The 114,291-nt window shown below is 71.7% G+C and carries 97 protein-coding genes and 1 pseudogene (1 of these 98 only partly in view); 55 read left to right on the top strand and 43 right to left on the bottom strand.

The genetic code is table 11. The features are described from left to right. Window positions 1–87: 87 nt before the first annotated feature. Window positions 88–1,224, bottom strand: coding sequence for an IS701 family transposase (locus WBK31_RS10870; RefSeq protein WP_364070935.1), 1,137 nt, complete (start codon window positions 1,222–1,224; stop codon window positions 88–90). A 245-nt stretch (window positions 1,225–1,469) separates the two neighbouring features. Between WBK31_RS10870 and WBK31_RS10865 the strand changes: the two genes are divergently transcribed. The 13 genes from WBK31_RS10865 (at window position 1,470) to WBK31_RS10805 (ending at window position 20,064) form a co-directional block, all read left to right on the top strand. Next, complete coding sequence (locus WBK31_RS10865) at window positions 1,470–2,036, top strand: CGNR zinc finger domain-containing protein (protein ID WP_364067996.1); 567 nt, start codon at window positions 1,470–1,472, stop codon at window positions 2,034–2,036. Window positions 2,037–2,139: 103 nt separating this feature from the next. Then, window positions 2,140–3,375, top strand: a complete 1,236-nt coding sequence (locus WBK31_RS10860) for a lectin (protein WP_406674751.1) — start codon at window positions 2,140–2,142, stop codon at window positions 3,373–3,375. 600 nt (window positions 3,376–3,975) lie between these two features. After that, entirely contained in the window at window positions 3,976–5,025 is a 1,050-nt protein-coding gene (locus tag WBK31_RS10855) for a LacI family DNA-binding transcriptional regulator (RefSeq protein ID WP_364067998.1), read from the top strand. Between the two features lie 449 nt (window positions 5,026–5,474). Beyond that, window positions 5,475–5,756, top strand: a complete 282-nt coding sequence (locus WBK31_RS10850; protein WP_406674750.1) for a peptidase inhibitor family I36 protein — start codon at window positions 5,475–5,477, stop codon at window positions 5,754–5,756. A gap of 802 nt (window positions 5,757–6,558) precedes the next feature. After that, complete coding sequence (locus WBK31_RS10845) at window positions 6,559–8,769, top strand: alpha-galactosidase (RefSeq protein WP_406674749.1); 2,211 nt, start codon at window positions 6,559–6,561, stop codon at window positions 8,767–8,769. Between the two features lie 41 nt (window positions 8,770–8,810). Next, window positions 8,811–10,133, top strand: coding sequence for an ABC transporter substrate-binding protein (locus WBK31_RS10840; protein ID WP_406674748.1), 1,323 nt, complete (start codon window positions 8,811–8,813; stop codon window positions 10,131–10,133). 10 nt (window positions 10,134–10,143) lie between these two features. Next, a complete protein-coding gene (locus tag WBK31_RS10835; protein WP_364068002.1) occupies window positions 10,144–11,079 on the top strand; it encodes a sugar ABC transporter permease in 936 nt (311 codons plus the stop codon). Beyond that, entirely contained in the window at window positions 11,076–11,954 is an 879-nt protein-coding gene (locus WBK31_RS10830; RefSeq protein ID WP_364068003.1) for a carbohydrate ABC transporter permease, read from the top strand. The genes WBK31_RS10835 and WBK31_RS10830 overlap by 4 nt, the downstream gene beginning before the upstream one ends. Window positions 11,955–11,995: 41 nt before the next feature. Then, window positions 11,996–14,605, top strand: coding sequence for a CBM35 domain-containing protein (locus WBK31_RS10825; protein WP_406674747.1), 2,610 nt, complete (start codon window positions 11,996–11,998; stop codon window positions 14,603–14,605). A gap of 184 nt (window positions 14,606–14,789) precedes the next feature. Further along, a complete protein-coding gene (locus WBK31_RS10820; protein WP_406674746.1) occupies window positions 14,790–16,079 on the top strand; it encodes a cytochrome P450 in 1,290 nt (429 codons plus the stop codon). Between the two features lie 189 nt (window positions 16,080–16,268). Further along, entirely contained in the window at window positions 16,269–17,009 is a 741-nt protein-coding gene (locus WBK31_RS10815; RefSeq protein WP_406674745.1) for a hypothetical protein, read from the top strand. After that, window positions 17,006–17,914: a hypothetical protein gene (locus tag WBK31_RS10810; RefSeq protein ID WP_406674744.1), complete on the top strand. Its 909-nt coding sequence runs from the start codon at window positions 17,006–17,008 to the stop codon at window positions 17,912–17,914. The genes WBK31_RS10815 and WBK31_RS10810 overlap by 4 nt, the downstream gene beginning before the upstream one ends. Further along, the gene (locus tag WBK31_RS10805) at window positions 17,911–20,064 is read left to right on the top strand and encodes a hypothetical protein (protein WP_406674743.1); all 2,154 of its coding nucleotides are present in this window, start codon (window positions 17,911–17,913) and stop codon (window positions 20,062–20,064) included. Before WBK31_RS10810 ends, WBK31_RS10805 begins: the two co-directional genes overlap by 4 nt. Window positions 20,065–21,181: 1,117 nt before the next feature. Here WBK31_RS10805 and WBK31_RS10800 read toward each other — a convergent pair. The 3 genes from WBK31_RS10800 to WBK31_RS10790 form a co-directional block, all read right to left on the bottom strand. Next, complete coding sequence (locus tag WBK31_RS10800) at window positions 21,182–22,108, bottom strand: hypothetical protein (protein WP_364068009.1); 927 nt, start codon at window positions 22,106–22,108, stop codon at window positions 21,182–21,184. Between the two features lie 15 nt (window positions 22,109–22,123). Then, window positions 22,124–25,669, bottom strand: a complete 3,546-nt coding sequence (fxsT, locus tag WBK31_RS10795; RefSeq protein WP_406674742.1) for an FxSxx-COOH system tetratricopeptide repeat protein — start codon at window positions 25,667–25,669, stop codon at window positions 22,124–22,126. A gap of 64 nt (window positions 25,670–25,733) precedes the next feature. Then, entirely contained in the window at window positions 25,734–25,916 is a 183-nt protein-coding gene (locus WBK31_RS10790) for a hypothetical protein (protein WP_364068011.1), read from the bottom strand. A 77-nt stretch (window positions 25,917–25,993) separates the two neighbouring features. Between WBK31_RS10790 and WBK31_RS10785 the strand changes: the two genes are divergently transcribed. The 4 genes from WBK31_RS10785 to WBK31_RS10770 all read left to right on the top strand — a co-directional run bounded on the left by WBK31_RS10785 (window position 25,994) and on the right by WBK31_RS10770 (window position 29,091). Next, entirely contained in the window at window positions 25,994–27,130 is a 1,137-nt protein-coding gene (locus WBK31_RS10785; RefSeq protein WP_406674741.1) for an FxsB family cyclophane-forming radical SAM/SPASM peptide maturase, read from the top strand. Next, complete coding sequence (locus tag WBK31_RS10780; protein WP_406674740.1) at window positions 27,127–28,428, top strand: aKG-HExxH-type peptide beta-hydroxylase; 1,302 nt, start codon at window positions 27,127–27,129, stop codon at window positions 28,426–28,428. Before WBK31_RS10785 ends, WBK31_RS10780 begins: the two co-directional genes overlap by 4 nt. Window positions 28,429–28,520: 92 nt before the next feature. Continuing rightward, complete coding sequence (locus WBK31_RS10775; protein WP_406674739.1) at window positions 28,521–28,748, top strand: DUF2945 domain-containing protein; 228 nt, start codon at window positions 28,521–28,523, stop codon at window positions 28,746–28,748. A gap of 13 nt (window positions 28,749–28,761) precedes the next feature. Next, entirely contained in the window at window positions 28,762–29,091 is a 330-nt protein-coding gene (locus WBK31_RS10770) for a DUF3140 domain-containing protein (protein WP_406674738.1), read from the top strand. A gap of 9 nt (window positions 29,092–29,100) precedes the next feature. Here the strand turns inward: WBK31_RS10770 and WBK31_RS10765 are convergent, their stop codons facing one another. Both WBK31_RS10765 and WBK31_RS10760 read right to left on the bottom strand, forming a co-directional pair. After that, a complete protein-coding gene (locus tag WBK31_RS10765) occupies window positions 29,101–29,934 on the bottom strand; it encodes an alpha/beta fold hydrolase (protein ID WP_364068016.1) in 834 nt (277 codons plus the stop codon). A gap of 172 nt (window positions 29,935–30,106) precedes the next feature. Further along, window positions 30,107–30,580, bottom strand: a complete 474-nt coding sequence (locus WBK31_RS10760) for a MarR family winged helix-turn-helix transcriptional regulator (RefSeq protein WP_406674737.1) — start codon at window positions 30,578–30,580, stop codon at window positions 30,107–30,109. Window positions 30,581–30,768: 188 nt separating this feature from the next. Between WBK31_RS10760 and WBK31_RS10755 the strand changes: the two genes are divergently transcribed. The 4 genes from WBK31_RS10755 (at window position 30,769) to WBK31_RS10740 (ending at window position 35,202) form a co-directional block, all read left to right on the top strand. Further along, window positions 30,769–31,830, top strand: a complete 1,062-nt coding sequence (locus tag WBK31_RS10755) for an LLM class flavin-dependent oxidoreductase (RefSeq protein ID WP_364068018.1) — start codon at window positions 30,769–30,771, stop codon at window positions 31,828–31,830. After that, window positions 31,827–32,444 carry an NAD(P)H-dependent oxidoreductase gene (locus tag WBK31_RS10750; protein ID WP_364068019.1) on the top strand — a complete coding sequence of 206 codons (618 nt, stop codon included), beginning with the start codon at window positions 31,827–31,829 and terminating at the stop codon, window positions 32,442–32,444. The genes WBK31_RS10755 and WBK31_RS10750 overlap by 4 nt, the downstream gene beginning before the upstream one ends. Before the next feature lie 91 nt (window positions 32,445–32,535). Beyond that, complete coding sequence (locus WBK31_RS10745; protein WP_364068020.1) at window positions 32,536–33,711, top strand: MFS transporter; 1,176 nt, start codon at window positions 32,536–32,538, stop codon at window positions 33,709–33,711. A gap of 144 nt (window positions 33,712–33,855) precedes the next feature. Then, window positions 33,856–35,202 carry an MFS transporter gene (locus tag WBK31_RS10740; RefSeq protein WP_364068021.1) on the top strand — a complete coding sequence of 449 codons (1,347 nt, stop codon included), beginning with the start codon at window positions 33,856–33,858 and terminating at the stop codon, window positions 35,200–35,202. A gap of 11 nt (window positions 35,203–35,213) precedes the next feature. Here the strand turns inward: WBK31_RS10740 and WBK31_RS10735 are convergent, their stop codons facing one another. Then, the gene (locus tag WBK31_RS10735; RefSeq protein WP_406674736.1) at window positions 35,214–36,620 is read right to left on the bottom strand and encodes an MFS transporter; all 1,407 of its coding nucleotides are present in this window, start codon (window positions 36,618–36,620) and stop codon (window positions 35,214–35,216) included. An 80-nt stretch (window positions 36,621–36,700) separates the two neighbouring features. On the opposite strand from WBK31_RS10735, the gene WBK31_RS10730 reads away from it, so the two are divergent. Both WBK31_RS10730 and WBK31_RS10725 read left to right on the top strand, forming a co-directional pair. Then, window positions 36,701–37,156 carry a helix-turn-helix domain-containing protein gene (locus tag WBK31_RS10730; protein WP_364068023.1) on the top strand — a complete coding sequence of 152 codons (456 nt, stop codon included), beginning with the start codon at window positions 36,701–36,703 and terminating at the stop codon, window positions 37,154–37,156. 171 nt (window positions 37,157–37,327) lie between these two features. Next, a complete protein-coding gene (locus WBK31_RS10725; RefSeq protein WP_364068054.1) occupies window positions 37,328–37,726 on the top strand; it encodes an ATP-binding protein in 399 nt (132 codons plus the stop codon). Window positions 37,727–37,828: 102 nt separating this feature from the next. Here WBK31_RS10725 and WBK31_RS10720 read toward each other — a convergent pair whose 3' ends face one another. Next, window positions 37,829–38,236: a four-helix bundle copper-binding protein gene (locus tag WBK31_RS10720; protein ID WP_364068024.1), complete on the bottom strand. Its 408-nt coding sequence runs from the start codon at window positions 38,234–38,236 to the stop codon at window positions 37,829–37,831. A gap of 133 nt (window positions 38,237–38,369) precedes the next feature. On the opposite strand from WBK31_RS10720, the gene WBK31_RS10715 reads away from it, so the two are divergent. Further along, window positions 38,370–38,702 (top strand): hypothetical protein, encoded by a 333-nt coding sequence (locus WBK31_RS10715; protein WP_406674735.1) that lies wholly within the window; start codon window positions 38,370–38,372, stop codon window positions 38,700–38,702. A gap of 118 nt (window positions 38,703–38,820) precedes the next feature. Here WBK31_RS10715 and WBK31_RS10710 read toward each other — a convergent pair whose 3' ends face one another. Together WBK31_RS10710 and WBK31_RS10705 are read right to left on the bottom strand one after the other, a co-directional pair. After that, window positions 38,821–39,837 (bottom strand): zinc-binding alcohol dehydrogenase family protein, encoded by a 1,017-nt coding sequence (locus tag WBK31_RS10710; RefSeq protein ID WP_406674734.1) that lies wholly within the window; start codon window positions 39,835–39,837, stop codon window positions 38,821–38,823. Window positions 39,838–39,907: 70 nt separating this feature from the next. Further along, window positions 39,908–40,057, bottom strand: a complete 150-nt coding sequence (locus WBK31_RS10705; protein WP_378789881.1) for a hypothetical protein — start codon at window positions 40,055–40,057, stop codon at window positions 39,908–39,910. A 25-nt stretch (window positions 40,058–40,082) separates the two neighbouring features. Here WBK31_RS10705 and WBK31_RS10700 point away from each other — a divergent pair, with 25 nt between their 5' ends. Then, window positions 40,083–40,337 carry a sensory rhodopsin transducer gene (locus WBK31_RS10700; protein WP_406675475.1) on the top strand — a complete coding sequence of 85 codons (255 nt, stop codon included), beginning with the start codon at window positions 40,083–40,085 and terminating at the stop codon, window positions 40,335–40,337. A 94-nt stretch (window positions 40,338–40,431) separates the two neighbouring features. Here WBK31_RS10700 and WBK31_RS10695 read toward each other — a convergent pair whose 3' ends face one another. The 4 genes from WBK31_RS10695 to WBK31_RS10680 form a co-directional block, all read right to left on the bottom strand. After that, the gene (locus WBK31_RS10695; protein WP_406674733.1) at window positions 40,432–41,796 is read right to left on the bottom strand and encodes an ABC transporter substrate-binding protein; all 1,365 of its coding nucleotides are present in this window, start codon (window positions 41,794–41,796) and stop codon (window positions 40,432–40,434) included. Next, window positions 41,796–42,737, bottom strand: coding sequence for a carbohydrate ABC transporter permease (locus WBK31_RS10690; protein WP_364068028.1), 942 nt, complete (start codon window positions 42,735–42,737; stop codon window positions 41,796–41,798). Before WBK31_RS10690 ends, WBK31_RS10695 begins: the two co-directional genes overlap by 1 nt. Before the next feature lie 12 nt (window positions 42,738–42,749). Then, the gene (locus tag WBK31_RS10685; protein ID WP_364068029.1) at window positions 42,750–43,661 is read right to left on the bottom strand and encodes a sugar ABC transporter permease; all 912 of its coding nucleotides are present in this window, start codon (window positions 43,659–43,661) and stop codon (window positions 42,750–42,752) included. 409 nt (window positions 43,662–44,070) lie between these two features. Next, window positions 44,071–44,772: a TetR/AcrR family transcriptional regulator gene (locus tag WBK31_RS10680; protein WP_406674732.1), complete on the bottom strand. Its 702-nt coding sequence runs from the start codon at window positions 44,770–44,772 to the stop codon at window positions 44,071–44,073. 101 nt (window positions 44,773–44,873) lie between these two features. On the opposite strand from WBK31_RS10680, the gene WBK31_RS10675 reads away from it, so the two are divergent. Continuing rightward, window positions 44,874–45,887: a hypothetical protein gene (locus WBK31_RS10675; RefSeq protein WP_364068031.1), complete on the top strand. Its 1,014-nt coding sequence runs from the start codon at window positions 44,874–44,876 to the stop codon at window positions 45,885–45,887. An 8-nt stretch (window positions 45,888–45,895) separates the two neighbouring features. After that, on the top strand, window positions 45,896–46,753 hold the full coding sequence (locus tag WBK31_RS10670) for an aldo/keto reductase (protein ID WP_406674731.1): 858 nt from the start codon (window positions 45,896–45,898) through the stop codon (window positions 46,751–46,753). 85 nt (window positions 46,754–46,838) lie between these two features. Here the strand turns inward: WBK31_RS10670 and WBK31_RS10665 are convergent, their stop codons facing one another. Together WBK31_RS10665 and WBK31_RS10660 are read right to left on the bottom strand one after the other, a co-directional pair. After that, window positions 46,839–48,344: a CocE/NonD family hydrolase gene (locus tag WBK31_RS10665; protein WP_406674730.1), complete on the bottom strand. Its 1,506-nt coding sequence runs from the start codon at window positions 48,342–48,344 to the stop codon at window positions 46,839–46,841. Window positions 48,345–48,358: 14 nt separating this feature from the next. Beyond that, window positions 48,359–49,684: a citrate:proton symporter gene (locus WBK31_RS10660; protein ID WP_364068034.1), complete on the bottom strand. Its 1,326-nt coding sequence runs from the start codon at window positions 49,682–49,684 to the stop codon at window positions 48,359–48,361. Window positions 49,685–49,795: 111 nt separating this feature from the next. Here WBK31_RS10660 and WBK31_RS10655 point away from each other — a divergent pair, with 111 nt between their 5' ends. The 3 genes from WBK31_RS10655 (at window position 49,796) to WBK31_RS10645 (ending at window position 53,106) form a co-directional block, all read left to right on the top strand. Further along, window positions 49,796–50,725 carry a LysR substrate-binding domain-containing protein gene (locus WBK31_RS10655; protein WP_364068035.1) on the top strand — a complete coding sequence of 310 codons (930 nt, stop codon included), beginning with the start codon at window positions 49,796–49,798 and terminating at the stop codon, window positions 50,723–50,725. A gap of 211 nt (window positions 50,726–50,936) precedes the next feature. Then, on the top strand, window positions 50,937–52,139 hold the full coding sequence (locus WBK31_RS10650; protein ID WP_378789887.1) for a CaiB/BaiF CoA transferase family protein: 1,203 nt from the start codon (window positions 50,937–50,939) through the stop codon (window positions 52,137–52,139). After that, window positions 52,129–53,106: an HpcH/HpaI aldolase/citrate lyase family protein gene (locus WBK31_RS10645; RefSeq protein WP_406674729.1), complete on the top strand. Its 978-nt coding sequence runs from the start codon at window positions 52,129–52,131 to the stop codon at window positions 53,104–53,106. The genes WBK31_RS10650 and WBK31_RS10645 overlap by 11 nt, the downstream gene beginning before the upstream one ends. Here WBK31_RS10645 and WBK31_RS10640 read toward each other — a convergent pair. Next, window positions 53,052–54,869, bottom strand: a complete 1,818-nt coding sequence (locus WBK31_RS10640; protein ID WP_378789889.1) for an ABC transporter ATP-binding protein — start codon at window positions 54,867–54,869, stop codon at window positions 53,052–53,054. The two genes, WBK31_RS10645 and WBK31_RS10640, sit on opposite strands and share 55 nt — an antisense overlap. A 206-nt stretch (window positions 54,870–55,075) precedes the next feature. Here WBK31_RS10640 and WBK31_RS10635 point away from each other — a divergent pair, with 206 nt between their 5' ends. Next, on the top strand, window positions 55,076–56,410 hold the full coding sequence (locus tag WBK31_RS10635) for a cytochrome bc complex cytochrome b subunit (RefSeq protein WP_406674728.1): 1,335 nt from the start codon (window positions 55,076–55,078) through the stop codon (window positions 56,408–56,410). A 9-nt stretch (window positions 56,411–56,419) separates the two neighbouring features. Here WBK31_RS10635 and WBK31_RS10630 read toward each other — a convergent pair whose 3' ends face one another. From WBK31_RS10630 to WBK31_RS10620, 3 genes are all read right to left on the bottom strand, one after another. Further along, the gene (locus WBK31_RS10630) at window positions 56,420–56,977 is read right to left on the bottom strand and encodes a hypothetical protein (protein WP_364068040.1); all 558 of its coding nucleotides are present in this window, start codon (window positions 56,975–56,977) and stop codon (window positions 56,420–56,422) included. A 204-nt stretch (window positions 56,978–57,181) separates the two neighbouring features. Beyond that, window positions 57,182–58,783, bottom strand: a complete 1,602-nt coding sequence (locus tag WBK31_RS10625) for a serine/threonine-protein kinase (RefSeq protein WP_378789895.1) — start codon at window positions 58,781–58,783, stop codon at window positions 57,182–57,184. Between the two features lie 352 nt (window positions 58,784–59,135). Then, window positions 59,136–60,182 (bottom strand): alcohol dehydrogenase, encoded by a 1,047-nt coding sequence (locus WBK31_RS10620; RefSeq protein WP_364068043.1) that lies wholly within the window; start codon window positions 60,180–60,182, stop codon window positions 59,136–59,138. A 188-nt stretch (window positions 60,183–60,370) separates the two neighbouring features. Between WBK31_RS10620 and WBK31_RS10615 the strand changes: the two genes are divergently transcribed. Together WBK31_RS10615 and WBK31_RS10610 are read left to right on the top strand one after the other, a co-directional pair. Continuing rightward, window positions 60,371–61,234: a helix-turn-helix transcriptional regulator gene (locus tag WBK31_RS10615; RefSeq protein ID WP_364068044.1), complete on the top strand. Its 864-nt coding sequence runs from the start codon at window positions 60,371–60,373 to the stop codon at window positions 61,232–61,234. Between the two features lie 7 nt (window positions 61,235–61,241). Next, complete coding sequence (locus tag WBK31_RS10610) at window positions 61,242–61,793, top strand: hypothetical protein (protein ID WP_406674727.1); 552 nt, start codon at window positions 61,242–61,244, stop codon at window positions 61,791–61,793. On the opposite strand, the gene WBK31_RS10605 is transcribed toward WBK31_RS10610, so the two are convergent. Then, window positions 61,772–61,942: a hypothetical protein gene (locus WBK31_RS10605; RefSeq protein ID WP_406674726.1), complete on the bottom strand. Its 171-nt coding sequence runs from the start codon at window positions 61,940–61,942 to the stop codon at window positions 61,772–61,774. The genes WBK31_RS10610 and WBK31_RS10605 overlap by 22 nt on opposite strands. 1,568 nt (window positions 61,943–63,510) lie before the next feature. Between WBK31_RS10605 and WBK31_RS10600 the strand changes: the two genes are divergently transcribed. Beyond that, window positions 63,511–63,993, top strand: coding sequence for a hypothetical protein (locus tag WBK31_RS10600; RefSeq protein WP_364068047.1), 483 nt, complete (start codon window positions 63,511–63,513; stop codon window positions 63,991–63,993). 80 nt (window positions 63,994–64,073) lie between these two features. Here the strand turns inward: WBK31_RS10600 and WBK31_RS10595 are convergent, their stop codons facing one another. Continuing rightward, complete coding sequence (locus tag WBK31_RS10595) at window positions 64,074–67,520, bottom strand: DNRLRE domain-containing protein (RefSeq protein WP_406674725.1); 3,447 nt, start codon at window positions 67,518–67,520, stop codon at window positions 64,074–64,076. 135 nt (window positions 67,521–67,655) lie between these two features. On the opposite strand from WBK31_RS10595, the gene WBK31_RS10590 reads away from it, so the two are divergent. After that, the gene (locus WBK31_RS10590; RefSeq protein ID WP_364070937.1) at window positions 67,656–68,939 is read left to right on the top strand and encodes an IS701 family transposase; all 1,284 of its coding nucleotides are present in this window, start codon (window positions 67,656–67,658) and stop codon (window positions 68,937–68,939) included. Here the strand turns inward: WBK31_RS10590 and WBK31_RS10585 are convergent. Both WBK31_RS10585 and WBK31_RS10580 read right to left on the bottom strand, forming a co-directional pair. After that, window positions 68,918–71,212 carry a DNRLRE domain-containing protein gene (locus WBK31_RS10585; RefSeq protein WP_406674724.1) on the bottom strand — a complete coding sequence of 765 codons (2,295 nt, stop codon included), beginning with the start codon at window positions 71,210–71,212 and terminating at the stop codon, window positions 68,918–68,920. The genes WBK31_RS10590 and WBK31_RS10585 overlap by 22 nt on opposite strands. Window positions 71,213–72,016: 804 nt before the next feature. Then, window positions 72,017–72,499, bottom strand: coding sequence for a DUF2000 domain-containing protein (locus tag WBK31_RS10580; protein ID WP_364064782.1), 483 nt, complete (start codon window positions 72,497–72,499; stop codon window positions 72,017–72,019). Window positions 72,500–72,860: 361 nt separating this feature from the next. Between WBK31_RS10580 and WBK31_RS10575 the strand changes: the two genes are divergently transcribed. From WBK31_RS10575 to WBK31_RS10565, 3 genes are all read left to right on the top strand, one after another. Then, a complete protein-coding gene (locus tag WBK31_RS10575; RefSeq protein ID WP_406674723.1) occupies window positions 72,861–74,210 on the top strand; it encodes a TrkH family potassium uptake protein in 1,350 nt (449 codons plus the stop codon). Between the two features lie 63 nt (window positions 74,211–74,273). Continuing rightward, complete coding sequence (locus tag WBK31_RS10570) at window positions 74,274–74,720, top strand: DUF4383 domain-containing protein (protein ID WP_406674722.1); 447 nt, start codon at window positions 74,274–74,276, stop codon at window positions 74,718–74,720. 65 nt (window positions 74,721–74,785) lie between these two features. Then, entirely contained in the window at window positions 74,786–76,411 is a 1,626-nt protein-coding gene (locus tag WBK31_RS10565) for a RecQ family ATP-dependent DNA helicase (RefSeq protein WP_364064790.1), read from the top strand. 41 nt (window positions 76,412–76,452) lie between these two features. On the opposite strand, the gene WBK31_RS10560 is transcribed toward WBK31_RS10565, so the two are convergent. Both WBK31_RS10560 and WBK31_RS10555 read right to left on the bottom strand, forming a co-directional pair. Then, window positions 76,453–76,998, bottom strand: coding sequence for a DUF6789 family protein (locus tag WBK31_RS10560; RefSeq protein ID WP_364064792.1), 546 nt, complete (start codon window positions 76,996–76,998; stop codon window positions 76,453–76,455). Window positions 76,999–77,067: 69 nt separating this feature from the next. After that, window positions 77,068–77,433 (bottom strand): hypothetical protein, encoded by a 366-nt coding sequence (locus tag WBK31_RS10555; RefSeq protein ID WP_364064794.1) that lies wholly within the window; start codon window positions 77,431–77,433, stop codon window positions 77,068–77,070. A gap of 234 nt (window positions 77,434–77,667) precedes the next feature. Between WBK31_RS10555 and WBK31_RS10550 the strand changes: the two genes are divergently transcribed. After that, entirely contained in the window at window positions 77,668–78,105 is a 438-nt protein-coding gene (locus tag WBK31_RS10550; RefSeq protein ID WP_364064797.1) for an ester cyclase, read from the top strand. 7 nt (window positions 78,106–78,112) lie between these two features. On the opposite strand, the gene WBK31_RS10545 is transcribed toward WBK31_RS10550, so the two are convergent. After that, window positions 78,113–78,955, bottom strand: a complete 843-nt coding sequence (locus WBK31_RS10545; protein WP_364064799.1) for a helix-turn-helix transcriptional regulator — start codon at window positions 78,953–78,955, stop codon at window positions 78,113–78,115. 100 nt (window positions 78,956–79,055) lie between these two features. Between WBK31_RS10545 and WBK31_RS10540 the strand changes: the two genes are divergently transcribed. Then, on the top strand, window positions 79,056–79,826 hold the full coding sequence (locus WBK31_RS10540) for an SDR family oxidoreductase (protein WP_406674721.1): 771 nt from the start codon (window positions 79,056–79,058) through the stop codon (window positions 79,824–79,826). A 49-nt stretch (window positions 79,827–79,875) separates the two neighbouring features. Here the strand turns inward: WBK31_RS10540 and WBK31_RS10535 are convergent, their stop codons facing one another. Further along, window positions 79,876–81,078 carry a hypothetical protein gene (locus WBK31_RS10535; RefSeq protein ID WP_364064804.1) on the bottom strand — a complete coding sequence of 401 codons (1,203 nt, stop codon included), beginning with the start codon at window positions 81,076–81,078 and terminating at the stop codon, window positions 79,876–79,878. 232 nt (window positions 81,079–81,310) lie between these two features. Between WBK31_RS10535 and WBK31_RS10530 the strand changes: the two genes are divergently transcribed. The 3 genes from WBK31_RS10530 (at window position 81,311) to WBK31_RS10520 (ending at window position 84,757) form a co-directional block, all read left to right on the top strand. Continuing rightward, window positions 81,311–82,141: a carotenoid biosynthesis protein gene (locus WBK31_RS10530; RefSeq protein WP_406674720.1), complete on the top strand. Its 831-nt coding sequence runs from the start codon at window positions 81,311–81,313 to the stop codon at window positions 82,139–82,141. After that, the gene (locus tag WBK31_RS10525) at window positions 82,129–83,586 is read left to right on the top strand and encodes a phytoene desaturase family protein (RefSeq protein WP_406674719.1); all 1,458 of its coding nucleotides are present in this window, start codon (window positions 82,129–82,131) and stop codon (window positions 83,584–83,586) included. The genes WBK31_RS10530 and WBK31_RS10525 overlap by 13 nt, the downstream gene beginning before the upstream one ends. Before the next feature lie 70 nt (window positions 83,587–83,656). Further along, window positions 83,657–84,757, top strand: a complete 1,101-nt coding sequence (locus WBK31_RS10520) for a glycosyltransferase (RefSeq protein ID WP_406674718.1) — start codon at window positions 83,657–83,659, stop codon at window positions 84,755–84,757. Here WBK31_RS10520 and WBK31_RS10515 read toward each other — a convergent pair. After that, entirely contained in the window at window positions 84,708–85,313 is a 606-nt protein-coding gene (locus WBK31_RS10515; RefSeq protein WP_364064813.1) for a glycerol-3-phosphate acyltransferase, read from the bottom strand. The two genes, WBK31_RS10520 and WBK31_RS10515, sit on opposite strands and share 50 nt — an antisense overlap. Before the next feature lie 40 nt (window positions 85,314–85,353). Here WBK31_RS10515 and WBK31_RS10510 point away from each other — a divergent pair, with 40 nt between their 5' ends. Next, window positions 85,354–86,073 carry a spheroidene monooxygenase gene (locus WBK31_RS10510; RefSeq protein ID WP_364064815.1) on the top strand — a complete coding sequence of 240 codons (720 nt, stop codon included), beginning with the start codon at window positions 85,354–85,356 and terminating at the stop codon, window positions 86,071–86,073. Window positions 86,074–86,093: 20 nt separating this feature from the next. Here the strand turns inward: WBK31_RS10510 and WBK31_RS10505 are convergent, their stop codons facing one another. The 5 genes and pseudogenes from WBK31_RS10505 to WBK31_RS10485 all read right to left on the bottom strand — a co-directional run. Beyond that, the gene (locus tag WBK31_RS10505; protein WP_364064818.1) at window positions 86,094–87,104 is read right to left on the bottom strand and encodes a phosphate acyltransferase PlsX; all 1,011 of its coding nucleotides are present in this window, start codon (window positions 87,102–87,104) and stop codon (window positions 86,094–86,096) included. A 40-nt stretch (window positions 87,105–87,144) separates the two neighbouring features. After that, window positions 87,145–88,047: a phytoene/squalene synthase family protein gene (locus WBK31_RS10500; RefSeq protein ID WP_364064820.1), complete on the bottom strand. Its 903-nt coding sequence runs from the start codon at window positions 88,045–88,047 to the stop codon at window positions 87,145–87,147. After that, window positions 88,044–88,268 (bottom strand): FAD-dependent oxidoreductase, encoded by a 225-nt coding sequence (locus tag WBK31_RS10495; protein ID WP_406674717.1) that lies wholly within the window; start codon window positions 88,266–88,268, stop codon window positions 88,044–88,046. Before WBK31_RS10495 ends, WBK31_RS10500 begins: the two co-directional genes overlap by 4 nt. Before the next feature lie 128 nt (window positions 88,269–88,396). Further along, on the bottom strand, window positions 88,397–89,497 hold the full coding sequence (locus tag WBK31_RS10490; protein WP_406674716.1) for a phytoene desaturase family protein: 1,101 nt from the start codon (window positions 89,495–89,497) through the stop codon (window positions 88,397–88,399). 664 nt (window positions 89,498–90,161) lie between these two features. Next, window positions 90,162–91,193: pseudogene (locus tag WBK31_RS10485) on the bottom strand (polyprenyl synthetase family protein); the annotation flags it as partial. A 282-nt stretch (window positions 91,194–91,475) separates the two neighbouring features. On the opposite strand from WBK31_RS10485, the gene WBK31_RS10480 reads away from it, so the two are divergent. Together WBK31_RS10480 and WBK31_RS10475 are read left to right on the top strand one after the other, a co-directional pair. Next, window positions 91,476–91,817 carry a metalloregulator ArsR/SmtB family transcription factor gene (locus WBK31_RS10480; protein WP_364064827.1) on the top strand — a complete coding sequence of 114 codons (342 nt, stop codon included), beginning with the start codon at window positions 91,476–91,478 and terminating at the stop codon, window positions 91,815–91,817. Further along, window positions 91,814–93,646 (top strand): SulP family inorganic anion transporter, encoded by a 1,833-nt coding sequence (locus tag WBK31_RS10475; protein ID WP_406674715.1) that lies wholly within the window; start codon window positions 91,814–91,816, stop codon window positions 93,644–93,646. The genes WBK31_RS10480 and WBK31_RS10475 overlap by 4 nt, the downstream gene beginning before the upstream one ends. Window positions 93,647–93,710: 64 nt before the next feature. Here the strand turns inward: WBK31_RS10475 and WBK31_RS10470 are convergent, their stop codons facing one another. Both WBK31_RS10470 and WBK31_RS10465 read right to left on the bottom strand, forming a co-directional pair. Further along, entirely contained in the window at window positions 93,711–95,384 is a 1,674-nt protein-coding gene (locus WBK31_RS10470) for an FAD-binding dehydrogenase (protein WP_406674714.1), read from the bottom strand. A gap of 320 nt (window positions 95,385–95,704) precedes the next feature. Then, a complete protein-coding gene (locus WBK31_RS10465) occupies window positions 95,705–96,259 on the bottom strand; it encodes a DUF488 family protein (RefSeq protein ID WP_406674713.1) in 555 nt (184 codons plus the stop codon). A gap of 741 nt (window positions 96,260–97,000) precedes the next feature. Here WBK31_RS10465 and WBK31_RS10460 point away from each other — a divergent pair. Next, window positions 97,001–99,220, top strand: coding sequence for a transglycosylase domain-containing protein (locus WBK31_RS10460; protein ID WP_406674712.1), 2,220 nt, complete (start codon window positions 97,001–97,003; stop codon window positions 99,218–99,220). 153 nt (window positions 99,221–99,373) lie between these two features. After that, window positions 99,374–100,087 (top strand): aspartate/glutamate racemase family protein, encoded by a 714-nt coding sequence (locus WBK31_RS10455; RefSeq protein WP_406674711.1) that lies wholly within the window; start codon window positions 99,374–99,376, stop codon window positions 100,085–100,087. A 119-nt stretch (window positions 100,088–100,206) separates the two neighbouring features. Here WBK31_RS10455 and WBK31_RS10450 read toward each other — a convergent pair whose 3' ends face one another. The 6 genes from WBK31_RS10450 to paaZ form a co-directional block, all read right to left on the bottom strand. Continuing rightward, window positions 100,207–101,670 (bottom strand): dihydrolipoamide acetyltransferase family protein, encoded by a 1,464-nt coding sequence (locus WBK31_RS10450; RefSeq protein WP_364064843.1) that lies wholly within the window; start codon window positions 101,668–101,670, stop codon window positions 100,207–100,209. Continuing rightward, entirely contained in the window at window positions 101,667–102,716 is a 1,050-nt protein-coding gene (locus WBK31_RS10445; protein WP_406675474.1) for an alpha-ketoacid dehydrogenase subunit beta, read from the bottom strand. The genes WBK31_RS10450 and WBK31_RS10445 overlap by 4 nt, the downstream gene beginning before the upstream one ends. A 10-nt stretch (window positions 102,717–102,726) precedes the next feature. After that, window positions 102,727–103,824 carry a pyruvate dehydrogenase (acetyl-transferring) E1 component subunit alpha gene (pdhA, locus tag WBK31_RS10440; protein WP_406674710.1) on the bottom strand — a complete coding sequence of 366 codons (1,098 nt, stop codon included), beginning with the start codon at window positions 103,822–103,824 and terminating at the stop codon, window positions 102,727–102,729. Window positions 103,825–104,451: 627 nt separating this feature from the next. Next, window positions 104,452–104,988: an Lrp/AsnC family transcriptional regulator gene (locus WBK31_RS10435; RefSeq protein ID WP_364064846.1), complete on the bottom strand. Its 537-nt coding sequence runs from the start codon at window positions 104,986–104,988 to the stop codon at window positions 104,452–104,454. 202 nt (window positions 104,989–105,190) lie between these two features. Beyond that, entirely contained in the window at window positions 105,191–105,982 is a 792-nt protein-coding gene (locus WBK31_RS10430) for an enoyl-CoA hydratase-related protein (RefSeq protein WP_364064848.1), read from the bottom strand. Beyond that, window positions 105,979–108,024: a phenylacetic acid degradation bifunctional protein PaaZ gene (gene paaZ, locus WBK31_RS10425; RefSeq protein ID WP_406674709.1), complete on the bottom strand. Its 2,046-nt coding sequence runs from the start codon at window positions 108,022–108,024 to the stop codon at window positions 105,979–105,981. The genes WBK31_RS10430 and paaZ overlap by 4 nt, the downstream gene beginning before the upstream one ends. A gap of 104 nt (window positions 108,025–108,128) precedes the next feature. On the opposite strand from paaZ, the gene paaA reads away from it, so the two are divergent. The 7 genes from paaA to WBK31_RS10390 all read left to right on the top strand — a co-directional run bounded on the left by paaA (window position 108,129) and on the right by WBK31_RS10390 (window position 113,768). Further along, entirely contained in the window at window positions 108,129–109,091 is a 963-nt protein-coding gene (paaA, locus tag WBK31_RS10420) for a 1,2-phenylacetyl-CoA epoxidase subunit PaaA (RefSeq protein WP_364064853.1), read from the top strand. Then, window positions 109,088–109,381 (top strand): 1,2-phenylacetyl-CoA epoxidase subunit PaaB, encoded by a 294-nt coding sequence (paaB, locus tag WBK31_RS10415; RefSeq protein ID WP_364064855.1) that lies wholly within the window; start codon window positions 109,088–109,090, stop codon window positions 109,379–109,381. Before paaA ends, paaB begins: the two co-directional genes overlap by 4 nt. A gap of 11 nt (window positions 109,382–109,392) precedes the next feature. Then, the gene (gene paaC / locus WBK31_RS10410) at window positions 109,393–110,313 is read left to right on the top strand and encodes a 1,2-phenylacetyl-CoA epoxidase subunit PaaC (RefSeq protein WP_406674708.1); all 921 of its coding nucleotides are present in this window, start codon (window positions 109,393–109,395) and stop codon (window positions 110,311–110,313) included. Window positions 110,314–110,483: 170 nt separating this feature from the next. Next, window positions 110,484–110,969 carry a 1,2-phenylacetyl-CoA epoxidase subunit PaaD gene (paaD, locus tag WBK31_RS10405; RefSeq protein ID WP_406675473.1) on the top strand — a complete coding sequence of 162 codons (486 nt, stop codon included), beginning with the start codon at window positions 110,484–110,486 and terminating at the stop codon, window positions 110,967–110,969. Continuing rightward, window positions 110,966–112,054: a 1,2-phenylacetyl-CoA epoxidase subunit PaaE gene (gene paaE, locus WBK31_RS10400; RefSeq protein WP_406675472.1), complete on the top strand. Its 1,089-nt coding sequence runs from the start codon at window positions 110,966–110,968 to the stop codon at window positions 112,052–112,054. The genes paaD and paaE overlap by 4 nt, the downstream gene beginning before the upstream one ends. A 75-nt stretch (window positions 112,055–112,129) precedes the next feature. Continuing rightward, the gene (locus WBK31_RS10395) at window positions 112,130–112,891 is read left to right on the top strand and encodes an enoyl-CoA hydratase/isomerase family protein (protein ID WP_364064863.1); all 762 of its coding nucleotides are present in this window, start codon (window positions 112,130–112,132) and stop codon (window positions 112,889–112,891) included. After that, window positions 112,881–113,768 (top strand): 3-hydroxyacyl-CoA dehydrogenase family protein, encoded by an 888-nt coding sequence (locus WBK31_RS10390; protein WP_378789927.1) that lies wholly within the window; start codon window positions 112,881–112,883, stop codon window positions 113,766–113,768. The genes WBK31_RS10395 and WBK31_RS10390 overlap by 11 nt, the downstream gene beginning before the upstream one ends. 197 nt (window positions 113,769–113,965) lie before the next feature. On the opposite strand, the gene WBK31_RS10385 is transcribed toward WBK31_RS10390, so the two are convergent. Further along, on the bottom strand, window positions 113,966–114,291 hold the 3' portion of the coding sequence (locus WBK31_RS10385) for a TetR/AcrR family transcriptional regulator (RefSeq protein WP_364064868.1). The gene runs 304 nt beyond the window's last position; only the last 326 of its 630 coding nucleotides appear in the window; its start codon lies off the right edge, out of view; its stop codon occupies window positions 113,966–113,968.

The raw sequence follows: 114,291 nt of genomic DNA, 5'->3' as shown, positions 1-114,291 counted from the left end.
CGGGGCTGGGCAAGATGAGCATGCAGACGCCGGATCTCGTTGACGGTAAGCGGGATCAGCTCGCCGGAATCGTCACCGTTCGCACCCTCAAGCTGTGATCGTCCCTGTCGGCAGGGCCCCCTGTGTGGCCAGGCCCGAGAAAGCCTCGCCCTGCTGAGCGCCCGTTGCGCCGGGTGGGCCGGCGGCGAGGAAAGCCAGGTGAGCGTGAGCGACCATGGCCAACGTGACGTGCCGATACCAGGCCAGGTGCTTGCGGACCTGGTAATGGTCCAGGCCGACCTCGTTCTTGGTGGCCTGGAAGCATTCCTCCACGCTCCACCGCGATCCCGCCACTCGCACCAGCTCCGGCAGCGCGACCGGGCCGGTGGCCCAGCAGGTGTAGAACGCCAGCTCGCCGGAATCAGTGATGGAGCGGCGGGCCAGCAGCCACTCGGCCGGGCCGAGCGGGATCCACGCCCAGTCGTAGTAGCGGTGGCCCTTGGCACCCTGGCCGCAGGAGTAACGCTGCCACGCCTGCTCCTCCAGCGCGGCGAAGACCTCATCGGCACGCATCTTCCGGCCGGCCAGCACGATCGGGTGGTCACAGGAGACAGCGAACACGTAGCTCAAACCCCGGCTGCGGCACCGCTCACGCAACACGGGGTTGTCGCCGTAGCCCTCATCCGCGGTGAGCCAGGCGAAGGTGAGCAGCGGATCGTCGGCGGCCCGCTCGATCATCCTCCAGGCCAGCTCCGGTTTGGTCGCGAACTCCACCTGCTCCGGGATGCCGGCGTCGGTGCGCCGCTCGGGTGCGGTGAACCAGGAAGCGGGCAGATACAGTTCCCGGTCGATCAGCACCCGTTGCCGGCCGGGGTGCAGGTAGGAGGCGAACACTCCGACCTGACAGTTGGTGATCTTTCCGGCCGTGCCGGTGTACTGGCGCTGCACCCCGGCCGAGCGGCGGCCCTTCTTCTCGAACCCGGTGTCGTCGACCACCAGCACCCCGTCCAGGCACCCGAGCCGCTCGGCGACCTGGGCCCGCAGTGCATCCCGGACCGCATCGACGTCCCAGCGGGCGTGGTTGAGCAGTCGTTGCATCCCGTCGGGTGTCGCGTCTCCGGCGAACTCGGCCAGGGACCAGCCGTTCTTGCGTTCCAGCGAACTCAGCAGGCCCAGCAGGTAACCACGCGCTCTGATCCGCGGCTCACGCCGGCCGAAGAACGGTGCCACTACCTGCGCGAACAGGTCATCGAACGCATCGGCCCATACACGCGGGTCGATTTCGGCTACCGTGGCTGCCACGGCCACCGCCGATCATCTGGATTCCACACACCCACATGATCACTGCGGTGGCCGTCTCACGTCTCAGCCTCGACCAGATCGAGATCTCGAAGTGCGGCTGGAGTATTAATGCCTTTCTGAGCGGCTGACACATTAGGTCTACCCGTATGCTTCCTAATGCGTCAAATGCGTCAGGTAGCATTAGAAGCATGAACAACCCCGGTCCCCTGGTCGGCGAGCCCCTGGCGCTCGACCTGGTCAACACCCGCAACGCCGACGGTGAGCACCTGGCCACGCCGGAGAGCCTGCGCGCCTGGCTCGACCTGGAGGCCGCCCGGTTCCCCGAGGCGCGCGACCTCGCCGCCGCCGACCTGGGCGAGCCCGAGCTGGCGACCGCACGCGAGCTGCGCGGTCACACGGCACGGGCATTGGAGCACGTACGGCGGGGCGAGCGACCGCCTCAGGAAGCCCTCGACGCGATCAACCGCGCCCAGCGCGCCGCGCCCGCCGTCACCGAGCTGACCTGGGATGACGGCGCGCTCACCGCCACCCGCAGGCGCGACGGCTCCGCGGCGGAGCGACTGGCGGCCTGGCTCGCCGAGGCTGCCGCCGACCTGCTGGCGAACCCGGCGGTGGCCACGATCCGCAAGTGCGAGGCGGACGACTGCGTGACGCTGTTCCTGCCCGCCCATCCGCGCCGCCGCTGGTGCGCCGCCGCCCGCTGCGGCAACCGGGTCCGCGTCGCCCGCCACTACCAGCGGCACAAGCCGGCCTGAAAACGGGCGGGGGAAAGCGAGAGAGCGCTCTCTTGACAGGAGCGCTCACGTTGCCGGAAGGTTTCCGTAAACTCACACCCCGTGGACCCATGAGGTAACCCACATGGCACGCACCCCCCGCAAAAGATTGCTGCTCGCCATCGGTACCGTCCTCGCCGCGATCGCCGCGCTGGTCGTCCCCATGACCGGCACCGCGAGCGCCGCGCCCGCCCCCGGCCCGCTCGTGTGGTCGGACGAGTTCGACGGTCCCGCAGGAAGCCCGGTCGACGGCTCCAAGTGGCGCTTCGACATCGGCGGTGGCGGCTGGGGCAACAACGAGCACCAGTACTACACCGACAGCACCCGCAACGCCGCCCTCGACGGCAACGGCAACCTGGTGATCACCGCCCGCCGCGAGAACCCGGCCGGCGACCAGTGCCACTACGGCACCTGCCTGTACACCTCCGCCCGCCTGCTCACGCTCGGCACCTTCAGCCAGACGTACGGGCGGTTCGAAGCACGCATGAAGCTGCCGCGCGGGCAGGGCATCTGGCCGGCGTTCTGGATGCTCGGCGGCACCAACTGGCCGGACGACGGCGAGATCGACATCATGGAGAACATCGGCCGCGAGCCGAACACCGTCCACGGCACCATCCACGGCCCCGGCTACAGCGGTGGCGGCGGCATCGGCGCCGGCTACACGATCGGCTCCCCCTTCGCCGACGCGTTCCACACCTTCGCCGTCGACTGGTCGCCCAACCTCATCGTCTGGTACGTGGACGGCGTCGAGTACCAGCGCCGCACCCCCGCCGACCTGGGCGGCCGCCGCTGGGTCTTCGACCACCCGTTCTTCATGATCATGAACGTCGCGGTCGGCGGCGACTGGCCCGGTTACCCCGACGGCACCACCACGTTCCCGCAGACGCTGACCGTCGACTACGTCCGCGTCTACGCCCCGCCCACCGACAGCGGCGGCTCCGGCGGCCAGATCACCGGGATCGGCGGCAAGTGCGTCGACGTCGCCGGCGCCGAGACCGCCAACGGCACCCCCATCCAGCTCTGGGACTGCAACGGCACCGCCGCCCAGTCCTGGACCTGGAACTCCGACGGCTCCGTCCGCGCGCTCGGCAAGTGCATGGACGTCACCGCCGGCTCCACGGCGAACGGCGCCAAGGTGCAGCTCTACGACTGCAACGGCACCGGGGCGCAGCGCTGGACGTACGACTCCGGCACGGGGCAGATCGTCAACCCGCAGTCCGGCAAGTGCCTCGACGCGACCGACGTCAGCTCCGCCAACGGCACCCGCCTGCAGATCTGGGACTGCACGGGCGGCACCAACCAGCGCTGGACCCGCACCTGACCCGATCGGGGTCCCGCACCTGACCGGCTGGAAGGCCCCGCGCACCCGCACCGCGCGGCCCCATCCCGACCGCCCACCCCACGCGGCGGTCGGGATGGGGCAGGCCGGCCGCACCCACCCGGCCGGTCAGGGTGTGCGCAGGCCGGCACCGCCAAGGCACAGGCCGTGGGGGACGGTCCCCCGGCACCCACCACCAGCCAGCCCTATCACGCGACCTACGCCAGGAGGCGTTGCGCACTTCCCACGCCCATCGGCCCCGTTTCCGGCCGGCCGCCCGAGCGCCCGCACACCTCGACCATCCACGGGTCCGCACTAGGCGTCAGGCCCCTGATCACTCCGCGCGCGCCCGTCTCACCTGACCTCTCGAACAGGCCGGGCGGCACCCTGACCCGTCGCGCCGAAATCTACCCGCCGGCACACGTTCAGCCAGGTGATTTCCTTTCATCAAAGGACGATTGGCACCTGCGAAAAGGGCTCGAATGCGAGAGAGCGTGTTCTCGATGTGAAGTTCGGGCGTTTCCGGACCGACAGGAACTCGAAGACGAGGCGGACGGACGGTGCCCGGCATGAGCGCGGATCATCAGGTCATACGATGTGGAGGTGACTCCGACTCCCCCGCGCGCGTCTCGCGCGGCCGCCCGCGACGCGGCCGTGCCCAGCATCAGGGACGTCGCCGCCGAGGCCGGAGTGTCGTACCAGACGGTCTCGCGCGTGCTCAACGACTCGCCCAGGGTGCGCCCGGAAACCCGCGCCACGGTGCTCGCGGCCATCGAGCGGCTCGGCTTCCGGCCCAGCCGCGCGGCCCGCGCGCTCAGCCTCGGCCGGGCTCGCGGCATCACCGTGGTCACCTCCGACACCGTCCTGTACGGCTACGCCGCCACCCTCCAGGGCATCGAGGAGGCGGCCCGCGCGGCCGGCATGTCCGTGGGCGTCAGGGTCGTGGAGTCGGCCGAGCCCGCGGAGGTGCGGCAGGCCGTCGAGTACGTCAGCGACGCCAGCGCCGGCGCGGTGGTGGTGATCGCCTTCGACGCGATCGGCGTCGCCGTGCTGGAGGCGCTGCCCGCCCATGTGCCCGCCGTCGCGGTGGCCGAACCCGCCGCTCCCGACCGGGGCAGGGTCGCGATCGCGCTCGACGAGCGCGGCGCCGCCGCCGACGCCACCCGGCACCTGCTCGACCTGGGCCACCGCACGGTGCACCACGTGGCGATCCCGTCCGAGGTCGGGCAGGGCGGCCGCCTGGCGGGCTGGCGCGACGCGCTGACCGCCGCGGGGGCGGCCGTGCCCGAGGTGCTGGGGTGCGGGTGGGACATCGCCTCCGCGTACGAGGCGGGCCGCCGTCTGGCCGCCGACCCGCAGGTCACCGCCATTCTGTGCGGCAACGACGACATCGCGCAGGGCGTCCGGCGGGCGCTGTACGACGCGGGCAAGGACGTGCCGGGTCACGTGAGCATCGTGGGCTTCGACGACATCCCGGGGGCGGCATACTGGACGCCCGCGCTGACCACCGTACGCATGGACTTCCCCGGCCTCGGCCGCGCCTGCTTCGACGCCGCCATGGCCGAACTCTCCGGCCTCCCGCAACCGGTGCCCCGCCTGGTCCCCCCGGCCTTGATGATCCGCGAATCCACCGCCCCACCCCCTACCACCTGACCCATCCCGCCTTGCTCCCGGCGCAGCCCACACAGGACAGGCGGCACCGGGCAAGCGGCATCGCCAGCGAAGGGGCGCGAACCGAACTTCGCTCTGGAGGGCTCTCGGTATCCGCACGCCCCAACGCAGCGCGTCCCATGTGCTCGGCGCGGCATCCAGCTCGTGGAGCACCACCCGATTCGGCGTGACACCGCTCCGCCACGCGCACAACAGGCCGGCTCTGCGCACCACGCCGATTCACCAGCCCACTTCGCGCCTCACCTGGCGACCGATCGGCACGCGGAGCCGGGTCCGGCGCCCTGCCGGCATGGTGCCGGAGGTCTGTCCCGTGCGCGTGTGAAGTCCCGCCCCGCTGCGAGAGCGCGTGCGGACGGTCGCCTCAGTACGCGGTTTCGGCAGCTCGTTCGTCCGCGCCATATCGCCGAGAGTTGATTACCCTCACCGCACAGGTGAGCCTGACGCGAGCGGCAGCGGGCTGCCCCACAGGCAACATCTGCCTGTGGCAGGACCGGAACTTCGACGGTGTCCCGTGGAAGTGGAGCCCCGGCGACGGCTATCGCACGTTGCCGGCCAACATGCGCAACCACGTCCACTCCTTCTACGCCAACGCCTCAGGCTGCTTCATCGACACCGGCAGCCGTGAAAGGCGAGGCGTCAGGCCCGGCCACTACGCCAGGGCGTACGACACCAACTTCGGCGAGAAGGTCGACGCCATCGCCCGCACCTGCTGACGGCTGCGTCATGGGCATGACGCGCCCGCCCGAGCTCGAAGGAGGAGGGGTGGTCGCGTTGCCGAACTCCGAGCGCGCAGCACACGGATTCGGGAGGCCATCGGCGGAATCACGGCCGAGCCGAACAGGCGAGGCGGGCGGCCATGACGAGCAGAACGTCAGGCCAGGCCCGAAGTCGTGCGCCACCCCGGTCGTTCCGTAGGCCAGTCGCAATGTGAGGCGCTGAGAGCGATTCTCAGCGCCTCACGTGTCTCACGACATCGGGTTTCACCTGGAGACGACTACTCCTAGTACTGCACCCGATACTCGATCGTGCCCTTCTTCCCGAGCCCCCTGGCGCAGGGATCGCCGCGGCCGTCTTAGCGCTCGGCCCAAGGCTGGGCGCTCGCCGACCCCGGGCCGCGGGCGATGGGCCAGGGGATCTCTGCCGCACGGTCGGCGGCCGCACCGCTCCTGCCAGCGGTCGGCCGGCTCGCCTTCCGTCCCGTTGGCAGTCTCTTCCGCGGCTCCTTCCAGACCATCGCCTCCGTCCATTCGTGGATGCGACAGGCGGCGTCGCAGACTCGGAAGCACCGACAACCTTGCTGGTCAGCGCCCTGGTCAGCTTCGTTCCAGACCGCGCGCTCAGGAAACCTGTGCGTAACGAATCGGCAAAGAAGGCTTTCGCAGGGGCCGTGTGACCGTTCACACTGACGGGCGTGTGACCGGTCACATGACTGCGGGAGCGCCCACCCGTCCAGGGCAGTACGCGCGAACCCTGCCACCGCGATCGGTCCCCTGTGACGCCGAAAGAGAGAGCTTGATGCCTGCTGATGTCGTGGAGACCCTCCGCTGGGGCCATTCGGGTCTCGCGGTCGCCCTGGAGATCCATCAGGATCGCCCGGTGACGCTGCGCGAGCTGTCGCCGGGCGGGGCGGCGGCTCCCATGCGGACGTCCCAGCCGGTCGTCGAGGTGCTGGTGCCCGGCGAGGGCCGGGCGCGGGCCTCGCAGCGGCTGTCGGAGACGGCGGTGGGCCTGCGGCTGCGGTACGCGGGCGCGGACCGCTCGGTCCAGGACGGCCGGCACGAGCTGCGGGTGCGGCTGCGTGACGAGTCGTCGGGGCTGGGCGCGGAGCTGCTGCTGGAGTCGTACGAGGGCGTGCCGGCGCTGCGGTCGTCGGTCCGGGTGACGAACCGGGGCGCGCAGCCGGTGCTGCTGCTGGCGGTGACCTCGTTCGCGGCGGGATTCCACGGCCTGGAGGCGGCCGATCTGGACGTCCTGTACGCGGGCAGCGCCTGGCTCGGCGAGAGCCGCTGGACCAGGCAGCCGCTCGCCGGCCACCTGCCCGACCTGGGCCTGGAGGGGCACGGCCACGGGCGGGGCGCGTACGCGCTGACCAGTCTGGGCACGTGGTCGAGCGGCCGGTACGTCCCGATGGGCGGGCTGGCCGAGCGCGGCTCGGGCCGGACGTGGCTGTGGCAGATCGAGCACAACGGCCCCTGGCGGTGGGAGGTCGGCGACCGGCTGGACGGCGTGTACGCCGCGCTGTCCGGCCCGACGGACCTGGACCACCAGTGGAGCCAGCCGCTCGCGCCCGGCGAGTCGTTCACCACGGTGCCGGTGTCGGTGGCGGTGTCCGGCGACGGCCTGGAAAGCGCGGCGGCCGCGCTGACCGCGCACCGTCGCGCGTCGCTGCGCCCCCACCCCGACCGGGACAGGTTGCCGCTCGTTTTCAACGACTACATGAACACGCTGATGGGCGACCCGACCACGGAGAAGCTGCTGCCGCTCATCGACGCGGCGGCCGAGGCGGGCGCGGAGGTGTTCTGCGTGGACGCCGGCTGGTACGACGACGGCGGCGACTGGTGGGACAGCGTCGGCGAGTGGCGGCCGTCGAGCACCCGGTTCCCTGGCGGCATCGAGGAGGTGCTGGCCCGGATCAGGGAGCGCGGCATGACGCCCGGCCTGTGGCTGGAGCCCGAGGTGATCGGGGTGCGCAGCCCGATGGCAGGCAAACTGCCGGACGAGGCGTTCCTGCAGCGCGGCGGCGTACGGGTGGCCGAGCACGGCCGCTACCACCTCGACCTGCGCCATCCCGCCGCGGTGGCGCACGTGGACCAGGTGATCGACCGGCTGGTCACGGAACTGGGCGTCGGCTACTTCAAGCTCGACTACAACATCAACCCGGGCGCGGGCACCGACGTGGACGCCCCCAGCGCGGGAGCCGGGCTGCTCGGGCACAACCGGGCCCACCTGGCCTGGCTGGAGTCGGTGCTCGACCGCCACCCGCACCTGGTGCTGGAGAACTGCGGCTCGGGCGCCATGCGCATGGACTACGCGATGCTCTCCCGCCTGCAGCTCCAGTCCACCAGCGACCAGCAGGACTTCCTGCGCTACCCGCCGATCGCGGCCGCCGCTCCCCTGTCGGTGCTGCCCGAGCAGGCCGCCAACTGGGCCTACCCGCAGCCGGAGATGACGGAGGAGGAGGTGGCGTTCACGATGTGCACCGGCATACTCGGCCGTCTCTATCTGTCGGGCAACCTGCACCGCATGGACGGCCCCAGGCTCGCCCTGGTCAAGGAGGGCGTGGCGGTGCACCGGCGGCTGCGCCCGGTGCTGCCGCGCGCCACCGCGTGCTGGCCGCTCGGCCTGCCCGGCTGGGACGATCCCTGGCTCGCCTTCGCCCTCCGCGACGACAGCCCACGAAGTGACGGCGGCCCGCTGAGCGACGGCACCTCACGAAGCGACGCCATCCCGACAGGCGACGGCAGCCCACGAAGTGACGGCGGCCCGCGCAACAGCCCCGGCGCGAGCGGCGACACGTACGTGACGGTCTGGAGGCGGCCCGGCGCGCCGGAGTCCACCGTGCTCTCGCTCCCCCACCTCCGCGGCCGCGACCTGGAGGCCACCGTCGCCTACCCGGCACAGGCCGGGGGCTGGCGCCTCGACTGGGACCCGGGTGCCGCCGAGCTGACCGTCACGGCCCACGTCCCGCCGCCCACCGCCCGCATCCTGCACCTCCGCCCCCGCTAGCCCACCGAACCGGCGCTATGAGACCGAAGGACGACGTAACCGTGCGTAGAGCCCCCCGTACCGCGATCATGGTCGCGGCGAGCGCGCTCCTGGCGCTCACCGCCTGCAGCGATCCCGCCGCCGGGCCGGCGGCGACCACCGACTCGGCCCCGGCCGCCTGGCCCGAGCCCACCGCCCGCCTGGACGGGGTGACGCTGACGATCTGGGCCGCCCAGAACAGCACCACCACCCCCAAGGCGATCACCGACGCCTTCTCGAAGGCCACCGGGGCCACGGTGGAGGTGGTCACCGTCCCCGACCCGTACGAGCAGGGCGTGCAGACCAAGGTGGCCACCGGCGACAAGCCGGACCTGGCGTTCTGGCAGCCGACGGCGTCGATGCTGACCGCGCTGAACGCCCGCGCCAACCTGCAGCCGCTGGACGGCGCGCCCTGGATCGACAAGCTCTCGCCCGAGCTGCGCGACATCACCGGGATCCTGGACAAGACCCGGTACGCGGCGCTCATCACCAGCCCGGCCGTCGAGGGCGTCTACTACAACAAGAAGGTCTTCGAGGCCAACGGGATCAAGGAGACGCCGAAGTCGTTCGGCGAGATGGTGGAGCTGGCCCGCACGCTCAAGGCCAAGGGCGTCACCCCGTTCTTCGAGATGGCCGGCGACAAGTGGGCCACCCAGTGGTGGGTGCAGGTGCAGCTCGCCGACGCCGCCAAGAACGGGCTATGGGACCGGATCAACAGCGGCAAGGAGACGTTCGAGGACAAGACGATCCTCGATGCGATCAAGACGTACAAGGGTCTGATCGACGAGGGCTTGTTCAACGACGACATCAAGACGGCGACGTTCGAGGACCAGGGCGAGGCGCTGCTGTCCGGCAAGGCCGCCATGGTGGTGCAGGTCAACTCGTTCTTCGGCCAGCTTCAGGCGATGGCGGACACCGCCGAGCTGGACGAGAAGATCGGTTTCTTCCCGATCTCGCCGTCGGGCAACGTCGCCACGTCGATCCCCGACCAGTCGAACGCGCTGGTGGCCTTCCGCACCGGCGACGCCAAGCGGGAGGCGGCGGCGCGGCAGCTCCTGGCGTACTGGATGGGGCCGGGCTACCAGACGTTCGTGAACGACCGCAAGACGGTCTCGCTGCGGCCCGACGTGCCGACGCCCGACGGGGTGCCGCAGGCGCTGAAGGACGTGCACGCCTCGCTGGGCGAGTCGGTCGGGTCGATGCAGTCGCTCGCGGTCGCGAACCCCGACCTGTATCTGAACCTGGCCGACATGATTACCGGCAGCCTGTCGCCCGAGCAGGTGGCCGCCGCGACCCAGAAGCAGTTCGCGCAGCTCGCCAAGGCCGCGGGCGCGCCCGGCTTCTGACCCCGTACCCGTGTCTCTCACCAAGGAGCAGACCGTGCCGTCCGGCCAGGAGACGCGCCGCCGCCCGCCCGCCGGGGCGGGGCGGGGCCGCACCCATCCGTTGTGGTTCCTCGTCCCGGCCTTCGCGATCCTGTTCGTCTTCTTCTTCCTGCCGACGCTGTTCAACTTCATCTACGCGTTCACCGACTGGTCGAGCTTCAAGAGCGAGATCAGGCCGGTGGGCCTGGAGAACTTCCGCACGCTGCTGTCGGACGGCACCCTGTTCGGGTCGCTGCGCATCACCGTGATCTACGCGGCGCTGGTGGCGCTGTTTCAGAACCTGTTCGGCTTCGGCCTGGCGGTGCTGCTGGAGCGGGACACCTGGCTGAACAGGGCGGCCAGGCTGGTGTTCGTCATCCCGGTGCTGATGTCCGCGCTGGCCGTCGGGTACGTCTTCCAGGCGCTGCTCAAGCCGGACGGCAGCCTGAACGCGCTGCTGTCGGCGCTGACCGGCGAGCAGGTGGAGATCGCCTGGCTGGGCAGCACCACGTGGACGCTGGTGCTGGCCGCCGTCATCCACGCCTGGAAGTGGATGGGGCTGTCGATGCTCATCTACCTGGCGGGGCTGAAGTCGGTGCCGGAGGACGTCTCGGAGGCGGCGCGCATCGACGGTGCGACGCCCTGGCAGGCGTTCTGGGCGGTGCGTTTCCCGCTGCTCGCGCCGGCGGTGACGTTCAACGTCGCGACGGCGCTGCTCGGCTCGATGAACGGCTTCGACATCGTGCAGGCGCTCACCGGCGGCGGCCCGGCCCGCAGCACCGAGATCCTCAACATCTTCATCTACCGGACGTTCGGGCAGGGCCTGTTCGCGCAGGCCACGACCATGAGCCTGGTGCTGTTCCTCATGGTGGCGCTGCTGGCGTTCCCGGTGATCCGGATCCTGCGCAAGAGGGAGGAGATCCTGTGACGGCGCCTGTCTTCGGCGGTCCCGGGCGGCGGCGTGCCGCCGGCCCGCCGATCTCGCGGGGCCTGGCGGCGCGGCTGCGGCCGGTCGCGGTGGTCGTGCTCGTCCTGCTCGTCATGGGCGTGCCGCTGTGGCTGGTCGTCGTCACGGCGGGCAAGTCGCAGGCGGAGGCGCTCTCCCCGGACCTGTCGCTGCCGTCGCAGTGGCATCTGTGGGAGAACCTGGCCCAGGTCTGGGAGCAGGGCGAGGTGCCGAAGGCGTTCATCGGCAGCGTGCTGGTGGTGGCGCCGTCGGTGGTGCTGGTGCTGGCGCTGGGGTCGATGGCGTCGTGGATCCTGGCCCGTCGTGCCTCGCGGTTCACCGCCGTGCTGTACGCGCTGGCGATCAGCGGCATCGTGCTGCCGCCCGCCGTGGTGACGATCGTGCTGCTGCTGCGCCTGCTCGGCCTGGCGGGCAGCCCGGTCGGCATGATCGGCGTGTACGTCGGCATCTACATGTCCACGGTGATCTTCTTCGTGACGGGCTTCGTGCGTACGGTGCCGCTGTCGCTGGAGGAGGCCGCCCGCATGGACGGCGCGGGCCCGCTGCGGGTGTTCTTCTCGGTCATCCTGCCGCTGCTGCGGCCGGTGCTTGCCACCGCGACCATCCTCATCTGCCTGTACGTCTGGAACGACGTCTTCTACGCCTTCTTCGTCATCGGCGGCCGGTTGGACACGCTGCCGCTGAACCTGTTCCAGGTGGCCAACGCCGGGCTGTACCTCGACAACTGGCACCTGATCTTCGCCTACATCATCCTCATGAGCCTGCCGCTGCTGGCCGTCTTCGCCGTCGCCCAGCGCAAGATCATCTCCGGGATCACCGGCGGCGCCGTCAAGTAGAGCCACGTCCCTAGTCGCACCCCCTATGAGGAGGTTCCTCCATGCCCAGACACCGCTTAGCGCGGCCCGCCCTGGCGTCCGCACTGTCCGTCGCGACGCTGGCGGCGCTCGCCCCGGCCACCGCCGCCTCGGCCTCCGCCGCGGCGCCCGATGTGGTCGCCGTGGACTTCTCGCAGCGCACCGGCCCCGTGTACGGCGGCGCGACCGGCGGCCTGTACGCCCTGTCCGACCCCGGCGTGCCCGGCGACAGCCTGCTGGCCGGCGCCCGGCCGCGCACGGTCGCGCAGAAGGCCCCGGACGGCGAGCAGCATCCCAACGGCGACGCGCTGGCGGTCGCCGACGGCTTCTTCGCGGCGGGCGGCGAAGAGGTCGTGATCTACATGCAGGACGTCTACAGCCGGTGGCCGTACCAGGAGCTCGGCATCGACGACTACCTGGCCAAGGTCGAGACGATGGTCCGCAAGGTCGTCGAGGAGCGGCCGAAGGACAAGGACCGGTTCGTGTGGGTGCCGTTCAACGAGCCCGACTGGATCTGGTACGAGGACTGGGCCACTGAGAAGGAGCGGTTCTTCGCCGACTGGAAGGCGGTGTACGAGCGCATCCGCTCGATCGACCCGAAGGCCCGCATCGTCGGCCCGAACGAGGCGTTCTACCGTCCCGAGCGGCTGCGCGACTTCCTCACCTGGGCCAAGGACACGCCCTGCGCCGGGCAGGACCACTGCCTGCCGGACATCATGGCCTGGCACGAGCTGCAGCGCGAGCGGCTCGCCGAATACCGCGGGCACTACGAGCACTACCGCGCGATGGAGCGGGAGCTCGGCATCGGGCCGCTGCCCATCAACATCGACGAGTACGGCAACCGCCGCGACATGTCGGTGCCCGGCCAGATGATCCAGTGGATCTCGCTGTTCGAGGACACCAAGGTGGACGCCGACATGGCGTACTGGACGTACGCCGGCAACCTCGGCGACCACGCGGTGCGCACCCGGCAGGCGAACGGCGGCTGGTGGCTGCTCAAGTGGTACGCCGACCTGACCGGGCAGACGGTCAAGACGACCCCGCCGCGCCTGAACGAGGCCGACACGGTGCAGGCCGTGGCGGCGATCGACGAGCCGGCGCGGCGCGGCACGATCCTGGTCGGCGGCGGCGCCGCGCCCGTCAGGCTCGACCTGTCCGGCCTCGATCGCCGCGTCTTCGGCGACCGGGTGGACGTCGTGGTGTCGAAGACGACCTGGACCGGCTACGAGGGTGACGCCGTGGAGCCGCCGGTCGTGGCCGCCACCCGGGCCAAGGTGTCCGGCGGCGAGCTGCGGGTGGACGTGCCGGGCGGCGACGTGATGGCGGCCTACCGGGTGACCGTCGTGCCGGCGAGCGGCCCCGCGCCCGCCGCGAACGCGCCCTGGTCGGTGTCCGTGGAGGCCGAGTCGGCGACGCTCACCTCCGCCCGCGTCTTCGACCAGGACACCACCGCCGACCCGCAGCTCTACGCCACCTCCGGCAAGCGCGACGTCGGCGGCATGAACCAGGACGACTCGGCCGTCACGTTCAGCGTCACCGTGCCCCGCGACGGCCGCTACCGCCTGGGCATCTACCAGGGCACGAACAAGGCGCCCGGCCGGCACGCGCTCTTCGTGGACGGCAGGCTCGACCAGATCGTGCAGTACCCGGCCGACCTCGGCTGGACCTACCGCGGCCGTACCGACGTCGAGATCGAGCTGAGCGCGGGCGCGCACGAGCTGTCGCTGCGCACCAGCGCGGGTGACGGCACGCGGCTGCCGGGCAGCGACGTGACGCTCGACAAGTTCGACCTGACCGAGGTGACCGGGCCGCACCGGGCGGTGCACGGGGCCGACGAGGCACGGCTGTCCGGCGGCGCGAAGATCACCCGTGGCGGCAAGGGACCGGCCGTGGTCCTCGGCGGCACGGCGCGGGCCACGTACTTCGTCGCCGCGCGCGAGGACGGCTACCACGACCTGACCTTCGCCTATCACGCCGCCGGGCGCGGCGACCTGCGGGTCACCGTGGACGGACGGCAGGTCCCCGGCCTGCGCGTCACCCGGCCGGGCGAGGGCGCGTCGCGGGCGCGGATCTACCTGCCCGCCGGGATCAGCAAGGTCGAGGTGGGCGGCCCCGCCGGGCTCGAGCTGCGCACGCTGACCACGGCCAGGGCCGCCCAGGCGGACGAGACCGTGCACGCGGTGGAGGCCGAGCAGGCGCGGCTCGCCGGAACCGCCACGGTGGTGACCGTCCCGCCCACCAGCGCGTCGGACGCCTCGCGCGGCGCGTACGTCGGCGACCTGGGCGGCGGCCCCGGCAACACGCTCGCCTTCGACCGGCCCGGCGGGTTCGGCCCCGGCGAGTACGTGCTGGTCGTCCACTACGCCAACGCCGACAGGAACACCGGGCACCCGTACAACACCGACGTGATCAGCCGGTACCTCGACATCACCGAGGACGGCGGCGCGACGGTGCGCGGCGTGTTCCGGCACAACTACGCCTGGGACGGCTTCTGGTCGCAGGCCACGCCGCTGACGCTGACCACCCGGCAGGGCGGGCTCGTCCTCGGCAACGCCGACGGGCCGGGGCCGAACGTGGACCGGGTGGAGCTGGCCAGGTTCGTCGCGGAGGTGGACAACTCGGCCCGCCGCTGACGTACCCGTGAACACAGCGCGCCGGAGTCCGCCGGGCTCCGGCGCGCCGGCGTTTCCGGCGGCATAATGCAGGCGGGGCCGGTCCCGCCGAGGACGGGCTCCTGTTCCACCGCAGCTCGGGAGCCCTCCTCCCCAGCAGGCGGCGCACCACCCGTACGCACGCCCGCAGACCAGGAGCCCGCCAATGTCGCCTGCCACGCCGCGCCCCGGCCTCGCCATGACGATCGAGGAGGCGGGAAGGGCGCTCGCCACCCCTGACGCCTACACCGACGAGCACCGCCTGCACTCCGCGCTCGCCCTGCTGCGCCGTGAGGCCCCCGTGCATCACGTGCGGGCGCCCGGCTACAACCCGTTCTGGGCGATCACCCGGCACGAGGACGTGAACGCCATCGAGCGTGACCACACGCTCTGGCTGAACGCGCCCCGCCCGGTGCTGCGCACCGCCGTGCTCGACGCCGAGCTGGCCGCCCGCCGCGCGCGGGGCAGGGCGCTGTCGAGCCTCGTGCACCTCGACGACCCCGAGCACCGACGGCTGCGGGCGATCGCCGCCGACTGGTTCCGCCCGAAGGCCATGCGGGCCATGAGCGAGCGGGTGCGCGAGCTGGCCCGCCGCCACGTCGACCTCATGGCGGAGCTCGGCTCGTCCTGCGACTTCGCGCAGCAGATCGCCGCGCCGTACCCGCTGTATGCGATCCTCGCGCTGCTCGGGCTGCCCGAGGCCGACTTCCCGCTCATGCTGCGGCTCACGCAGGAGCTGTTCGGTCACGACGACCGCGACAAGGGGCGCGACGCCGGCAGCCGCGCGGGCTACACGACCGCCCTGGAGGACCTGTTCGGCTACTTCCACGACCTGATCGCGGAACGCCGCGCCCGTCCCACCGGCGACCTGGCCTCCCACATCGCGCAGGCCCGCATCGACGGCCGGCTGCTCAGCGACAACGAGATCGCCTCGTACTACATCCTCATCGCCACCGCCGGGCACGACACGACGAGCTCCACCGTGGCGGGCGGCCTGGAGGCGCTGATCCGCCATCCCGACCAGCTCGACCGGCTGCGCCGCGACCGCGGCCTGCTGCCGGCGGCCGTCGAGGAGATGATCCGCTGGGTGAGCCCGGTCAAGTCGTTCATGCGCACGGCCGCCGCCGACACCAAGGTCCGCGGGGTGCCGATCGCGGCGGGCGAGTCGGTGCTGCTGTCGTACCCGTCGGCCAACCGCGACGAGGACGTCTTCGACGAGCCGTTCCGTTTCGACGTCGGCCGCGAGCCGAACCGGCACCTCGCGTTCGGGACCGGCGTGCACTACTGCCTGGGGGCGGCGCTGGCCAGGATGGAGGTGGAGGCGCTGTTCGCCGCGCTGCTGCCCCGCCTGGAGGCCATCGAGCCGGACGGGGAGCCGGCGTGGACGGCGACGACGTTCGTCGGCGGCCTGAAGCGCCTCCCGATCCGCTACCGCCTGGCGCCGGCACCGCGCTGAGCCGCCTCGCGCTTTGGGGCGAGTGCTCCGTAAACGGCATGAATGTGCCGTTCCATCGTCCGCCCCGTACGAAAAGCACCCTTCCGCAGGAAGGTTTTCTGTGCTGTCATATGACGAACCATGAACATCTCACGCTTACGCCGGATGGCCGGTTATCGTGGCGATTACCGGCGAGGCGAGGAATGAGGTATGCGACGTTTGAGGGTGTCCGGCTGGTCACTGCTCTTCGGCGCCCTCATTTCGCTGTCCGCATGTTCGAATTCCGCGGAGCCGTTGCGTGACGACCAGATCGTGCAGTGCCTTTCCCCCACCCGGCAAACGGAGCTGGCGGCGGCGGCAGCGGCGCTCGACCACCGCCTGACCGCCGCCGGAGACCGCATCGTCACCCCCACCGCCACGCTCGACCCGATCACATGGTCGAGAACCGACCGCGCCGCCTTCACCCGGGCCTGCCGGGCCATGACCTACGTCGCCCCGCCCAAGTCCCCGGAGAGCCCGTTACCCGCCGCGGTGGCCATCCTGCTTCCCGTGCTGGCCGGCGGGCTGGTGGCACTGATCTCTACCGAATGGCGCAACTCCTCGGAGCTGGCGGTCAAGCACGCCGACGACCTGGGCGACGCCGCCGACGCCTTTCTCGTGGCGGCGCGCGAGTACCGTACCGCCCTGCAGGCCGGCCGGACGCCACAGGCGGGGCCGTACGAGCAGAGCCACGAGAAGCTGGCCGCCGAGCTGGCCCGTGTGAGCCGCTTCCGCCCCGGCTGGCGCCAGGTGCCGGTGGCCCGGCGGCTGCTCCTGGAGCGCCTCACCCGTGAACGGGCCCACGACAGCGACATCGAGCCCGAGCTGACCGCGCTGGCGGAGCGGCTGGCGGCCGTCAACCTGGCGCTGCGCCACCGGTTGCGGCTCCACCTGGAAGTGCGCCGCCGATGACCAACCCCAACCACCCGCCGAGCCCCGACGGCTCCCCCTACACCGGGCCGCTGCTCTTCTTCGACGAGCGGGTGGACCACCTGCCGCTGTTCGCGTTCATCGACGGCATGTACAACCTGCTCAACGAGCGCTTCGGCACCGCGGTCACCGCGGAGCGGATCCTGGTCCGCGGCCACCTCATCCTGGTGTACGGCCGGCGCGGCGCGGGCAAGAGCACCTTCGTCCAGCGCTGTGCCTATCGGCTGGCCAAGGAGATCGAGCTGGAGCGTGTCTGCGTCGCCGACTACAGCCAGGCGACCGGCCACCAGGACTGCGAGGACTTCCACCAGATGGCGCTGTGGCTGGCCCGCCAGATGACCGTCCTCCTGGAGGAGGAGGAGTGGACCGTCCATGAGGACGTGGCGTCGCTGCGGGAGACGACCGATGATCCGAATGCGGCCTTCGGCCGCATCAGGGATGTGCTCAACGAGCGCAACGGAGTCGCCGTCATCCTCCTTCCCGCGTACCTGCCGCTCACCTGGGTGCGCGGCTTCCAGGAGCTGGCGCGCCTGCGGATGGTCTTCTTCGCCGAGTCCGACTCGGACGACGCCGGCAAGCTCGCCCATCACTTCGGCAGGCTTCCCACCTGCCATACGATTTTCCTGCCGATCGGTTCCTTGGACGGCGGGGGCAGCGATATCCGCGAAATTCTGGTCAAACGTCAAGTCTCCCTAGGGGACGCGGAAATGAACGAGCTCTCGGCAGCGGTGCGCGACTTCACAACACCCAGGCAGGCCCTTGAACACCTGGCGGTCTTCTTCGACGAATACGGCACGGAAAACATCACCTTCGAGAAAATCAAGGCGTTCAAGGAGAAGCTGGTGCCGCGCCTGCTCGCCGAGTGGGAAAGAGACAGGCAGTCATGACAACCGGCCCAGGACCGCGCGAGCCCGAGGTCCCCGTTACCTACACCCTGCGCCTCGCCGACGACGCCGATCCCACCGGGATCACCGTGATCACGCCGGCCTTCGACAGCGCCCACCGGTTCGTCGACGGCTACCTCGCGACGAGCGGCGGCGGGCTCGGCGAGTCCGGCCGCGCCCTTGCCCTGATCGGCGACCTGGGGTCGGGCAAGACGCACCTGGCCACGTCCCTGCTGCACCGTATCGCGCGCAGCCACGAGGACGCCGTCATCCTCAAGCTGGACACCCCGCACTCGGAGTTCGGCTACCTGTTCCGCAACATCCTGCTGGAGCAGTTCGGCCGCGAGCGGCTGCACGACCTCGTCATCGACTACTACGGTCAGGTGACCGCGGACGGCATCGGCGACGACCAGGCAGGGCCCGAACTGGCCGAGGAGATCCGGTCGCGGCTGCGCGAGGGCACGATCGACCCGCGCAAGGTGGTCGAGCACTTCCACCTGGCCAAGCGGGTGCTGCAGGAGGAGCTGCGGCGCGTGCTGAGCCACCTGACCGAGCACTCGGTGTGGGCGACGGCGCTGGCGCTCATGGTGATGGACGAGCTGACCGACGCGGTGTGGGAGTGGCTGAGCGGCGCTCCCCCGAGCCGCGAGCTGAAGGCGCGGGGCGTACACCGCCAGCTCCACACCTCCACCGACGCCTACCACACCCTGTCGGTGCTGGTCTATCTCAGCGGCCGCATGCGCCGCCGCACGGTCCTGGTGATCGACGAGTTCGAGAAGCTGCTCGGGGGCGAGGGCCAGGCCGCGCGCGACGCGGTCAACTCCCTGGAAGAGCTGGTCAAGGTGTTCATCGACGCCAGAGGGCTGCTGATCTACTGCGGGCCCACCGACAGCCTGCCGCTGGTCAGCAGGGGCACGTTTCAGCGCACCCGGATCATCACGCCCTCGCCGTTCGGCCGCGAGGAGACGGTCGAGCTCATCGCCAAGCGCGGCCACCAGGTGAGCGAGGCGGTGGCCGAGTCGCTGGTGCAGCTCACCGATGGCAACCCGCGCGAGATCCTCTCGTTGTTCCGCCGTGCGCAGGCGATCGTCGAGCCGACCGGCAGGCCGGTGACCACCACCACGATCAGGGAGGCCGTCAGGCAGCGCCACGAGTTCGAGCCGTGGGAGGTGACCACCACCGTACGCCGCATCCTGGAGGACAGCGGGCTCGACTTCCGCACCGACGTGGTGCTCGCGGCCGACACCGACCCCATCGACTTCTGGGTCCGCTACGCCGACGGCCGGGCCGCGGTCGCCGTGCTCGTCACCAGGTCCCTGCTGAGCGAGGGCGACGACGCCCAGCTCGGACGGCGGGTGGCCGCGGTGCGGGCCGGCCGGATGCCGTGCGAGGTGATCACCGTGGTCAACGGACACCTCGCCACGGGGATGCGGGCCGAGGTGTCTGGCCTGACCGGCCGCCAGCCGCTGCTGTTCAACATGCAGGACTTCGGCAGGAGGTTCAGGGAGACGCTGGAGAGCGCGCTCGGCCGGCTGGCCGCCGCGGCGGAGGAGAACGTGCTGGAGGGCCTGCGCCGCCGGATGGACCGGCTGAGCAGGCAGCAGAGCGCCACCCAGAACATGATCGACCAGTTGCACGCGTCGGTCGCCGGGCTCAGGTCCGCCCCGTCGTCCGGCTCCGCGCAAGCCGGGCTCACGGCGCTGCCGCCGGCCGTGGCCGAGCAGTTCCAGCGGGCCGGCGCAGTCACCGAGGACACCGGCGAGCTCGACCGGCTGCTGCACGACGTCTTCGACGACCCGGCGGGCGGCGAGCACAGCCTGCGCGCCCGGCGGCGGCTGGCCTCGCGGGAACTGGTGGAGGCGGCCGGCGCGGCCATGGTGCAACGGCTGCTGGTGCGGGCGTTTCAGGAGCGGGTGGCGCGGTTCTTGGCCAGCGCGCCGCCGGGGCGGCTGAGCCCCGCCCAGGAGGAGGAGCTACGGGCGATCTGCCGCACCTTCGAGGTGACCGTGCAATCGCTGCCGCTTGCGCCGCTCAGCTCGGCGGCTCCTGAACGGGGTCCGACGCGTCCGCCGCGACCGGACGAGCGGACCCGGGTGCTGGACGAGCTGGGCCGCCGGGTGCTGAACGGAGTGATCTCCGCCGTACGGCCGTGACCGCTCGCCGCAGGCCGCTGTTGGCCGCCACATGCAGCACGTTCACCACCAGCACGGCGGGCGCGATGATCGCCACCGCCCGCGGGTAGCCGGGCGTCAGCGTCAGCGCCAGCAGGATCGCGGTGATGCCGTTCTGCTGGCCGAGCGCGAGGCTCACCCGGTCGCGGAGGGGCAGGCCCCGGGTGATGAGCAGGCCGCCGACGACGGCCTGCGCCGCGAACGCCGCGCCGCCGAGCACCAGCGCCATGGCCGGCTCGATCCCGGCGACCAGCAGCGTGCCCACCGCGAAGGTGGCCAGGTAGAAGGCGCCGGTCAGCGCCCCGTCGAGCAGCCTGCCCAGCGCGGGGCGGAAGAACAGCCCGATGAGGGCCATGCCGAGGACAAGGAACTGCGCGGTGGCGAACGCCAGCAGCGCGATGAGCACCAGCAGCGAGACGGCTCTGACCAGGCCGGGCCGCGGCCGCCTGAGGCCTGCCAGGCGGCGGGCCGTCGTCACGGCCGCCAGGACCGCCGCGGCGAAGAGCAGGTTGATCCCCAGGTTCGCCAGGTAGTCGCCGTAGCCGTCGCCGAGACCGCCCAGCACGAGGGACGACAGGTATACGGTCAGCAGCGCGGTGATCGGGTCGTCGAAGGAGGCCCAGGCCAGCAGCAACGACCTGGCGCGCGGCGACATGCGGGCCCGGCCGATCAGCGCGCCGACCGACAGCGGGTCGATCTGGGCGACCGCCAGCGCCAGCAGGACGACGGCGGGTTCGCCGAAGAACAGCCACATGACGCTCGCGATCAGCGCCGTCTTCAGCAGCACGCCCACGGTGACCGCGAGCACGACCGTCCTGACGTCACCGGCGACCGACTCCTTGTCGATGCCGTGCACGCTGCCGTACAGGCCGAGGCAGAGCAGGGCCGTCACACCGTAGAGGAAGACCGGATGCCCGGCATGGCTGCCCGGTCCGAGGGCGGCGAAGGCCCAGCCGGCCAGTGCCACGCCGACTCCCTTCGCCAGCCGGTCGGCGGCGGGGTCGTTCAGTAACGGACGCACGCCCTCTCCCCTCGTGGCCGGGCCCCTACGCGACGGTAGCCACTCGCGGGTCATCCGGCCATGGGCCGCGCCGCCACATCAGCCCGTCCCCAGCAGCTCGCCGATCCGGTGCAGCCCCTCGCGCAGCCGGTTCTCGGCGGCGAAGACCTCCGGCTGGAACACGGTGAGACCGGCCACGAACCCCCGGGTGCCGGGCAGCGGGTAGACGTAGAGTGCGCCTGAGACGACGTCGAGGACCAGCCGCCGCAGCGGCGCCTCCGAGAGCTGCCGCAGCGCGTACGCCAGCTCCGGCATATCGGAGCGGAGCCGGGCGGCGAAGTCCTGATACATCTTGCGCGCCCCCTCACCGCCCGCCGCACCGCCGAACCACGGCGCCAGCGCCGGGCTGTCGAGGACGTCGGCCGCGCACAGGAAGCGCCAGTCGCGGTAGACGGCCACGTAGTGCAGGTCGTCGACACAGGCGAGCGAGCCGAGGCAGCTTTCCAGGTCGGCGATCAGCGCGGGATCGGCCCCCTCGCCCGCGGTGGTCCTGAGCACCTGCGTGGCGATGCCGGGCCGGTCCCGGGGGCCGTGCCGGCCACCGGGGAGCTGGTCGGCCTGTAGGTAGACCTCCTTCCTGATGCGCGTGACGAGCCGGGAGACCTGCTCGTCCATGGCGTCGGCGGCGTCGAGGTCGCGGGTCACGCCGATTAGAAACTCCTCCTCGAAGACGTGCCCGCACTGCACGGCCGCGTCCTCGGTCACCACGAACGTGCGTATCAGCTCGCCGGTGCCGAAGCCGCGTAGCAGGCCGTCGAAGCGGACGTGTTCGTTGACGAGCTGGCGGAAGGCGCGCTCCAGGGCCGCGCGCTCCTCGTCGTCCGCCTGCGCGATGGTGAAGATGTGGAAGCCGCGGTCGTAGAAGGCGAGCACCTGGGCGTCCGGCAGGCCGGGCAGCGCCTCCTCGCAGAACGTGATCAGCCGCTCGTGCCCGGCATGGGCGAAGGGCGAGCGCGTCGTCCTCACATGGCCTCCCGCATCTTAGTTCCCGAGGATCTCGATCTCGGCGGCGTGACGGGGCACGTCCTCCGCCCCCGGATGGCCGACCACGCGGCGCCGGGTGTTGGTCAGGTTCTCCTGCACGGCGAGCGTGCGCGGGTGCCCGGGGCCGTAGATCCTGGCCAGGCGGTCCCACGCCCGTTCCTCCAGCACCAGGGCCTGCGCCGGGTCGTCCCGCACCAGCCGGTCCGCCAGCGTCACCGCGGCGGCCAGCGTGTACGGATGCCGGGTCCCCAGCCGCTTGTGCAGCGCCCGGTGGGCCTGCCCGGCCAGTTCCAGCGCCTCGGTCTCGGCTCCGGCCGCGGCCAGGTAGATGGCCAGGTTGACCCGGGCGGCGTGGGTGAAGGGGTGATCGGCCTGCATGGCGGCGAGCCCGGCGACCACCTGCCGCGCGTTGCCGGCCGCGGCGGCGTGCTCGCCCCGTGCGTGCAGGTCGGCGGCCAGGCCGGCCTGGCAGATCAGCGTGTAGAGGTGGGTCGCGCCGAGCAGGGAGCGCAGCTCGTCCAGCGTCTCCCGGTCGCGGGCCAGCGCTTCGAACGAGCGCCCGAGCATTCGTTCGGCCGCCGCGAGGCTGGCCTGCATCCGAAGCATGAGCATGGTGCGCGGCTGCCCTTTGGCGCTCAGGCCGGCGAGCCGATCGGCGGCCGCGCGGGTCAGCTCGTACGACTCGGCGTACCTGCCCAGGTCGCGCAGGAGCACGCCGGCCGTCTGCGCCGTCCGCAGCAGGCCTAGGTCGCTGTCACCGAACAGCGCGCGCCGCCGGTCCATGCGCTGCTTGGCCAGCTCGTACGCGCGGTGCGGCTGGCCGTTGAGCGAGGCGGACAGCGCCAGGCTGTTGAGCGCCTTGCTCGTCCACTCGTGGTCGGCCCCGAACACCCGGTTCATGCCCCCGTAGGCGACCGAGTCCCAGTGGTAGGCCTCCTCGAAGTCGCCCGCCGCCCGCAGGTCGGCCGCGTGGACCTGGGCAGCGATGTACTTGAGCGGGTGGTCGCGCCTGGCCAGGCTGAAGGCCTGCAGCGCTTGGTGGGACAGGGCCAGGGCGGTCTGGGGCCGGTCGAGCATGCGGTAGGTGTTGGCCAGCTCCATGCGCAGCCGGTTGACCAGCTCAGGCTTGGTCCCGGCGCCGGGGGCGGTCCAGCTCCGCAGCGCGCCGTCGCCGATGGCGACCGCCTGTTCCCATGCGCTGCGATCGCCTAGCAGGAACAGGTAGCGGACCTGCCCGATGATCCAGCGCTGCACCATCTCGTCCGCGCATTCGAGAGCGCCCGTGGGGAAGACGTGCTTGGCCAGCTCCAGATACATGGCGGCGTCCGGCCCCTCGGTGTCGGCGGGTGCGTGCCTGGCCAGCAGCGTGAGCACATGGTGGCGGCGCTCCTCGACCTGCCCGGCAGACATGCGGGCGCGGACCAGGGCCGCGGTCACACGGTGCACGCGCAGCCGGCCGCCCGGCCCCGGTTCCACCCTGGCCAGGGCGTGCACGTGCAGCAGCCGCAGCAGGGCGTCGACCATGAAGCCGTCGCCGTACTCGTGGACCAGCGAGACCGCGTAGTCACGTGAGGCGGTGGAGTGGGCTAGGCTCAGCGGGACACCGTCAGAGGAGACGAAGGTCAGCGCCTCCAGCAGCCAGGGGGCGCCCGTGCCGCCCGGCACGCCGTGCAGCAGGTCGAGCATCATCTCGACCAAAACGGCGTGCACGTCGTCGGGGCGGCCGCGTTCACGCAGCTCGCGCTTGATCCGCTCGTAGGTGAACAGGAACCGGTCGACGGTGATCGTGCGCAGGTCCTCGATCGTGCGGCGGGGCCGCTGCGCGCTACTCAGCTGCCGTGCCAGCCACGCCCTGGCCATGGTGACGGCCAGCGGCAGGCGCTCGACGGCCTCGGCCACCCTTGCCGCGCCGTCCTCGCTGAGCAGCTCGTCGCCCGAGGTCAGCAGCTCGACGGCGTCCGCGGTGGACAGGCCGCCGACCTCGACGCGGGTGAAACCGTCCGGCCAGCCATCCGCGCGCGAGGTCACGACGACATGGCCGTACGGACCTTGCGGGATGAGATCAAGGATCTCCTCGGGGTGGTCGGCCTCGTCGAAGATCAGCAGCCAGCGGCCCGCATGGGGAGTGGCCAGGTGCTCTCGCAGCGTGGTCACCGCGTCCTCGCGCGGCGGCAGGCCCAGCTCCTGGCCCAGCCGGCGCAGGCCCTCGCGGGCGGTGTAGGTGTCCTCGGCGTGCACCCAGTGCACGACGTCGTACGCGCTGCGGAAGCGGTGGGCGTATTCGGCGGCCAGGGCGCTCTTGCCGCGGCCTGCCGCGCCCTGGAGCACGCAGCGGCCGGTGCGGTCCCACCGGGGCCCGAGCGCGGCGCGCAGGCTCGCCAGCAGCTTGCGTCGGCCGACGAACTCGTCGTTGCGCTGCGGCAGGTTCGACAGGTCGGGCGGCCGGCCGGGGAAGCGGGCCGTGCCCGCGCCCTCGCCGCCGGCCACGAACGCGCCCCCGACGCCGAGCGTGGCCTGCAGCGCGTCGGCGGCCTCCGCCTCGTCCAGGCCGCGCAGGTCCAGCTCCATCTCGCCTGCCTGGGGCTCGCCCGCGCTCTTGCCGTCCACCAGCACGCGGATGAGCCCTCGGCCGGGAATCGGGGCGGGCCGATCGTGGCGGCGCCGCCAGTCGAAGCCGGTAGGCTCGCCGGCCGGGCCCACGAACATCACGGCCGTGTGCGTGTCGCCGGCCAGCAGGTCGACCGGGGTGCGCTCAAGGTAGTCGTCCTTGCCGACGATGTCTGTGGGGACGCCCCACAGACCGACCTGGGCGCCGATCCACTCTCCCCACACGTCGTAGCCGGGCGCGGAAACGACCGAAACCTGGCGCAGCGTCGTCACCGCGCCACCGCTGAGCAGCTCCACCAGGCGCTCGTAGGCGGCGCGCTGGGTGCCGCCGGAGCCGGGCGGCTCGCTGATGACGGCCAGGTCATCGGAGAAGTAGGCGGCGCTGTCGTAGGGCACCTCGACGGCGATGTCCGTGCCGAAGGCCCCGGTGGCCCGGCGGCGGGCGTCTTGCAGCAGGTCGTCACCGTCGGGGGAGACCATGGTGGGCAGGGGCGTGACGGGGGTGCCCGCCCGCTGTATCCGGCGAGCCGCCGTCGCGGCCTCGTCTATCCCGTACGGGCTGAGCCAGAAGCAGATCACCACGTGGTCGCAGGAACGGATGAGCGGCGACGGCTCCAGGCCCGGCCGCAGGTTGACCAGGACGTAGTCGTAGGGGGCGGAGGCGTCGATCTCCCCGGCGGACGGCACCGCGTGCCACACGGACCGGCCGGGCAGTTCGGTGGCGATCTCCAGGGCGGACCAGTCACCTGGCCCCACCGTCCGCGGTTCGGCCGGGCGCTCGGGGAGGAAACGGCTCAAATGGTGCCACAAAGCGGGTGCCTGTGGCTCCTCGTCGAGGACGAGAACACGTTTTCCCGCCTCGGCGAGAAGAAGCGCGCAGTTGCACAGCGCCATGGTGCGGCCGAGACCGGCCCGGGTCGAGAAAAAACCGATCACGCGAGCATTCGTCATCGTCTCCACCGCCACTGCTTCGCACTATGCCGAGACCGGGCCCACCGACCTAATCCTTGCCCGTGCCGGGCAGGCACGTGTCGTGGCCGAGGAAATAAGTCTCCGACGGATCGCCCGCGTCCGCCAGCAACCGCCGTACGGCGCGGCTCAGCGCACTGTCGGGCAGCCGGGCGACCACGTCGAGGTCGAGTTCCGGCAGATCCGGCAGCTCCGAACGGAAAATCTCCTCCACCTGTCCCCCAGGGCCGAAATCGTAGGCAATTTCCGGTTAACGCGATATTATCCGGTGAGCGTTTCCCCGAGAATTGGATGGCAGTGCATTTATTTCCCGCAGCCATGCCGGAGAGTTTTCGCACATTCGTTCTCAAAGTTCACAGCCGTTGTGATCTGGCCTGCGATCATTGCTACGTTTACGAATCCGCCGACCAGAGCTGGCGCCACCGTCCCCGCATGATGAGCGCCGCGATCGCGTCGGCGACGGCCGCCCGCATCGAGGAGCACGCGGCGACACACGGCCTGCGCTCGGTCAACGTCGTTCTGCACGGCGGCGAGCCGCTGCTGTGCGGCCCCGCCCACCTGCGTACCCTGCTCGCCGTCTTCTCCGGGATGTCCGTACGCGCCAACCTGACCGTCCAGACCAACGGGCTACGGCTCGGCCCTGCCGTCCTCGACCTCTTCGACGAGTTCGCCGTCCGAGTCGGCGTCAGCATGGACGGCGGGCGCGCCGCCCACGATCGGCACCGCAAGACCCGTACAGGGCGGGGCAGCTACGACCGGGTCAGGGCGGGCGTGGAGGCGCTGGCCGCCCGTGAGGGCCGCTTCGCCGGGCTGCTGTGCACGATCGACCTGCGCAACGACCCCGTGGAGGTATACGAGGAACTGATCGCGCTCAAACCGCCGGCCATCGACTTCCTGCTGCCCCACGGCAACTGGTCGCAGCCGCCTCCTGGGCGCGTGCCCGGGGGCGGCACCCCGTACGGGGACTGGCTGGTCGCCGTCTTCGACCGGTGGTACGGCGCATCGCCCCCGGAGACCTCGGTCCGCATCCTGGAGGCGATCCTCACGCTGTACCTGGGCGGCCGGTCAGGCACCGAGGGCGTCGGGCCGGAGCCGGCGGCCGTCGTGGTGGTGGAGAGCGACGGCTCAATCGAGCAGAGCGACGCGCTCAAGTCCGCCTATCACGGCGCGGCCCGTACCGGGCTGCACGTGGCCACCGATCCGTTCGACGCGGTTTTCGGCCTGCCCGGCGCGGCGGTGCACCGACCGCCGCCGGCCGCCTGCCTGTCCTGCCCGCACGTGCGGGTGTGCGGCGGCGGGCACGTCGCGCACCGCTACCGCGACGGCGCCGGCTTCGACCGGCCCAGTGTCTACTGCCCCGACCTCTACCGGCTGATCGGGCACATCGGCTCGGTTTTGTCCGGCGACCTGGCCCGGCTGTGCGGATGATCCGCGAGTTTGTGCTGCCTCCCGCGGCGCTCGACGAGCTGGCACACGGCGGCGCTTGGCCCGGCGCGCCCGCCGCGATGGAGCGAGGCAAGAACACGCTGCTCCTGCATGCCGTGGCCACCCGCAGCCGCGAGCTCGGACATCCGGGGGCACAGGCGGCGGCCGACGGGTACCGGCTGCTCACGCACGTCCATCGGGCCGCCCCCGCGGCGGCGGCGCAGACGCTGGGTTATCCGCTGCTCGGCACGTGGGCCTCAGCCACGGTGGCGGCCCTGGAGCGCGGGGCCGACGACGCGGCGCCACACCGGCTCGCCGCCGTGGCCGCCGCCGCCGTCCTGCTCGCCCGGCTGCCCCTGACCGTCCGCTTCCACACGGATGCGGGCGCGGCGGAGCTGCCCGGCCTCGGGCGGCTGGTGCTGCCGGGTATCGCGGCCGGCGAGCCGGTCGCGCTGGTCGCGGACGGCTCCGGCGCCGCCCGCCTGGACGTGGCCGGCGAGCGCTTCCCGCTGCCCCGCGTGCTCCGCGCGGATGCCGAGGCAGGCGGCGCCCACGGAGAGAGGGCTCGATGGGAGGGCGTGCGGGATGCCGGGTTCCTGCTCGACGACGTGGACCCGTGGCGCTTCCCCGGGCCGATCCCGCCGCTGGAGCGGCTGGCCGGTCCGGAGGCGGCGGCCTGGGGCACGCGGCTGCGGCGGGCGATGCGGCTGCTCAACGCCCGTCACCCGGGCGTCGCGCGAGCCTTGCGGGAGGTCACCAAGGTCGTCGTGCCGATCTCGCCTCCGGAGGCGGGCACGCGCAGCGCGACGGCCAGGACGGCGTACGGCAGCGTCGCCATGTCGCGGCCGCACGACACCAGGTCCGCCGCGCTCACGCTGGCCCACGAGGTTCAGCACGCCAAGCTGACCATGCTGATGGACCTGTTCGACCTGGTACGCCCGGGCGTGCGTGACCACTACTACGCGCCGTGGCGCGACGATCCACGCCCGGCGGCGGCGCTGCTGCAGGGCGCGTACGCGCACATGGGGGTGGCCGGGTTCTGGCGGGTCGAGCGCCACGTGGCGGCAGACCCCGAGGTGGCGCACAGCGAGTTCGCGCGCTGGCGGGACGCCGCGTACGAGGTGTGCCTGACTCTGCTCGCCGGCGGCGCGCTCACACCGCTCGGCCGCCGCTTCGTCAGGGGCATGCTCGAGACGCTGGCGGCCTGGCGGGCCGAGCGCGTCCCCGCCGAGGCCTCGGCGCGGGCCCGCCGCGCTGCCGCCCGGCACCGGCTTCAGTGGGTCGCCCGCCACAGAAGCTGAGCCCCGGCCTTGACCTCGGCTTGGGGGTATCCGTGCCCTATCCGTGCCCGCGGCCGACGACGCCGCAAGGCTGCGCGGGTAGGGCGGAGATCATGACGAAGAAGCGGAAGCAGGTGCCGTCCGTGGGTGACGAGGTCACCTGGAAGAGCGACGGCTCCACCGCCCATGGCAAGGTCGAGAAGAAGCTCACCGGCAGGCAGGAGGAGGCCGGCCGCACGGTCGCGGCCTCGCCGGAGGAGCCCCAGTACGTCGTGCGCAGCGAGAAGAGCGGCAAGAAGGCCGTGCACAAGCCGTCGGCGCTGCACAAGGACGAGGGGTGAACGGATGGTCGCGGTGAGCGAGGATCACGCGGCGATCGCCAAGGAGTTCGGCGAGGCGGTGAACATGACCGCCAAGGAGCTGGAGGAGTGGCTGGAGACCGACGAGTCCAAGGCGGTCGGTCAGAAGGACGGCGGCGGCGAGTCCACCGGCCACGAGTCGGGGCGCAGGATCGTACGGCTTCTGCGGGCCAAGAAGTCGGAACTGACCGACGACGACTACGCCCACATGCGCAAGGTGCTCGGCTACATTCACCGGCACCTCGCGCAGCGGCCCTCAGGGGACGTCAGGAACACCAAGTGGCGCTACTCGCTGATGAACTGGGGTCACGACCCGCTCAAGTGAGCGCGGCTGTCAGCGTTCGAGGAAGTCCAGCAGGAGTGCGGCCGTACCCGGCGGGTCCTCCAGGATCGGGGTGTGCCCGATCCCGGGCAGCAGCTCGACCCTGGCCCCGGGCACGGCGCGATAATCGGCGGCGGACGACGAGCGCCACCTGCGGTCGTCCGCGCCGAACACCACCAGCAGCGGCTTGCCGAGCCCGGCCAGCCGGTCGGGGAGCGCCCGCCGCCGCAGGTACTCGGTGGTCTCCCGCATCGTCGTGGTGAGCGAGTGGAAGGTCATGAGGCGCACCTCGTCCAGGAGCACCTGGGGGACCTCGAAGCCGGGACGGCTGAAGCCGGTGCCGCCGAACCTGCGGATCTGCTCGTCGTCCGGCGGCCAGCGGTCCGGTGAGAGCGGCAGCGGCTCCTGCGGGATGAACGCCTCCAGGCTCGGCCCGGTGTTGATGAGCACGAGCGCGTCCACCAGGCCGGACCGCTGCTCGGCGAGCGCGGTCGCCACCACGCCGCCGCTGGAGTGCCCGGCCACGGTGGCGCGTTCGATCCCGAGCCGGTCCAGCGCCTCTCCGGCGCGGCGCGCCTGGTCCTCCGTCGCGTAGCTCCGGTCGTCCGGCTTGCCCGACCTGCCGTGTCCGAGCAGGTCGATCCGTATGACGTGGTACGTCTCCGCGAGCGGCGGGACGAGCGCGTCCCACGAGCGCAGCGAGCTTGCGGAGCCGTGGATGAGCAGGAGCGCGGGGGCGTCGCGCGGGCCGTCCTGGCGGACATGGAGGTCTCCGTCGTCCAGGCGCAGGGTGCGGCTCTCGGTGGGGCCGCCCAGCACGCGCGGCCCGTCTTCGTGAACGGTCATGCCCGCCACTGTGCCGGGCGGCGGGTGCGGCGTATTGCAGAAATGTTCCCAGGCCGGGCTCGCGGCGCCTGCGACGGGCCGGGCCCTGGCGCGCCGGTCCCGCACGTCAGGCCGGGCCCTGGCGCGCCGGTCCCGCACGACAGGCCGGGCACCATGGGCGGGGCCGGCGCCGTCAGGAGGGGTGTTCGAGTGACGCCTTGTCGTCGTCCGTGGGGGCGAGCCTGGCCCAGATCTCGGCGAGGCTGCGCAGGTGGTCGTCATCGAGCCGGTCGAAGAAGAGCCTGCGCAGGTCCTCGTGCTGGCGGCGCCACGCCTTGCGCAGCAGCGCGCGGCCCTCCTTAGTGAGGTGGACCTCGAAGCCGCGCCCGTCGTCGGCCGACCGCCGCCGTTCGATGAGCCCCCGGCGCTCCAGCCGGTCGGCGAGGCGGGTGAACCCGCCGCTGGACATCAGCCGCCGCTGCGCCAGCTCCGACATGCGCATGCCCGTGCGGCCCGCCTCCCCCAGCAGCGCCATCACGCTGTATTCGGCCATGCTCACGCCGAGCGGCGCGAGCCCGGCCTCGATCTCCCGCCAGATGCGGTCATGGGTGACCAGGAACCCCCGCCAGGCCGCGTCCTCGAGCTCGTCCAGCCTTTCCGTCGCCATGGGCAGCACCGTATCGGCCCGCGTACGGGTGCGCCAGCCGCGCGTATCTGCCTGCACAGCAAAGCTTACGAAGCACCGTTCAGCACCATCCCGCCTTGTACCAGCGAAACCTCGCGGAATAATTGCCTGCGCAAGCAGATTAATGCAGATGTCCGGAGAGTACCGGGCGCATGTGGAGAGGAGACGACATGCCGTTCGAGATCGGCATCATGACGTTCGGCGAGCTGACGGAGGACCCCCTGACGGGGCACCATCCCTCCCCCAGGCAGCGCGTCCGCGAGACGATCGAGCAGGCGCAGGTCGCCGACCAGGTGGGCCTGGACGTCTTCGGCGTCGGCGAGCATCACAGGTCCGACTTCGTCGGCTCGGCGCCGTCCATCCTGCTGGCCGCCGCCGCCGAGCGCACCGAGCGGATCAGGCTCACCAGCTCGGTCACCGTGCTCAGCTCGGAGGACCCGGTACGCGTGTGGGAGCAGTTCGCCACCATCGACCTGCTGTCCAAGGGACGGGCCGAGATCATCGCCGGGCGCGGCTCGTACACCGAGTCCTTCCCGCTGTTCGGCTACGACCTAGAGGACTACGCGGACCTGTTCCGCGAGAAGCTGGACCTGCTGCTCGCCATCCGCGGGCGCAACCCCCTGACCTGGCGGGGCCGCTTCCGCCCGCCGCTGGTCGATGCGGACATCGCGCCGCGCGCCGACGGCGAGACGATCCCGATCTGGGTGGGCGTCGGCGGCTCGCCCGCCTCGGCGATCAGCACCGGCAGGCTGGGCCTGCCGATGGCGCTGGCGCTGCTGCTCGGGCCGATGACCCTGCACCAGGAGACGGTCAGGCTGTACCGGGCCGCCGCCGCGCAGGCCGGGCACGACGCGTCGGCGCTGCGCGTCAGCATCAACGCCCACGGGTACGTCGGGCGCACCAGCCGGGACGCCCGCGACACCATGTACCCCTACTTCGCCAAGGGCATGATGGACAACAACCACCAGCGCGGCGCCGGCTACCCGCTGTCCAGGCCGGTGTTCGACGCGCAGGCCACGCCCGCCGCCGGGCTGCTGGTCGGCAGCCCCCAGGAGGTCGCCGGCAAGCTGCTCGCCTACCACGAGCTGTACGGCGTGACGCGGGCCATCATCCAGATGGGCTTCGGCGGCATGCCGCAGAAGGAGCACCTGGCGGCCATCGAACGTCTCGGCACCGAGGTGGCGCCCATCGTGCGCGACGAGGTGGCGCGGCGCGAGAGGAGCGCGGCGTGACGGGCGCGACCTTGCGGGTCGTCGTCGTGAACGGCAGCCCGAGCGAGCCGTCCAAGACGATGGGACTCGTGGACGTCATCCTCGGCACGCTGGGGCGCATGACGCCGATCGAGGTGTCCCGCGTGCACGTCTACCGGCTCGGCCCCGGCTTCACCGGGGCGATCGAGCGTGACGACGTCCCGCCGGAGGTGGAGGCCGCGCTGCGGCTGGCCGAGGGCGCCGATCTGCTGGTGGCCGCGGCGCCGGTGTTCAGGGGCTCGTACCCGGGCATGTTCAAGCACTTCTTCGACCTCGTGGAGCAGTACGCGCTGGCGAACAAACCCGTGCTGCTGGCCGCGACGGGCGGGGGCGAGCACCACGCGCTCGTGCTGGAACACGCGATGCGGCCGCTGTTCGGCTTCTTCCAGGCGCTGACCGTGCCGGTGGCGGTCTTCGCCTCGTCCGGCGACTTCGACGGCACGACCCTGCTCAACCCGCGCGTCCACGGACGTATCGAGGTCGGTCTCCGGGACGTGGCGGACCTGCTGCGCTCCCGCGCGACGGGCCCCGCCGCGGCAGCGACCGGCCCCGCGCCGACGCCGGCGGGCCCGGTGTCGGCACCGGCGGCGACCTGACCGTTTCAGCACACCCCGCCCGAATTATCGTGAGAGATCACCCATAGCATGCAGGGGTACATCGGCCGCCCCGAGCCCGGAGACCCCCTGCATGGACCTCGCCACCCGCCGGCGCCGGCAGGCACTGTTCCTGCTCTTCTTCCTTCCGGGCATCGCCCTGTCGTCGTGGGTGACCCGCACCCCCGACATCCGTGACCGGCTGGAGGCGTCCACCGGCGAGATGGGCTGGATCCTGTTCGGCCTGTCGCTCGGCTCGATGGCCGGCATCCTCTGCTCGGGGCGGCTCACCTCCCGCTTCGGCACCCGGCCGGTCATCGCGGGCGGCACCGCCGTACTCGTCGCGAGCCTGGCCGTGCTGAGCACCGGCACCCTGCTGTCGTCGGTGCCGCTGGTGGTGGCGGGGCTGTTCGGGTTCGGGGCGGGGGTGGGCGCCGGCGACGTGGCGGTCAACGTGGACGCCACCGACGTCGAGCGCGTCACCGGCAAGACCACGATGCCCACCCTGCACGGATGCTTCAGCCTGGGCACGGTGGCCGGCGCCGGGATCGGCATCGCGGCCACCGCCGCCCGGCTTCCCGCGCACTGGCACCTGGCCGCCGTCACCGCGTTCTCGCTCGCGCTCTTCCTGTACGCCATCCGCGCCATCCCCGCGGGCACCGGCAGGCTGGAGGAGGCCGGTCGGGCCGGCGGGCGGGCTGCGCAGATCTGGAAGGAGCCTCGGCTGCTCATGATCGGCGCGATCGTGCTGGCGATGGCGCTGGCGGAGGGCGCGGCCAACGACTGGCTGCCGCTGCTCATGGTGGACGGGCACGGCGTAGACGCCGCCTCCGGGTCTCTGGTCTACACGGCGTTCGCCGCCGCGATGACGCTCGGCCGGTTCGGCGGCACGTACGCACTCGACCGGTTCGGCCGCACGCTCGTCGTCCGCGCCAGCGCCGTCTCGGGTGCGATCGGCCTGCTCCTGGTGATCTTCTCCGACAGCGCGGTCCTTGCCGGGGCCGCCGTGCTCTTCTGGGGTCTGGGCGCGTCGCTCGGCTTCCCCGTCGCGCTGTCGGCCGCGGGCGAGACCGGGCCGGAGGGGACCGCCCGCGTCAGCCTCGTCGCCACCATCGGGTACGTGGCCTTCCTCGTCGGACCGCCCGGTCTCGGCTTTCTCGGCGATCATTGGGGGCTGCGGCCGGCGATGCTGGTGGTGCTCGCCTTCGTCGCCTGCGCCGCGTTCCTCGCCTCCGCCGTGGACACCCGCCGCGCCGCCGCTTCGACCTGACCCGGCGGGGCCGGCTGTGCGCGGCGGGCGTTCTGAGAAGCGAACGCGCAGGTTGGGGCGGTCATCCATGGAATGGGCGCCTACTACAGGCTGTAGAGTTACCGCCGTGAGACAGCGGTGGCGCACCCGCAGGGAGGGGACACGATGCGGCGCCCGGCGCAGCTGATCATCTCGGCCACGGTCTTCGTCGATCTGCTCGGCTTCACCCTGATCCTGCCCGCGCTGCCGTTCTACGCCACCGAGCTGGGCGCGACCGGGCTGTGGTTCGGGGCGTTGATGAGCGCGTACTCCGTGGCACAGCTCGTCGCCGCGCCGCTGCTCGGCCGGCTGTCCGACCGGTACGGGCGGCGCCCGCTCGTCCTGCTCGCACTGGCGGGCACCGCCGTGTCCATGGCGCTGACCGGGCTGTCCGCTTCTCTGCCCGCGCTGCTGGCCTGCCGCGTCGTGGCGGGGGCGAGCGGCGGGAGCATCTCCGTGGCGCAGGCGTACCTGGCCGACGTGGTGCCCGAGGAGCGGCGTACGGGGGCGATGGCGCAGATGGGGGCGTCCATCGGGATGGCCTTCGTGCTGGGTCCCGCGCTCGGCGGGCTGCTGGCGCCGCTGGGGTTCGCGGCATGCGCGTACGCGGCGGCGGCCCTGGCCGCGCTCAACTTCATCGCCGCCCTGATCTGGCTGCCCGAACCGTCTCGCACCCGGACCGCCGCGATCGGCACGCCCGGCCAGCCGCCGGCCCACGCCCTCGCCACGCCCGATCACCCGGCCGCGCCTGAAGCCGGCACGCCCGGATCTTCGGGCGCTCACGAGCCCGGAGCATCCGGTCAGCCGGTCGCACCCGAGACGGTCCACGCCGGCGCCGGGGCCGGGGCGGTCCCGAGGCCGGCCGGTGCGGCGCCTGCCGTAACAGCGCAGAGCAGTGGCCGGGCGCCGGTGGCGTTGCTTGCGGCCACCGGGTTTCTGGCGATGGCCGCGTTCGTGGGCATGGAGACCACGCTCGCGTTCCTCGGCCGCGACCGCTACGGCTGGGACGCCACCTCGATCGGCCTGGCGCTGGCGGCGGCGGGTGTGGCGATGGCCGCCGCGCAGGCCGGGCTCGTGCCGTGGCTGGCCCGCCGCTGGGGCGACTCCCGGGTCGCGGCGGCCGGCGCGGTCACGATGACCGTGTGCATGGTCGCGGTGGCCGTCTCCGGCACCTGGTGGCAGGGCCTCGCCGCCGTCTGCCTGCTGGCCGCCGGGCACGGCCTGCTCACCCCGACCGTCTCCAGCCTGCTGGCCGCCTGCGGCCCCTCGGAACGCCGGGGCGCCCGCTTGGGCACCGGCCAGTCCGCCGCCGCGGCGGCCAGGGTCGTCGGCCCGGCGCTCGCGGGCCTGCTGTTCGACGCGGGGACGGCGCTGCCGTACCTGGCGGGTGCGGTCGCCGCCGCGCTGGCGGCCGTAGCCGTACTGGCGGTTCCCGCGCCAGGGCCTGCCGCAGCACCCGAGAGCAGCGTCTGAGCGCCGGCGCCTCATCCTCGGCCGTCGCATCCCGCCGGAGATGTCAGCGAGCAGCGTTCGGCGGACCGCGATCCGGGGTTCGCGCGATCGCCGGGCAGGCTGCGGCCGATCGCCCAGACGGCCAGCGCGCAGGCGGCGAAACCGGCGCCGAGGAGGCTGGAGCCCGTCCAGCCGAACGCGGCGAAGGCGGCGGTGGTCGTGGCCGCGCCGAGCGCGGAGCCCAGCGAGTAGAAGATCATGTAGCTGCCGACGACGCCGCTGGTGCGATCGGGGTGGGCGGCGGTGAGCAGGTGCTGGTTGCTCACGTGTACGACCTGGACGGCGAAGTCGAGCAGCACGATCCCGGCGACGAGCAGCCACAGCGACCACGGGAGCTGCGCGATGGCCGCCCACGAGCAGATGAGCAGGGCGAGCGCGAGACCGGTCGCGGGGGCGGCGCGTCCGGCGTCGGCCCACCGTCCCGCGCGGGCGGCCCCGAGCGCACCGGCGAGTCCCGCGACGCCGAACAGCCCGATCTGGCTCTCGGTCAGCCCCCACGGTGCGCCCGCCAGCGGCAGAGAGAGCCCGCTCCACAGCGTTCCGAACGACGCGAAAAGGAAGAACGCGATGAGCCCGCGCGTCAGAAAGAGCCGCTGCCCGAACGGCCTTCGCCCCGAGGCGTCCACCCTCCGGCGACGGCGCTTCCTTCCCGGCAGGAGTGCAAGCACCGGAGCCGCGAGCCCAGAAGCCTCCCCGCGCAGGCGACGTTCCTCACTCGGCAGGAGCGCGAGCACGAGTGCCGCGAAGCCGTACGAGAGCAGCGCGAGCACGGCGTAGACGCTTCGCCACCCCCACACATCGGCCAACGCGCCGGCGACGACCCGCGCGCCCAGGATGCCCACCACGACGCCCGAGGTGACGACGCCGATGCTGCGTCCGCGTTCCGCCGGTGATGAGATCGAGGCGGCGTACGCCACCGTCGTCTGCACCACGACCGCGAACACCCCGGCCACCGCGAGCCCGGCGAACGCCGCCCACCCTGCCGGCGCCAAGGCCGTCAGGGTCGTGCCCGCGCCGGTGAGCGCCAGGTGTGCGGCGATGAGCCGGCGTCTGTCGAGCACGTCGCCGAGCGGCACGAGCAGCGCCAGCCCGGCGAGGTAGCCGAGCTGGCCGGTCGCGACCAGCCACCCGGTGCGATCCGCGGGCACGCCGAGCTCACGCCCCATCGGCTCCAGGACCGGCTGGGCGGCGTAGACGCTCGCCACCGCGACGCCGCACACCACCGCGAGCAGCGCCCGCCGCCAGGCGTTCATCGGGAACCACAGCCGATCGATCGGCCCCCATCGCCCATCGATCGAGTGCCACCACCCGTCGATCGAGTGCCGCCGCTGATCGATCGAGTCATCGATCGCGCCCCGTCTCGCATGCCGCGCTCCCATCCCTCGTTGGTTGCAATACGAAACCAATCACGACCGTAGGGCATAATGGTTTCAATCTGCAACCGACTGGAGGTGTGCTGGTGACGACCGCGGAGCGCGTACCCGAGCTCGACTGGACCGACCCCCACTGCCCGGTCGCCCGTGCGCTCGACCTGGTCGGCGACCGGTGGAGCCTGCTCGTCATCAGGGACGCGATGGACGGCGCGCGGTCGTTCACCGAGTTCCAGCGGCGGACGGGCATCGCCCGCAACATCCTCACCGACCGCCTGCGCAGGCTGACCGCTCACGGGCTGCTCGCCCGGCGGGCCGCGCCGTCGGGCCGCCGCCAGGAGTACGTGCTCACCGACGCGGGACGCGACCTCTTCCCCGTCATCGTCACCCTGCGCCAGTGGGGCGAGCGGCACGCCTTCGAGCCGGGCGAGCCCCATTCGATCCTGGTGGACAAGGACGGCGTCCCGGTGCCCGAGGTCACGCCGGTGGGCGCCGACGGCGGCGTTCTGGACTCCGGCACCACCCGCGTACGGAAGGTCGAATAGCGGCGCGCCCTGTCCGCCGGCTCAGGATCGGGCCGCTCACCGGAGACCTTTCCGTAAATGTCCGGACGAGTGCCGTACGACGGCGCTTAGGATTTCGGGCAACGGGATGAGCACACGACGAGCGACGCGCTCGTCGCAGAAGCGGCCGATGGGATGGATCAGGCGGTGACCATGGGCGAGTCCTACGGCCTGCGCGTACCGATCGACGACGATCTCGCCCTCCTCCGCGCTTCAGTGGGCGCGTTCGCCTCAGGGGCCGGCCTGAGCAGGCGACGTACGGAGGCGCTCGTCCTGGCGGTCAGCGAGGCGGCGAGCAACGTGCTCGAACACGCCCAGGCGGCGGGCACGGTGAGCGCCCGCAGCGACCCCGACGGCATCACCGTGCACGTCGAGGACGAGCGCGGCGCATTGACCCACGAGCACCTCCGGGGCACCCCGCCCTGGCCACCGCGCCGCGGCCTGGGCCTCTTCGTCATCCAGCGCGTCTGCGATCGCGTGGCGCTCGACCATCCCGGCGGCCGGTCGCGCCTCGAATTGTTCATGAGGTTCAGACCCGACGACCCCGACTGACCCGACGACCCCGACCGGCCCGACGACCCCGACCGGCCCGACGACCCCGACCGGCCCGACGGCGCCGACCAGCCTGACGGCGCCGGCCGCCACGGCTTTTGATCAGCCCAGTGCGGCCATCAGCTCGCGGCACGCCTGCTCGCAGTCGCGGCAGGCCTGAGCGCACGTGACGCAGTGCGGGTGGTGGGTGTGCTGCGCGCACTCGTCCCCGCACGTCTTGCACGCCAGCGCGCATGCCTCCAGCACTGCCCTGGTGAGGTTCGCGTCGTAGCCCGTGTGCCGCGACAGCACCCGTGCCGTCGCCTCGCACAGGTCGGCGCAGTCGAGGTCGCCCCGTACGCACTTGGCCAGCTCCGTGACCTCGGGCTCGCTCAGGCAGGCGTCGGCGCACGCCGTACACGCCTGGGCGCAGCTCATGCACTGCTCGATGCATCTGATGAGGCGGTCCTGGTCCACCTGGCCGAGGTCCTGTGGGTACGCGGAGAGCATCTCCGCCACCTGTGACGTCATTGTCGCCTCCCGTTGCAGAACCCTTCAGCTACCCAGCGGGCGCGGGCCGTTAACGCGTTCCCGGCCGGCCGGTTTTCCGGGTGTTTTCCGGGTATGGCGGGCTGCCGAGCGCGTATCGAAGGAGGTAGTGGTGATGCGAGTGCACCATGGGGAGCCGGTGCGGGACGAGCGCGACACGGCGTACGCGCGGCGGCTCGACCGGGAGGCGGCCGCCGAGACCGCCGCCGTCGTGACGAGCAGCGTCGCGGGCGGGCGTGCCGGGAGCGTGGCAGGCGGCATGGCGAGCCGTGTGGCGGGGCGGCGCGCGCCCGCGCCTGCGGTGGTGGCCGCGCTGCTCGCCGGAGCCTGCGGCGCCGTCGTCGCCGCCCGGCTCATCAGGGCGCGCATGACGAGAGGCGCGGGCGTTCCCGCCCATGGCAGGGGGTGCCTGAGCACGCACGACAGGGTCCGCCATCACGAGCGCTGACGCAGGCCCGACAGGACCCGCCAACACGAGCGCTGACACAGGCCCGACAGGACCCGCCAACACGAGCATCAACGCGAGCCCGGCCCGGTTCTGTCTGCCGCCGGGGCGTCGGTCTTCTTCAATGGCAGGCGACGACGAGCTTGGTGCCGGGGCCGCAGCGCTGGCGTTCCCAGGCGCCGGTGATGCTGGAGAGCGGAACGACCTGCAGGTCCAGCTTGAGGCCGCCGGACGCGGCGAGCCGGGTCATCCGCAGGTAGGCGTCGCGGCGCACCTCGACAGGCGCGTGGAAGATCGCGAAGCCGCAGATGTCGAGCGCGGGCGAGCGTACGAGCGGCGCGGGCAGGTCGATCCGCATGGCGGCCTGCTGGCCGAGCTGGATGTGCCGGGCGCCGTGGCGGGCCGCTCCCATCGCCGCCAGCGCGGGCGGGCCCCACAGCGGGTCGATGATGACGTCCGCCCCGCCACCCGTGGCCTCCCGTATCGCGGCCACCAGGTCGCCGCCGGCTCCAGCACCACCGCCGCCGGTGGCCCCCGTGCCGCCGTCACCGCCGTGGCCATCGGTGCGGCTCGCGCCGCCGCCGCCCGCGCCGTCGAGCTCGACGACGGCGTCCGCGTCCAGGCGGTGCAGGCGCTCGCTTGACCGGGCCGCCGCGACGACCCGGCCCGCCCCGAGCGCGCGGGCGATCTGCACGGCCGCCGTCCCCACCGTGCCGGTCGCGCCCAGGACGAGGACGGTCTCCTCCGGCCGCAGCCTGGCCCGCCACTCCAGCGCCAGCCAGGCGGCCAGGCCGCTGTTGCCGAGCGCCGCCGCCATCCTGCTGTCGACCCCCTCGGCGACGTCGAACAGCGCGCCGGACGGCACCAGGACGCGTTCGGCCAGCGACCCGTACGGCGGCACGACCGTGTCGAAGAACACCCGCCGCCCGTCCGGCAGGCGGCCGACGCCGTCGCTGCCGACGACCGACGGCAGGGGCGGCGGCCCGGTGTAGAAGGTGCCGGACGCCTTGGCGACGTCGAGGTGGCTGAGCCCGGCCGCCTCCACCTCGACGACGGCGGCGTCATCGGAGGGGCGCGGCTCGTCGAACTCGTCGTAGTGCGGCGGCGTCCCGTAATCGTGCAGTACGGCGGCTCTCATGCGGCATCGCCATCCTTCCCTGCGCCCGGCGAAGGCGACGTCGTCCCTGGTCAGGGCGGTCGTAGCAGGTTCACTGCCCACGCAGCCGCCGGGCCATGCCGGACGAACGGCGTACCCGGGTGATAGAGCGGGCCGCGCCGGGGTAGCGGCCTGCTGCCGCGGCAGGAGAACGGGAGTGGCGCATGAGCACCATGGCGGGGAGCTGGAAGATGACGATCACCGACGGATGACGTCCCGGAGACCGGCTGAGCCTGCTCAACCCCAGCCCCGGCCCCGCGCACGTCGAGCTGACGCTGTGCGCGCGAGGCGGCCGGCCGCGCGGGCCGATCCGGGTGACGCTCCCGGCACAGCGCACCCGGTCGGCGACGCTGGAGGAGCTGGCGGGCGCCCTGCCGCCGGGGACGGTGTACTCCGTCGTGGTGGTGTCGGACGCGCCGGTGCTCGTGCGGCCGCACCGGGCCGGCGACGATGTGCCCGAGGTGGGCCGCCCCGCCGCCTGACCCGCCGAGTGCCCTCCCGAAGCCCCGCCCAGGGAGAGCGTGCGGCCTGGCCGACCACACGGCTGGGGGCGAGCGCCTGCGCCCGCCCCTCAGCTCAGCCGACCACCTCGAACAGCTCGTTGAGCTGATCGTTCAGTTTGGAGAGCGAGCTGACCGGCTCGTCCCCGATGTACACGGCGTCGAACGCGGGCTTCGACAGCGCCGAGATGTCGGCCGCGTTGGAGGTCACCGGCAGCGGGAACGTGGTGCCGTTCTTGACGTGGTCGGTGAACGCCGACACGTCGAGCCCGCGCTCCTTCTTGTTGTACTCGATGGCCAGCTCCGTCCCGGAGGGCCGGGCGGGGAAGACCACGCCGGACTGGCCGATGATGTTCTGGCACTCCTCACTGGAGAGGAACTTGACCCACTTGGCGGCGTTCTCCGGCTGCTCGGAGAACGTCGTGATGGAGTCGGCGAGCCCGTTGAACATCGAGGCCCGCTTGCCCTTCGGCCCGATCGGGGTGGGCGCGACGCCGATGTTCAGCTTCTTGCCGTCGGCGTCGGTGAGCTTGGTGAACGACGAAATCGTCCACGAGCCGTCCAGGCCCATCGCGGCGATGCCGGCCTGGATCTGCTTGTCGGCGGTGATCGCGTTGGTGCCGCCGATCGCTTCGTAGCTCGCCATGTACCCCTTCTTGGCGAGCCCGAAGTACCACTCCAGGGTCTCGTGGAGCACCGGGTCGTCGAGGTTGAAGCGGGTGCCCCAGGGGTTCTTGTCGGTGGGCTGCCAGCCGACGCTGCCGGTGAAGGCCGACCACTGCGTCTGTCCCCAGTTGTCGCCGCCGGCGCCGTTGGCGGCGAGGCCGTACCTCTTGACCTTGGTCTTGTCGAAGCCGGGCTCGTCGCCGCGCTTGCCGTTGGCGTCGATGGTCAGGTGGGCGATGGTCTTTTCGAACGTGCCGCCGTCGTGCGGGTTCCAGGTCAGCTCGTCGAGCGTCTCCGGGTCGATTCCGGCCTCTTTGAGCGCGTCGGCGTTGTAGAACATCGCGATCGTGTCCCAGTCCTTCGGGGCGCCGTATCGCTTGCCGTCCTTGCCCTTCCACAGCTCGGCCAGGCCCGCCTGGTAGTCGGAGTCCTTGATGTCGCTGGTCGGGCCGAGGTCGTCGAGCGGGCGCAGCACCTCGAGGTCGACGAACTGGGGGAACTTCGTCAGGTGGTCGGTGAAGACGTCGGGGGCGGTGCCGGCGATGAAGCTGGCGGTCAGCTTGGACCAGTAGTCGTCCCAGTTGTACTGCGAGATGTTGACGCGCAGGCCGGGGTTCTGCTTCTCGAAGGCGTCGGCGCACTTCTGGTAGCCCGGCTGCTGCGCGGAGTCCCACAGCCAGTACTCGATGGTGCCGTTCGCCCCGCCGCTCCCGCCGGTGCCGCACGCGGCGGTGGTGGTCAGCAGGAGCGCGGACAGGAGGATTCTTCTGAGCATCACTTGATCCCGCTGAAGCCGATGGAGTTGACGATACGGCGGGCGAAGACGAAGAACAGCAGCAGCATCGGCAGCGCCGCCACCAGCGTGGCCGCCATCAGTCCCGCCCAGTCGGGGCCCGCCTGGGGCTTCTGCGACTTGAACACGCCGAGCGCCACGGTGAGCACGCGCGACTTGTCGGTGTAGCTGACCATGAGCGGCCAGAAGTACTCGTTCCAGGAGGTGATGTACGTGAGGATCGACAGCGTCGAGATGGGCGCGGCCGACATCGGCAGGATGATCCTGAAGAAGATGCGCACCTTCGAGGCGCCCTCCACCATCGCCGCCTCCTCCACCTCCCGGGAGATGCCGAGGAAGAACTGGCGCAGGAAGAACACCGCGAACGGCGTCATCAGCATCGTCGGCAGCGCGATGCCGAGCACGGTGTCGATCAGGCCGAGCTCCTTGATGAGCACGAAGTTCGGCAGCAGCGTGAAGATCGCCGGGACCATGAGGCCGGCCAGGAAAACCGCGAAGATCTGCTCGCGGTAGCGCCAGCGCAGCCGGGCGAAGGCGTAGGCGGCCATCGAGGAGAAGAACACCTGCCCGGCCGTGACCATGGTCGCGACGAGCACCGAGTTGAGCAGGTAGCGCCAGAAGTTGAACGGCTGTCCCGAACCGCCGGCGTCGATGGCCTCCTGCCCGGTCTGCAGGCCGAAGACGCGCTCGAAGCCGCCCCAGGAGAACTGCACGGGCAGCAGGCTGTCGCTGCCCGCGTAGAGGGCGTTGTTGTCGGACAGCGCGGTCCTGAGCACCCAGTAGAACGGGAACAGGCTGGCGAAGATCACCAGCACCATGAACGCCCAGGCGAGGATCCTGCCGATGCCGGGCCGGGGCTTCGGCGGCGGCTCGTGACCGGCGGCGGAGGCATCGCTCGGGGCGGGGGCCATGACGGTTGCCATGTCACACTCTTCCTAGGCCAGATCGGAGCTGCCGGCCCGGGTCAGCCGGTACTGAAGGAACGTGATGATCGTCAGGACGATCAGCAGCGCCACGGACATCGCCGAGGCGTAACCGAACTGGAAGCGGCTGAACGCGGCCTCGTAGATGTAGTACTGGAGCACCTTCGAGGAGTTGACCGGGCCGCCCTTGGTCGCGATCGCGATGGTGTCGAACACCTGGAACGAGCCCACGACGCTGATGATCAGCACGACCGCCGTGATGGGCCGCAGCAGCGGCAGCGTGATGCTCCTGAACAGGCGCAGCTCGGAGGCGCCGTCCACGCGGCCGGCCTCGTACACGGTCGCGGGGATCGTCTGCAGGCCCGCGAAGATCAGCAGCGCGGTGTAGCCGACGTGCCGCCAGACGTTGATGAGCGCCACGGTCGGGATGACCCAGGCGGAGTCGGCGAGGAACGCGATCCGGTCGAGCCCGAGCAGCTCGAGGACCGTGTTGCCGATGCCGAGCTGGTAGTCGAGGATCCACAGGAAGATCAGCGCCGCGACCACGTTCGAGACGAGGTACGGCGTCAGCACCAGCCCGCGCAGCCACGTCTTGCGGGTCAGCCGCTGCATCAGCACCGCGATGATCAGCGCCAGGATCGTCTGGATCCCGATGTTGACCACCACGTAGTAGACGGTCACGCCCAGCGCGTTCCAGAAGACCGGGTCCTCGACCATGCGCACGTAGTTGTCCAGCCCGGTCCAGCGGGCGGGCGTGAGCAGGTTGAACTTGGTGAAGCTGAGGTAGATGCCGCGCAGCGTCGGCCAGAGCAGGAAGACCAGGAAGCCGATCAGCGCGGGGAGGATGAACAGGAGCGCCAATCGCGTGTCGTCGCGTGGTCGCTTGGGAGTGCCGGTGGTCGCCAGCTTGGTGGGGGTGGCCATGGTTTCTCCTACGCCGCTCACCGGACGATCGGCGCGGGGCGATCCGTACCCTTCCCGGACATTCGAGGGACATCTCCGGTTTGACGCCAAGTGCTTAATGGTTAGCGGAGAGTCTGTTTCCCTATGACATGTCATGTCAAGACTTGCTAACCGCCTCCCATAGGACATTGTGCGGAGAGGCGGGGCGATAGGGATCGCCGATCGCGCGGCCACGCAGGGGTTCGGCACGATCTGCCGTCAACCGCGCCGAAGATCGCGCGCGATCGGTTTCCATCCGCGCCGAGAGCCGCGCGCGATCCCCTGGAAGCCCGCGTCAAGAGCCGTGCGCGATCACCTGGAGGCCCGCGTCAAGAGCCGTGCGCGATCACCTGGAGGCCACGTCGAAGGCCCGCGCGACGGCTCGGCGCGATCAGCGTTCGGCCGCGTCGAGGGCCGGGACGAGGGGCGCGAGGGAGGCACGGAGCAGGCCGGGCAGCGACCCGGACGGCACGACCAGCCCGGAGGCCGAGGCCGCACCCGGCCGCCCCACCCACCGGTCGATCGCGACCCGCACCGCGGCGGCCACGGCGGCCGCCAGAACGCGCGCGGTGTGCTCGCGATCGCCGTCGTCGCTCCCGGCGTCGTCGCGATCGGCACCACTGTCGCGGGCCGCGTCGGCGGCTTCCCCGCCCTCCCGGCGGGCGGCGAGGCGGGCGGCGATGGCGGCGGCGAGGGGGAGCTCCATCGAGGCGGGAGCGTCGACGAAGGCCTCACGGAGCGCGGGCCGGGTGGTGATCATCAGCAGTGCGGCCGCATGCTCCTCGCCGGGATCGGTGTACTGCTCCACGATCGCGTCGATGACCGCGTCGGCCAGGCGTACGGACGGCGGCCTGGCGGCCACGGCCTCCGCCACGCGGCTCTCGCGCTCGGCGGTGACGGCGGCGACGATCGCCTGCTCGCGGCTGGCGAAGTAGTTGTTGTACGTCCGCGGCGAGACGCCGGCGGCCTCGGCGATGTCGTCCACGCGGACGTTGTCGGGCCCGCGTTCGAGCGCCAGCCGCAGCGCGGCCTCGCGCAGCGCCTTCCGGGTGGCCTGCTTCTTCTGCTCGCGCAACCCCGTACGCCTCGCCATCACGCCCCCACCATGCCAGAAAACTTGCACTCACGCAAACTTGCGCGCACGCAATTTTCGTCCGTACGCTGATGCCCCCTCGAACACGAAAGGACGGCACTATGCGAGCCAAAGGCATCAGCTACGACACCGGCTTCGTCCCCGGCGGGTCGGGCACCGTCGAGCGCTTCGACCTCGACGTGGTCCGGCGCGAGCTGGAGATCATCCGCGACGACCTGCACTGCACCGCCGTCCAGCTCGTCGGCGGCGACCCGGAACGCCTGGAGCGCGCCGCCGCCTGCGCCGCCGAGCTGGGCCTCGAGGTGTGGTTCTCGCCGTACCCGCTGGAGCTGACGGCTGAGGAGATGCTGGCGCTGTTCGCCGACTGCGCCGAGCGGGCGGAGCGGATCCGGCGGTCCGGCGCGGAGGTCGTGTTCGTGGCGGGCAGCGAGCTGACCGTCATGGACCGCGGCTTCCTGCCCGGCGACACCCTGAAGGAACGGCTCGACGCGCTGCTGAACCGCCGCGAGCTCGTCGCCGAGGCGGGCAAGCGGGTCGCCGCGTTCCTCGCCGAGGCCGCGACCGTGGTCCGCGAGCGCTTCGGCGGCAAGGTCACCTACGCCGCGATCCCCTTCGAGCCCGTGGACTGGTCGCTGTTCGACTTCGTCACGATCGAGCTGATCCGCTCGGCCGAGGTCGCCGACCGCTTCCAGGAGGGCGTGCGCGCCCTGGTCGCCCAGGGCAGGCCGGTCGCGATCACCGGGTTCGGCACGGCGACCTGGCGCGGCGCCGCCGACGTGGCGCCCCGCAGCATGGAGATCGTCGAGTACGACGAGGTCACCGGCCTCCCGGTGCGCCTGACCGGTGAGTACGAGCGCGACGAGGAGGGCCAGGCCACCTACCTGCGGGAGCTGCTGGAGATCTTCGAGGCGGAGGGCGTGGACTCGGCGTTCGTGCACACGTTCGCGCTCCCCGCGCTGCCGCACCGACCGGACGGCGACCCGCGCGACGACCTCGACCTGGCCAGCCTCGGCATCGTCAAGGTGTACGCGGACCGGGACGGCGACACCTACCCCGGCCTGCGGTGGGACCCCAAGCCGGCGTTCGCCGCCGTCGCGGCCTGCTACGGAAAGTGAGGCGCCCGATGACGACCTTCCCGTTGGGCGGTGATACGCCGGTGAACCGGATCGGCTTCGGCGCGATGCGGCTCGCGCTCGGACGCTCGGCGCGCGGCTCCGAGGCGGGCGTCGCCGTGCTGCGCCGCGCCGTGGAGCTGGGCGTGAACCACATCGACACGGCCGGCTTCTACGGCTTCGGCGACCTGCGGGCGCACGAGCTGATCAGGCGGGCGCTGGCGCCGTACCCGGACGATCTGGTGATCGCCACCAAGGTCGGCCCGCTGCTCGGGGCGAACCTCGCCCCGGCCGGCGAGGCACGCGCGGACCAGCTCCGCGGCCTGGTCGAGGACGACCTGCGCCGGCTCGGGGTGGACCGGCTCGACCTGGTCTACCTGCGGGTCGGCGGGCTGGGGCCGGTGGGCGACGAGCCGATCGGCGAGCGGTTCGCGGCCCTGGCGAAGCTGCGGAGTGAGGGGCTGATCCGGCATCTCGGGCTCAGCCACGTCAGCGCGGCCCAGCTCGCCGAGGCCAGGTCGATCGCACCCGTGGCGGCCGTGCAGAACGCGTTCAGCGTCCACGACCAGGGCGACCGCGCGGTGCTCGCGGAGTGCGAGCGGGCGGGGATCGCGTACGTGCCGTACTTCCCGCTGGGCGGCGGGCGTCCGTCGATCGACCAGACTCGCCTGGCGGAGGTCGCGGCGCGGCACGGGGCGACCCCGGCGCAGGTCGCCCTGGCCTGGCTGCTCGCGGTCTCACCGGTGACGCTGCCGATCCCCGGCACCGGCTCGCTCGACCACCTCGCCGAGAACGTGGCCGCCGCCGGCCTCCGGCTCACCTCTGCCGACCTGGCCGCGCTGAGCGCCGCGTCCGAGACATCGGCCTGACTCCCCCGGCCGGGCCACATCCGGGGGTCGAGCCGCCCAGCCGGGTCACCGGCCGAGCACCGAGCCGCCCGGCGGCCGGTCGCGGTCAGCGGGTGGTGAGGCGGAGTTCGGTGCCGCCGCGCCCCAGGCGCAGCTTCACCTGCCCGGCCGGGGCGTCGGAGTCGATCTCCGGGTAGTCGTCGCTCGCCACGGTGATCCGCAGGCGGTGCCCGGCGGCCAGCCGGTAGTGGACCGGCCAGGTGGTGACGTCCAGCTCGTACGTCCTGCCCGGCCGGACGGGGACGGCCCGCTCGTGGCCGAAGCGGTGGCTCGCCTTGAGCCAGCCCTGCGTGATGCGGGTGGCGGTGCCGTCGGGTGCGACGTCCTCGGCGATGACGGCGATGTTGCCGTCGGCGGCGGTGAACGCGGCCTTGACCCTGGCCGTGATGTCCCCGGCCAGCACCAGGTCACGCTGGTAGGGCTCGGTCTGGAAGGCGAGCCGCTCACCGGCGGTCCCCGGCCCCGGGTCGGTGTTGACGGTGAACGTCCTGGTGGCCTGGGCGCCGGGGCGGGCGGTGATGGTGCCGTCGGCGTTCAGACCGAGCCTGCGCGTGCGGGCGCCGGGCGGCGGCCAGCTGCGGAATTGCCTCCAGCCCGCCCCTTCCATCTCGTACGACGTCACCTTGGCGGCGGGCAGCGGCGCGTCGTCGCGACCGGCGAGCCAGCGGTCCCACCAGGCGAGGTAGGCGCCGTTGCCGATGGCGGCGGGCTGACCGGCGGGCCAGCCGTGCTCCCAAGGCCCGGCCACCAGCCACACGTTGCCCGGCCTGGCCAGGAAGTTCTCCACCATGCCCGCCCGGTACCTGTCCCGCCAGCCGGCGATCTCCAGGGTGGGCACGTCGAGGTTCTCCCAGCGGGCCTTGACGCTGCGCTCGCGCCAGTAGTCGTCGTAGAGCGGATGCCGGGCGTAGGTGGTGAGGGTGTCGGGGGCCACCTCCCGCTGCCAGTCGCGGATCCTGGCGGAGTAGATGCCGCCGCGGTAGATGGTGTTCTCGTACCAGTCGCTGATGCCGTCCACGGGGATGATCGCGGCCAGGTGCGGCGGCTTGTTGACGGCGACGAGCAGCGTGGAGTGGCCGCCGTAGCTGAGGCCCATCTGCCCGACCTTGCCGGTGGACCAGGGCCGCGTGCCGAGCCACTCGATGAGGTCGTAGTTGTCGCGCTGCTCCTGCGCGCTGAACGGGTCGAGACGTCCTGGCGAGTCACCGGAGCCGCGGGCGTTGCAGACGGCGGCGACGTAGCCGCGGGTGACGTAGTAGGCGGCGGCCTTGCCGAGGTTCGCGAGGTCGTCGTACGCGGTGTAGTCGTAGACGATCACGGGGAAGCGGCCGCCCGCGTCGGGCCGGTGCAGGTCGCAGGCCAGGTGGCCGCCGTCGCGCAGGGGGACGGAGACGCGTTCGGTGCGGACGGCGTAGGTGGCGGGACGGTCGTAGGAGAAGAAGGGGTCGGCGGGGGTTTCGCCGCCTGTCGCGGCGGAGGCCGGGGCGTGGGCGGTGAGCGGGAGCGTCAGGGCGGCGGTCAGTGCGGCGGCGAGGACGCGCGCGGGCGACATGGGGCGGGGACTCCTCACAGTGAGATGGCGGTGGTGGCGAGCGCGACCACGGTCATGACGGCCGTGGTGGCGAACGCCCAGCCGAAGATGAAGCGCTGGTGCTGGCCGAGTTGCACGCCGCTCATGCCGACGAGGATGAACGTGGCGGCGGTGAGCGGGCTCAGGGGGAAGCCGGTGGTCATCTGGCCGAGGATGGCCGCCCTGGCGATCTCGGCGGAGTCGATGCCGAAGCCGCTCGCGGTCTGCGCCAGGACGGGCAGCACGCCGAAGTAGTACGCGTCGGGGGTGAAGACGAGGCTGAGCGGCATGCCGGTGAGCGCCACGAGCACCGGCAGGTGCCCGCCGAAGGACTCGGGGATGAGGCCGACGAACGCCGTCGCCATCTCGTCGATCATCTTGGTGCCGGTCAGCACGCCGGTGAACACGCCCGCGGCGAAGATCATGGTGGTGACGAGGACGACGCTCTTGCCGTGCCGTTCGAGCAGCTCCTGCTGCTTGTCCCAGGTGGGCAGGTTGACCACGGCGGCGATGGTGAAGCCGAGCACGAACAGCACCGGCAGCGGCATCACCTGCAGCACCAGGCACACCAGCAGGGCGAGGGTCAGCACCAGGTTGAACGCGGTCAGCAGCCGCCCCTTGCGGGCCGGGGCGAGCGGGGTGCCGGGACCGTCACCCACGGCCCGCGCCTCTGCGGGGCCGGCCTGCGCATCCGCGGGCAGCGCGACGGTCCCGAGGCGGCGGCGCTCGCGCAGCCCGATCAGGAACGACGCCACCAGCACCCACGCGATCCCGGCCCCCATCGCGGGCAGCACGGGCGTGAACACCTGCGAGCCGTCGAGCTTCAGCACCGCCATCGCGCGGGCCGTCGGACCGCCCCACGGCACCATGTTCATGACGCCCGCGCCCAGGCAGACCACACCGGTGAGCACGAGCGGGCTCATGCCGAGCCGCCGGTAGACGGGCAGCAGCGCCGAGACGGTGATGAGGAACGTGGAGGCGCCGTCGCCGTCGAGCGCCACGCACATCGTGATGACGGCGGTGCCGACCGCGATGCGCAGCGGATCGTCCTTGGCCAGGCGCAGGATGCCCCGGATCAGCGGGTCGAACAGGCCGGTGTCGATCATGAGGCTGAAGTACAGGACCGCGAAGGCGATCATGATGCCGGTGGGCGCCACCTTGCCGAGGCCTTCGAGGATCATCGGGCCCAGGTCGGACGCGAACCCGCCGATCAGCGCCGCCGCCACCGGCACGAGCACCAGGGCGGTGAGGACCGAGATGCGCTTGGTCATGGTGAGCGCCAGGAACAGGCCGATGGTGAGAAAACCCAGGAGCGCGATCATCGGGGTCCTTTCCGGGTCCGGGAGGTTACGGGCAAGTGTCCGAGCACCCCGCGTTTCGCGTCCACCATCAAAACTGGATTTATCCATGCAGCATGCGCAAGAGTTGCGGGCGTGGATGCCACTCTGCGGCAGCTCGCCGCGTACGTCGCCGTCGCCAAGTCGGCCGGGTTCACCGCCGCCGCCGCGCAGCTTCACCTCTCGCAGTCCACGCTGAGCCGGGCCGTCGCCGACCTCGAACGCGTGCTGGGCGTCCGGCTCCTGGAGCGCGACACCAGGAACGTGCAGCTCACCGCCGCCGGGGTGGAGACGCTGCGGGTGGCCGAGCAGATCGTGGACGCCCACCGCTCCGGCATGAAGGAGCTGCGGCGGTACCTGCTCGGCGAGTCGGGCGTGGTGGCCATGGCCACGCTGCCGTCCGTGGCCGCCGTGCTGCTGCCCGGCCTGATCTCCGCGTTCCGGCGGCAGCGGCCCGAGGTGAGCGTGCGGATCATGGACGGGCTTGAGCGGGCCGTGCTCGGCCGGGTGCTCTCCGGGGACGCCGACTTCGCGGTGACCACCGTGGGGGCCGCATCCGACCGGCTCGAACACCGTCCGCTGATCCGCGACCGGTTCCGCGCCGTCCTGCCCGAGGGTCATCCGCTGGCCGAACGTGACGAGCTGACCTGGGAGGACCTGGCCGCCGAGCCGTTCCTCGCGGTGGGGCCGGAGTCCAGCGTCCGGCGGCTCACCGACGCGGCGTTCGCGCAGGCGGGGGCCGGGGCGGCGCCGGCGGCCGAGGCGAGCAACGTGGCCACGGTGGGCGGCCTGGTCGCGGCCGGGCTGGGCGTGTCGGCGCTGCCCGCGCTGGTGCTGCCGCTGCTCGGGCCCGGCCGGGTGGTGCACAGGGAGCTGGTCGCGCCCGTGGTCGAGCGGCGGCTGGACGTCGTGGTCCGGGCCCGCCGTACGCTGCCGCCCGCCGCCGCGGCCTTCCTCGACCTGCTGGAGGAGGCGCGCGCCGAGGGCCGCGACGTCCCGCCCGGCGCCTCCTGGATCACCCGCTGACCCGCCCCACCGCACCGGCGGGCCGGATCACCCGCAGACCCGTCTCACCGCACCGGCGTCTCCTGGATCACCCGCTGTCCGCCCCACCCTGCCTGCAGGCACACAGCTACCTATGCGATAAGCGCATGAATTTATCGAAATTTCGTGCTGGACCTGCATTTCTCCGAATGGGCACCATGAAGCCAGCCGTACCGGACGAAGGAGCTCATGCGTGGCCTCTGAACAGCGCGGGCAACTGCGTGGACTGAAGGTGGTGGAGTTCGCTCACGTGGTCGCCGGGCCGCTGGCCGGGTCCATGCTGGCCGACCAGGGGGCGGACGTCGTCCACGTCGAGCCGCCGGGCTGCGGCGACGCCGCCCGCGCCATGGGCCCCACCAAGGACGGCGTGCCGCTGTGGTTCAAGGTCGCCGGGCGCAACAAGCGTTCCGTGACCCTGGACCTGCACGATCCGGACGGCCGGCGGGTCGCGCACCGGCTCGTCGCCTGGGCCGACGTGGTGATCGTGACGCTGCGCGCGTCCCGGCTGCGGGCCTGGGAGCTGGACTGGGAGGCCGTGCACCGGATCAACCCGAAGGCGGTGCTGCTGCAGATCTCCGGGTTCGGCGCGACGTCGTCGAAGGCGGACGCGCCCGGCTTCGGCAAGGTCGGCGAGGCGCGCAGCGGCGTCGTGCACCTGACCGGGTTCCCGGACGGACCTCCGGTGCACACCGGGTTCTCCCACGGCGACGCGGTGACGGGGTTGATGGGCGCGTACGCGGTGCTCGCCGCCCTGCACCGGCGCGCCGGCGACCCGGACTTCGACGGCGAGTGGATCGACCTCGCGCTGTTCGAGCCGCTGTTCCGGCTGGTCGAGTGGCAGGTCATCGCCCATGACCAGCTCGGCGTGGTGCCCGGCAGGTCGGGCAACCAGCTCGCGGTGGCGCCTGCGGCGGTCATCAACACGTACCTGTCGGGCGACGGCGACTGGATCACCGTGACGTCGGCGACGCGCCGCTCGGTGCTGAACGTCGTACGCCTGCTCGGCCTGCCCGAGGACGAGTACGCCACCACCGAGCAGCAGCTCGCCGGCCGGGAACGGCTGGATCGCGAGCTGCGGTCGTGGGTGGCCGCGCGCGGCACCGAGGAGTGCCTGCGGGCGTTCGCCGAGGCCGAGGTGGTCGCCTCGCGGGTGTTCACGGTCGCGGACATCGCCGCCGACCCCGTCTACGCCGAACGCGGCGACATCGTCACCGTGGACGACCCCGACCTGGGCCCCGTCCGCATGCAGGCGGCGCTGCCGCACTTCCACCGCGAGCCGGGGAACGTCTGGCGCACCGGCCCGGCGCTCGGGCAGGACAACGACCTCGTCTACCGCGAATGGCTCGGCCTCGACGGCCGGGAGATCGACGACCTGGAGAAGCGCGGTGTCATCTGACCGTCCCAAGCTGCGCTCGCTGCTCTTCGTGCCGGGGAACAAGGTCGAGTGGCTGGCCAAGGCGGAGGCAGCCGGAGCCGACGCCGCCGTGCTCGACCTCGAAGACGCCGTCCCCGAGAGCGGGAAGGCGGCGGCCAGGGAGCGGGTGGCCGAGGCCGTCGCGAACGCCTCGGGCACGATGGCGATCTTCGTGCGGATCAACCCGCTCGACCGCTGGGCGGCCGCCGAGGACCTGCGCGCCGTCGCCCGCCCCGGCCTGGCGGGCGTGCTGCTGCCCAAGACCCGCGGTCCTGAGGACGTGGTGCTCGCCGACCGCATGCTGACCTGGTGCGAGCGCGAGCACGGCATGCCCGAGGGGCGGGTCGCGCTGGTACCGCTGCTGGAGAGCGCCGCCGCGCTGCGCGGGGCGTACGAGATCGGGCGGGCCGCGCCGCGCGTCGCCTACCTGGGCGCGGTCACCGGCAAGGGCGGCGACGTGGAACGCGCGGTCGGCTACCGGTGGAGCCCGTCGGGGACCGAGACCCTGGAGCTGCGCTCGCGCGTGCTGCTCGATGTGCGGGCGGCCGGGGTGCCGTGCCCGGTCGCCGGGCTGTGGACCGCGATCGGCGACCTCGACGGGCTGCGCGCCTTCGCCGAGCAGAACCGCTCGCTCGGGTACGAGGGCATGCTGGCCATCCACCCCTCGCACGTACCGGTGATCAACGAGGTCTTCTCCCCGGCCCCGAGGAGCTGGACCGCTACGCCCGGCTGGTCGCCGCCGTGGAGGCGGCGCAGGCGCGCGGCGCGGGCGCGATCGTGTTCGAGGGCGAGATGGTGGACGAGGCGATGGCCGCCCGCGCCCGCGCCGCGCTGCGCGACCACGCTCCCCCGCGGTAGCCGGGGTCTCACCGATCCGCGGCTGACCGGCGGCGGTCAGTGGGAGAGCGCGCCGGGCGCGTCGTCGTCCACCAGGAAGCCGCCGGACTGATGCCGCCACAGGCGGGCGTACGCGCCGTCGGCCTCCAGCAGCTCGGCGTGGGTGCCCTGTTCGACGATGGCGCCCTTGTTGAGCACGACCAGGCGGTCCATGCGGACGACCGTGCTGAGCCGGTGCGCGACCACGACCGCGGTGCGGTCCTGCATGAGCCGCCACAGCGCGTCCTGGACGAGGATCTCGCTCTCGGAGTCGAGCGCGCTGGTGGCCTCGTCGAGCAGCAGGATCGGCGCGTCGCGCAGGATGGCGCGGGCCAGCGCGATGCGCTGCCGCTGGCCGCCGGAGAGCTTGACGCCGCGCTCGCCGACCAGCGTGTCGAGGCCGTCGGGCAGCGAGTCGGCGAACTCCATGACGTGCGCCGCCTCGGCCGCGGCCTTGATCTCGGCGTCGGTGGCGCCCGGCCGGGCGAAGGCGATGTTGTCGCGTACGGTGCGGTGGAACATGGCGGGCTCCTGCGGCACGTACGCGATGAGGCTGCGCAGGTCGGCCTGGCGCAGCCGGGAGATGTCCTGGCCGCCGATGAGGATGCGGCCTGAGTCGATGTCCATGAGGCGCAGCAGCAGCCGGGTGAGCGTGGTCTTGCCACCGCCCGACTGCCCGACCAGCCCGATCTTGGCGCCGGCGGGGATGTCGAGGTCGAGGTCCTCGAACAGCGGGCTGCCGCTCTTGTACGAGAACGTCACCCGCTCGAAGCGCACCGAGGCGTCGGCGGGACGCAGCGGCAGCGGGTCGGGCGGGTCGATCACCTTGGGCGGCGTGAGCAGCAGCTCGGTGAACTGCGCCGCCTCGGTGATGATGCTCTCCATGCGCCGGTAGATCTGGTTGAACTCGAACATGATGCCGATGGCGTTCGTGTAGTACGTGAACGTCACCACGATCGCCTCGACGCCCAGCCCGCCCCGCAGTCCCACGGCCAGCAGCAGGCCGAGCGAGCTGCCGAGGACCGACAGCGGGGACACGACGGTGTCCACCCGCAGGTTGCCGTAGTCCCACGAGCGGAGCGTGAGCCGCTGCTGCTCGGCGAGCTTGACGCGGTGCTCGGCGGCCTCGCGGCGCTCGGCGGCGAAGGCGCGTACGGTGTCCATGTTGGACAGCACGTCGGCGACGTGGCCCGACACGTGCACGCGTGCGGCCTCGCGCGCGTCCACCAGCTTCTGGCGGCGGCGGATGAGCGGCGCGACGATCACCCCGGTGACGATCAGCAGGCCGATGAGCACGACCACCAGCAGCGGGTGATACTGCCACAGCACCACGGAGGCGAAGGCCAGCGGGACGAGCTTGGCCATGACGGAGAACGTCAGCGTGTCGACGAACTCCTCGAACCTGTTCGCGAAGCCGAGCACCCGTTTGGTCAGCGCGCCCGCGAAGTTGTCGTGGAAGAACGCGGCGTCCTTGGCCAGCAGCTCGTCCATGCCGATGATGGCCAGCCGTTCGACGCCGCGCGAGTCGGTGCGGTTCATGAAGTGCAGGCCAAGCCGCCACAGCGTCTCGCCGGCCAGCAGCAGGCCGCCGAAGCCGAGCACGTACGGCAGCAGCGCGGGCAGCGTGCCGTCGCCGTCGCCCGCCAGATGGCCGACGAGCCCGGCCACGGCGAGCGGCGCGAGGTAGTACAGGCAGATGTTGCCCAGCGCGGGCAGCAGCAGCGTGGGCACCGCGATCGGCCAGAGCCGGCGCATCTCGCCGGCGTAGTAGCGCAGCGCTAGCCCGATCGCCGATTTCCTTACGGACGGATCTTCCGCGGTCTCCGGCACAGTCATCCGCCCTCCCCCGATCGCCGACGCAGACCTCGATATGGTGCCGTCCGCCGCCCGTCCAGGCGACCGATTTTTTCCCGGCCTTTCAGGCGTATCGCCAGGTCGGCGCGTAAGTGACGCGGATCACCGCCACCAAAGCCTGTCTTTCCGTCACATATCTCGGCGCTATGCCGTCTCCACGGTGTAACCACCTCGGAGGGGAGGCCCGTATGCGTTCATCGCCGGTCAGCCGCTCGGTCCAGCTCTCGCACTGGTCGTTCATGTTCGCCGAGATCGCCCTGTGGTCGTTCGTCGTCCTTGCCGTGACCGGGGCCGTGCTGATGGTGTTCTACGACCCCGCCATGACCCAGGTCACCTATGACGGCTCGTACGGGCCGCTGCGCGGGGTCCTGGTCAGCCGGGCGTTCGACTCGGCCATGCAGCTGAGCCTGGAGGTGCGCGGTGGCCTGCTCATCCGCCAGATGCACCACTGGGCGGCGCTGGTGTTCGTGGCGGCGGTCGTGCTCCACCTGCTGCGCATGTTCCTCACCGGCGCGTTCCGCCGGCCGCGCACGCGGCAGTGGCTGATCTGGGTGGCGCTGCTGGGGCTCGGCATGTTCGCGGGCGAGACCGGCAACGCGCTGCCCGACGACATGCTGTCGGGCGGCAGCCTGTGGCTGATGGTCTCGGTCCTGCAGTCGGTGCCGGTGGTGGGGACGTGGCTGGCGTCCCTGCTGTTCGGCTCCGGCTTCCCCGGCGAGCAGGTCGTCCCGGTCCTGTACGGCGGGCACCTGCTGCTGTCGCTCGTCATCGGCGCGCTGCTGATCGCCCGCGAGCTGATGCTGCGCAGGAACGGCCACACGCGCTTCGTCGCCGCGCTGCCGGTGCGCCGCGGCGGCCGCCCGCTGATGGCCGCCGCCACGGCCGGCATGCTCGTCATCCTGGGGTTCGGCTTCCAGATCGCCCCCATCTGGCTGTACGGCCCGGCCAGGCCGACGCAGATCTCGGCGGGCGCGGTGCCCGACTGGTACATGGGGTTCCTCGACGGCGCGCTGCGGATCATGCCGGGCTGGGAGCTGACCGTCGGCGGCTACACGCTCAGCCTCGCGGTGCTGGTACCGACCGTGATGGTGCCGGGCGCGTTCTTCGGCGCGCTGGCCGCGTACCCGATGATCGAGCGCATCGTCGCGGCGCGGCGAGGACGGCCGCTGCCCCCGCCCGGCCTGCTCGACCGGCCGCGCGAGAAGCCCGTCAAGACCGCGCTCGCCGTCGCCGGCATCACCTTCTACGGCCTGCTGTGGGCGGCGGCGGCCAACGACCAGCTCGCGCACCACTTCCACCTGACCGTCGAGGCGGTGACGATCTTCTTCAGGTACGCGGTGTTCCTCGGCCCCGTCGTCGCCTTCGTCGTCACCCGGTGGATCTGCCTGGCGCTGCGGCAGGCGGAGCGGGAGGCCGCCGAGCACGGCGTGGAGAGCGGCGTCATCGTCCGCTCCCCCGACGGCGGCTTCCACGAGCGGCTCGAGCCGGCCCGCCACGCGCCGCGGCTGCCGTCGGCGCGCTGACCCCGATGCTCAGACCAGCGGATTGACGCCGGGACCCGCCACTGTGATGGGGGCGCGCGGGAGGGACTCCCGCTGCGCCTCCTGCGGGCCGACGACGGCGTTGAGCCCGCCGTCCACGATCTGCGCCACCGCGTCTCCGGAGACGAACGGGTCGCTCGTCTGCCCCTCGACTCTGATCAGCATCCTGGTACGGGTGCAGAACAGGCTGGCCTCGCTCTCCCGCGAACCGCTGACGGCCGCCTCCATGGGCCCGGAGAAGCCCTGCTGCCGGGCCGGATGGCCCTGGTTGGCGGTGAGGTCGAGGTCGAGGGTCCAGTCGGAGCCGGACAGCCCGCAATGGCCTTCGGAGTTGACCCAGGCGATCATGTCGTAGGAGCCGACCTTGATCTGCGCCAGCGGGTGCTCGGCCTGCTCGGGCAGCTCTCCGTGTTCGGTCAATCCTCGCAACGTCATCAGCGGCCACTGGGCCGGGTCTTTCAGCAGCGGGTCGGTGACCGGCGCGGAACAGGAGACGATGACCGGCGACACCAGGATCCCGGCCACCCAACGCGCCAGACGATTGGTCACTCTCATCTTCCTTCTGGGGTGACGCAGATCGATCATGATCCATCGGACAACTTATCCCAATGTCACCACCACTTCGGCCATCGACCTGGAGCGCCAACCAGGCCGCAGACCGCCTTGTACGCGCATATCAGCAGGTCACACGGGGTCACGAGGATCCTCGCCCGTTCCCCGTCACCGGCGACCGGGCCGAGGTCTCGATCCGGCTCAGCCCTCCACGCTGCGGCCCTCCAGGCGGCTGATCGAGACCGTGCCTCTGGTGGCGCGCAGGCCGAAGCCGTAGCGGTAGCTCCGCCTCTCCTCGTCGGTGGTGAGCAGGCCGTTGATGGGCGCGGTGTGCAGCCGCTGGAACCTGCCCTGGTGCTCGGCGTACGCGGTGATCGTCGCCTCCGACAGCACCAGCGCCAGGCGCTCGCCCGGGCTGAAGCGGTGCGGGATCTGCACGGGCACGTCGGTGCGGAGCTCGCCGTCCACCCGCACGTCGAAGCCGGTGGTGCCGCGGCTGTTGTTGTACCAGGCGGTGATGTAGTCGTCGGCGTCCTTGATCCAGCCGACGAAGACGCTGTCCTCCTCCGCGCCGGTGGCGGCGAACGAGCCGAACGTCACCGTCACCACCGCCTGGCCGGAGGAGAGCACGGGCCCGGCCATGAGCCCGAAGTACGGGCTGTCGCCGGTGCCGGTGCAGGCCCCGCCGCCCGCCGAGGTGCGCGGCAGCACCTCGTTGTCGGGAAACGGCCCGTAGGCGGTGTAGCGGCCCGTGGTGTCGGCGGTGAACGCGTCGGCGACGTCGATGTGCTCGTACGCCTCCACGTCGAGGGTCGGGCCCGGCACCAGGTGGACGGCCGCGGCCTTCGTATCGAACCACGAAGGAGCCACCAGCACACCCGCCGTCACCAGCAGCGCCGCCGCGACCGCCGCCGCACCGGCCCACTTGCCCGACAGACGTCTGCGGCGCGTGGGCTCGGTCGGCAGATCGACCAGCGTGCCCGGCCCCGATGCCCCGGCCGCCGGTCGTTCGCCGCCGGTGAGGTCGCGCAGCAGCAGGCCGGCGGACGGGCGCGCGGCAGGATCCTTGGCCAGACAGGCCGCCACCAGCCCGCGCAGCGGCTCGGGCACCCCCGTCAGGTCGGGCTCGCCGTGCAGCACGGCGTGCAGCGTCGCGGGCACCGTCGAGGCGCGGAACGGCGCGCGTCCGGTCGCGGCGAACACCATCGTCCCGGCCCACGAGAACATGTCGGACGCCGGCGTGAGCCGCTGGTCGGAGAGCTGCTCGGGCGACATGTACGACGGCGTGCCCACCACCAGGCCGCTGCTGGTGCGGGCATCGAGCGCCCTGGCGATGCCGAAGTCGATGAGGACGGGCCCCTCGGGGCCGAGGATCACGTTGCCCGGCTTGACGTCGCGGTGGACGATGCCGGCCGCGTGGATCGAGGCCAGCGCGGTGAGCGTGGCGACCGCCAGCCGTTCCAGACCGCTGCCGGTGCGCGGGCCGTCGCGCTTGACCAGCTCGTCGAGCGACGGCCCCGGCACGTACTCGCTGACGATGTACGGCTGCTCGCCCGCCAGCCCCGTGCCGAGCACCTTGGCCGTGCAGAACGGGGCGACCCGCCCGGCGACCTCGGCCTCGCGCAGGAACCTGCGGCGCGTCTCCGGGTCGGCGGCGAGCGAGGCGTGCAGCACCTTGATGGCCACCCGCGCCCCGCCCGGCGACTCCGCCAGGTAGACCGTGCCCTGGCCGCCCTCGCCCAGCCGGTCGAGAACGCGATGATCACCCAGCTTCGGGTGGTCGGGAGCACGATGGGCGGTCACGGCGGTCCCCCGTCAGATCCGGCGATCTCCTACGCGATCAGCGTAGTGCCACCGGAGGCGCGCACGACGCCCACCCACCGGAGTCGATCCAGGGGCGGACGGCGTACGTCATCGCACGGGCGAGACCGGAGTCCACTGCCGCACCTCCCGCCACCAGGAGACAGGACCCGCCCCTCCTCCCGCCACCGACGGGACAACATTAGGACCCCCACTTCCTGCCACCGACGGGGCAGGAAACGGGAACGGCCGCCGACGGGACAGGAAACGGGAACGGCCACCGACGGAAGCAGAAGCAGAAGCGGAAATGGAAGTGGAAGTGGAAGTGGAAGTGGAAGCGCGGGCGGAGGGGCGGTCAGCGGCCGGTCGTGAGAACCATGCGGTAGCGGGCCTGGCCGGACATCATGCGGTCGTAGGCCGCGGCGACGTCCTCGAGCGGCCGGGTCTCGGTGAGCGCCCGCACGCCGGTCAGCGCGGCGAACCGCATCGTCTCCTCGACCTCGCTCGCCGTGCCCGACGGGTGGCCGTGCACGGTCCTGCTGGCCGAGATGAGCTGGAACGGGCTGACCTGGATGGGCTCGGGCGTCGCACCGAGCACGATCAGCTCACCGCCGTTGCCGAGCCCGTCGATGGCCGCGGTCATCGCCTCGGAGCTGGCGGCGGTGGCGAGCACGACCTTCGCGCCGCCGAGCGCCTGGAGCCGCCCGGCCACGTCACCGGCGTTGGAGTCGATGTAGTGGTGGGCGCCGAGCTGCTTGGCGGTGTCGGCCTTGTCCGCGCCGCGCGCGACGGCGACCGTCTCGAAGCCGAGCTTGTTGGCGAACTGCACGCCCAGGTGGCCGAGCCCGCCGATGCCGAGGACGGCGACCAGGTCGCCGGGCCGCGCGGCGCTGCGCCGCAGCGAGTTGAACGTGGTGACGCCCGCACAGCCCATGGGCGCGGCCTCGACGGCGCTCAGCTGGTCGGGGATGCGGGCCAGCGCGGAGGCGGGCACGGTGGTGTACTCGGCGTAGCCGCCGGGGTAGGCCCAGCCGGGCACCTGCATGCGGGTGCAGTGGATGAAGTCGCCGGCGCGGCAGGATCTGCAGGTGCCGCAGTTGCCGCCGAACCAGCCGATCGCCACGCGGTCACCGGCGTTCCAGTCCTCGACGCCGTCGCCGACCGCGTCGATGCGCCCGGCGATCTCATGGCCGGTGACCAGCGGGAACGACACGTTCGGGAAACCCGCGTTGACGAAGCCGGAGTCGGACCGGCACACCCCGCACGCCTCGACGGCGACGCGGACGTGCCCGGGCTGCGGCTCGGCCAGCTCGCGCTCGACGATGCTGAACGGGCCGCCGGCGGTGCCGACCTGGGCGGCGCGGTAGGTGCGCGGGCCGGAAGTGGTGGACATCATGGACATCGAGTACCCCTCAGGTGGAGAACGAACGTGAACCGGACCGGCTTTGCGGCCCACGTCAAGCACACCACCGGAAACCCTGCGGAAAGGGGGCCTGAGCAGGCCCTGCGCGGGCAGGTATTGCGGAGACAGGTACTGGCAGGGCCACTTACGCGCGGCCCGGCCGCCCGAGATCACGCGACACTGAGGACATGGACCGCAAGAGCGAACTCGCCGGCTTTCTCCGTTCCCGGCGCGCCCGCCTCAGCCCCGACGGGACGGGCCTGCCCGAGGACGGCCGGGCACGCCGGGTGCCGGGGCTGCGCCGCGACGAGGTGGCCAGGCTGGCCGGCGTCAGCACCGAGTACTACACCCGCCTGGAGCAGGGCCGCGCCGGGTCGCCGTCCCCCGAGGTGATCGAGTCGCTCTCCAGGGCGCTGCAGCTCGATCCCGCCGAGCACGAGCACCTGCTCGACCTGCTCGCCCGGCCCACGCCGGCGCGGCGGGCCCCGGTGGCTCCGCAGCGGGTCAGGCCGGGGCTGCACCTGACGTTGCAGACGCTGGAGCACGTGCCGGCGTTCATCGTCGGGCGGCGTACGGACGTCCTCGCCGCCAACTTCCTGGCCCGGCAGGTGCTGACCGACTTCGACGCCTTGCCCGCGACGCAGCGCAACCTCGCCCGCTACTACCTCCTCGACCCCGCCGCCCGCGAGCGGGTGGGCGACTGGGAGCGGGTCGCGTCGGAGACCGTGGCGATGCTCCGGCTGGAGGCCGGCCGCTACCCCAACGACCGGCGCCTCGCCGACCTGGTCGGTGAGCTGACGTTGCGCTCGCCCGAGTTCACGACCTGGTGGAACGACCATCGGGTGCTGCGCCGTACCCACGGCACCAAGGTCTACTATCACCCTGAGGTGGGCGAGCTGCACTTCTCGTACGAGAGCTTCCTGCCGCCCGGTGACACCGACCAGATGCTGTGCGTCTACAACGTCGAGCCCGGCTCCCCCACCGCCGACGCGCTGCGGCTGCTGAGCAGCTGGGCCGCACCCGGGCGGGCGCACTCCGAGACCACCGGCTGACCGCGCCGTGCTGATCGGCGACCGCGCCGTGCTGATCGGCGACATTCGCGACCGCACCCGAGCCACGTCCGGTGACGAAGAACACCACGATCGCCTGGACGAGAGCTTCACCCGCCGCCGCATGCGCCGCCGCCTCTCCCACGAAGACGCCGACCACATCCTCGTCCTCGTCCCCGAACCGGATCTGCTGCATGAGCTGCCACGCCTGTTCGCCCAGGACCTGAACGAGCCCACCGCCGACCACGCCCGGATCGCGCTCCTCTTCGACACCCACGAAGCGTTCTACGGCGAAGCCATCGGTGACGCCGACAGCCTCATTCACGCCGACAAGCTCATGCGCGACGAATGGCTGCGCTGCCTGCTCGGCCACCTCGACCTCGGCGCCCGGATCATCGCCTTCGCGGCCGGCCGCATCCGCCCGCCATGGCCCAACGCCCCGTCTACCCCAGCCCTGACCAGTACATCGACCACCGCCTCGTCGGCCACCTCACCACAGCTGACGCCACCCAGTACCTCGCTCTCGCCGGCATCACCGACTCAGCAACCCGCGAGGCACTGATCAGCCCAATTGCCGAGGCCGAGGTGGGCGCGGGCGACCCGGTACAGGCAGCGGCCCTTGTCCTCGTCGCTGTCGATGCGCAGGTCGCTGAGGAGGGTGGCCAGGGCACGGCAGCGGTCGAAGCGGCCGGTGGCCAGACTGCGGTCCATCAGCGCGACCCAGGCCTGCCACTCCTTCGCTGGAGTCGAGGTGGCTGGGGTGGTAGGCGGCCTCTAGCTCGGCGGTGAACTCCTCGCGCTCGCCGTAGTGCCGGGCCAGCACCTCGTGGGCTTTGCGGATTTCGTCCGGGCGGACGCGTTGCAGGGAGCGCCGCAGGATGGAGTGCATCGTGTACGCGCCGGTGCCGCAACCTGCGCATCGTCGACGAGGTCCGGGCCTGCCCGCCGAGATCGACGCCACGCCCGCACAGGTCGCCTTGGCCTGGCTGCTCGCCCAGGGTGACGACTCGCGCCCATCCCCGGCACCAAGATTGTCTCCGGACTGGCGGAGAACACCGCCGCCGGCCACGTCGCCCGCCTGAACGACCTCCCTCCGGCCTCCGGCGAGCGCTACGACGCGGACGACATGGCCGCCATCGACCGCTGATCGAAGCTTGTCGCTGATGTGCCGGCCGTTGGCGTTGAACGCGCTCGGGTGCTCAGGCGGGCCGGCCTGGGCCTTCCGCCCGAAAGCCGCGCGAAGTCCTCGACGCCGCCGGCTGACGCTCGCATCCCCGTCGCTGCCCCGCCCGTCTGCCCCGGCCGGGCGGGAGTGCGGAAGGATCAGTGAGTGGCGGCGCTGTCGAGTCGGGACGTCGTGGCCACGGTGGGCCGGGTGGTGGCCAGGAGGGCGGCGCCTCATTGAACTGATCACGTACTCGCCGCGGCAGCGGCCCAGTGGCCGCCATCAGCAGATGCGGCTCGATCAAGGCCCATTCGGCATCGGTCTTATCAAAGCGCGCCGCATCCGAGTTCTACAAGCCATGGCCAGGACCGCCTCCGGCGATCACCAAGATCCACACCTCAAACAGCCCCTAAATCCGGTCCAACAATCTGCGGATGGCCGAAATCAAGAGATCCCTCGCCGCAAAGACCTGGCGATCGACCTCCCCATCCCAGATCACCGCCCGAGTGGTGCAGTGCTCACCGATTGAACCGAAGAATGGGGTGGAGCACACCGCCACATGGGCTCTGACATGGCGGCCGAAGCCCACGGTCTAACAACAACACACAGCCGGAAACCCTTCACCGCACACACAGAGGAAATCTGCAAGAGGGTCGATTGAGTGAACGCTGGTTGCCTCTGATACGTGATGCCGGCCTCTTCTACGAAGAAGACGGCAAGGCTGCCTCCTCGCCCGCCATGACTTCTGCGCCGTTTGCCGGTGCGCTCCGGACACCCCGGCTCTGTGATGGTGCATCGCATTTTGCAGGACCACAGGCACTGCTGGGTCGCGTGTGAAGACTCGCCCTCATCGGCGTGAACGGTTCCGCGGTCGAGTGCACGGGAAGCATGACCCGAGCCGGGACACCCTCGAGTGCTTTTGGCGGGCCGGCCACAGTTCTCTCGATCACGGCTGAGAAACAGAAGCACAGACTCTGTATAATCATTCGACGGCAATGTCCCAGGGCACCGGCTCGACGTCCGCGACCAAGCCGTCTCCGCACTCTCTAGCAATTTCAAGCGTACAACGCTCCTGCCCCACCACCCTTCACCTCGGATACGCGAAAGAAGAGTAATGGCCCAGCTGCTGGAACGCATCGAAGATGAAATCAAAGTAGACGCATATCAATTTATGCTGGTCGACCGCGACGGCGCCGCCAATAGACCCTCTGACGCGCTGACAATTGAAGACCTGGGCCATCGGCTGCGAGATGAAAAAGTCTGGTTCGTCACGACGGCCAACCTAGCGATGATAAAAAGCAGCGCCGCAGACTGGCATATCGCCGATATCGTCCTAGAGCTCTGGGACGATAGGCCACCAGGTGATCAAGGTAGGTGGGTCAAGGACATCACCAGCCGCATGTATTGCAGCTCAGGATTTGTCCGACCGGTTCAGACTCTCGGCCGCCCGTCGCGTCGAGTTCTGAACCTTGGAGCCCCGAACCGGACATGGATGGTTCGATGCAGCCTGGGGCCAGGCAAGGGCGAGCGCTACGCCGAGGACGGCCCTCCATCAGGCTTGGAAATGTATCGCCTGCAATTCTGGCCTGATCGTTGATACCGCGACGGGGTCGTCACGTTGGAGTCCGCCCGCCGCACAAGATGTGCTCAGCGGACGGACTCCAGCACAGCCGATGATCAGTTGACGTTCACCAGCTTGTCGTTCGAATCATATAGCCGAATGAAGAAATCGTCTTCATCCAGGATGCGATCGACCATGTAGAAGCGGCCGAGGCCGCCGGTGTCCCAGTTTGCCCCCCAGGCTTGATTTTCTTGGGCAGGGATCAGGTCCACCGTGATGTTGGCCCGCTTGGGATATGTGCAGCAGGGGTCGTCAGGAGGCGTTTTCTGCCACACCGCCCATGATCCTTCGTATGTGCTGGCGAAGGGGAACTCGTCGCACTGTTGGACCGCCGGGTCCCAAGGCACGGGATCTCTCCCCTGCCACCAGGGATGCCATCTGTAGCCGCATATCCGCTGCGATCGCCATCTATTTCGATCTATGCGATTTTCATCCCAGTAGAGACGGTGAATGGTGTTGGTTTTCGAGAACCCAGGGAAGAGCTTGGGAGTCCCTAACGGAACCCTCGTCTTGGGAGGCCAGATCCTCTCATCCGTCGTGTTCGTCTCCGGAACGGTGGTGTCCGGCGCCAAGAACGCCTTGGAAATGTGAGCGTATGCGTTCGGGAACTGCTTCTGCCGGAGCTTGATGGACGGTACGAGGTGAGCAAAAATACACCCCGACCGGTACCAGGTGATATATTCCGCAGAATCGCAGCGGATGACCTGCTGTGCCGTTTTGTTGTTGTACCGGATACCGACGACGCTCGGAGCCGTAAAGGTGAGCTGGGTCGTACACGTGGCGATGAGCTCCCTGTTGTTCGGCCCCGGCACCCAGCCAGACGCGGGTGACTCGACCTTGAAGGTCACCTTGCGACCAGCCCAGTACTGTGCGGGCCCAGAGAACACTGCGGGATACTGGCTGTTCACCACCTGTTTACAGGCGGCCGAACTGGGATCCCCCGTCACATTCAGCCCGACGGTGAAATTCTTGCCCATGAAGGCAGTACCCATCACCGCATCGTTGAGACGAGGCATATAGACGTCGAACTCGATCTCGCGGCTTCCTTGGAAGGTACGCCCGATCGTCACCAGTTCGGCTGCAGCAAGGTCCGTTGTTTCCCACTGCTTCCTGGCGCGATTGTACACCTCGACGGCGAGCATCGGAATCTGCTTCGTGCACCAGGAGAAGTGGTTTTTCGTGTAGCCTCGGGGATTGATGGCCGGCCTGGTCTTGCCGGCGGCCACATAGGCGCTCCGATACGCTTTCGCGTTCACGCATTCGTCGTAGCCGACGCGATCGTACACGAAGTTATTGTTGGCCGCAGCCACCGGCCGGCCGGTGGTCCGCTTTCGCGATTCTGTACCACCTTGCCCCGGACCACCTGCGAGCGCCGAGATCTCGTCTGCGTCCAGGGCCTTGCTATAAAGGCGTACCTCGTCAAGGGCTCCGCTCATATCAGTGCCGAGCGAAAGCGCCCCCTCAGCGTTCCAGGCCGGAAAGTTGATCTTTCCTGACTTTATCTCAGTTCCGTTCAGGTACAGCGTGGCGGTCCTGCTCGTCGCCTCGTATACGCCGGCCAAGTGGAACCACTCGTCGACCGGAGGCGCCACATCGGAGAACAACGTTTCCGTCGTTGCGTCCACGGCGTCAGCGCTCGTGAAGGCGAAAATGAGACCTCGCTCGGGTGCGTTACCCAGAAGGAAGGGAGCCTTATGGGTCCCCATCTGTTCGACTACCTTGTAGGCGCCTTGATCATCCGCCCAACGCAACCATGCCGCAACGGTGAAACTGCCATCCGTGCGGATAACCGGTCCGGCAGTCCGAGCCAATGGTTCCCCGCCGGGTTGTGCGGTCCGTACGGTGAACAGCTGCCAGTCTGACCAGGCGGAACTCGCGCCCTCGGCGACCGCTCTGGCCCGCCAGCGCACCTTCCAGCCATCGACCAGCTTCCCCGCCGGTACCGTTACCCGGGCCTGAGATCCAGGAAGAAGCCCGTCTACTGATGCCGCCCATATCTGGCCACTGCCCTGCTCTGTCGCTGCGGGATCATGCTCTACCTCATATTCCGCGCGGAGAGTGCCGTTGCCGGTGACTTGAGCGAGCAACGTAGGGGTGAGAGAGGTGGTCACAATCGTACCGTCCACCAGTTGGGACGGCTCGATCTGCAGAGCGGCTATCTGTGGCTCGGGGTCCTGCGATGGCGCACTCACGGTGACGGATTGCCATGCAGACCATGCCGATGTTGTTCCGGCGCTGGTGTTGGCCGCCCTGCCACGCCACCGAATCTTCCATCCTGTGGCGAGTTTGCCTGCGGGAACGGACACGGTGACCTGCCCGCCCGAAGCGACGGCTGCTGACGTTCCCGCCCAGATCTGACCGCTGCCCTGCTCTGTCGCGGAGGGGTCGTGCTCGATCTCGAATTGCCCGGTCAGTTCGCCGTCGACCGTGTCGGAAACAGTAGCGGACAACTGCGGCGTAAGCGAGGTCGTAACAGTGGTCCCAGATACGACTTCTGAGGGCGTGATCAGCAGTCCGGCGATCGCAGGCGCCGACGCGGGACCGCTGGTCGTAATGATCAGCTTGGGCGGCAGGTTGAAGTCGGTGTCTTCGGAGGACGTGAAGACTCGGTAATTGTCGATGTTCGCTTCGTTGGGCGACTTGAGCACCAAACCGTGGTTGGGTGCGCCGGCCGCCCAGTCCTGAACGATGCCGGTGACGTTCCAGTCCAAGCTGTCCGGGTAAGGGGCGCAGTCGCCGCTGACACCTTTGAAGTTGGTCGATGCGTCCTCGGTCGTGTAAGTGGGCTTGTTGTCCCAGTAGAGGTTGTCCGGAGTCCACGTGCTGGTAATCCGCGCCACTTGGATGCCATCAGCAAGGGTGGCACCGCAATCATGACTGTCGACGGTATTCATCGCCAGCGTGGCGTCGGTCACCGTGCTGCCTTGGAGACCCGTAGTGTCGAATTGCAGGTGTACGCGGGCCTTCAGCCCGCCCGTCATCGTACCGGCCAGTAGGTACTGGTTGTCAGGATACGCGGGCCAGTCTTCAGTATCGTTCGTGGTCACGTCCATGTCGGCGCTGAGAGGCACGGTGACCGCAGCGGCCACTCGTACCGGGTAGGCCGTGTCCGGCTTCGCCAGGAGCGCCTGATCAGGCTTGATGACCAGGGACGTGTGACGTTCCTCGTCGGCCAAGGCCATCTTGACTTGCCCGCGCTTGGCCCTGTTGACACCGGCATCCGTCATGATGGGCCGCGCCCATCGGGCAACCGGCTCCTTGCCCTTGCCCCTCATGAGCAAGTGCCCGCCCTCACTTTGAGAAAGAGTCAGTCCCTCGTCCTCGACGCCTATACGGAGCTCCAGCGGCTTGGACGGGCGGTGTCGCAGCACCACCTCATAACGGAATCCAGTCGGCAACGCCGTCACAACAAGATCGGCCCCGACCCCGGCAGCATCAGCATAGGTGGCAACGCTGCCCCTGACCGTGGGCTTAGTACGGCAGCCGTAGATCGTGATCTTCACGGTGTTGCCGCTGGTCGTGTGGCGTGACGCGAAGAGCCGCCGCGATCATGTCGAGTTGTGACACAAGACCAGGCCGCGGCGGCTCGTGCCGTCACCGTAGCGCATACCGAGCACGCCGCTCTACACCAGGAACTCATGGCCCGGATAGCGCCCTGCTTCCCCCGCCGTGAAAGCCGCGCCACCTGCGCACAGATGCTGGCGGGGCTGCTGATGGAACTGGAGGACAAGAACTGCTGGACCCTGGCCGAGGCGGCCGGACACCCCACCCCAGACCGACTCCAGCACTTCCTGGCCCGCGCCTCCTGGGACGAGCAGCAGGTCACCGCCCAAGCCGCCCGATGGGCGATCGAGCACCTGGACGACGGCGACCCCGACCACGCCGTACTGATCATCGACGAGACCGCCGACGCCAAGTCCTCCACCGACGCCGCCGCAGCCGCCCGCCAATACAGCGGCACCCTCGGCGGTGTCGCGTTATGCCAGGTCGCAGTCCACCTGGCGTACGCCACCCCACGCGGGCACACCATCCTCGACCGCGCCCTCTACCTGCCCGCAAGCCGCGCAGCCGACGACGAACACCGCGAGCTGGCCCACATCCCCGAACAGACCATGTTCGCCACCAAACCCCAGCTCGCCGGCGACCTGCTCCAACGCGCGCACGCGACCGGCATACGCGCCGCCTTCGTCACCGGGGACGAGGTATACGGCGGCCGTGAGCTACGCACCCTGATCCGCACCCTGCTCCTGGGCTACGTGCTGGCGGTCCGCTCCAGCACCACGATCATCACCCACGCTGGACGCACCCTCGCCGCCAAAGACGCCGCCACGCTCATCCCCGCCGGCGCATGGATGCGGCTGCGCACCGGCAGCGGCACCAAAGGCACCCGCCACTACGACTGGGCGATGCTGGCCATCCGACCCGACGACACCCCCGACGAGCACGACCCCGGACACGCCGCCCTGCTGATCCGCCGCCACCGCTACACCGGCCAGATGTCGTTCTACCGCTGCTGGAGCCCGCACCCGGTGCCGCTGGCCCGCCTGATTCACGTCGCCACGTCCAGATGGCGCATCGAAGAAGATCATCAACTTGCCAAGCAGACCTGCGGCCTGGACGCCGGACAGGTCATCCGCTGGCGCTCTTGGCACCGCTGGAGCACCATGGCCTTGCTCGCCTACGCCTTCATCGCCGTGGCCACCGCCTACCAGCGTCAACTTGACGGTCCCCTCGCCGAGCATCTCGGCCTGGTCGCCATCGCCATCCCCGAACTGCTCCGCCAACTGCGCGGCGTCGTCATCCCCGACCCACGACGGGACCCCGAGCACCGTCTGACCTGGTCCATCTGGCGGCGACGGCACCAATATCGAGCGCGCCTCTGCCACCAGCGATGGCATACCTACGCCGAGACAACACCATGATCACAACAATCTACGGCTGCCGTATTAGGCAGCGGCCTTGGCCAGCGCAGGGAGTACTGCTTTTCCTTCGCGGACATCCTCACGAACGGACGCATCCCGCCGGTTGAAATTTCCAGCTTGGTATCAGCGGCCAGGGTCTTGGGCCTGAGTGTGCCACTCTGCTCCGTCAGCGTCGTATCGATCGGCACCCACTCGTCGCCTTGACGGGTCCGCACCGGCCGAGCGGCGATCTCCGTCTTGAAGGCCTTACCATCCGGCTGAGCCATGGTGATGCTGGTTGCGGAGGTTTCGCTCACCACCTCTACCGGCTTGCCTGACCTCAGTGCAGTCAGTGACGCAACGGCCCGCGCCTGCGCACGTGAGGTGCCGGCCATCCGCGGGGCCGGGCTGTTGGACAGAGCTGTGCCGTTCTTACCCTCCGTCCACACGGCAGTGCTTCCCAGCGTTGCGTTGTGCCCTTGCCCGGAGGAATCAGCGGCAACGGTGCCCATACCCTCGTCGAAATCCCAATGCCCCTGCACGGTCTCCTCCGTGGGAATCTCCACGGGCGCGCGATCAGGATTCAGGTCGTTTGCGATCTGTTCGTCCGTGAGCCCCTCCGGTGGGGGCGGCATCGTCTCCGGATCGGACTCGGTGACGTCCTCCATGCTGCGGGCCTCAATCAGGGCCTGTTCACGCGAAACCCTAGCGGGCGGGACCCTCTCATCGGTGATCTCGTCGCCTCGGTACTCCTCCAGCAGTTCGGAGGCGACGCCATCCTCGGGAAACTCGGGCATGCCGTCGTACACGGTGGTGCGCGTCAAGGGCGGCTCGGGGAGCTCGAAGTCCACAGTGAGGATGGGTGGATGCAGCCTGCCCTTGCACTGCTCGCGCGGAGCCGTGGTGCAACCACCGGCCTCGTCGGTGCGATACCGCCGCCAGTTGGTGAGGTCCGATTCACTGCCGGCCGCCAGCTGAATGCCGTAGTTGGGCTTGCCGTCCACCCACGCCTGCACGATGTCATCGACCGAGTGGATCAAATCCCATGCATAGTTCATCGATCCGGTGCAGTCGGTGCTGTAGGCGCCGGGTTCGTTGTCTGCACCCTCATTGGTGACGGACGGCTGGCTGCTCCATGTCAGCGTCGCCTCATCCCAGTCAGAAGTGATTCGCCGTGCGGTGACACCGGAACCTACTCGGCTTCCACAGTCGTTCGACAGGTAGTTCCATAGAATCAGATCGGCGTTTTCGACCTTGCTGCCGGCGAACACGGCCGGCACGTCGGGGAAGCGTAGATAACTCCGCCAGCGCACCGTGCCGCTGTTGGACTTGCCGACAAGGATCCTATCGAGGGTGAAGTTGTTCCAGCTGTCCTGGTAGTCCTTGTCATTGACGAAAGTGTCCTGACCACCCAGGTGCCATTCGCTGGTATCCGTTTCCCACCAGTCGTCCGCGACGGCTGCCATCGTCACGGGGTACGTGACCGCCGGGTCAGCCAAGAATGTCGCATCCGGAGTGAACACCAGACTGTGGCCGTCCTCGGCGAGCGACACGGTGGCCGTGCCGATCTTCCCTGCGTCGATCGGGCCATCGGCGTCGGCGGCCTTCGCATCCTGCAGGAGCGTTGGCCGGACTTCGGTCAGTACCTTGCCGTCCTCATCCACGATGACAGGGCGTCCCGAGACGTTCTTCTTGAACGACAGACCATCCGGCAGATCCACCGGAACCCGGAAGGACACAGGGCCGACAGGGCGTTCGGCGATGGTGACTTGCTGCCGGAAACCGGTCGCGTCGGCGATCACGACCAGATCGCGGCCCTTGCCGTAAACATCAGGATATGTGGCCGTGTTTCCCTTAAGCCTCGGCTTGGGGAGCTCCAGCGGCGTCCCGATCTGCGCTGCAGCGTCCGCTGCTTGAGTCCTGAGCAGGGTCTTATCCCGACCGGCGGACAGAACCAGACCACCATGCGCAGCCTTGGGCTTGATGGCACCGTCCCTCTCGACGAGGGTGGTATCGATCGGCGTGAAGCCGGTGCCGTCGATGTTCTTGACGCGGATCGGCCGGGCGTACATCTCCATCCGGACCGTCTTGCCGTCCGGATTTGCATAAAAGGTGACGCTTTCGGAGCGCAGCGATTCAATTTCGACGCGCCGGTTGGTCTTCTTCGCTTGCGCAAGCGCTTCCCCGGTCGGAGTGCTCGGCGGCGAGAGCTCGGCCGTCGAGTTACGGGTGGGGGATGGCGTGGGGCCTTGAGCCATGGCAGGAACGCTCATCATCGAGAGCGGCAGTGCCATGACTGCGATCAGGGCAACGCGGCGACTAGTCCAGCCGGATAAGCCAGACGCTCTTCGCACTGTGGTCACCGGATCCTTTCGCACAGATTGACAGAACCGAGCGATCATGACACGTGGGCCAGATTTCAGTAAAGATTGTTTTTAGTAACGGGAAAGCTGGCTTCCGTGAGGATCGGCCATGCCGAAGCAGACGCAAGGGGCCATCGGCAGTTGTTTCTCAGATCGTGCCGGGAGCCAGATGACCGGCGCGGTCAGGGTGACGGTGCCGAGGGAGATGTAGGCGGTTTCCCGTAGCGAGCGACCGCAGCGTGAATGTTCTTCGGTCGCTGATCGCACGTGTGACGACGTTGCGTGCCGCAACGCTCGGCGTCGACCCCGTGGGCACTCCGCGTCAGCCTACTCGGCGGCGGTTGGCGCGCCGGTCACGGGGTTCGAGAATGATGCGCAGGATCTTGCGGCTGCGCGAATTGACCGGTTGGCGGAAGAGAAATGGTCCTGTCCGCGGTCATACGAACGGGCCGGACGCGGGGGCATTCACGCCCGAGCCGGGGCACCGCTCGAAAGCATGGTCACCGGAATCGGGACATATCTGGGGCGGGGTGCGCGAATGGCACTGGCCATGACGCATCCGGAGCGATCGACCTCTGTGTCACCGGGGAATGACGTCCTCCGCGGCGCCGCTCGCTATCGCACCATCGCGTATGAACCCATCGCGCACCGCCACTCCGCGTACTGCTGCATACGCCTTTCGCCAGCGGTTCAAGACGAGACGTGAACGGCACGCCTCGCCCGAAAACGTACGGCTCAGGCCAGCAGGGGGAGGCGGCCGACGATCTTGTCGATACGGTTGCGGGGGCCGACGAGGCTGACGGCGTAGTACTCGATGTCCTCCGCCTGCGTTTCCTTCACCGTGGCGAGGTAGTCGGCGTAGACGCGGGTGTGCTGGGCGGCGGCGGGCATGTCGGCGACGTAGCAGGTGTCGGAGGCGGCGGCCTTGGTTCTGATCGTGCGCAGGGTGGCGGTGTCGGCGGCCAGAACCGAGCAGCCGGCCCAGGGGAGGCCGGGGTGTGGGATGCCGCCGGCGTCCACCGCATCATCGCCCAGGAGGCCGGTGACCGCGCGGGAAGTAGCGGCGGCGACGCACACGGCGGCGTTGACGGCCCGGCCGGCGGGCAGGGAGTCGTTGACGACGATCACCCACTTCAGGCGGGCGGATCGGGTCGGGAGGGTGGGGTCGATCTCTTCCGGCGCGAAGCCGACGGCCCCCGTGGTGCTGCCGTTGGGCATGGCGATCACTTTCTGATCCGACGTACGGATTTTCCCGGTCAAGGTATTGATCCATGCGGGTTAGCGGCAAGCCCACCGTATATGTATCGGCAAAGGTCGGGTTCGGGTGGTCGGTGGCGTACTTGATAAGGCGAAATCCGGGTGGTGGCCGTCGAATGCACGGAAGGGTCCTGCGGCGACGTCACGCCCGGCCGGCGGGCGCGCCGCCGTACGCCGGGCCGGCTGCGCTAGCGTAGGGCGTTGAAGTGCCGGAACGCCTGGTCGGCGGGGAGGTCTCCGGCACGTGCGAGCCCGACGGAGGCGCCCCCATGGACGACGACCGCAACAGGCCCGGCCGTGGCTCGCGCCGGGAGGTGGCCACATGAACGGGCGGCGACCCGCGGTGCCGGGGCGCGGGCGGCATCCGGCGGTGGTGATCGCGGCCGGGTTCGGCTCGGCGGTGCTGATCGGCACGCTGCTGCTCGGCACGCCGCCGGCGACGGCGTCGGGCGAGACGAGCTGGCTCACCGCGTTCTTCACCGCCACCTCGGCCGTGTGCCTGACGGGCCTGACGGTGGTGGACACCGGGACGCACTGGTCGGTGTTCGGCGAAGTGGTGATCACCGTTCTGTTCCAGGTGGGCGGGCTGGGCATCATGACGCTCGCCACGCTGGTCATGGTGATCCTGTCGGGCCGCATCGGGTTGCGGGCGCGGCTGTCGGCGCAGCTGGAGACGAAGGCGGTGGTGGGGGCCGACCTGCGTCATGTGCTGCGCAAGGTGGTGACGTTCACGGTGGTGTGCGAGGTCGTGGTCGCCACGCTCCTCACCGTACGGTTCGCCACCGGGTACGGCGAGCCGCTCGGCAGGGCGGTCTACCTCGGCGTCTTCCACGGGGTGTCGGCCTTCAACAACGCCGGTTTCGCCCTCTGGCCGGACAACCTGATGCGCTTCGTCACCGATCCGTGGATTTCCCTGACCATCGCGGGCGCGGTGCTCGTCGGCGGCCTGGGTTATCCGGTCGTCTTCGAGCTGCTGCGCACGTGGCGGCGGCCGAGCCGCTGGTCGATGCTGACGCGGGTCACGCTCGGGGTGAGCGCGCTGCTCATCACCGGGGGCACGCTGGCGTTCCTGATGACCGAGTGGCGCAACCCGGCGACGATGGGCCCGCTCGACGAATCGGGGAAGCTGCTCGCGGCGTTCTTCGCCGCCGTGATGCCGCGTTCTGGCGGCTTCAACACGCTCGACATCAGCCAGATGTATCCGTCGTCGTGGCTGATCACCGAGATCCTGATGTTCATCGGAGGCGGCAGCGCGAGCACGGCGGGCGGCATCAAGGTCACCACGTTCGGTTTCCTGCTGTTCATCATCTGGGCCGAGCTGCGCGGCGAGAACCACGTGAACATCGGCCACCGGCGGCTGCCCTCCTCCACGCAGCGGCAGGCGGTGTCCATCACGCTGCTCGGCGTCATCCTGGTCGCGTTCGCGACCTGGCTGCTGCTCACCATCAGCGTGCACGACCTCGACCGGGTGCTGTTCGAGGCGATCTCGGCGTTCTCCACCAACGGCCTGTCGACCGGCATCACGAACGAGATCCCGGTGGCGGGGCACGTCCTGATGAGCCTGCTGATGTTCGTCGGCCGCATCGGACCGCTCACGCTGGGCTCGGCCCTTGCGCTGAAGCAGCGTCGCCGCCGCTACGAGCTGCCCGAGGAGCGGGTGATCATCGGCTGAACCCCGACGCATGCGATCGTCCCTGTGGGTAGGAGGGGGGTCCAACTACCAAGGAGGCCCCCCATGATCACTCACCGCACCACGGCGAGCCGCACTCCCGTGCAGCTCGCGGCCCTGATCACCGGCGTGGTGTTCCTGCTCGTCGGCGTGCTCGGCTTCGTTCCGGGCGTGACCACCAACTTCGACCAGCTGCAGTTCGCCGGGCACCACTCCGACGCCCTGCTGCTCGGCCTCTTCCAGGTCTCGATCCTGCACAACATCGTGCACCTGATGTTCGGCATCGCCGGCGTGCTGCTGGCGAAGACGTGGAGCGGCGCGCGGAACTTCCTGGTCGTCGGCGGCATCATCTACCTGCTGCTGTGGCTGTACGGCCTGCTCGTCGCGCAGGACAGCCCGGCCAACTTCGTTCCGCTCAACACCGCCGACAACTGGCTGCACCTGATCCTGGGCGTCGGCATGGTCGCGCTCGGCGTGCTGCTGACCAGGGGCCGGACGGGCGCCAGGCACTGAGCGGTCGCCACCGCAGAACGAGCCGGCTGCCCGGCGCGCGGCCCGGCGAACGGACGGGAGGCCCGATGGAGGACGTGGGCGCGGCGTGCGAGCGGGTGGCCCGGCAGGCGCTCGGCCTGGCCGATCTGCGGCCGGGCCAGCTCGGCGCGATGACCGCCCTGGCGCGGGGCCGGGACGTGCTGGCCGTGATGCCGACCGGTGCCGGCAAGTCCGCGATCTACCAGGTGCCCGCGCTGCTGCTGCCGGGACCCACGGTCGTGGTCTCGCCGCTCATCGCGCTGCAGCGCGACCAGGTCGAGGCGCTGCGCGCAAAGGACGAGAAGGCGGTAAGCCTCGATGCGGGCACCTCGGCGGGGCGGCGGCGCAGCGCGTTCGAGTCGCTGCGCGCCGGGCGTACGGAGTTCCTGTTCTGCGCGCCCGAACAGCTCGCCAAGCCGGACGTCGTGCGCGACCTGGCGGCGGCGGGCCCGTCGCTGCTGGTCGTGGACGAGGCCCACCTGATCTCCTCGTGGGGGCACGACTTCCGCCCCGACTACCTGCGGCTCGGCCAGGTCGCCGAGGCGCTGGGCCGCCCGGCGATCGCCGCGCTGACCGCCACCGCCGCACCGCCCGTGCGGGCGGAGATCGCCGAACGGCTCGGCCTGCGCGACCCGGTGGAGATCGTGCAGGGGTTCGACCGGCCGAACATCTCGCTCGCCGTCCGCAGGATGCTGGACGATCCCGCGTCCGAGATCGTCGCCACCGTCGCCGGGCGGCCGGGGCCGGGCATCGTCTACACGGCCGTACGCAAGCAGACCACCCGCCTGAGCGAGCTGCTCGCCGAGGCGGGGGTGCGGGCGGCGGCCTACCATGCCGGGCTGCGGCGCTCCGAGCGCGATGAGGTGCACGGCGGGTTCATGTCGGGGGATGTGGACGTGGTGGTGGCCACCAGCGCGTTCGGCATGGGGATCGACAAGCCGGACGTGCGGTTCGTCGTCCACGCCGAGGTGCCCGGCTCGCCGGACGCCTACTACCAGGAGATCGGCCGCGCGGGTCGGGACGGCGAGCCGGCCGCGGCGACGCTGTTCTACCGGCAGGAGGATCTGGGGCTGCAGCGCTACTTCACCGGGACCGTGCCGGACGCGGACGCGCTGATCCGGGTGGCGCGGGCCGTCGCGGAGCGCGGCTCCTGTGACCGGCGTACGCTGTGCGAGCGCGCCGAGGTGTCGGCGCGCCGCCTGACGACGCTGCTCGACCTGCTGGAACGGGTCGGCGCGGTACGGGTCGGCACCCGCCGGGTCGAGCCGGTGCCCGATGCGCCCGCTCCAGAGGAGGCCGCCGGGTTGTCCAGGGAGCTGGCCGAGCGGCGCCGGGACGTGGAGCGTACCCGGCTGGAGATGATGCGCCGCTACGCCGAGACCGGCGACTGCCGGCGGCGGTTCCTGCTCGGTTACTTCGGCGAGCAGGTCGCGGAGGCGTGCGGCAACTGCGACACCTGCCGGGCCGGCACCGCCGGCCGGGCAGGCCGGGAGGTGGAGAGCGGGCCGTTCCCCGCGCGCGCTCGCGTCGAGCACCGCGCCTGGGGGCCGGGCGAGGTCATCTCGCGCGGTGAGGACCGGCTGACGGTGCTGTTCGACACGGCCGGGTACCGGGAGCTGCAGCTCGACACAGTGCTCGACCAGGACCTCCTCACCGAGCCCCCGGACTCCTGACCGCTCTTTGCGGTGCGGGCCGGTTCGCGGGGAAAGGCCCGTCAGATGCGGGCGTGGGCGTGGCGGCGGTGGTACTCCGTCGTGCCGGGCTCAGGGCGGTACGCCGGTTCGCGGTGCTCGCCGCCCTCCCCCCGTGCCCGCTTCCTGTCCGCTTTCCGCGCTGTACGAGCGTTGAGCCGGTTCATGGCCTTGGTGAGGATCATGCCGTACACGATGTGCCCGGCGATCATGACGGCGGGGCGGCCGGGCAGGTCGCGGGTGGCGGCGGGCAGGATCCTGAGGCCGGGCACCCAGCCCTGGTAGCTGGCGGCCCAGATGGCCAGAGCGTAGCCGACGCCGGCGATGGAGGGCGTACGGTCGCCGCGGGCCAGCAGCCCGTACAGCGAGCCCGCGCCGACACCGAAGCCGAAGTGCGCCATGGCGCCCGCGACCCCCTCACCCGACTTGGGCCGGTGCTTGTGGCCGGGCAGCATCGCGCGGGCGATGCGTTTGGGCGGCTGGTCGGGCATGAGGCCCATCCTGCTGCCGGCCAGCATGACCCCGCTCATCGCGGCGGTGGCGACGGCGCCGCAGACGGCGCCCTTCATGAGAGCTCGCATCATGGTAGGCGGTTGCCCGCCAGATCGGGCGGGAAACGCCCGCCCGATCTGAGACGGTCAGCTCACCATCGCCAGCGCGCCCCGGTCGGCGCTGAGGTGCACGACGTTCCCTTCGACCCTGGCGACCTGGTCGGGGGTCACGTACAGGTCTCGGGAGAACCAGCCCTTGGCGTCCACCTTGACGAAGCCCGTACGCACGAGCCTGGCCGCGAGCGCGGGCGGCAGGTCGGGCTCAGGATCGGTGAAAACATCGGCAAGGATCGGCACGACGCCCGGACGCGGGCCGGACTCCTGCCCCTCCGTGGTGGCGGCCTGCGGGTCGCCCAGCTTGACGAACTCCACCGTTCCCAGCTCTTTGCCGTCGCTGTCCACGACCTTCATCCCGGACCGCACCTGGTCGATCGGCTCCTGATAGGCATGCACGGCACCGCTCCTCTCCCTCGGTTCGAGGCGGTACGCCTACCCAGAAAGCGCCGGACCAGCCCGAGACGGCGCGGCGGACCCCGCGTTTACCGGGCGCTGAGGCGCACGGCCGCCACGGATGGCGATTTTGGCGGGTGCTTGGGAGCGCCGTGCCGCAGATCGCGCCGACACTGGAGGGGGCGCACCACCGCCGGTGGCGCGCCCGGTGACAAGGCTCGGGGGTAAGCCGTGTCCATGTTCTGGGATCTCAAGCACCGGTTGAACGAGGCGGTCAACGCCCACGACCTGCCGCTCGTTCTCGACTGCTACAGCAAGGACGCCGTCTACGTCACGCCGTGCGGCGTGGCGGAGGGACTCGACCAGATCGAGTGGATGTATCAGCAGACGTTCCGCGGTTTTCCCGACTGGCACGCGACGGCCTGGTTCGAGCTGGGCGACTGCGACAACCCGGCCATCACCGAGTGGACCTACACCGGCACGAACACCGGGGTCCTGCTGCTGCCCAACGGGCGGGAGATCGCGCCGACGCGCCGCCGGATCACGGTGCGGGCGAGCTGCACCGCGTTCGTCGAGGACGGCAAGATCTGCTCGCACCGCGAGTACTACGACCAGCTCGAACTGTACTGCCAGCTCGGCTTCGGCCTGCTGGAGCGGGAGAAGATCCCCGCGTGAGCGGCGCTCAGGCCCTGGTGAACCGCTGCTGCCCGACCACGTTGAGCAGCCGCAGCTTCTCGTCGCCCTCGCTGCGCGGCGGCGCGGTGAGCACCAGCAGCGCCTGGGCCTGGTCCTCGGTGAACAGCACCTGGCAGTCCACCTCGATCTCGCCGAGCTCGGGATGGATGAGCACCTTGTGGTCCTCGAACCGCTTGGCCACCTCGTGCCGCTCCCACAGCTCGGCGAACTCGGCGCTCTCCTTCTGCAGCGCCCTGACCAGCTCGCCCGCCTGCGAGTCGGGGCCGCGTGCGCCGTGGACGGCGCGCAGGTTGGCGACCAGGGAACGGCTCTGCCGGGCGTGGTCGTACTCCGGGTAGCGCCGACGCGTGGCCGGATCGGTGAACCAGCGGTAGATCTCGTAGCGGGCCAGCCCTGTGTAGCCGGAGGCGTCGCCGAACAGCGCCTCGGCCGGCCGGTTCTGCACCAGCGTCTCCCCCAGGTCCGACAGGATGAGCGCCGGCGTGTCGCACAGGCGGTCCATCATCCGCAGCAGCGCGGGGGCGACGTGCGTCACGGCCGACAGCGTCGCGGGGGCGTTGTGGCCGGAGATCTGGAACAGGTAGCGGCGCTCGTCGTCCGTCAGCCGCAGCGCCCGAGCCAGCGAGGCGAGCATCTGCACGCTCGGCTGCGGGCCGCGCTGCTGCTCGAGCCGGGTGTAGTAGTCGGTCGACATCACCGCGAGCGAGGCCACCTCCTCGCGCCGCAGCCCAGGAGCCCGGCGGCGGGCGCCCGACGGGAGCCCCACGTCCTCGGGCTGCAGTGCTTCACGGCGGCGACGCAGGAAGTCCGCCAGAGCTGCGCGATCCATACAGCCCATTATGTGTACGGGCGATACGCCAACCAGGGATCGCCGATCCCCCGATGAACGCTCTCTGCACCCGCGCGCGCCGCTCGGCCACGCTCGAAGCATGCAGATCTCAGGGAACACCATCTTCATCCCCGGCGGCACGAGCGGCATCGGGCTCGCGCTCGCCCTGGCCCTGCGCGACAAGGGCAACACCGTGATCGTGGGCGGCCGGCGTACCGAGCTGCTTGAGCGGATCGCCGCCGAGAACCCCGGCATCGACACCGTCACCATCGACACGACCGACCCGGCGAGCATCCAGGCCGCCGCCGGGCAGGTCATCGCCCGGCATCCCGAGCTGAACGTGCTCATCGCGATGGCCGGCATCATGCGGGTCGAGGACTGGCGCAAGCCCGAGTCGTTCCTCGCCGCCGCCGAGGAGGTCGTGACGACCAACCTGCTCGGGCCGATCCGGCTCATCGCCGCGTTCATCGAGCACCTGCAGACGCGGCCGGACGCCACCATCGTCACCGTCTCGTCGGGCCTGGCGTTCACCCCGCTGAAGATCACGCCCAGCTACAACGCCTCCAAGGCGGCGATCCACATGCTCAGCGAGACGCTGCGGCTCCAGCTCGACGGCACGAGCGTGCGGGTGATGGAGCTCGTGCCGCCGTCCGTACGCACCACGCTGCTGCCCGGGCAGGAGACGAACGAGCACGCGATGCCGCTGGAGGAGTACATCGCGGAGACCATGGAGCTGCTGGAGAGCCTGCCGGACGCCAAGGAGATCCAGGTCGAACGGGTGAAGTTCCTTCGCTACAGCGAAGTCCGCGGCGAGTACGACGAGGTCGTGGCGATACTGAACAGCACGGACCCGCACGCGAGCGGCGCCTGACGCCTGAACGGCCCCAGGCACCGCCGTGGTGCGGGCCCGGGGCCGATGGTCAGCGGTTGGCGGCGAGGCTGTGGACCGGGTGCTCGCCCTCGGTCTGCAGCCGGTACTCGTGGCCCGAGGTGGCGCGGTTGTCGTCGATGACGCGCTCGGACGGCGCCTTCTCGCCGCCCATGAGGGCTTCCTGCATCTTCTCGAAGCGCTCGTGGGCGTCCTGGACGTAGCCGGTGCCCAGCGTCGTGTAGTCGATCTGGGTGGCCAGCAGCTCGCGCAGGTAGCCCTTGTTCGGCTCGAAGGTGACCGGCGCGGGCAGCGCGGGCGCGAGCACCTGCTCGGGCTCGCGGCCGTCGAAGCGCTTGAACAGCTCGGCGGCCAGGCGGAGGTGCTCGAGCTCCATGTTCAGGTGGAGCTCCCAGACGTTCTTCACCTTGGGGTCGGTCTCGGTCTCCATGAACGAGTGGTACAGGTAGCACTCGTTGTACTCGTGGTTGAGCAGCATCTCCCACCAGCTCTCGCCGGGGTCGACGAGCGACTCGTAGTGGGTGACGTGCTCTTCCTCGATGAGGCCGATCTCCTGGTAGAGCTGGCGGGCGATCGGCTCCATGTAGGTGGGGCCGACGTTCATGTAGAAGTTCATGGTCTGCTGCTCGGCCGCCATGATGGTCAGCGCGTGCAGCTTGGAGATCGGGGCTGCGCTCGACCGGTCGTACGGCTCGCGCACGTTGTCGATCGGGTTGCGGTGGTGCATGAACGTCGGGCGGCCCGGCATGACCTCGGTGAGCTGGTCGACGATCTTCTCCGCCTTGCGGTGCTCGATCATCTCGTACAGGTTCGCGTACCGGTAGAGGTGGTCGAAGTCCTCCAGCACGCCGAACTGGTACGCCTGCTGCAGGTACGGGTCCGGCTCCATGCGGGCGACCCAGGCGGTGAGGTCCACCGCGACCTGCTCGTACGCGATCGTCGTCTCCAGCACCGAGGCGAGGCCGGGCAGCAGCCAGTTGACCGCCTTCTGCTGCTGCGCCTCGATGTAGCGGACCCTGGCGAGCTGCTGCTTGATCTCGAGGTCGGGGCAGTGCCGGGCCATGTGGTGGCTGAACATGATGGCCTCGACCTCGATGCCGTTCATCGTGATGATGCGACACCGCGTGTACGGATCGGCGTGGTCGGGATCGATCGGCGTGACGTTCAGCTCCCGCCAGTTGCGCAGTTGCTTGTCCAGCGGGATGCCCCGCTCCTGGAGTGGGTTGAAGGTCATGTGCGTGCGCTCCTTCGCGCTGGTTCGAGTGAGCAAACGTGACTTGCCCGGCTACCCGAGGGCTTCCCGGCGCAACCTCTGGCCGCGCCCCGATGAACCTCCGTGTTCGGTAATGAACCCCGCTCACCAGCGAAAAAGGCGATCTTTGCCTCGTTCCAGACGATCTCTTGGCGGGCGGCCGGGCACGACCATCCCCGGACTCATGAGCGCCCACGAACAGAGAAGACGGAGTGTGAAGCGGACGCCGGGCGAACGGACGGCAGGCGCGGCCATCGGGCCGGCCCGCGCGCTCGGCGTGCTGTCGCTGCTCGCCATGACGGCGCTGCAGGTGGCATCGGGGCTGGACGCGCGGCCCGACCGGTACGTCACCGCGATCGTGGCGCTGCTCGCGGCGAGCGCGGTCGCCTTCGCCGCGGACGCCTGGGGGCCGCGCAGGGCGGCCGGCGCGTTCTGCGCGGCGGTGCTGACCGGGTACGCGGCCGAGCTGGCCGGCGTGCTGACCGGGTTCCCGTTCGGCTCCTACTCCTACACCGATGTGCTGTGGCCGCAGGTGGGCGGCGTGCCCGTGGTGGTGACGCTGGCCTGGGGCGGTATGGGGCTGGCGGCGTACGCGGTGGGCGCGGCGCTGGCGACCGGCTGGGGGCGCATATGCGCCGGCGCGGGTGCGCTGACGGCGTGGGATCTGTTCCTCGACCCGCAGATGGTCGGGCTCGGGCTGTGGGCGTGGGCGGAGGACGGCTTCTACCGGGGCATTCCGCTGAGCAACTTCGCCGGGTGGCTGGTGGTGTCGGCGCTGGTCATGCTCGTCATCGGGCGCGTCGCCCGTGGCCCCGCGCAGGCCGGCGAGCGCCTCGCCCGCAAGGCCGCCCCCGCCGGCGAGCGCTTCGCCCGTGAGCCCGCCCCGGCGAGCGGGCTGCTCGTGCTCTACACGGTCATGGCGGTGATGGAGACGGTCGCGTTCGCGGCGGTGTTCGTCCCCGCGGACCCGCTGGTGGCGGCGGCCGGCGGGCTCGCGATGGGTGGATTCGCCGCTGCGGCGTGGAGGCGATCGTGGCAGAGGTGACGGTGATCGGCGGCGGCGTGGGCGGCATGGTGTGCGCGCTGCTGCTGGCCAGGCAGGGCCACGAGGTCCGCCTGTACGAGCAGCGCGAACGGCTCGGCGGCAAGCTGGCCGAGCACCGCAGGGACGGCTTCACGTTCTCGCTCGGCCCCTCGCTGCTCACCATGCCGGGCCTCTTTCGCGACCTGGGCCTGCGCCGCGAGCTGATCGAGCCGGATCCGCTGTGCCGTTACCGCTTCGCCGACGGCAGCGTGCTCGACGCCCGGCGGGACCCGGAGCTGATGGCCGCCGCCGTCGAACGGCTGGCGCCCGGCGAGGGACGCGCCTGGCGGGCCTTCCACGAGTGGGCCAGGGGCTGCCTGCGGGCGGCCGGCCGCACCGCGTTCGCCGGGCCGCTGATCCGGCCGCCGGACGGGGCGCGGCCGTCCGATCTGCTGGCGGTGGCGCCGGGCCGCACGCTGGACGGGCTCGCCCGCCGCTTCTTCCGCGACCCGCGCCTGCGCCAGTACGTCGGCCGCTACGCCACCTACGCCGGGTCGAGCCCGTACAACGCGCCCGCCGCGCTCGGCTGCGTGCCCGCGCTGGAGCACGGGCAGGGCGTCTGGTACGCGCCGGGCGGCCTCGCCCGGCTGGCCGACGACCTGGCGCTGATGCTCAAGGCGGCGGGCGCGCAGGTGTTCCTGTCGGAGCCGGTCGCCGCCGTCGAGGCGGACCGCTCCCGTGTCACCGGGGTGCGGCTGGCGAGCGGGCGGCGGGTGCGCACGGACGTCGTAGTCGCCAATACCGACGCCGCCGCCCTGTACGGCGAGCTGCTGCCGGACCGGCGGCGGCTGCGCGGGATCGCCAGGCTCGGCCCCTCGTCGTCGGCGCTGCTGGTGCTGGCCGGCGTGGCGGGACGGACGCCGGGGCTGCCGCACCACTCGGTGCTGTTCTCCGCCTCCTATGAGCGGGAGTTCGACGACATCTTCCGCCGCCGGGTGCCGCCTCGCGACCCGACCATCTACGCCGGCTGCTCGGCGGTGGACGACGACTCGCAGGCGCCGCAGGGGGCGGAGAACTGGACGCTGCTCGTCAACGTGCCCGCCCGGGATCCGGCGCGGTGGCCGATGCGGGTGGAGGCGTACCGGGATCTGGTGCTGGAACGGCTGGCCGAGCGCGGACACGACCTGTCGGGGCGGCTGCGCTTCGCCGACGTGTTCACCCCCGCTGACCTGCGCGACCGCTACGGCGCCTGGGGCGGCGCGATCTACGGCAGCGCCCATCGGGGCCGGTTCTCGCCCTTCCTCCGCCCCGGCAACCGGGGGCCCAGGCGGGGGCTGTACCTGGTCGGCGGTTCCGTGCATCCGGGCGGCGGGCTGCCGATGGTGACGATGGGCGCGAAGATCGTGGCGGGGCTGGTGGCGCGTGACTTCCCGCACGTGGGCGATGGCCGCGGCGGCGCCCGGTGAGAACGCTCGCCGCCGCACCCGCGCTTGCCTCGGTGCTCTCCTTGGGCGGCGTGCGGTGAGGGCGCTTGCCGTGGCGCAGGTCGTCGCCGGTGTCGTCGCGGCGACGCGGCTGGCGCGGGGGCGGCGGCGGTTGCCGGCGCTCGCGCCGCGCATGACCGCCCGTACGACGATCTCCGTCGTCGTCCCCGCGCGGGACGAGGCGGCGCGCATCGGGCCGTGCCTGCGGGCCGCGCTCGCCGCCCCGGCCGTCACCGAGGTGATCGTCGTGGACGACGGCTCGCGCGACGGCACGGCGAATGTGGCCGCCGCGCTGGGCGCCAAGGTGATCAGCGGCGCGCCGCTGCCGGACGGCTGGGTGGGCAAGCAGTGGGCGCTGCGCCAGGGCGTCGGCGCCGCAACCGGCGAAGTCGTGGTCACGCTGGACGCCGACGCGCGGCCCGAGCCCGGGCTGTTCGGCGCGCTGGCGGCCGCGCTCGAACGCTACGACCTGGTGAGCGCGGCTCCGAGGTTCGCCTGTGACGGCCCGCTCGAACAGGCGCTGCACGCGGCGATGCTGGCGACGCTGGTCTACCGGTTCGGCCCGGCGGGCCCGCCGGTGCCGCCGCCTCCGCACCGGGTCGTCGCCAATGGCCAGTGCATGGCGTTCCGCCGCGAGCAGCTCGCCCGCGTGGACGGCTTCGCGCTCGTACGCGACCGCATGACGGACGATGTGGCGCTGGCCCGCTGCCTGGCGGGGCGCGGCTGGTCGGTGGGGTTCCTCGACGCGGGTTCGCTGCTCGAGGTGGACATGCACGACTCGGTGGCCGAGCTGTGGCGGGAGTGGGGACGTTCGCTGCCGCTGCGCGACGTGACCGGGCCCGGGTGGCAGGCGGCCGACCTGGCCGTGATCTGGCTGACCTGCGCGCTGCCCGCGCTGCGCGTGGCCGCCGGGCGGCCCACCGGCCTGGACGCGGGTCTGCTGGCGATGCGGCTGCCGCTGGCGTACGCGCTGCGCGGCAGCTACCGCGATCCCGGCCCGGGACTGCTGCTGTCGCCGCTGCTCGACCCGGCCGCCGCGCTCCGGCTCACGATGGCGACGCTGCGCCCGGTCCGTACGTGGCGGGGCCGCACGTACCCGGCGGTCACCGCCGGCGGCCGGCGAGCGCGGCCTGGGCGAAGCGCAGCCCGATGAGGCACATGAGCGCGCCGGTCGCGGCCACCAGCTCCACGGGCGCGAACAGCAGCTGCAGCACCGGCACCCCGAACACCGCCACCCGCGCCCCCACCGCGAACGACCGCGTCACCCACGCCGTCACCGCCAGCACCACCGATCCGAGCAGGAAGGCCGCCGGGCAGATGACCGCCACCCCACCCGCGAAGGTGAGAATCGACCGCCCACCGCGGAACCCGGCGAACACCGGCCACGCGTGCCCGATCATCGCCGCGCCCGTCGCCACGTACACCGGCAGCACGCTGGTCCCGGTGACCGTGCCGAGCCCGGTGACGTGCGCGCCGCTGAGCACCAGCGCCACCAGCGCGGCCAGCGTGCCCTTCGCCGTGTCCCCCGCGAACACCGGGATCGCCGCCCTGAGGCCGAGCTGTTCCTTGACGTTCCAGTACCCGGGGTTGCGGTCGCCCGCCTCGCGCGGATCGACGCCGTGCCTGCGCGCCACCAGCACCGCGACCGGCACCGAGCCGAGCAGGTAACCGGCGATGAGCGCGACCAGCACGATCCCTGCTTCAGCCATCGCGTCGTTCCACCTCGTCAGGTACGACAGGCTGGGGGCGATGAGCCACATGGCCTTCGACCGGCCGCTGCTGCGCGGCACCCCGGGGCTGCGGTTCTGGCGGCTGCTCGGCACGGGGCGCGGGCGGGCCATGTCGCTCGGGGCCGACCTGCGGCGGTGGGCGCTGTTCGCGGTCTGGCGGTGTGAGGACGATCTCGAGGTGTTCCTGCGTACCTCGCCGATCGCCGCGCGGTGGCGGGCCGAGGCGCGCGAGCGTTGGCAGGTGCGGCTGGCTCCGCTGACCTCGCGCGGCACCTGGTCGGGACGCGACCCGTTCGCCCTCGACCGGATCGGCGGCCGGCCCGGCGAGCACGGCGAGCGGTCCGGCCAGGGCCGCGATCAGGCTGGTGAGCACGGCGACCGGCCCGACGCTCGACGCGTGCGGACCGGCGGGCCCGTCGCCGTGCTCACCCGGGCGTCGATCCGGCCTCGGCGGCTGGTCGCGTTCTACCGGTCGGTGCCCTCGGTCGAGGAGCTGCTGCGGCGGCAGGACGGCTGCCTGGCCTCGATCGGCATGGGCGAGTGGCCGGTGGCCAGGCAGGCGACGTTCTCGCTGTGGCGGGACGCGGCGGCGGTGCGCGCCTTCGCCTATCGGGGCGCCGCTCACCGGCAGGTCATCGAGCGGGTACGGGCGCACGACTGGTACGCCGAGGAGCTGTTCGCCCGGTTCGTCCCGTACGCCAGCGAAGGCACGTGGGACGGCGCCGACCCGCTCCGCTGACCCCGCCGCCGCGCCCGGCGTCATGTGACCGGCTCCGCCGTCGTGGTCTCGATGCCGGTCACCTGGCCGTGCCTGGCCAAGTCCCGGGCGACGACGCAGGCGCGGGCGATCGTGGCGGCGGGCGATGAGCCGTGCGCGATGACGACCGTGCCGCGCAGCCCCAGCAGGGCCGCGCCGCCGTGGGTCTCGGGGTCGTAGCGGCGGGCCACCTCGGCGAGCCGTTCAGGGGACGCGATCCCGGCCTCGGCGACCATGGCCAGCGTCGTGCGTACGCAGCCTTCGACGTTCTTCAGCAGCACGTTGCCGGTGAACCCGTCGGTGACGATCACGTCGACCGTGCCCGCCAGCACGTCGTGGCCTTCGATGTTGCCGTGGAAGCGCAGCGGCAGCGTGGCCAGCAGCTCCTCGGCCCGGCGGCTCAGCCGGTTGCCCTTGCCCGGCTCCGCGCCGATCGACAGCAGCCCCACCAGCGGGTCGGGACGGCCCAGCACCGCCCGCGCGTATCCCGCGCCGAGCATGGCGAACTGCGCCATCATCGCCGGGCTCGGGTCCGCGGTCGCGCCCGCGTCCACCAGCACGCTCCCGCCGCCGCGCAGCGCGGGCAGCACCACGGCCAGCGCGGGGCGCAGTACGCCGGGGGCGCGGCCGATGCCGCGTACCGCGCAGGAGACGGCCGCCCCGGTCGAGCCCGCCGACACGAACGCGCCGCCCTCTCCCCTGCCGACCAGCGCGCAGCCCACGGCGAGGCTGGACCGGGTGAGCGCGGCGGCCCCTGCCCCGCTCTCGGCCATCGGCACCGCCTCGTCGGCGTGCACGACCGCCAGCTCGCCGAGCGCATCGTGTCTGTGCAGCTCCGCCTCCACAACGGGCCGCGCGCCGACCAGCACGACGGGCACCCCGTGTCCGCGCCGGGCGAGCACGGCCCCGGCGACCGTCGCCGCCGGCCCGTGATCGCCGCCCATCGCATCCAGCACCACGGGCGGCTCTCCAGGTGACGCGGCGGGCACGCCGCCCGAGGTCACCGCGGTCACGACGGCTCTCCGGCCGGCGCGGCGAGCGCAGGGGCGGTGATCATGGCAGCTCCACGTGGACGCGGCGTTCGGCCCTGCCCGCCTGGGCCGAGTGCAGCAGGTGGCGGGCGAAGACGGCGGCCTTGCGGTGGCGCGGCACGCGTACCCGGCCGGCGAGCACCTCGTACGACCGCCGTTCGATCTCGTCGAGGATGCCGCCGTACAGCTCGAAGGCGGCGCGCACGCACGGCCGGGACGACGCCGTGAGCAGGCCGATGCCGCAGGCGGCCGCCCGGTAGTGCTCGCGGGCCCGCTCCGCTTCGTACGCGAGCAGCTCCCGCACGGCGGGCCCGGCGCGGCGGCCGCCCAGCTCGTCCGGGCGCACCCCGAACTTGTCCAGGTCGGCCATCGGCAGGTAGATCCGGCCGCGGGCGTGGTCCTCGCGGACGTCGCGCAGGAAGTTCGTGAGCTGGAACGCCAGGCCGAGCTGCTTGGCGGGCTCGCGTGCCGCCTCGGCGCGGCCCGGCTCGGGCTCCAGCACCGGCAGCATCATGGTGCCGATGGCGGCGGCCGAGCCCGCCATGTAGCCGAGCAGGTCGTCGTAGGTGGCGTACCGGGTGACCGACAGGTCGGCGCGCATGGAGGCCAGGAACGCGGCGACGTCGCCGTGGTCGATGCCGAACGAGCGCACGGTGTGCAGGAACGCGGGCAGCACCGGGTCGCCGGCGATCCGCTCCCCGGCCAGTCCGGCCTCGACCCGGGCGGCCAGCCGGTCCAGCGCGCGCTCGCGGTCGCCGGTCATCGTGAACGAGTCCACGATCTCGTCGGCGTAGCGGGCGAACCCGTACAGGGCGTGCACGTGCCGCCTTTTCCAGCGGGGCAGCAGCCGGGTGGCCAGGTAGTAGGAGCGGCCGTAGCGGGCGTGCAACCGCCGGCAGCGCTCGTAGCTGGCGGTGAGCGTCAACGGTGCTCCTTCAGGATGCGCGCGGCGGCGAGCCGGCCGGAGATGAGCACCGGCGGCACCCCGACTCCCGGTGCGGTGTACATGCCGGCGAAGTGCAGCCCCGGCACCCGGCGGGCGACCGCCGACGGACGCAGCCAGGCCGTCTGGGTGACGCGGTGGTCCAGCGCGAACGGGGTCCCCGCGCTGTGCCCCCTGGCCGCCCAGGCGGGCGGGTCGAGCACCAGCCGGGGCGCGTCCGTGAGGTCGCCGTAGCCGAGCGCGGCCAGGCGGTCGAGCAGCCGCGACTCCAGCAGCGGGCGCAGCCGCCGCCAGTCGGCGCGGCGCAGGTTGGGGGCGGGTTCGAGGACGCTCAGCGTGGCCTGGCCCGGCGGTGCCGACTCGCCGTCGGGGCGCGGGCAGGTGACGAGCAGGCTCGGGTCCGGCTGGGCCGGCCCTGCTCCAGCGCCTTGAACGTCCGCCGCCAGGCGCGCCCGAAGTGCAGCGTGTGGTGCGCCTGACCGTCCGGGACGCGGTCGAGACCCGCGTGCAGCACCAGGCAGCTCGGCGAGTGCCGGGGGCGGCGCAGCCGCCAGTCGCCGGCCAGGGCGGGCAGCATCCTGCGGGCCGCCAGCCGGTCGCAGGCCACCACCACGTGGCGGGCGGGCAGCCGTTCGCCGTCGTCGAGCAGCACGCCGGTGACGCCGTCGCCGTCGGTCAGGACCTCCAGGGCGCGGACGCCGTACCTGGTGGTCGCGCCCAGCTTCTCCAGCAGGGCGGCGAGCGCGAGCGGGATCGCGTGCATGCCGCCGTGCTCCGGGAAGTAGACGCCGCCGATCGTGTCCATGTGGGCGATGACGGCGTAGATGCCGAGGGCGCGCTGCGGCGACAGGCCCACGTACAGGGCCTGGAAGGTGTGCGCCTTGATCAGCCTCGGGTCGGTGAGGTGGCGGGCCGCCAGGCGGTCCAACCGGCGGAAACCGCCCAACGCGGCCAGGCGCAGCAGCGCGGCCGGCCTGGCGAGCGCGCGCAGCCGGGTCATGTCGGCGTCGATGAACGCCGGCCACTCCACCCGGAACATCTCATCGAGCAGCGCGCGGTAGCGCTCGTAGCGGGCGGCCTCTGCGGGGCCGCACAGCGTACGGACCTGGTCGGTCATCGCCTCGCGCTCGGGCAGCACGTCCAGTCTGGACCCGTCGTCGAACACCATCCGGTACGACGGGTCGAGGCGGCGCAGCGGCACCCAGTGGCGCAGCTCCTCACCGGCCGCTCCGAACACCTCGGCGAGCACGTCCGGCATGGTCAGCACCGACGGCCCCACATCGAACCGGTACGGTCCGACCCTCGCGGTGCCGCAGCACCCTCCGGGCTCCGCGGTGGCCTCGACCAGCGTGACCTGCCGCCCGGCCGCCGCCAGGTGCACCGCCGCCGCCAGCCCGCCGAGCCCCGCCCCGACGACCACCACCTCGCTCATCGCCCCGGCCTTTCAGCCCACGCCCCAGGGCGGCCCGTGCGGTCCGTACGGGATTCGACCACGTCCCTCTCCTCTGGGTCGCCTCCGGCGATCGGACGGGAGCCTGCTCCGGCACCGACCCGCGCTGGTGCTCCTGCAGCCAGGCCGGACCCGGTTCCGTGCCCGCCCATGAAGAAGCTGCGGTTTCCGCACGCGCCACCGCCCTAGCGTCGGCCGGACCGGCCCCGGCAGTCGGGCCGGAAGGCGCATCCGTGCCCGCCCCTGGCTCCGCCCTCCCAGCCGGGCCGGAAGGCGCATCCGCGCCCGTGTCCGAGGCGGCTCCGGCGGAGGGCTTCGTGGCGTCCCCGCCCCCGTGCCCCGGCGTGGGTGCGGCCGGTCGTCCGGTGGCGCGGCCGGGGGCGGCGGCAGGTCCGGCCTGGGGTGCCGGCGCGTCGGGCGGCTGGGTGGTCGTGGTGGCCAGGTGGGTCAGGGCGCGCCGGGCGTCGGGTGGGAGGCCGGGCGGGTGGTCGAGGGCCGCGATCGCCTCGGCGACCAGGTCGGCGATGCGGCGCTCCGCCGCGTCCAGGGCGCCGCACTCGACGATCAGCCTGCGGGCTTCGGCCACGCCTTCGGGGCCGGTGATCGCGTCGAGCGCGGGAGCGCCGCCGGTCAGCCTCCGGGCCTCGGCGAGCAGGTACGTGGCCTTGCCCTGGAGCAGGTCGGCCCCTGCGGGCTTGCCGGTCACGGCGGGGTCGCCGAACACGCCGTTGACGTCGTCCCTGAGCTGGAACGCCTCGCCCAGCGGCAGTGCGTACGCCCTGAGCAGGCGGCGCGTCGGCGCGGACCCGCCCGCGACGGCGTGCCCGAGGAGAAGCGGCCGCTCGACGGTGTACTTGCCGGACTTGTACAGCGAGATCAGCCGGGCCTGCTCCTCTTCCGCCGTCCCGCCGCCCTGCTGCCCGACGCCCTGCCCACCGGCACGGCCCTGCTCCTCTTCCGCCGTCCCATCGTCCTCCTGCCCGGCGCCCCGCTCACCGGCACGGCCCTGCCCGGCAGCCTTCCCACCGGTCTCTGCGGCGGCGTCTCCCCCTCCGTGCTCGCCCGCCTCCTCGTCGGCTCGGGTGCCGGGCGGGAGGGTGGCAGAGGGGCGGGTGGCGGGAGCGCCGGCCGTGAAGGTGCGGGTGAGGTCGAGGTATTGGCCGCCGATGGCCTCCACGCGCAGCCGGGTGAGGTGGTCGAGTGCGGCGGGCAGGTGGGTGCCGGTTTCCAGGATGGCCGCGTCGGCCCAGGTCAAGGCGAGCAGCGCGAGCAGCGTCGCCACCGACTCGCCGAAGCGTTCGGGGTCGCCGCGCAGGCCCTTCGCGTGGTGCAGGCCGGCGAGCGCGACGTGGGCGGGCGGCCGGCCGCGCCGCGCGCCCGCTTCGTCCATGATGTCGTCGAGCAGCAGCGCCGCCGCGTGCACGAGCTCCACCGCGCACGCCGCAGGCAGGACCTCCTCCGGCCGCTCGCCGCCCCCGGCGCGGTAGCCCCAGTAGACGAACTCCGGCCGCAGCCGCTTGCCGCCGCCGAGCACGAAGGCTACGAGGTGCTCGCGCACCAGCCCGGCGTCCTCGTCGTCCAGGAACGCGAGCCGGCCGAGCTGCCGTTCGAGCAGGCGCTCCAAGTGCCGGTCGACCAGCTCCCGTACGTGGCCGGTCCGCGCCGTCACCGTGTCCATGCACACAGCTCCTTGTCGCCGTTCGTATGTCTGTCAGAGGAGCTGACCCCGATTACGCAGGGTTATGACCCGTAGCAACACGGTAACCATCGGACGCCGCATCCCAACCGGGACACGCCAGGAAAGCCGTCCAAGCACCCCCATCGACCGGCCCGGCGCGGAGCCGTCTGACGGGGCGTCGCAGTAGCGAAATTGCGATTTTTCGCAATTCATTGGAAACTAACCTGAGTCATCCCATGACCCGAGCACCTGAGAAGGCACGAAGGAAGGACGCACGCAGAGATGTCGGTGCCCTTGTACGAGGCGAAAGCCGAGCTGTTCCGCCTGCTGGGGCATCCCGTGCGCATCCGGGTGCTCGAACTGCTGCAGGACGGCCCCAAGCCGGTGCGCGACCTGCTGGCCGAGATCGAGGTGGAGCCGACCGGGCTGTCGCAGCACCTGGCCGTGCTACGCCGCTCCGAGCTGGTCACCGCACGGCGTGACGGCTCCACCGTGGTGTACGCGATGTCCGGCGGCGACGTGGCCGAGCTGCTGCGCGCGGCCCGTCACCTGCTCCAGGCCAAGCTCTCCGGCCGTCACGAGCTGCTGAACGAGCTGCTCGAAGCGGAGGCCGGCGAGCGGTGAACGACGTTCTCCTGGCGGGCTGGGCCCGCCTGCGCTCGGTCCTGCCTGCCCGCGCCGACCTGGCCGCCTTCGGCCGCCACCCGCGCCGCGACCTGCTGGCCGGCCTGACGGTGGCGATCGTGGCGCTGCCGCTCGCGCTCGGCTTCGGCATCTCCAGCGGCCTCGGCGCCGAGGCGGGCCTGGCCACCGCCGTGGTGGCGGGTGCGCTGGCGGCCGTGTTCGGCGGCTCCGCCCTGCAGGTGTCGGGGCCGACCGGCGCGATGACGGTGGTGCTGGTGCCGATCACGCACACGTACGGCCCCACCGGCGTGCTGACGGTCGGCGTGATGGCCGGTCTCATCCTGCTCGGCCTGTCGCTGGCACGGGCGGGACGGTTCATGACCCTGGTGCCCGCCCCGGTGGTGGAGGGCTTCACGCTGGGCATCGCCTGCGTGATCGGCCTGCAGCAGGTGCCCGCCGCGCTCGGCGTGCCGACGCCGGAGGGCGACAAGGTCCCGGCCGTGGCCTGGCAGGCGGTGCTCGACTTCGTCGCCCGTCCCAACTGGGCCGCGCTCGCGGTGGCCGGCGCGGTCGCCGCGGTGATGCTGGTGGGCGCGCGGTGGCGGCCGACCGTGCCGTTCTCGCTGCTGGCGGTGGCCGCCGCGACGATCGTCGCCGAGCTGGTGAGCCTGCCGGTGGACCGCATCGGCAACCTGCCCGCAGGGCTGCCCGCGCCGTCGCTCGCGTTCCTGGACGTCTCCGCGCTCGGCTCGCTCATCGCCCCGGCGATCGCGGTCGCCGCGCTGGCCGCGCTGGAGTCGCTGCTGTCGGCCGCCGTCGCGGACGGCATGAGCGTCAACCACAAGCACGACCCCGACAAGGAGCTGTTCGGTCAGGGTCTGGCCAACCTCTTCGCGCCGCTGTTCGGCGGCGTGCCGGCCACGGGCGCGATCGCGCGTACGGCGGTCAACGTGCGGGCGGGTGCCACGTCCCGGCTTGCTTCCCTCGCGCACGCCGCGATCCTTGGCGTGATCGTGTTCACCGCCGCCGATCTGGTGGGCAGGATTCCGCTGGCGGCGCTGGCGGGCGTGCTGCTCGCCACGGCGGTGCGCATGGTCGAGGTCGGCTCGGTACGCGCGATGCTCCGCTCCACCCGTTCCGACGCCCTCGTGCTGGCGCTGACCGCGATCGCCACGCTCGCGCTCGACCTGGTGGCGGCCGTCATCATCGGCCTGATCGTGGCGGGTGCGCTCGCGCTGCGGGCCATCGCGCGCAACGTCCGCCTCGACCACGTGCCGCTCCACCCCGACCTGCCCGGCGACCACGACGAGGAGGAGCGGGCGCTGCTCGCCGAGCACATCGTGGCCTACCGGCTGGACGGCCCGCTGTTCTTCGCCGCCGCGCACCGCTTCCTGCTGGAGCTGTCGGAGGTGTCCGACGTCTCCGTGGTCATCCTGCGCATGTCGCGGGTCACCACGATCGACGCCAGCGGCGCGCTGGTGCTCGGCGATGCGATCACCCGGCTGGAACGGCGCGGCGTCACGGTGCTCGTCTCCGGCATCCGCGACGGCCACCACAAGCCGCTGCGGGCGCTCGGGGTGATCGCCCGGCTGGACGAGGCCGGGCGGGTGTTCGCCTCCACGCCCGAGGCCATCGCCGCGGCCCGCCGCCTGCTGAGCGAGGCCGGCATCCTCCCCGCGGGGCGGTCTGCGACGACCGAACCGGTGTCTGCGGGTCGCCCGAACGAGCCCGCCGCACCCGTGGGCGCGGCGCGGTCGAACGAGCCCGCCGGCGCGGGCTCGCCGGGCGAGCCCGCGGAGCCCACCGGCCCGGCGCCGAACGCCGGCTAGCGCCTCACACCGCCGCCGGCGCCTCGCGCTGCCCGGCCGGCGCCCACGCCACCGGGCCGGAGCGTCACGCGACCGCGTCGGCGGCGGCTCGGCCCGCCTGGCGGCCGGAGAACAGGCAGCCGCCGAGGAAGGTGCCCTCCAGGGCGCTGTAGCCGTGGACGCCGCCGCCGCCGAACCCGGCCGCCTCCCCTACCGCGTACAGGCCGGGGACGGGCGAGCCGTCGGCGCCGAGCGCGCGCGAGTCGAGGTCGGTCTGGATGCCGCCGAGGGTCTTGCGGGTCAGGATGTGCAGCTTGACGCCGATGAGCGGGCCGGCCTGCGGGTCGAGGATGCGGTGGGGCACGGCGGTGCGGGTGAGCCGGTCGCCGAGGAAGCGCCGGGAGTTGTGGATGCCCTGCACCTGCGCGTCCTTGCTGTAGGGGTTGGCGATCTGCAGGTCGCGGGCCTCGATCTGGCGGCGCAGCTCGGCGGCGTCGAGCAGCGGCTTGTCGGTGAGCTCGTTCATCTTGGCGACGAGATCTTCCAGCGTGCGGGCCACGACGAAGTCGGCGCCGTGCCGCTTGAACGCCTCGACCGGCGCGGGCGCGCCCTTGCCGAAGAGGCGGCCGCGCAGCACGGCCGTGCGGTCGCCGCTGGTGATGTCGGGGTTCTGCTCGGAGCCGGAGAGCGCGAACTCCTTCTCGATGATCCGCTGGTTGAGTATGAACCAGGAGTGGTCGTACTCGGCGATGTCGGGCGTGGTGCGCAGGTACTTCAGCGTGGCGAGGGTGTCGTAGCCGGGCAGGCAGGGGTCGGGCAGGCGGCGGCCGAGCGCGTCGAACCACAGCGACGACGGCCCGGGCAGGATGCGGATGCCGTGGCCCGGCCAGATGGGGTTCCAGTTCTGGACGCCTTCGGTGTAGTGCCACATGCGGTCGCGGTTGACCATGCGGGCGCCGGCGGCGGCGCTGATGCCGAGCATGCGCCCGTCCACGTACGCCGGCACGCCGATGATCATGCTCTGCGGCGGGGTGCCGAGCCGCTGCGGCCAGGACTGCCGGACGAGGTCGAGGTTGCCGCCGATGCCGCCGCTCGCGACGATGACGGCCTGCGCGGTCAGCTCGAAGGAGCCGGTCACGTCGCGGTTGGAGGCGACGCCGCGCGGCGAGTCGTCGTCGGCGAGCAGGCTGCCGCGCACGCCGGTGACGGCGCCGTTCTGGACGATCAGCTCGTCCACCCGGTGGCGGTGGTGGAAGCTGAGCAGCCCGGCGTCGGCGGCCCGCCGGGCGGCGCGCACGAACGGCGCCACCACGCCGGTGCCGGTGCCCCAGGCGACGTGGAAGCGGGGCACGGAGTTGCCGTGGCCGTCGGCGCGCAGGCCGCCGCGTTCCGCCCAGCCGACGATGGGGGTCAGCTTGATGCCCTGGGCGTCGATCCAGGAGCGCTTCTCGCTCGCGGCCCACTCGACGTACGCGCGGGCCCACCGCTCGGCCCACAGGTCCTCGTCGTCGAGGCGGTCGAAGCGGGCGCTGCCCTGCCAGTCGTTCCAGGCCAGCTCGAAGGAGTCCTTCACGCGCAGGCGCCGCTGCTCGGGCGAGTCGACGATGAACAGCCCGCCGAACGACCAGTACGCCTGCCCGCCCAGGTTGGCCGCGCTCTCCTGGTCGACCAGCGCCACCTTGCGTCCCCTGCTGGTCAGCTCCTGGGCCGCGACGAGCCCGGACAGGCCCGCGCCCACGATGATGACGTCCGCGTCCATGGCGGCACTCCTTTCTCCAGCACTCCGGCGGCGTGCTGCTGCTGTGGCGGGAACATCATGGCGTATCGGGGCGGCGCTCCCTGACGCGTCCGACGATGGCCTGCCCCAGTTCGGCGGTGGTGTCCCGGCCGCCGGGGCCGGGGGTGAGCGGGGCGTCACCGGGGCCTGCCGCGCGGACCTCCTCGATGGCGCGCCCCGAGCCGAACGTGGTGAAGATCTTCTTCTCCCGGCCGATCCCGCAGGACCCTGGCCGATCCCGCAGGACCCTGGCCGATCCCGCAGGGCGGCCTGTGCGACCGCGACATCCACATGGGCCGGCATCACGTGCCGCCGGCCGCGCTGGTGCCGCCCTCGGGCGGAGGATAGACGAGATGCCCGCCGGCGACCCGCGCGTGCTCGTTGAGCTCCGCGGGTCTCGCCGAGGTCGCCGACATGATGTGCACGACTTCGATCCCGGCGACGAGCAGCGCGTCGGTGATCAGCCGGCGGTGGCAGCGCCACGGCACGGCCTCGCTGCACATGATCGCCGGGCGCTGCTGCCCGGCGAGCTTGAGCAGCTCGTCCAGGCCGCGCCGGAACTCCTCGGTGGCCATGTGGTCGGCGTAGTCGCGGAACGCCTTGACCTCCCACGCGCCGTTGGGGCTCGGCACGCCCTCCGGGGTATGCCGCCGTCCGCCCAGCTCGCGGATCCAGCGGTAGCCGATGCCGGGAGGCAGCGCGTCGACGATGGCCGACTGGTTCCACTGCGGGAACTTGCGCGACGACGGGAACGACCTGACGTCCACCAGGCACGTGACGTCGTGGGCGCGCAGCATCTCCAGCACCTCATCGAACGCGCGGTTGGAGTGGCCGATCGTGCAGACGCGGTTCGTCATCGTGATGCCTCCGCCCCCGAGGAGCACACCGCAGGGATCTCCACGCTATCGCGCGGCATCGCCCGTCACGTCGTTCCGCAGCCGCCTTTCGAGAGATGGCGCGGGCCCTTGCGGAAGTGTTCCGCAGCCGCCATTCGGCGGATGGCGCGGCTTTTGCGGAGATCGTGAGAAATACGTGAAATGCCGCCTTTTGCCTGCGGAGCGTGCCGCCGGATGAGTGAATAGGGACCTGTGAGTCACAGCAGCCACGATCCGGAGCCGTCCGGGCGGCAGGACGCCGCCGGTGGGCGGCCCCGCCCTGCGGCGCGTGCGGCGCTCGGCGACCTATTACGCGCGGGTGGCTGGCCGGGCAAGAGGGCGGCAGCCAGCGGCCGGCGCCGCCCGTCCCGTGAGCGGGCGAGCTTCGAGCAGCGTGGATCCGCCCGTTCGGCGGCTCTTGAAGAGGCGCATCCCGCCCCGCGCTCGCGCCCCGTCCGCAGGGGAAGCGGCGCGGACTCCGACGGCATACGCGGCCCTTCGCGCGGCGCCGGCCGCAGGCGCGAGCCGTCCGTCGCTCTCGCACACGACGACGGCGGGCACGACGACCGCGGGCGCGGTGGCGGCGGGCGCGGTGGCGGTGGGCGCGGTCGTGGCGGTGGGCACAGTCGTGGCGGCGGGCACAGTCGTGGCGGCGGGCACGGTCGTGGCGGTGGTGGCGAGGGCGAAGGCGGCAAGGTCCGCAGGACCGGGTGGCGGCGGTTCGTGCCGAGCTGGAAGGCCGTGGTGCTCGGCATCATGGTCCTGGTGACCGGCCTGTTCGGCATGGTCATGGTGGCGTACGCGAACACCCCGCTGCCGCGGGAGACCCAGAAGCACGCCACCGAGCAGGGCAGCATCCTCTACTACCGGGACGGCAAGACCGAGCTGGCCAGGCTCGGCACCAGGCGCGAGATCGTCCCCATCTCGCGGATCCCCCGGCACGTCCAGGACGCCTTCATCGCCGCGGAGAACCGTACCTTCCGCACCGACCCCGGCATCTCGATCTCCGGCATCCTGCGCGCGGCGTACAGCACGCTGACCGGGCAGCAGGTGCAGGGCGGATCGACGATCACCCAGGAGATGGCGCGCGGCTACTACGACGGCCTCAGCCAGGAGCGGACCGTGCAGCGCAAGGTCAAGGAGATCTTCGTCTCGATCCGCGCCAGCCAGGAGATGTCGAAGGACGAGATCCTGGCCAACTATCTCAACACCATCTACCTCGGGCGCGGCGCGAACGGCATCCAGGCGGCCGCCCAGGCGTTCTTCGACAAGAACGTCGAGGACCTCACTGTCGCCGAGGCCGCCTACCTGGCCGGGCGCACGCAGCGGCCGGTCGACTTCGACAACGCGGAGCAGGAGAAGAACTTCGCGCCGACGCGGGAGCGGTTCACGTACACGATCAACGGCATGGCCGAGATCGCCCCGGCGCGGTACGGCGACCTGCCCAAGACGGCCGAGTTCCCCAAGCTCGCCCGCCAGGACAAGGTGGAGACCTTCAGCGGCATCAAGGGCTACATGGTCGACATCGTCCAGCGGGAGCTGGCCTCGCGCGGCATCGACGACAAGGCGCTGAGCATCGGCGGCTACCGGGTGACGACGACGTTCGACCGGCGGCTGATGCTGGCCGCGAAGAAGGCGGTGGAGAGCAACCTCACCGCCATCGGCGACAAGTACATCCGGGCCAACATGGCGGCCGTCGATCCGCGCAACGGCCGGGTGATCGCCTTCTACAGCGGCCACGACTACCTGAAGAGCTTCACCAACAACGCCTTCGACGCCCACAAGCAGGCGGCGTCGGCGTTCAAGCCGTACGTGCTGGCCGCCTGGCTGGAGCAGGGCTACAGCCTCAAGAGCCACGTCTCCGGCAAGGGCCCGGTCACGCTGCCCGGCACCAAGCCGATCCGCAACTCGCACGACATCGGCGCGTCCGTGACGATCGACAGGGCCACCGCGCAATCGGTGAACACCGCGTTCGCCACCATGGCGCAGGAGGTGGGCCTGGAGAAGGTCGCGAAGATCGCCGAAGGTGCGGGCATCAGCGGGAAGAACCTTCAGGAGGCGATCAAGACCCACTCGTACGGCATGTCCATCGGCGCGGGCCTGGTCACCCCCGTCCAGCAGGCCACCGGGTACGGCATCTTCGCCGCGAACGGCGTCCACCACGACGCGCACGTGATCATCTCGGTGAAGACGAACAAGGGCGTGACCGTGATGAAAGAGGCCAACCCTCCCAAGCCGGTCATCAGCCCGGAGACCGCGGCCGACGCCACGTACGCGATGCAGCAGGTGGTCACGTCGGGCACCGCCCGGGGCACCGCGCTGCCCGGCGGCCGGCCGATCGCCGGCAAGACCGGCACCAACAACGAGAACAAGGAGGCGTGGTTCGTCGGCTACACCCCGCAGCTCTCGTCGGCGGTCGGGATGTACAAGGAGGTGCCGCAGCGTAACCCGAAGACCGGGAAGATCCTCAGGGACCCCAACGGATACGCGCTGCAGAAGGAGGTCTCGCTCGGCGACATCCAGGGCGCGGGCACGCCCACCAAGATCTGGCGGGACTTCATGACGGTGGCGATGGCCGGCAAGCCGGTCGAGGAGTTCCCGCCGCCCTCGTTCGCCGGGCAGCAGCACGACCTGGTGAGCGCGCCGGAGCCCAAGCCGACGAAGGACCCGTCGGACGACGCCGCCGACCCGTCCGACCCGTCCGGCGAGGTGACCGACGACGGCACCGACGACCAGGTGGACGACGGGCTGGACGACACCCCGGCCGACCAGGCGTGCGCGGACGACCCGGCCTGCTCGGGACAGCCCGACGACTCGCCGATCGATCAGGGCGACCCGGTGGACCAGGGGGACCAGGGAGAGCAGGGAGAGCAGGGGGACCAGGGGGATGAGCAGCTCAACGACAGCGGCGATCCCGCGCTCTCCGAGAACACACAGGGGTAGTCCGCCTCGCGGTGGTGCGCCCGGCGCCGGGCGCACCACCGCACGATCCCCCCACCTACGCCGGGCGCACCGCCGCACGATCCCCCCACCTGCGCCGGGCGCACCGCTCCCGATTTCCTATAAGCGGAGGAACCGGGCAAGGTGGAGTCCGTGATGCGCACCATCGGTCTGATCGGCGGCATGAGCTGGGAGTCCTCCGCCGAGTACTACCGGATGCTGAACGAGGAGACCCGCCGCCGCCTCGGCGGGCACCACTGCACGAAGAGCGTCATGGTGACCGTCGACTTCGCCGAGATCGAGGCGATGCAGCGCGACGGCGCGTGGGACCGCGCGGGCGCGCTGCTCGCGCAGGCCGCCGGGAGCCTGGAGCGGGCGGGCGCGGACCTGATCGTCCTGTGCACCAACACCATGCACCAGGTCGCGGACGCCATCGAAGGCGCGGTGAACGTGCCGTTCGTGCACCTCGTGGACGCCACCGCGCGCCGGATCGCGGCGGCCGGGCTCACCACGGTCGGCCTGCTCGGCACCCGCTTCACCATGGAGATGGACTTCTACCGGGCGCGGATGCGCGGCCACGGCATCGACGTGCTGGTGCCGGACGAGCCGGACCGCACGCTCGTGCACGACGTCATCTACCAGGAGCTGACGCTGGGACGCGTGGAGCCCGCGTCGCGGGAGGCGTACCGGCGGGTCATCGCCGGTCTCGCCGGGCGCGGCGCGCAGGGTGTCATCCTCGGCTGCACCGAGATCACCCTGCTGGTGGGCCAGGACGACAGCCCCGTCCCGGTGTTCGACTCCACCCGCATCCACGTGGAGGCCGCCCTCGGCCTCGCCCTCGCACCGGACGAGGCCGCGCGCACGGCGTAGACGCGCGCAAGCCGGGGCGCCCTTCGGCGGCGCACGCAGGCCGGGGGCGCCCTTCGGCGGCGCACGCAGGCCGGGGCGGCCCTCGGCGCCGCACGCAGGCCGGGGGCGGCCCTCGGCGGTCAGAGGTCGGCGAGCAGGATCGCCGGGTTCTCCACGCAGTCGGCCACGTGCCGCAGGAAGCCGCCCGCCGCTCCCCCGTCGCAGACCCGGTGGTCGAACGTCAGCGAGAGCTGGGCGATCTTGCGGGGGACGACGGCGCCGTCGTGCACCCACGGACGCTCGATGACGCGGCCGACGCCCAGCAGCGCCGCCTCCGGGTGGTTGATGATCGGGGTGGAGCCGTCCACGCCGAAGACGCCGTAGTTGTTGAGCGTGAACGTGCCGCCGGTCAGCGACTCGGGCGGCAGCTTGCCCGCCCTGGCCAGGCCGGTGAGCCTGGTCAGCTCGGCGGCGAGCTGGGCCGTCGTCATCAGGTGCGCGTCGCGGACCACCGGCACGACCAGGCCGCGGTCGGTCTGGGCAGCGAAGCCCAGGTGGATGCGGCCGTACCTGACGATCTCCGAACGGTCGGTGTCCACCGTCGAGTTCAGCTCGGGGAAGCGGCGCAGGCCGTCCACGCAGATGCGGGCGAGCAGCGCCAGCAGGCCGATGCCGAGCTGCGGGCGGGTGCGGCGGAGCGCGTCGCGGGCGGCGACCAGGTCGGTGGCGTCCACGTCCACCCAGGTCGTGGCGTCGGGGATCTCGGCGCGGCTGCGGCTCAGCTTCTCGGCCACGGCCCTGCGCACGCCGCGCAGCGGGATCCGCTCGACCTCCGCAGGAGCCGGCCGGGCCTCCTGGGTCACCGGCCGGGCGGCCTGCTCGCTCGTGGCCGGCCTCGCCCGCTCGATGGCCCGCTCGACGTCGCGGCGCAAGATCACCTGGCGCGGGCCGGTGGGGGTGACACCGGCGAGGTCGATACCGTGCTCGCGGGCGATCCTGCGGACCAGCGGCGAGATCACGCGCGGCGCCTGCCGCCCCGCATGCTGCCGGGGCTTCTCGGGGACGGCCTGCCGGAGCGGGCGCGCCTCCGCCGGCCTGGCAGGACGCGCCTCCACCTGATCGGCAGGGTGCGCCTCCGCCGCTCGCGGCTTCGCGGCCTCCTCCGGCGTGGCCTGCCGGAGCGGGCGCGGGCCGGTCAAGGGTGACGTGCCGGCCGCAGACGGCTTGGCGGCGGTGCGGCGACGGCGGCGGGAGGACGGGCGGTGGCCGGTGCCGTAGCCGATGAGGACGTTGCCGCTGCCCGCCCGCTCCTCCTCGCGGTACTGCACGGCCGCCGGGTCCTCGGGGCTCTCGGCGGTGCCGATCTCGATGAGCGGCTCCCCCACCGACAGGACCGCGCCGGGCGCGGCGTGCAGGGCGAGCACGGTGCCCGCGTACGGCACCGGCACCTCCACCGCCGCCTTGGCCGTCTCGACCTCCACCACGATCTGGTCCACCTCGACGGTGTCGCCGACCGCCACCTTCCAGTCGAGCACCTCGGCCTCGGTCAGCCCCTCGCCCAGGTCGGGCAGCCGGAACACCTGACGCGCGCCGGTGGTCGTCATGACGCCTCCCTGCTCAGGTGCAGCAGGTCGGGCTGGTCGTCGAACTGGAGCCGGTCCACCGCGTCGAGCACCCGGTCCACATCGGGCAGGTGGGTGTGCTCCAGCTTGGGCGGCGGGTACGGGATGTCGAAGCCGGTGACGCGCAGCACGGGCGCGGCCAGGGAGTGGAAGCAGCGCTCCTGGACGCGGGCCGCGATCTCGGCGCCGACCCCGGCGAAGCCCTGCGCCTCCTGGATCACCACGCACCGCCCGGTCCTGCGTACCGACGACACCACGGTCTCGTCGTCGAACGGCACGATGGTCCGCAGGTCCACCACTTCCAGCGAGCGGCCTTCGGCGGCGGCCGTCTCCGCTGCCTGGAGCGCGACGGGCACGCCCGGCCCGTACGCGACGAGCGTGGCGTCGTGCCCCTCGCGCCGCACCACGGCCCGGCCGAAACCGGGGGCGTGCCGCTCGGCGGGCGAGAAGTCCTCCTTGGCCCAGTACAGCCGCTTGGGCTCCATGAAGATCACCGGGTCGGGGTCGGCGATGGCCTCGCGGAGCAGCCAGTACGCGTCTTCGACGGTGGCGGGCGTGACGACCTTCAGCCCGGGCGTGTGGGCGTAGTACGCCTCGCTGGAGTCGCAGTGGTGCTCGACCCCGCCGATGCCTCCGGCGAACGGGATGCGGATCACCATCGGCAGCGACACCCGGCCGCGGGTGCGGTTGCGGGTCTTGGCCACGTGGGAGGCGATCTGCTCGAACGCCGGGTAGGCGAAGGCGTCGAACTGCATCTCGACGACGGGGCGGAAGCCGCCCATCGCCATGCCGACGGCCAGGCCGACGATGCCGGACTCGGCGAGCGGGGTGTCGAAGCAGCGCTCCTCGCCGAACTCCTTGGTCAGCCCGTCGGTGATGCGGAACACGCCGCCGAGCGGGCCGACGTCCTCGCCGAAGACGAGCACCCGCTCGTCCTCGCGCATCGCGTCGCGCAGTGCGGCGTTCAGCGCCTGCGCCATCGTGGTCGGCTTCCGCGCGGAAACGGGCGCGGACGCGGATACGGACATGGCGGTCATGTCACTCCTCCGTGGCGGTCAGCTCGGCCCGCAGCAGGTCGCGCTGCTCGCGCAGCTGCGGCGTGGGCTCGGCGAAGACGTGGTCGAACAGCTCGAACGGGTCGGTCTCCGGGTCGGCGTTCATGCGTTCGCGGACGCGGGCGGCGTACTCGTCGGCGGCCCGCGCGGCGGCGGCCACGCCCTCGTCGTCCAGCAGGCCCCTGCCGCGCAGGTAGGTCTCCAGGCGGATCAGCGGGTCGGCCTGCGCCCACCGGGCGACCTCCTCGTCGTCGCGGTAGCGGGTGGGGTCGTCGGCGTTGGTGTGCGGGTCCATCCGGTACGTGTGCGCCTCGACCAGGAACGGCCCGCCGCCCCCGCGGGCCCGCTCGACGGCCGCGGTCAGCACGGACAGCACGGCCACCAGGTCGTTGCCGTCCACCTGCTCCGACGGCACGCCGTACCCGACGCCCTTGTACGCCAGCGCGGGCGCGGCGGTCTGCCTGGCCAGCGGCACCGAGATGGCGTACTTGTTGTTCTGCACGAGGAACACGACCGGGCAGCGCAGCACCCCGGCGTAGTTGAGCGCCTCGTGAAAGTCGCCCTCGCTGGTGCCGCCGTCGCCGATGAAGGCCAGCACGACGGCGTCCTCGCCCTTGCGGCGCAGCGCCTCGGCCATGCCGACCGCGTGGATCGTCTGGGTGGCGAGCGGCGTGCACTGCGGGGCGACGCGGACGGCGCCCGGGTCGTAGCCGCAGTGCCAGTCGCCGCGCAGGAGCGTGAGCACCTCGACGGGGTCGAGGCCACGGGAGACGAGGGCCACGCTGTCGCGGTAGGTGGGGAAGAGCCAGTCGGTGTCGCGCAGCGCGAGCACGCCGCCGATCTGGCAAGCCTCCTGTCCCAGGCTGGAGGGGTAGACGGCGAGCCGGCCCTGCTTGGTCAGCGCGGTCGCCTGGCGGTCGAACCGGCGGCCGACGACCATCCGGCGGTAGGCCTCCGTGAGCTGCTCACCGGCCGGCATCGGGTAGTCGGCGGGGGGATCGACGGCGGTGCCGTCCTCGGCGACGAAGCGCACCGGGACCGGCGCGGGGAGGAGACCGTCGACCACCTGAGGATGGGACATGGCGACGCTCGCTTTCTCTGGACGGTGGACAAGAGAAGCGTCCGCGTCGCGTGCCATTCGTTCAAGACATCGGCGGCGATAGGCGACAAATGGCCACACAGAACGCTTCAGACGGCCATTTGTCGATCCAGTGCCCGGCACTAACGGGACCCGCCGGACGTTTTGCCGCCGCCCCCGCCGAGCCTGATCATCCCGCCCGCGCCGACCCGGCGCTCGGGCCGGGTCGGCGCGCCGCTCGCGCCCGTCCGCAGCCGCGCGCCGCTCGCGCCTGTGCCGGTCGCGGCTGTTCGCAGCCGCGCGCCGTTCGCGGTCGTCCGCCGCCCGTGCCGGCTCAGCGATCGGGCCGCTCCCGGCCACCGCCGACCGCTCCCACGCGGCGGCGCACTCAGGCAAGGCGAGACGAGGCCAGGGGGCTGAGGCGCGCCCAGGCGCGAAGGCCCGCCTGTGCGCGAGGGCGCGGCCGAACACGAAGGCGCGCTCACGGGCGGGGCGCGAAGCACGACCAGGCGTACGCGCAAAGCCAGCCGCAAGCGAGCGCTCCAGGCGAGGACGTGATCGGACGCGGGGGCGCGGTCGAGCGCGAAAGCACGGTCGGACGCGAAAACGTGATCGGACGCGAGGACGCGGTCAGGCGCGGGGGCGGCCCCAGTGTGCGCCCTGGCCGCGGGCCTCGTCGAACACCAGCCACGTCCGCGTGGCCCGCACGCCCGGAATGTCCTGGATGCGTTCGAGCACGACGTGCCGCAGCGCCGCGTTGTCCGGCGTCCTGACCAGCGCCAGCACGTCGTAGTCGCCGCCGACCATGGCGAAGTGCTCGACGTAGGGGGTCTCGCGCAGCCGCGCCGACACCTGCCGCCAGGAGTTCTGCTCGATGGTGATCGACACGTACGCGCTGGTGCCGAGGCCCGCCTTGGCCGGCGAGATCTCGGCGGTGAAGCCGGTGATCACGCCGTCCTCCATGAGCCGGGTCAGCCGGGCGTACGCGCTGGCCCGGGAGATGTGCACGTGCTCGGCGAGGGTGCGCACCGACATGCGGCCGTCGCGCCGCAGCTCGGCGATGATGGCGCGATCGACGTCGTCGAGCGTGGCGGCGGCGCGTTCCGGCCATTCATCACCGCCTTGTACGCCCGCCGCGCCGGGTGCCGTGGGCGGGTGGCTCTCCATGCCCTCACTCCTTGCCGAAGGTCTGCGGGTGCCTGCCCGCCGGAGCGGCGGGCGGGCGGCGGTGGCCGTCGATCGGGCCGTCACGCGTGGCCGTCATCTGAGGTCGTCACGCGAGGCCGTCACGTGACGCCGTTGCGCGAAGCCATCACGGACGCCGTTGCGCGCGGCCGTCACGTGCGGCCGTCACTTGAACACGGGCCTCTCAGCGGCCCTCGAAGGCGGGCCTGCGCTTGTTCAGGAACGCTTCGACGGCGGCGGCGTGGTCGGCCGTACGCCCCAGGCGGGCCTGGGCGCGCGCCTCGGCGGCGAGCGTCGCGCCGAGGTCGCGTCCCCAGGCGTCGGCGATGAGCCGCTTGGACTCGGCGTAGGCGGCGGTGGGCCCGGCCGCGAGCCGTCCGGCCAGCTCGCGCGCCGTCGTCGCCAGCTCCTCCGGCGGCACCACGCGGCCCGCGATCCCCCACTCCACGGCCTGCCGCGGCGTGAACGTCTCGGCGAGCAGCACGAGCTCCCTGGCCCGCGACTCGCCGACCGAGCGGGTGAGCGTGGCCGACAGGCCGGAGTCGCAGGTCAGCCCGATCGAGCAGAACGCCGTGCCGAGCACCGCGTTCTCGGCGAACACCCGCAGGTCGCAGGCCAGCGCCAGGGCCAGCCCCGCGCCCACGCAGGTGCCGCCGACGGCCGCGACCACCGGCTTGGCCATGGTGGCGAGCAGCCGCACGATCGGGGCGTAGTCCTCCTCGACGGTGTCGAAGGCGTGCCCGGGGTCGTCGCGCAGCGCCGCCGCGTGCTCGGCCAGGTCCTGGCCGGCGCAGAAGGCCCCGCCCGCGCCGGACAGCAGCACCGCGCGTACGGAGGCGTCGGCGGCGATCTCTTCGAGGGCGTGGCGCAGCTCCAGTTTGGTCTTGGCGTCGAGCGCGTTGCGGCGCTCGGGCCGGTTCAGCGTGACGGCCGCCACGGCGCCGTCGCGTTCGACGAGTACGGCGGCGCCGCTCACGAGCGGTCACCGTCCCAGGTCTTGGCGACCAGGGTGAGCACGTCGTACGTGGCGACCGGCTGCCCCTCCTGGTTGGTCACCACGGCGTCCCAGCGCACCTCGCCGTAGTCGGCGCTGCGGCGCGGGGTGATCTGCTTGACGGTGAGGGTGACGGCGATGCTGTCGCCCGCCTTGACCGGGGTGAGGAAGCGCAGCGAGTCCACGCCGAAGTTGGCCAGCACCGGGCCGGGCGCCGGGTCGACGAAGAGCCCGGCGGCCAGCGAGACGACCAGGTAGCCGTGCGCGACGATGCCGCCGAACAGCGGGTTGCGCGCGGCCGCCTCGGGGTCGGTGTGCGCGTAGAAGGTGTCGCCGGTGAACTCGGCGAAGTGCTCGATGTCCGCCGGCGTGACCGTGCGCGGCTCGGAGGCGATGGTGTCGCCGATGCGCAGCTCGGCCAGCGACTTGCGGAAGGGGTGCACGTCGCTCTCGCGGCGGGCGGCGCCGGTCGTCCAGCGTCCGGTGACGGCGGTGAGCAGGTCGGGCGAGGCCTGGACGGCGGTGCGCTGCATGTGGTGCAGCACGCCGCGGATGCCGCCCAGCTCCTCACCGCCGCCGGCCCTGCCGGGGCCGCCGTGCACGAGGGTGGGCAGCGGCGAGCCGTGCCCGGTGGACTCCTTGGCGTCGTCGCGGTCGAGCACCAGGACGCGGCCGTGCCAGGGCGCGAGCCCGAGCACCACGGACCTCGCGACCTCGGGGTCGTGGGTGGCGACGGAGGCGACGAGGCTGCCGCGCCCCTTGGCGGCCAGGGCGACGGCCTCGTCCAGCCCGTCGTAGGTGAGCACGGTGCTGACCGGGCCGAACGGCTCGACGTCGTGCGGCTCGGTGGCGCCCGGCCTGGCCCGCAGCACGAGCGGGGTCATGAACGCGCCGCGCGTGGCGTCGCCGTCCAGCAGCGGCCCGCCCGCGGGGTCGCCGAACACCACGTCGGCGCTCGCCCGCAGGGCCTCGACGGCCTTGCGCACCTCCTCGCGCTGGGCGAGACCGGCCAGCGCGCCCATGCGCACGTCGGGGTTGCGCGGGTCGCCGACGGTCACCTTGGCCAGGCGGGCGGCCAGCGCCTCCTCGACCTGCGCGGCCATGGACGAGGGCACCAGCACGCGGCGGATGGCGGTGCACTTCTGCCCGGCCTTGACCGTCATCTCGGTGACGACGCCCTTGATGAACAGGTCGAACTCGGGGTCGTCGGCGCGTACGTCGGGGCCGAGGATCGAGCAGTTGAGCGAGTCGGCCTCGACGCCGAGCACGACGCCGCCGTCCAGCACGTTGGGGTGGCGGCGCAGGATGCCCGCGGTGTGGGCGGAGCCGGTGAAGGCCACGGAGTCCTGCACGGTCAGCTCGTCGAGCAGCCCGCCCGCGCTGCCGGCGAGGAGCTGGAGCGAGCCTTCGGGCAGGATGCCGGAGTCGATGATGAGGCGGACGGCCCGTTCGGCGAGGTAGGCGGTCTGGCTCGCGGGCTTGACGATCGTGGGCAGGCCGGCGAGGAAGGCCGGGGCGAGCTTCTCCAGCATGCCCCAGACGGGGAAGTTGAAGGCGTTGATCTGCACGGCCACGCCCGGCCTGGAGGTGTAGATGTGCTGGCCGGCGAACGTGCCGCCCTTGCCGAGGCGTTCCAGGCCGCCGTCCAGGTAGACGGTGTCGTTCGGCAGCTCGCGCACGCCCTTGCTCGAGTAGCTGAACAGGGTGCCGATGCCGCCGTCCACGTCGATGGCGGTGTCGCGGGAGGTGGCGCCGGTGCGCACGGACAGGGCGTACAGCTCCTCCTTCCGCTCCAGCAGGTGCTTGGCGAGCTCCTTGAGCAGGGCGGCCCGCTCGTGGAAGGTGAGCGAGCGCACGGCGGGACCGCCGGTCTCCTTGGCGTATCTGACCATCGCGGCGACGTCGAGGCCGCGGCTGGAGATGCGCGCGACCTCCTCGCCCGTGGCCGCGTCGAGCAGCGGCTCTCCCTCGTCGGCCGCGCAGAACCACCGTCCGGCGGCATAGCTCTCCAGCAGCGTGCTCACACTGTCTCCTCTCGCCTGGCGCGACCTTGCGCGGGCGCCCCTCTATGTGCGACCTTATTACTGACCGAGCGATAAGTAAATGAGCCCGAGGTGTCGGAGGAAAGATGACGACCACTCCAGCGGAGCCGGACCTCGAGGCCCGGCTGCAGGCCGGGTTCGACGCGACCATCGCCCGTAACGACCGCATCGAGCCGCGCGACTGGATGCCCGACGCCTACCGCAAGACGCTCATCCGCCAGATCGCCCAGCACGCGCACTCCGAGATCATCGGCATGCAGCCGGAGGGCAACTGGATCAGCCGCGCCCCCTCGCTGCGCCGTAAGGCGATCCTGCTCGCCAAGGTGCAGGACGAGGCGGGTCACGGGCTCTATCTGTACTCCGCGTGCGAAACCTTGGGCGTCTCCCGGGCCGAGCTGACCGAGCTGCTGCTCGCCGGCAAGCAGAAGTACTCGTCGATCTTCAACTATCCGACGCTGTCGTACGCCGATGTCGGCACCATCGGCTGGCTGGTGGACGGCGCCGCGATCTGCAACCAGGTGCCGCTGTGCCGCACCTCCTACGGCCCGTACGGCCGCGCGATGATCCGCATCTGCAAGGAGGAGTCGTTCCACCAGCGGCAGGGGTACGAGCTGCTGATGACGATGATGCGCGGCACCGACGAGCAGCGCGCCATGGTGCAGGAGTCGGTGAACCGGTTCTGGTGGCCGTCGCTGATGATGTTCGGCCCGCCGGACGACCGCTCGCCCAACAGCGCGCGTTCGATGGCCTGGGGCATCAAGCGCAACTCCAACGACGAGCTGCGCCAGAAGTTCGTGGACATGACGGTCCCGCAGGCCGAGGCGCTCGGCGTGACGCTGCCCGACCCCGAGCTGCGCTGGAACGAGGAGCGCGGGCACTACGACTTCGGCGAGCCCGACTGGGACGAGTTCGCCGCCGTGCTGCGCGGCGACGGGCCGTGCAACGCCCAGCGCATGGCCCACCGCAGGGCCGCGCACGAGGAGGGCGCCTGGGTACGCGAGGCCGCCATGGCGTTCGCCGAGCGCTCGCGAGAGGAGGCCGCGCGATGACCGCCGACCGCCGGGAATGGCCGCTGTACGAGGTGTTCGTGCGCGGCAAGCGCGGGCTCAACCACGTGCATGTCGGCTCGCTGCACGCCCCCGACGACCAGATGGCGCTGCGGCACGCCCGCGACGTCTACACGCGCCGCAACGAGGGCGTCAGCATCTGGGTCGTACGCGCCGACGCCATCACCGCGTCGAGTCCCGACGAGAAGGACCCGCTCTTCGCGCCCAGCGGTGACAAGGTCTACCGGCATCCGACGTTCTACGAGATCCCGGCTGACGTCCCGCACATCTGATGGGATCACTGATGAACGAGGAACACGGCAGCATCTTCGACGGCCTGCTGGAGAGCGGCGACTCCGGGCAGTGGGCCTTCGGCACCGACTTCGAGGACCCGCTGGCCGGGATCGACACCACCACGCCCGACGGGGTGGACCCGGCCGGGCTGGCGGCGTACTGCCTCATGCTCGGCGACGACTCGCTGATCATGTCGCAGCGGCTGTCGGAGTGGTGCAGCCGCGCGCCCGACCTGGAAGAGGACATCGCGCTCGCGAACATGGCGCTCGACCTGCTCGGGCAGGCGCGGCTGCTGCTGGCGCGGGCGGCGGCGGCCGACCCGTCCGTGGTGCCCGTGCTGCCGGACGGTTCGCCGGTGCCGCCGGAGGACCGGCTCGCGTTCTTCCGCGACGACCGCGAGTTCCGCAACGTGCGGCTCGCCGAGGTGCCGAACGGCGACTTCGCGCACGTGGTGGTGCGGCTGCTGCTGTTCTCGGCGGCCCGGCTCGCGGTGTTCGAACGGCTGCGCGCCAGCCGTGACCAGGTGCTCGCGGCCGTCGCCGGCAAGGGCGTCAAGGAGCTCGCCTACCACCGCGACTGGGCCGGGCGCTGGTTCCTGACGCTGGCGCGCGGCACCGAGGAGTCGCACCGCAGGCTGCTCGCCGCGCTCGACGCGCTGTGGCCGCTGCGGGCCGAGCTGGTCGCCTCCCATCCGCTCGAACGGTCGATGGCGGGCGCGGGGGTGGGCGTGGATCCGGCGTCCGTGGCCGGTGAGGTGGACGCGGTCGTCGACCAGGTGCTCGCCGTGAGCGGCGTCGAACGTCCCGAGCGGGCGCCGCTGGCCGGGGTCGGCGGGCGTACCGGAAGGGACGGCATGCACACCGAGGCGCTGAGCAGGCTGCTCGCCGAGATGCAGGTCGTCGCCCGAGCACACCCGATGGGGCGCTGGTGAGCGCCCGCGAGGCCCGCGCCGGCGTCCAGGCGCAGGAGCGCGAGGACCGGGCGACCGTTCAAGCGCAGGAGCGCGCGGGCCGGGCGACCGTTCAAGCGCAGGAGCACGAGGCCCCGGCGACCGTTCAGGCGCGGAAGGAGGCCGCGCGGCGGGCCGCCGAGGCCGCCGAGGTGGCCGGGCGGGTGCGCGATCCCGAGATGCCGATGCTCACGCTCGCCGACCTCGGCGTGCTGCGCGGCGTGGAGGTGACGCGCGATGCCGAGGGCGCCGAGGTGGTCGTCGCCTCGATCACGCCGACGTACACCGGCTGCCCCGCCATGAAGACCATGCGCGACGACCTCGTGCACCGGCTCAGGGAGGCCGGGTTCGAGCGCGTGGAGGTGCGCGTCGTGCTCGACCCGCCGTGGTCCAGCGACTGGATCTCCGAACGCGGCAGGGCCGCCCTGCGCGCCGCCGGGCTGTCACCACCGGGTCCCGCGCCCCGGCGGAGCGGTCCCGTGCTGCTCACGCTGGGCCCGAAGCGGGCCGCGCCACCCTGCCCGCGCTGCGGCTCGGCGGACACCCGGCTCACCTCCGAGTTCGGCGCGACCGCCTGCAAGGCCCTCTACCGCTGCGCCGCCTGCCTCGAACCGTTCGAGCACGTCAAGGAGATCTGACGATGACCATGCTCGGGACCGCGCCGTCCAGGGCCGCCGTCTTCCACCCGCTGGCCGTGTCGGCGGTGGACCGGCTGTGCGACGACGCCGTCGCGATCACGTTCGAGGTGCCGCCCGAGCTGCGGGAGGCGTACGCGTTCAAGGCCGGCCAGTCACTCACGCTGCGCCGCGTCATCGACGGACGCGAGGAGCGCCGCTCGTACTCGATCTGCGCCCCGGTGGGCGCCGCGCCGCGCATCGGCGTGCGGGAGATCCCCGGCGGCCTGTTCTCCTCCTGGCTGGTCCACGAGGTACGTCCGGGCACCGTCATCGAGGTGCAGCCGCCCACCGGCTCCTGGCAGGCCGACCCGGACAGCGGCGAGCGCCACCTGTGCGTGGCGGCCGGCTCGGGCATCACGCCGCTGCTGTCGATCGCCTCGACCGTGCTCACCCACCCCCGCGCCCAGGTCTCCCTCGTGTACGGCAACCGCACCAGCCGCACGGTGATGTTCGCCGAGGAGCTGGGCGACCTGAAGAACCGCTACGGCCCCCGCCTGCAGATCGTGCACGCGCTCTCCCGCGAGCCGCGCGACGTGGAGCTGCTGTCGGGACGGCTGGACGGCGACCGGCTGCGCCGCCTGCTCACCCGCCTGGTGCCCGTCGAGGTGTTCGACCACGTGTGGCTGTGCGGGCCGCTGCAGATGATCGATGAGGCCCGGCCGGTGCTCGCCGAGCTGGGCGTCCCGGCCGAGCGGGTGCACGTCGAGCTGTTCTACGCCGACGCGCCGCCGCCTCCGCCGCGCAGGGACGACTCCGTCCCGCCGGGCGCGACCACGGAGCTGACGACCGTGCTCGACGGGCTGCGCACCACCTCGACGGTCTCCCGGGAGACGACGCTGCTGGAGGGCGCCCAGGCGAGCCGGGCGGACCTGCCGTTCGCGTGCAAGGGCGGCGTGTGCGGCACGTGCCGGGCCGTCGTGCGCTCGGGCGAGGTGGACATGCGGCGCAACTACGCGCTGGAGCCGTCCGAGCTGGCCGCCGGGTTCGTGCTGACCTGCCAGACGTACCCGGTGAGCGAACAGGTCACCATCGACTACGACGCCTGATCTCACGGGAGCCCACGTGTCAGCTATCTCCTTCGCCCTGCCTGTGCCTGTGCCCGCCCGCCGCCGGGGACGATCGTGAGCGGGCCGAGCCTCCTCGTCGAGGAGGGCGCGGACCGGGTGGTGTGGCGGCTCAACCGGCCCGAGCGGCGCAACGCTATCGACCGCGAGCTGGTCGCCGCGCTGCACGAGGCGTGCGCGGCGGTCGAGGCGGAGCCGAAGATCGTCCTGCTGGCCGGCGAGGGCGGCACGTTCGCGGCCGGCGCGGACATCGCCGAGCTGCGTGAACGGGGCCGCGAGGACGCGCTGCGCGGCATCAACTCGAAGATCTTCGATCGGATCCACCGGCTGCCGATGCCGACCATCGCGCTGCTCGACGGGTACGCGCTGGGCGGCGGCGCCGAGCTCGCCTACGCCTGTGACTTCCGCATCGGCACCGAGCGCACCAAGATCGGCAACCCGGAGACCGGGCTCGGCATCCTCGCCGCCGCCGGGGCCGCCTGGCGGCTGGCCGAGCTGGTGGGCGAGCCGCTGGCCAAGGAGATCCTGCTCGCCGGGCGCGTGCTGTCGGCCGCGGAGGCGCGGGAGGTGCGGCTGCTCAACGAGGTGGTCGAGCAGGACGACCTGCTGGCGGCCGGGCACCGGCTGGCCGACCGGATCGCCGCGCAGGCGCCGCTCGCGACCCGGCTGATGAAGGCGGTCTTCCACGCGCCGCGCCAGGCGCACCCGTTCGTGGACGACGTGGCGCAGGCGGTGCTGTTCGAGACCGAGGAGAAGCACGCGCGGATGACGGCGTTCCTGGAGCGCCGCGAGCGGAAAGGACGCTCTCATGACCGCTGATGACCGGCATGATGACCGGCTGAGCACGGACACCGCCGCCCTGCCCGGCAGCGTCGGCGTCTACGGCGGAGGACGCATGGGCGCGGGCATCGCGCACGCCTTCCTCCTCGCCGGCTGCTCCGTCGTCGTCGTGGAGAGCGCCGACGAGACGGCCGCCGCCGCCCGCGAGCGCGTGGCCGGCAGCCTGGCCAAGGCCGCCGCGAAGGGCACGCTCGGCGAGCCGCAGGAGGCCGTGCTCGGCCGGCTGCGCACCACCACCGACCCGGCCGGCCTGGCGGGCTGCGAGCTGATCGTCGAGGCCGTGCCCGAGGACGCGGCGCTGAAGGCGGAGGTGCTGTCCGCCGCCGAGAAGCGGGCGCCGGGCGCGGTGCTCGCCACCAACACCAGCAGCCTGTCCGTCGCCGGGCTCGCCACCGCGCTGTCCGCGCCCGAACGCTTCCTCGGCCTGCACTTCTTCAACCCCGTCCCGGTCAGCGACCTCGTCGAGATCGTGACCGCACCGGACACCGACCCCGATCTGGTGACCCGCGCGCAGGGGTGGGTGACGGCGCTCGGCAAGACGCCCATCACCGTGACCGACTCGCCGGGCTTCGCCAGCAGCCGGCTCGGCGTGGCCCTGGCGCTGGAGGCCATGCGCATGCTCGAAGAGGGCGTGGCGAGCGCGGCCGACATCGACACCGCGATGACGCTCGGCTACCGGCACCCGGTGGGGCCGCTGCGCACCACCGACATCGTGGGCCTGGACGTGCGCCTGGCCATCGCCGAACACCTGGCCCGCGAGCTGGGCCCGCGCTTCGAGCCGCCGCGGATCCTGCGCGACCTGGTCGCCGCCGGCCACCTCGGACGCAAGACCGGGCAGGGCTTCTACACCTGGTGACGCGCGCCGGGTCCGGGTGCTCGCGCCCGGCCCGGCCGCCTGGACCCGGCCCCGCCGCTTCCGCTCGATCTTGCCGCTCGCACCCGGCCGCCTTGCCGCTCGCACCCGGCCGCCGCTTCAGCTCGACCCCGCCGCTCGCATCCGACCCGCCACTTGCGGCCGGCGGGTGTCGCGCCAGGCCGTGCCGTCCGTGACGGTCAGGTCTCGTGCCTGGCCAGGCCGTCGAAGGCGATGGAGGTGATGGCGGCGGCCACCATCGCCTGGTCGTAGGCACCGTCGGGGCGGTACCACTCGGCCAGCGAGTTGACCATGCCGAACAGCAGGCGGCTCACCAGCGCGGGCGGCACGTCGTCGCGCAGCGCGCCCTCGGCGACCGCGTCGGCCACCAGCGCGGCCAGCCGGTCGTCGAGCCAGCGCCGCCGTTCGAGCGCGGCCAGCTCGACCTCGCTGTTCCCGCGTACGCGCAGCAGCAGCGTGACCGACGGCTGGTGCGCCACCAGCACTTCGACGCTGCGCCGCACCA

The sequence above is a fragment of the Nonomuraea sp. N2-4H genome (assembly GCF_045291505.1).
Lineage (GTDB): Bacteria > Actinomycetota > Actinomycetes > Streptosporangiales > Streptosporangiaceae > Nonomuraea > Nonomuraea fastidiosa.
This window is presented reverse-complemented; position numbering and strand designations above follow the sequence as displayed.

Excerpts from the sequence above, each read along its gene's own strand:
- WBK31_RS10865 (WP_364067996.1), top strand. The coding sequence starts at position 1,470 with ATGAACAACCCCGGTCCCCTGGTCGGCGAGCCCCTGGCGCTCGACCTG.
- WBK31_RS10860 (WP_406674751.1), top strand. The coding sequence starts at position 2,140 with ATGGCACGCACCCCCCGCAAAAGATTGCTGCTCGCCATCGGTACCGTC.
- WBK31_RS10845 (WP_406674749.1), top strand. The coding sequence starts at position 6,559 with ATGCCTGCTGATGTCGTGGAGACCCTCCGCTGGGGCCATTCGGGTCTC.
- WBK31_RS10825 (WP_406674747.1), top strand. The coding sequence starts at position 11,996 with ATGCCCAGACACCGCTTAGCGCGGCCCGCCCTGGCGTCCGCACTGTCC.
- WBK31_RS10820 (WP_406674746.1), top strand. The coding sequence starts at position 14,790 with ATGTCGCCTGCCACGCCGCGCCCCGGCCTCGCCATGACGATCGAGGAG.
- WBK31_RS10815 (WP_406674745.1), top strand. The coding sequence starts at position 16,269 with ATGCGACGTTTGAGGGTGTCCGGCTGGTCACTGCTCTTCGGCGCCCTC.
- WBK31_RS10810 (WP_406674744.1), top strand. The coding sequence starts at position 17,006 with ATGACCAACCCCAACCACCCGCCGAGCCCCGACGGCTCCCCCTACACC.
- WBK31_RS10805 (WP_406674743.1), top strand. The coding sequence starts at position 17,911 with ATGACAACCGGCCCAGGACCGCGCGAGCCCGAGGTCCCCGTTACCTAC.
- WBK31_RS10785 (WP_406674741.1), top strand. The coding sequence starts at position 25,994 with ATGGCAGTGCATTTATTTCCCGCAGCCATGCCGGAGAGTTTTCGCACA.
- WBK31_RS10780 (WP_406674740.1), top strand. The coding sequence starts at position 27,127 with ATGATCCGCGAGTTTGTGCTGCCTCCCGCGGCGCTCGACGAGCTGGCA.
- WBK31_RS10775 (WP_406674739.1), top strand. The coding sequence starts at position 28,521 with ATGACGAAGAAGCGGAAGCAGGTGCCGTCCGTGGGTGACGAGGTCACC.
- WBK31_RS10765 (WP_364068016.1), bottom strand. The coding sequence starts at position 29,934 with ATGACCGTTCACGAAGACGGGCCGCGCGTGCTGGGCGGCCCCACCGAG.
- WBK31_RS10760 (WP_406674737.1), bottom strand. The coding sequence starts at position 30,580 with ATGGCGACGGAAAGGCTGGACGAGCTCGAGGACGCGGCCTGGCGGGGG.
- WBK31_RS10755 (WP_364068018.1), top strand. The coding sequence starts at position 30,769 with ATGCCGTTCGAGATCGGCATCATGACGTTCGGCGAGCTGACGGAGGAC.
- WBK31_RS10745 (WP_364068020.1), top strand. The coding sequence starts at position 32,536 with ATGGACCTCGCCACCCGCCGGCGCCGGCAGGCACTGTTCCTGCTCTTC.
- WBK31_RS10740 (WP_364068021.1), top strand. The coding sequence starts at position 33,856 with ATGCGGCGCCCGGCGCAGCTGATCATCTCGGCCACGGTCTTCGTCGAT.
- WBK31_RS10735 (WP_406674736.1), bottom strand. The coding sequence starts at position 36,620 with ATGGGAGCGCGGCATGCGAGACGGGGCGCGATCGATGACTCGATCGAT.
- WBK31_RS10725 (WP_364068054.1), top strand. The coding sequence starts at position 37,328 with ATGGGCGAGTCCTACGGCCTGCGCGTACCGATCGACGACGATCTCGCC.
- WBK31_RS10720 (WP_364068024.1), bottom strand. The coding sequence starts at position 38,236 with ATGACGTCACAGGTGGCGGAGATGCTCTCCGCGTACCCACAGGACCTC.
- WBK31_RS10715 (WP_406674735.1), top strand. The coding sequence starts at position 38,370 with ATGCGAGTGCACCATGGGGAGCCGGTGCGGGACGAGCGCGACACGGCG.
- WBK31_RS10710 (WP_406674734.1), bottom strand. The coding sequence starts at position 39,837 with ATGAGAGCCGCCGTACTGCACGATTACGGGACGCCGCCGCACTACGAC.
- WBK31_RS10695 (WP_406674733.1), bottom strand. The coding sequence starts at position 41,796 with ATGCTCAGAAGAATCCTCCTGTCCGCGCTCCTGCTGACCACCACCGCC.
- WBK31_RS10690 (WP_364068028.1), bottom strand. The coding sequence starts at position 42,737 with ATGGCAACCGTCATGGCCCCCGCCCCGAGCGATGCCTCCGCCGCCGGT.
- WBK31_RS10685 (WP_364068029.1), bottom strand. The coding sequence starts at position 43,661 with ATGGCCACCCCCACCAAGCTGGCGACCACCGGCACTCCCAAGCGACCA.
- WBK31_RS10680 (WP_406674732.1), bottom strand. The coding sequence starts at position 44,772 with ATGGCGAGGCGTACGGGGTTGCGCGAGCAGAAGAAGCAGGCCACCCGG.
- WBK31_RS10675 (WP_364068031.1), top strand. The coding sequence starts at position 44,874 with ATGCGAGCCAAAGGCATCAGCTACGACACCGGCTTCGTCCCCGGCGGG.
- WBK31_RS10670 (WP_406674731.1), top strand. The coding sequence starts at position 45,896 with ATGACGACCTTCCCGTTGGGCGGTGATACGCCGGTGAACCGGATCGGC.
- WBK31_RS10665 (WP_406674730.1), bottom strand. The coding sequence starts at position 48,344 with ATGTCGCCCGCGCGCGTCCTCGCCGCCGCACTGACCGCCGCCCTGACG.
- WBK31_RS10660 (WP_364068034.1), bottom strand. The coding sequence starts at position 49,684 with ATGATCGCGCTCCTGGGTTTTCTCACCATCGGCCTGTTCCTGGCGCTC.
- WBK31_RS10640 (WP_378789889.1), bottom strand. The coding sequence starts at position 54,869 with ATGACTGTGCCGGAGACCGCGGAAGATCCGTCCGTAAGGAAATCGGCG.
- WBK31_RS10635 (WP_406674728.1), top strand. The coding sequence starts at position 55,076 with ATGCGTTCATCGCCGGTCAGCCGCTCGGTCCAGCTCTCGCACTGGTCG.
- WBK31_RS10620 (WP_364068043.1), bottom strand. The coding sequence starts at position 60,182 with ATGTCCATGATGTCCACCACTTCCGGCCCGCGCACCTACCGCGCCGCC.
- WBK31_RS10615 (WP_364068044.1), top strand. The coding sequence starts at position 60,371 with ATGGACCGCAAGAGCGAACTCGCCGGCTTTCTCCGTTCCCGGCGCGCC.
- WBK31_RS10605 (WP_406674726.1), bottom strand. The coding sequence starts at position 61,942 with ATGGACCGCAGTCTGGCCACCGGCCGCTTCGACCGCTGCCGTGCCCTG.
- WBK31_RS10600 (WP_364068047.1), top strand. The coding sequence starts at position 63,511 with ATGGCCCAGCTGCTGGAACGCATCGAAGATGAAATCAAAGTAGACGCA.
- WBK31_RS10590 (WP_364070937.1), top strand. The coding sequence starts at position 67,656 with ATGGCCCGGATAGCGCCCTGCTTCCCCCGCCGTGAAAGCCGCGCCACC.
- WBK31_RS10585 (WP_406674724.1), bottom strand. The coding sequence starts at position 71,212 with ATGGCACTGCCGCTCTCGATGATGAGCGTTCCTGCCATGGCTCAAGGC.
- WBK31_RS10580 (WP_364064782.1), bottom strand. The coding sequence starts at position 72,499 with ATGCCCAACGGCAGCACCACGGGGGCCGTCGGCTTCGCGCCGGAAGAG.
- WBK31_RS10575 (WP_406674723.1), top strand. The coding sequence starts at position 72,861 with ATGAACGGGCGGCGACCCGCGGTGCCGGGGCGCGGGCGGCATCCGGCG.
- WBK31_RS10570 (WP_406674722.1), top strand. The coding sequence starts at position 74,274 with ATGATCACTCACCGCACCACGGCGAGCCGCACTCCCGTGCAGCTCGCG.
- WBK31_RS10565 (WP_364064790.1), top strand. The coding sequence starts at position 74,786 with ATGGAGGACGTGGGCGCGGCGTGCGAGCGGGTGGCCCGGCAGGCGCTC.
- WBK31_RS10560 (WP_364064792.1), bottom strand. The coding sequence starts at position 76,998 with ATGAAGGGCGCCGTCTGCGGCGCCGTCGCCACCGCCGCGATGAGCGGG.
- WBK31_RS10550 (WP_364064797.1), top strand. The coding sequence starts at position 77,668 with ATGTTCTGGGATCTCAAGCACCGGTTGAACGAGGCGGTCAACGCCCAC.
- WBK31_RS10545 (WP_364064799.1), bottom strand. The coding sequence starts at position 78,955 with ATGGATCGCGCAGCTCTGGCGGACTTCCTGCGTCGCCGCCGTGAAGCA.
- WBK31_RS10540 (WP_406674721.1), top strand. The coding sequence starts at position 79,056 with ATGCAGATCTCAGGGAACACCATCTTCATCCCCGGCGGCACGAGCGGC.
- WBK31_RS10535 (WP_364064804.1), bottom strand. The coding sequence starts at position 81,078 with ATGACCTTCAACCCACTCCAGGAGCGGGGCATCCCGCTGGACAAGCAA.
- WBK31_RS10515 (WP_364064813.1), bottom strand. The coding sequence starts at position 85,313 with ATGGCTGAAGCAGGGATCGTGCTGGTCGCGCTCATCGCCGGTTACCTG.
- WBK31_RS10510 (WP_364064815.1), top strand. The coding sequence starts at position 85,354 with ATGAGCCACATGGCCTTCGACCGGCCGCTGCTGCGCGGCACCCCGGGG.
- WBK31_RS10490 (WP_406674716.1), bottom strand. The coding sequence starts at position 89,497 with ATGAGCGAGGTGGTGGTCGTCGGGGCGGGGCTCGGCGGGCTGGCGGCG.
- WBK31_RS10480 (WP_364064827.1), top strand. The coding sequence starts at position 91,476 with ATGTCGGTGCCCTTGTACGAGGCGAAAGCCGAGCTGTTCCGCCTGCTG.
- WBK31_RS10470 (WP_406674714.1), bottom strand. The coding sequence starts at position 95,384 with ATGGACGCGGACGTCATCATCGTGGGCGCGGGCCTGTCCGGGCTCGTC.
- WBK31_RS10465 (WP_406674713.1), bottom strand. The coding sequence starts at position 96,259 with ATGACGAACCGCGTCTGCACGATCGGCCACTCCAACCGCGCGTTCGAT.
- WBK31_RS10455 (WP_406674711.1), top strand. The coding sequence starts at position 99,374 with ATGCGCACCATCGGTCTGATCGGCGGCATGAGCTGGGAGTCCTCCGCC.
- WBK31_RS10450 (WP_364064843.1), bottom strand. The coding sequence starts at position 101,670 with ATGACGACCACCGGCGCGCGTCAGGTGTTCCGGCTGCCCGACCTGGGC.
- WBK31_RS10445 (WP_406675474.1), bottom strand. The coding sequence starts at position 102,716 with ATGTCCGTATCCGCGTCCGCGCCCGTTTCCGCGCGGAAGCCGACCACG.
- pdhA (WP_406674710.1), bottom strand. The coding sequence starts at position 103,824 with ATGTCCCATCCTCAGGTGGTCGACGGTCTCCTCCCCGCGCCGGTCCCG.
- WBK31_RS10435 (WP_364064846.1), bottom strand. The coding sequence starts at position 104,988 with ATGGAGAGCCACCCGCCCACGGCACCCGGCGCGGCGGGCGTACAAGGC.
- paaA (WP_364064853.1), top strand. The coding sequence starts at position 108,129 with ATGACGACCACTCCAGCGGAGCCGGACCTCGAGGCCCGGCTGCAGGCC.
- paaB (WP_364064855.1), top strand. The coding sequence starts at position 109,088 with ATGACCGCCGACCGCCGGGAATGGCCGCTGTACGAGGTGTTCGTGCGC.
- paaC (WP_406674708.1), top strand. The coding sequence starts at position 109,393 with ATGAACGAGGAACACGGCAGCATCTTCGACGGCCTGCTGGAGAGCGGC.
- WBK31_RS10390 (WP_378789927.1), top strand. The coding sequence starts at position 112,881 with ATGACCGCTGATGACCGGCATGATGACCGGCTGAGCACGGACACCGCC.